General features: G+C 63.3%; 111 protein-coding genes, 1 tRNA gene and 1 riboswitch (2 of these 113 only partly in view). Of the genes, 70 read left to right on the top strand and 42 right to left on the bottom strand.

Annotation, left to right across the window (positions count from 1 at the left end; genetic code table 11):
* Nucleotides 1–298: the start of a phospholipase D-like domain-containing protein gene (locus tag AC56LY_RS18280; protein ID WP_499581815.1), read on the bottom strand. It extends 980 nt beyond the left edge of the window; 298 of the gene's 1278 nt are visible here — the first part of the coding sequence; the start codon lies at nt 296–298; its stop codon lies beyond the left edge, outside the window.
* Nucleotides 299–368: 70 nt separating this feature from the next.
* Nucleotides 369–638 carry a GlsB/YeaQ/YmgE family stress response membrane protein gene (locus AC56LY_RS18275; RefSeq protein WP_123067791.1) on the bottom strand — a complete coding sequence of 90 codons (270 nt, stop codon included), beginning with the start codon at nt 636–638 and terminating at the stop codon, nt 369–371.
* A 280-nt stretch (nt 639–918) separates the two neighbouring features.
* On the opposite strand from AC56LY_RS18275, the gene AC56LY_RS18270 reads away from it, so the two are divergent.
* Nucleotides 919–2241 (top strand): hypothetical protein, encoded by a 1323-nt coding sequence (locus AC56LY_RS18270; RefSeq protein WP_499581813.1) that lies wholly within the window; start codon nt 919–921, stop codon nt 2239–2241.
* Nucleotides 2242–2343: 102 nt separating this feature from the next.
* Here AC56LY_RS18270 and AC56LY_RS18265 read toward each other — a convergent pair whose 3' ends face one another.
* Genes AC56LY_RS18265 through AC56LY_RS18255 form a run of 3 tightly spaced genes read right to left on the bottom strand, consistent with a single transcriptional unit; the run spans nt 2344 to nt 4066 of the window.
* On the bottom strand, nt 2344–2913 hold the full coding sequence (locus AC56LY_RS18265; RefSeq protein WP_258835932.1) for a YceI family protein: 570 nt from the start codon (nt 2911–2913) through the stop codon (nt 2344–2346).
* Nucleotides 2914–2948: 35 nt separating this feature from the next.
* Entirely contained in the window at nt 2949–3521 is a 573-nt protein-coding gene (locus tag AC56LY_RS18260; protein ID WP_499581811.1) for a YceI family protein, read from the bottom strand.
* Nucleotides 3518–4066, bottom strand: coding sequence for a cytochrome b (locus tag AC56LY_RS18255; protein WP_499581809.1), 549 nt, complete (start codon nt 4064–4066; stop codon nt 3518–3520). Before AC56LY_RS18255 ends, AC56LY_RS18260 begins: the two co-directional genes overlap by 4 nt.
* Nucleotides 4067–4283: 217 nt before the next feature.
* Between AC56LY_RS18255 and AC56LY_RS18250 the strand changes: the two genes are divergently transcribed.
* Complete coding sequence (locus AC56LY_RS18250; protein WP_499581807.1) at nt 4284–6197, top strand: TOL_0244 family TonB-dependent receptor; 1914 nt, start codon at nt 4284–4286, stop codon at nt 6195–6197.
* Nucleotides 6198–6294: 97 nt separating this feature from the next.
* Here AC56LY_RS18250 and purB read toward each other — a convergent pair whose 3' ends face one another.
* Nucleotides 6295–7674 (bottom strand): adenylosuccinate lyase, encoded by a 1380-nt coding sequence (gene purB, locus AC56LY_RS18245; protein WP_499581805.1) that lies wholly within the window; start codon nt 7672–7674, stop codon nt 6295–6297.
* A 157-nt stretch (nt 7675–7831) separates the two neighbouring features.
* Between purB and AC56LY_RS18240 the strand changes: the two genes are divergently transcribed.
* Both AC56LY_RS18240 and AC56LY_RS18235 read left to right on the top strand, forming a co-directional pair.
* Nucleotides 7832–8449, top strand: a complete 618-nt coding sequence (locus AC56LY_RS18240) for a glutathione S-transferase N-terminal domain-containing protein (RefSeq protein WP_499581803.1) — start codon at nt 7832–7834, stop codon at nt 8447–8449.
* Nucleotides 8446–9381 (top strand): PfkB family carbohydrate kinase, encoded by a 936-nt coding sequence (locus AC56LY_RS18235; protein WP_499581802.1) that lies wholly within the window; start codon nt 8446–8448, stop codon nt 9379–9381. The genes AC56LY_RS18240 and AC56LY_RS18235 overlap by 4 nt, the downstream gene beginning before the upstream one ends.
* 56 nt (nt 9382–9437) lie before the next feature.
* Here the strand turns inward: AC56LY_RS18235 and bfr are convergent, their stop codons facing one another.
* A complete protein-coding gene (gene bfr, locus AC56LY_RS18230; RefSeq protein ID WP_183556014.1) occupies nt 9438–9908 on the bottom strand; it encodes a bacterioferritin in 471 nt (156 codons plus the stop codon).
* A gap of 250 nt (nt 9909–10158) precedes the next feature.
* The gene (locus AC56LY_RS18225; protein ID WP_343026369.1) at nt 10159–10368 is read right to left on the bottom strand and encodes a (2Fe-2S)-binding protein; all 210 of its coding nucleotides are present in this window, start codon (nt 10366–10368) and stop codon (nt 10159–10161) included.
* Nucleotides 10369–10616: 248 nt separating this feature from the next.
* Here AC56LY_RS18225 and AC56LY_RS18220 point away from each other — a divergent pair, with 248 nt between their 5' ends.
* From AC56LY_RS18220 to AC56LY_RS18195, 6 genes are all read left to right on the top strand, one after another.
* Nucleotides 10617–10871 (top strand): FeoA family protein, encoded by a 255-nt coding sequence (locus tag AC56LY_RS18220; RefSeq protein ID WP_183556016.1) that lies wholly within the window; start codon nt 10617–10619, stop codon nt 10869–10871.
* Between the two features lie 4 nt (nt 10872–10875).
* Nucleotides 10876–12756, top strand: coding sequence for a ferrous iron transporter B (feoB, locus tag AC56LY_RS18215; RefSeq protein ID WP_499581799.1), 1881 nt, complete (start codon nt 10876–10878; stop codon nt 12754–12756).
* Nucleotides 12757–12758: 2 nt separating this feature from the next.
* Nucleotides 12759–13019, top strand: a complete 261-nt coding sequence (locus AC56LY_RS18210; RefSeq protein WP_499581797.1) for a DUF6587 family protein — start codon at nt 12759–12761, stop codon at nt 13017–13019.
* A 76-nt stretch (nt 13020–13095) separates the two neighbouring features.
* Nucleotides 13096–13776, top strand: coding sequence for a glutathione S-transferase (locus AC56LY_RS18205; RefSeq protein WP_499581796.1), 681 nt, complete (start codon nt 13096–13098; stop codon nt 13774–13776).
* Between the two features lie 89 nt (nt 13777–13865).
* Nucleotides 13866–14648: a 5'-3' exonuclease gene (locus AC56LY_RS18200; protein WP_499581794.1), complete on the top strand. Its 783-nt coding sequence runs from the start codon at nt 13866–13868 to the stop codon at nt 14646–14648.
* A 33-nt stretch (nt 14649–14681) separates the two neighbouring features.
* The gene (locus tag AC56LY_RS18195) at nt 14682–15080 is read left to right on the top strand and encodes an ANTAR domain-containing response regulator (RefSeq protein ID WP_499581792.1); all 399 of its coding nucleotides are present in this window, start codon (nt 14682–14684) and stop codon (nt 15078–15080) included.
* Between the two features lie 6 nt (nt 15081–15086).
* On the opposite strand, the gene AC56LY_RS18190 is transcribed toward AC56LY_RS18195, so the two are convergent.
* Nucleotides 15087–15833 carry a GAF domain-containing protein gene (locus AC56LY_RS18190; RefSeq protein ID WP_499581790.1) on the bottom strand — a complete coding sequence of 249 codons (747 nt, stop codon included), beginning with the start codon at nt 15831–15833 and terminating at the stop codon, nt 15087–15089.
* A 167-nt stretch (nt 15834–16000) separates the two neighbouring features.
* Here AC56LY_RS18190 and AC56LY_RS18185 point away from each other — a divergent pair, with 167 nt between their 5' ends.
* On the top strand, nt 16001–17779 hold the full coding sequence (locus AC56LY_RS18185; protein WP_499581789.1) for a sensor domain-containing phosphodiesterase: 1779 nt from the start codon (nt 16001–16003) through the stop codon (nt 17777–17779).
* 7 nt (nt 17780–17786) lie between these two features.
* Here AC56LY_RS18185 and mnmA read toward each other — a convergent pair whose 3' ends face one another.
* Nucleotides 17787–18899 (bottom strand): tRNA 2-thiouridine(34) synthase MnmA, encoded by a 1113-nt coding sequence (gene mnmA, locus AC56LY_RS18180; RefSeq protein ID WP_258835920.1) that lies wholly within the window; start codon nt 18897–18899, stop codon nt 17787–17789.
* A 21-nt stretch (nt 18900–18920) separates the two neighbouring features.
* A complete protein-coding gene (locus AC56LY_RS18175) occupies nt 18921–19403 on the bottom strand; it encodes an NUDIX hydrolase (RefSeq protein ID WP_258835919.1) in 483 nt (160 codons plus the stop codon).
* A 248-nt stretch (nt 19404–19651) separates the two neighbouring features.
* Between AC56LY_RS18175 and AC56LY_RS18170 the strand changes: the two genes are divergently transcribed.
* The 5 genes from AC56LY_RS18170 to AC56LY_RS18150 all read left to right on the top strand — a co-directional run bounded on the left by AC56LY_RS18170 (nt 19652) and on the right by AC56LY_RS18150 (nt 24109).
* Nucleotides 19652–20764, top strand: coding sequence for a Re/Si-specific NAD(P)(+) transhydrogenase subunit alpha (locus AC56LY_RS18170; RefSeq protein WP_499581786.1), 1113 nt, complete (start codon nt 19652–19654; stop codon nt 20762–20764).
* Between the two features lie 53 nt (nt 20765–20817).
* A complete protein-coding gene (locus AC56LY_RS18165; protein WP_332533242.1) occupies nt 20818–21138 on the top strand; it encodes an NAD(P) transhydrogenase subunit alpha part 2 in 321 nt (106 codons plus the stop codon).
* A complete protein-coding gene (locus AC56LY_RS18160) occupies nt 21135–22592 on the top strand; it encodes an NAD(P)(+) transhydrogenase (Re/Si-specific) subunit beta (protein ID WP_499581784.1) in 1458 nt (485 codons plus the stop codon). Before AC56LY_RS18165 ends, AC56LY_RS18160 begins: the two co-directional genes overlap by 4 nt.
* A 132-nt stretch (nt 22593–22724) precedes the next feature.
* On the top strand, nt 22725–23330 hold the full coding sequence (locus AC56LY_RS18155) for a TetR/AcrR family transcriptional regulator (protein WP_499581782.1): 606 nt from the start codon (nt 22725–22727) through the stop codon (nt 23328–23330).
* A 92-nt stretch (nt 23331–23422) separates the two neighbouring features.
* Nucleotides 23423–24109 (top strand): type 1 glutamine amidotransferase domain-containing protein, encoded by a 687-nt coding sequence (locus tag AC56LY_RS18150; protein ID WP_499581780.1) that lies wholly within the window; start codon nt 23423–23425, stop codon nt 24107–24109.
* 112 nt (nt 24110–24221) lie between these two features.
* On the opposite strand, the gene AC56LY_RS18145 is transcribed toward AC56LY_RS18150, so the two are convergent.
* The 4 genes from AC56LY_RS18145 to AC56LY_RS18130 are packed head-to-tail and all read right to left on the bottom strand — an operon-like array spanning nt 24222 to nt 28507.
* On the bottom strand, nt 24222–25370 hold the full coding sequence (locus AC56LY_RS18145) for an FAD-dependent monooxygenase (protein ID WP_499581778.1): 1149 nt from the start codon (nt 25368–25370) through the stop codon (nt 24222–24224).
* A complete protein-coding gene (gene pepP, locus AC56LY_RS18140) occupies nt 25367–26713 on the bottom strand; it encodes a Xaa-Pro aminopeptidase (RefSeq protein WP_499581776.1) in 1347 nt (448 codons plus the stop codon). Before pepP ends, AC56LY_RS18145 begins: the two co-directional genes overlap by 4 nt.
* The gene (murU, locus tag AC56LY_RS18135) at nt 26710–27432 is read right to left on the bottom strand and encodes an N-acetylmuramate alpha-1-phosphate uridylyltransferase MurU (RefSeq protein ID WP_482896468.1); all 723 of its coding nucleotides are present in this window, start codon (nt 27430–27432) and stop codon (nt 26710–26712) included. Before murU ends, pepP begins: the two co-directional genes overlap by 4 nt.
* Nucleotides 27433–27442: 10 nt before the next feature.
* Nucleotides 27443–28507: an aminoglycoside phosphotransferase family protein gene (locus tag AC56LY_RS18130; RefSeq protein ID WP_499581773.1), complete on the bottom strand. Its 1065-nt coding sequence runs from the start codon at nt 28505–28507 to the stop codon at nt 27443–27445.
* A gap of 170 nt (nt 28508–28677) precedes the next feature.
* Here AC56LY_RS18130 and AC56LY_RS18125 point away from each other — a divergent pair, with 170 nt between their 5' ends.
* The 4 genes from AC56LY_RS18125 (at nt 28678) to rsmA (ending at nt 34283) form a co-directional block, all read left to right on the top strand.
* Nucleotides 28678–30897: an LPS-assembly protein LptD gene (locus AC56LY_RS18125; protein WP_499581771.1), complete on the top strand. Its 2220-nt coding sequence runs from the start codon at nt 28678–28680 to the stop codon at nt 30895–30897.
* Nucleotides 30898–30972: 75 nt separating this feature from the next.
* Nucleotides 30973–32400 (top strand): peptidylprolyl isomerase, encoded by a 1428-nt coding sequence (locus AC56LY_RS18120; protein ID WP_499581769.1) that lies wholly within the window; start codon nt 30973–30975, stop codon nt 32398–32400.
* 3 nt (nt 32401–32403) lie between these two features.
* Nucleotides 32404–33492, top strand: a complete 1089-nt coding sequence (gene pdxA, locus AC56LY_RS18115) for a 4-hydroxythreonine-4-phosphate dehydrogenase PdxA (protein WP_499581767.1) — start codon at nt 32404–32406, stop codon at nt 33490–33492.
* Between the two features lie 14 nt (nt 33493–33506).
* Nucleotides 33507–34283, top strand: a complete 777-nt coding sequence (rsmA, locus tag AC56LY_RS18110; protein WP_499581765.1) for a 16S rRNA (adenine(1518)-N(6)/adenine(1519)-N(6))-dimethyltransferase RsmA — start codon at nt 33507–33509, stop codon at nt 34281–34283.
* Nucleotides 34284–34545: 262 nt separating this feature from the next.
* Here the strand turns inward: rsmA and AC56LY_RS18105 are convergent, their stop codons facing one another.
* From AC56LY_RS18105 to AC56LY_RS18095, 3 genes are all read right to left on the bottom strand, one after another.
* The gene (locus tag AC56LY_RS18105; protein ID WP_499581763.1) at nt 34546–35190 is read right to left on the bottom strand and encodes a hypothetical protein; all 645 of its coding nucleotides are present in this window, start codon (nt 35188–35190) and stop codon (nt 34546–34548) included.
* Between the two features lie 20 nt (nt 35191–35210).
* On the bottom strand, nt 35211–35804 hold the full coding sequence (locus AC56LY_RS18100; protein ID WP_499581761.1) for a hypothetical protein: 594 nt from the start codon (nt 35802–35804) through the stop codon (nt 35211–35213).
* A gap of 73 nt (nt 35805–35877) precedes the next feature.
* Nucleotides 35878–36018 carry a hypothetical protein gene (locus AC56LY_RS18095; protein ID WP_499581759.1) on the bottom strand — a complete coding sequence of 47 codons (141 nt, stop codon included), beginning with the start codon at nt 36016–36018 and terminating at the stop codon, nt 35878–35880.
* 19 nt (nt 36019–36037) lie between these two features.
* Here AC56LY_RS18095 and AC56LY_RS18090 point away from each other — a divergent pair, with 19 nt between their 5' ends.
* A complete protein-coding gene (locus tag AC56LY_RS18090; protein ID WP_499581757.1) occupies nt 36038–36799 on the top strand; it encodes an HAD family hydrolase in 762 nt (253 codons plus the stop codon).
* A 91-nt stretch (nt 36800–36890) separates the two neighbouring features.
* Complete coding sequence (gene hrcA / locus AC56LY_RS18085; protein WP_499581755.1) at nt 36891–37907, top strand: heat-inducible transcriptional repressor HrcA; 1017 nt, start codon at nt 36891–36893, stop codon at nt 37905–37907.
* A 90-nt stretch (nt 37908–37997) separates the two neighbouring features.
* Here hrcA and fur read toward each other — a convergent pair whose 3' ends face one another.
* Nucleotides 37998–38429: a ferric iron uptake transcriptional regulator gene (gene fur, locus AC56LY_RS18080; RefSeq protein ID WP_183556044.1), complete on the bottom strand. Its 432-nt coding sequence runs from the start codon at nt 38427–38429 to the stop codon at nt 37998–38000.
* A gap of 75 nt (nt 38430–38504) precedes the next feature.
* Between fur and AC56LY_RS18075 the strand changes: the two genes are divergently transcribed.
* The 19 genes from AC56LY_RS18075 (at nt 38505) to AC56LY_RS17985 (ending at nt 61471) form a co-directional block, all read left to right on the top strand.
* Entirely contained in the window at nt 38505–39116 is a 612-nt protein-coding gene (locus AC56LY_RS18075) for an outer membrane protein assembly factor BamE (protein WP_229424818.1), read from the top strand.
* An 8-nt stretch (nt 39117–39124) separates the two neighbouring features.
* Nucleotides 39125–39934, top strand: a complete 810-nt coding sequence (dapB, locus tag AC56LY_RS18070) for a 4-hydroxy-tetrahydrodipicolinate reductase (protein ID WP_499581752.1) — start codon at nt 39125–39127, stop codon at nt 39932–39934.
* A 1-nt stretch (nt 39935) separates the two neighbouring features.
* Complete coding sequence (locus tag AC56LY_RS18065; RefSeq protein WP_499581750.1) at nt 39936–40262, top strand: barstar family protein; 327 nt, start codon at nt 39936–39938, stop codon at nt 40260–40262.
* Between the two features lie 129 nt (nt 40263–40391).
* Nucleotides 40392–43034: a leucine--tRNA ligase gene (gene leuS / locus AC56LY_RS18060; protein WP_499581748.1), complete on the top strand. Its 2643-nt coding sequence runs from the start codon at nt 40392–40394 to the stop codon at nt 43032–43034.
* Nucleotides 43034–43603, top strand: coding sequence for an LPS-assembly lipoprotein LptE (locus tag AC56LY_RS18055; RefSeq protein ID WP_499581746.1), 570 nt, complete (start codon nt 43034–43036; stop codon nt 43601–43603). The genes leuS and AC56LY_RS18055 overlap by 1 nt, the downstream gene beginning before the upstream one ends.
* A gap of 3 nt (nt 43604–43606) precedes the next feature.
* A complete protein-coding gene (gene holA / locus AC56LY_RS18050; protein ID WP_499581744.1) occupies nt 43607–44620 on the top strand; it encodes a DNA polymerase III subunit delta in 1014 nt (337 codons plus the stop codon).
* Between the two features lie 81 nt (nt 44621–44701).
* The gene (locus tag AC56LY_RS18045) at nt 44702–45967 is read left to right on the top strand and encodes a glutamate-5-semialdehyde dehydrogenase (protein WP_499581742.1); all 1266 of its coding nucleotides are present in this window, start codon (nt 44702–44704) and stop codon (nt 45965–45967) included.
* Between the two features lie 25 nt (nt 45968–45992).
* Entirely contained in the window at nt 45993–46406 is a 414-nt protein-coding gene (locus tag AC56LY_RS18040) for a CopD family protein (RefSeq protein ID WP_258835892.1), read from the top strand.
* Nucleotides 46407–46505: 99 nt separating this feature from the next.
* On the top strand, nt 46506–47708 hold the full coding sequence (locus AC56LY_RS18035) for a THUMP domain-containing class I SAM-dependent RNA methyltransferase (protein ID WP_499581740.1): 1203 nt from the start codon (nt 46506–46508) through the stop codon (nt 47706–47708).
* A gap of 13 nt (nt 47709–47721) precedes the next feature.
* Nucleotides 47722–49005, top strand: a complete 1284-nt coding sequence (locus AC56LY_RS18030) for a multidrug effflux MFS transporter (protein ID WP_499581738.1) — start codon at nt 47722–47724, stop codon at nt 49003–49005.
* A 286-nt stretch (nt 49006–49291) separates the two neighbouring features.
* Entirely contained in the window at nt 49292–51463 is a 2172-nt protein-coding gene (locus AC56LY_RS18025; protein ID WP_499581736.1) for an HDOD domain-containing protein, read from the top strand.
* Between the two features lie 8 nt (nt 51464–51471).
* Complete coding sequence (locus tag AC56LY_RS18020; protein WP_499581734.1) at nt 51472–53694, top strand: GGDEF/EAL domain-containing response regulator; 2223 nt, start codon at nt 51472–51474, stop codon at nt 53692–53694.
* Between the two features lie 6 nt (nt 53695–53700).
* Nucleotides 53701–55251: a tetratricopeptide repeat protein gene (locus AC56LY_RS18015; protein ID WP_499581732.1), complete on the top strand. Its 1551-nt coding sequence runs from the start codon at nt 53701–53703 to the stop codon at nt 55249–55251.
* Between the two features lie 108 nt (nt 55252–55359).
* The gene (locus AC56LY_RS18010; protein WP_499581731.1) at nt 55360–56589 is read left to right on the top strand and encodes a putative DNA modification/repair radical SAM protein; all 1230 of its coding nucleotides are present in this window, start codon (nt 55360–55362) and stop codon (nt 56587–56589) included.
* Nucleotides 56586–58121 carry a UdgX family uracil-DNA binding protein gene (locus AC56LY_RS18005; RefSeq protein ID WP_499581729.1) on the top strand — a complete coding sequence of 512 codons (1536 nt, stop codon included), beginning with the start codon at nt 56586–56588 and terminating at the stop codon, nt 58119–58121. Before AC56LY_RS18010 ends, AC56LY_RS18005 begins: the two co-directional genes overlap by 4 nt.
* Nucleotides 58122–58290: 169 nt before the next feature.
* Nucleotides 58291–59319, top strand: coding sequence for a TraB/GumN family protein (locus AC56LY_RS18000; RefSeq protein WP_499581727.1), 1029 nt, complete (start codon nt 58291–58293; stop codon nt 59317–59319).
* 93 nt (nt 59320–59412) lie between these two features.
* Nucleotides 59413–59486, top strand: a tRNA-Gly gene (locus tag AC56LY_RS17995).
* A gap of 375 nt (nt 59487–59861) precedes the next feature.
* Nucleotides 59862–60791 carry an aldo/keto reductase gene (locus AC56LY_RS17990; RefSeq protein ID WP_499581725.1) on the top strand — a complete coding sequence of 310 codons (930 nt, stop codon included), beginning with the start codon at nt 59862–59864 and terminating at the stop codon, nt 60789–60791.
* Nucleotides 60788–61471 (top strand): DUF6064 family protein, encoded by a 684-nt coding sequence (locus AC56LY_RS17985; protein WP_499581723.1) that lies wholly within the window; start codon nt 60788–60790, stop codon nt 61469–61471. Before AC56LY_RS17990 ends, AC56LY_RS17985 begins: the two co-directional genes overlap by 4 nt.
* Here the strand turns inward: AC56LY_RS17985 and AC56LY_RS17980 are convergent.
* Nucleotides 61443–62558, bottom strand: coding sequence for a succinylglutamate desuccinylase/aspartoacylase family protein (locus AC56LY_RS17980; RefSeq protein WP_499581721.1), 1116 nt, complete (start codon nt 62556–62558; stop codon nt 61443–61445). The genes AC56LY_RS17985 and AC56LY_RS17980 overlap by 29 nt on opposite strands.
* A gap of 154 nt (nt 62559–62712) precedes the next feature.
* Here AC56LY_RS17980 and trmB point away from each other — a divergent pair, with 154 nt between their 5' ends.
* On the top strand, nt 62713–63393 hold the full coding sequence (trmB, locus tag AC56LY_RS17975) for a tRNA (guanosine(46)-N7)-methyltransferase TrmB (protein ID WP_499581719.1): 681 nt from the start codon (nt 62713–62715) through the stop codon (nt 63391–63393).
* 46 nt (nt 63394–63439) lie between these two features.
* Here trmB and recQ read toward each other — a convergent pair whose 3' ends face one another.
* Complete coding sequence (gene recQ / locus AC56LY_RS17970) at nt 63440–65284, bottom strand: DNA helicase RecQ (RefSeq protein ID WP_499581717.1); 1845 nt, start codon at nt 65282–65284, stop codon at nt 63440–63442.
* A 58-nt stretch (nt 65285–65342) separates the two neighbouring features.
* Nucleotides 65343–66176, bottom strand: coding sequence for an undecaprenyl-diphosphate phosphatase (locus tag AC56LY_RS17965; RefSeq protein WP_499581715.1), 834 nt, complete (start codon nt 66174–66176; stop codon nt 65343–65345).
* A 206-nt stretch (nt 66177–66382) separates the two neighbouring features.
* Here AC56LY_RS17965 and AC56LY_RS17960 point away from each other — a divergent pair, with 206 nt between their 5' ends.
* Entirely contained in the window at nt 66383–66790 is a 408-nt protein-coding gene (locus AC56LY_RS17960; RefSeq protein ID WP_499581713.1) for a hypothetical protein, read from the top strand.
* On the opposite strand, the gene AC56LY_RS17955 is transcribed toward AC56LY_RS17960, so the two are convergent.
* Nucleotides 66787–67098: a YkgJ family cysteine cluster protein gene (locus AC56LY_RS17955; protein WP_499581711.1), complete on the bottom strand. Its 312-nt coding sequence runs from the start codon at nt 67096–67098 to the stop codon at nt 66787–66789. The genes AC56LY_RS17960 and AC56LY_RS17955 overlap by 4 nt on opposite strands.
* A 182-nt stretch (nt 67099–67280) precedes the next feature.
* Here AC56LY_RS17955 and AC56LY_RS17950 point away from each other — a divergent pair, with 182 nt between their 5' ends.
* The 4 genes from AC56LY_RS17950 (at nt 67281) to AC56LY_RS17935 (ending at nt 70499) form a co-directional block, all read left to right on the top strand.
* Complete coding sequence (locus tag AC56LY_RS17950) at nt 67281–67931, top strand: TetR/AcrR family transcriptional regulator (RefSeq protein WP_499581709.1); 651 nt, start codon at nt 67281–67283, stop codon at nt 67929–67931.
* Between the two features lie 183 nt (nt 67932–68114).
* Nucleotides 68115–68768 carry a protein-L-isoaspartate O-methyltransferase family protein gene (locus AC56LY_RS17945; protein ID WP_499581707.1) on the top strand — a complete coding sequence of 218 codons (654 nt, stop codon included), beginning with the start codon at nt 68115–68117 and terminating at the stop codon, nt 68766–68768.
* A gap of 10 nt (nt 68769–68778) precedes the next feature.
* Nucleotides 68779–69102, top strand: coding sequence for a rhodanese-like domain-containing protein (locus AC56LY_RS17940; RefSeq protein ID WP_499503944.1), 324 nt, complete (start codon nt 68779–68781; stop codon nt 69100–69102).
* 38 nt (nt 69103–69140) lie between these two features.
* Complete coding sequence (locus AC56LY_RS17935) at nt 69141–70499, top strand: TolC family outer membrane protein (RefSeq protein ID WP_499581706.1); 1359 nt, start codon at nt 69141–69143, stop codon at nt 70497–70499.
* Between the two features lie 61 nt (nt 70500–70560).
* On the opposite strand, the gene ribB is transcribed toward AC56LY_RS17935, so the two are convergent.
* The 4 genes from ribB to AC56LY_RS17915 all read right to left on the bottom strand — a co-directional run bounded on the left by ribB (nt 70561) and on the right by AC56LY_RS17915 (nt 72817).
* Nucleotides 70561–71208: a 3,4-dihydroxy-2-butanone-4-phosphate synthase gene (gene ribB, locus AC56LY_RS17930; RefSeq protein WP_499581704.1), complete on the bottom strand. Its 648-nt coding sequence runs from the start codon at nt 71206–71208 to the stop codon at nt 70561–70563.
* A 104-nt stretch (nt 71209–71312) separates the two neighbouring features.
* Nucleotides 71313–71465: riboswitch (FMN riboswitch) on the bottom strand.
* Nucleotides 71466–71536: 71 nt separating this feature from the next.
* The gene (gloA, locus tag AC56LY_RS17925) at nt 71537–71950 is read right to left on the bottom strand and encodes a lactoylglutathione lyase (RefSeq protein ID WP_258835858.1); all 414 of its coding nucleotides are present in this window, start codon (nt 71948–71950) and stop codon (nt 71537–71539) included.
* A gap of 93 nt (nt 71951–72043) precedes the next feature.
* Nucleotides 72044–72475, bottom strand: coding sequence for an OsmC family protein (locus tag AC56LY_RS17920; RefSeq protein ID WP_499581702.1), 432 nt, complete (start codon nt 72473–72475; stop codon nt 72044–72046).
* A gap of 3 nt (nt 72476–72478) precedes the next feature.
* On the bottom strand, nt 72479–72817 hold the full coding sequence (locus tag AC56LY_RS17915) for a hypothetical protein (RefSeq protein ID WP_499581700.1): 339 nt from the start codon (nt 72815–72817) through the stop codon (nt 72479–72481).
* Nucleotides 72818–72960: 143 nt separating this feature from the next.
* Between AC56LY_RS17915 and AC56LY_RS17910 the strand changes: the two genes are divergently transcribed.
* The 10 genes from AC56LY_RS17910 to AC56LY_RS17865 all read left to right on the top strand — a co-directional run bounded on the left by AC56LY_RS17910 (nt 72961) and on the right by AC56LY_RS17865 (nt 83652).
* A complete protein-coding gene (locus AC56LY_RS17910) occupies nt 72961–73845 on the top strand; it encodes a DUF3667 domain-containing protein (RefSeq protein WP_499581698.1) in 885 nt (294 codons plus the stop codon).
* Nucleotides 73846–73975: 130 nt separating this feature from the next.
* On the top strand, nt 73976–74878 hold the full coding sequence (locus tag AC56LY_RS17905) for an NAD kinase (RefSeq protein WP_499581696.1): 903 nt from the start codon (nt 73976–73978) through the stop codon (nt 74876–74878).
* Between the two features lie 76 nt (nt 74879–74954).
* Nucleotides 74955–76619 (top strand): DNA repair protein RecN, encoded by a 1665-nt coding sequence (recN, locus tag AC56LY_RS17900; protein ID WP_499581694.1) that lies wholly within the window; start codon nt 74955–74957, stop codon nt 76617–76619.
* A gap of 77 nt (nt 76620–76696) precedes the next feature.
* Nucleotides 76697–77125, top strand: coding sequence for an organic hydroperoxide resistance protein (locus tag AC56LY_RS17895; RefSeq protein WP_499581692.1), 429 nt, complete (start codon nt 76697–76699; stop codon nt 77123–77125).
* A 147-nt stretch (nt 77126–77272) separates the two neighbouring features.
* Nucleotides 77273–78382 (top strand): ferrochelatase, encoded by a 1110-nt coding sequence (hemH, locus tag AC56LY_RS17890; protein WP_499503936.1) that lies wholly within the window; start codon nt 77273–77275, stop codon nt 78380–78382.
* Nucleotides 78383–78578: 196 nt separating this feature from the next.
* A complete protein-coding gene (gene grpE / locus AC56LY_RS17885) occupies nt 78579–79142 on the top strand; it encodes a nucleotide exchange factor GrpE (protein ID WP_183556083.1) in 564 nt (187 codons plus the stop codon).
* Nucleotides 79143–79235: 93 nt separating this feature from the next.
* A complete protein-coding gene (dnaK, locus tag AC56LY_RS17880; protein WP_183556084.1) occupies nt 79236–81188 on the top strand; it encodes a molecular chaperone DnaK in 1953 nt (650 codons plus the stop codon).
* Between the two features lie 107 nt (nt 81189–81295).
* Nucleotides 81296–82423 carry a molecular chaperone DnaJ gene (gene dnaJ / locus AC56LY_RS17875; protein ID WP_183556085.1) on the top strand — a complete coding sequence of 376 codons (1128 nt, stop codon included), beginning with the start codon at nt 81296–81298 and terminating at the stop codon, nt 82421–82423.
* A gap of 172 nt (nt 82424–82595) precedes the next feature.
* The gene (gene can / locus AC56LY_RS17870) at nt 82596–83294 is read left to right on the top strand and encodes a carbonate dehydratase (protein WP_258836003.1); all 699 of its coding nucleotides are present in this window, start codon (nt 82596–82598) and stop codon (nt 83292–83294) included.
* 4 nt (nt 83295–83298) lie between these two features.
* On the top strand, nt 83299–83652 hold the full coding sequence (locus AC56LY_RS17865; protein WP_499561335.1) for a nucleotide pyrophosphohydrolase: 354 nt from the start codon (nt 83299–83301) through the stop codon (nt 83650–83652).
* Nucleotides 83653–83665: 13 nt separating this feature from the next.
* On the opposite strand, the gene gabD is transcribed toward AC56LY_RS17865, so the two are convergent.
* Nucleotides 83666–85120, bottom strand: coding sequence for an NADP-dependent succinate-semialdehyde dehydrogenase (gabD, locus tag AC56LY_RS17860; protein ID WP_499581689.1), 1455 nt, complete (start codon nt 85118–85120; stop codon nt 83666–83668).
* 251 nt (nt 85121–85371) lie between these two features.
* On the opposite strand from gabD, the gene AC56LY_RS17855 reads away from it, so the two are divergent.
* Together AC56LY_RS17855 and AC56LY_RS17850 are read left to right on the top strand one after the other, a co-directional pair.
* A complete protein-coding gene (locus tag AC56LY_RS17855; protein WP_499581688.1) occupies nt 85372–86142 on the top strand; it encodes a gamma-glutamyl-gamma-aminobutyrate hydrolase family protein in 771 nt (256 codons plus the stop codon).
* Between the two features lie 55 nt (nt 86143–86197).
* Nucleotides 86198–87568 carry a glutamine synthetase family protein gene (locus tag AC56LY_RS17850; RefSeq protein ID WP_183556091.1) on the top strand — a complete coding sequence of 457 codons (1371 nt, stop codon included), beginning with the start codon at nt 86198–86200 and terminating at the stop codon, nt 87566–87568.
* Between the two features lie 56 nt (nt 87569–87624).
* On the opposite strand, the gene AC56LY_RS17845 is transcribed toward AC56LY_RS17850, so the two are convergent.
* From AC56LY_RS17845 to AC56LY_RS17835, 3 genes are all read right to left on the bottom strand, one after another.
* A complete protein-coding gene (locus AC56LY_RS17845; protein WP_499581686.1) occupies nt 87625–89067 on the bottom strand; it encodes a high affinity choline transporter 1 in 1443 nt (480 codons plus the stop codon).
* Nucleotides 89068–89143: 76 nt separating this feature from the next.
* A complete protein-coding gene (locus AC56LY_RS17840) occupies nt 89144–89878 on the bottom strand; it encodes a LytR/AlgR family response regulator transcription factor (RefSeq protein ID WP_499581684.1) in 735 nt (244 codons plus the stop codon).
* 2 nt (nt 89879–89880) lie between these two features.
* Nucleotides 89881–90942, bottom strand: a complete 1062-nt coding sequence (locus AC56LY_RS17835; RefSeq protein ID WP_499581682.1) for a sensor histidine kinase — start codon at nt 90940–90942, stop codon at nt 89881–89883.
* Between the two features lie 179 nt (nt 90943–91121).
* Here AC56LY_RS17835 and AC56LY_RS17830 point away from each other — a divergent pair, with 179 nt between their 5' ends.
* Nucleotides 91122–92273: an MFS transporter gene (locus AC56LY_RS17830; RefSeq protein ID WP_499581680.1), complete on the top strand. Its 1152-nt coding sequence runs from the start codon at nt 91122–91124 to the stop codon at nt 92271–92273.
* A gap of 13 nt (nt 92274–92286) precedes the next feature.
* Here the strand turns inward: AC56LY_RS17830 and panB are convergent, their stop codons facing one another.
* Nucleotides 92287–93174, bottom strand: a complete 888-nt coding sequence (panB, locus tag AC56LY_RS17825; RefSeq protein WP_499581678.1) for a 3-methyl-2-oxobutanoate hydroxymethyltransferase — start codon at nt 93172–93174, stop codon at nt 92287–92289.
* A gap of 208 nt (nt 93175–93382) precedes the next feature.
* Here panB and AC56LY_RS17820 point away from each other — a divergent pair, with 208 nt between their 5' ends.
* The 8 genes from AC56LY_RS17820 to AC56LY_RS17785 all read left to right on the top strand — a co-directional run bounded on the left by AC56LY_RS17820 (nt 93383) and on the right by AC56LY_RS17785 (nt 98274).
* On the top strand, nt 93383–93709 hold the full coding sequence (locus AC56LY_RS17820) for an ArsR/SmtB family transcription factor (protein ID WP_499456810.1): 327 nt from the start codon (nt 93383–93385) through the stop codon (nt 93707–93709).
* Nucleotides 93710–93744: 35 nt separating this feature from the next.
* The gene (locus tag AC56LY_RS17815) at nt 93745–94224 is read left to right on the top strand and encodes an arsenate reductase ArsC (RefSeq protein WP_499581676.1); all 480 of its coding nucleotides are present in this window, start codon (nt 93745–93747) and stop codon (nt 94222–94224) included.
* Nucleotides 94225–94280: 56 nt separating this feature from the next.
* Complete coding sequence (locus tag AC56LY_RS17810) at nt 94281–95561, top strand: arsenic transporter (protein WP_499581674.1); 1281 nt, start codon at nt 94281–94283, stop codon at nt 95559–95561.
* A 15-nt stretch (nt 95562–95576) separates the two neighbouring features.
* The gene (gene arsH / locus AC56LY_RS17805; protein WP_499569381.1) at nt 95577–96296 is read left to right on the top strand and encodes an arsenical resistance protein ArsH; all 720 of its coding nucleotides are present in this window, start codon (nt 95577–95579) and stop codon (nt 96294–96296) included.
* 118 nt (nt 96297–96414) lie between these two features.
* Entirely contained in the window at nt 96415–96723 is a 309-nt protein-coding gene (locus AC56LY_RS17800) for a DUF8220 family protein (RefSeq protein ID WP_499581672.1), read from the top strand.
* 186 nt (nt 96724–96909) lie between these two features.
* A complete protein-coding gene (locus tag AC56LY_RS17795) occupies nt 96910–97416 on the top strand; it encodes a hypothetical protein (RefSeq protein ID WP_499581670.1) in 507 nt (168 codons plus the stop codon).
* Between the two features lie 198 nt (nt 97417–97614).
* Nucleotides 97615–97929, top strand: coding sequence for a hypothetical protein (locus tag AC56LY_RS17790; protein WP_499581668.1), 315 nt, complete (start codon nt 97615–97617; stop codon nt 97927–97929).
* Between the two features lie 99 nt (nt 97930–98028).
* Nucleotides 98029–98274, top strand: coding sequence for a hypothetical protein (locus tag AC56LY_RS17785; RefSeq protein ID WP_499581666.1), 246 nt, complete (start codon nt 98029–98031; stop codon nt 98272–98274).
* 224 nt (nt 98275–98498) lie between these two features.
* On the opposite strand, the gene AC56LY_RS17780 is transcribed toward AC56LY_RS17785, so the two are convergent.
* From AC56LY_RS17780 to hda, 5 genes are all read right to left on the bottom strand, one after another.
* Nucleotides 98499–99038 carry an NUDIX hydrolase gene (locus tag AC56LY_RS17780; protein ID WP_499581665.1) on the bottom strand — a complete coding sequence of 180 codons (540 nt, stop codon included), beginning with the start codon at nt 99036–99038 and terminating at the stop codon, nt 98499–98501.
* Between the two features lie 79 nt (nt 99039–99117).
* The gene (gene folK, locus AC56LY_RS17775) at nt 99118–99591 is read right to left on the bottom strand and encodes a 2-amino-4-hydroxy-6-hydroxymethyldihydropteridine diphosphokinase (protein ID WP_499581663.1); all 474 of its coding nucleotides are present in this window, start codon (nt 99589–99591) and stop codon (nt 99118–99120) included.
* Nucleotides 99588–101051, bottom strand: coding sequence for a polynucleotide adenylyltransferase PcnB (gene pcnB / locus AC56LY_RS17770; RefSeq protein WP_499581661.1), 1464 nt, complete (start codon nt 101049–101051; stop codon nt 99588–99590). The genes folK and pcnB overlap by 4 nt, the downstream gene beginning before the upstream one ends.
* Complete coding sequence (locus AC56LY_RS17765) at nt 101044–101718, bottom strand: HAD family hydrolase (protein WP_499581660.1); 675 nt, start codon at nt 101716–101718, stop codon at nt 101044–101046. The genes pcnB and AC56LY_RS17765 overlap by 8 nt, the downstream gene beginning before the upstream one ends.
* Nucleotides 101715–102398, bottom strand: coding sequence for a DnaA regulatory inactivator Hda (gene hda, locus AC56LY_RS17760; protein ID WP_332532771.1), 684 nt, complete (start codon nt 102396–102398; stop codon nt 101715–101717). Before hda ends, AC56LY_RS17765 begins: the two co-directional genes overlap by 4 nt.
* Before the next feature lie 190 nt (nt 102399–102588).
* Between hda and purM the strand changes: the two genes are divergently transcribed.
* A complete protein-coding gene (gene purM, locus AC56LY_RS17755; RefSeq protein ID WP_258835832.1) occupies nt 102589–103632 on the top strand; it encodes a phosphoribosylformylglycinamidine cyclo-ligase in 1044 nt (347 codons plus the stop codon).
* A gap of 6 nt (nt 103633–103638) precedes the next feature.
* Nucleotides 103639–104250 (top strand): adenylyl-sulfate kinase, encoded by a 612-nt coding sequence (gene cysC, locus AC56LY_RS17750; protein WP_499581658.1) that lies wholly within the window; start codon nt 103639–103641, stop codon nt 104248–104250.
* 168 nt (nt 104251–104418) lie between these two features.
* Here cysC and AC56LY_RS17745 read toward each other — a convergent pair whose 3' ends face one another.
* The 5 genes from AC56LY_RS17745 to AC56LY_RS17725 form a co-directional block, all read right to left on the bottom strand.
* Entirely contained in the window at nt 104419–104676 is a 258-nt protein-coding gene (locus AC56LY_RS17745; RefSeq protein WP_499455791.1) for a PAAR domain-containing protein, read from the bottom strand.
* A 257-nt stretch (nt 104677–104933) separates the two neighbouring features.
* Nucleotides 104934–106016 carry a tetratricopeptide repeat protein gene (locus AC56LY_RS17740; RefSeq protein ID WP_499581657.1) on the bottom strand — a complete coding sequence of 361 codons (1083 nt, stop codon included), beginning with the start codon at nt 106014–106016 and terminating at the stop codon, nt 104934–104936.
* A 42-nt stretch (nt 106017–106058) separates the two neighbouring features.
* Nucleotides 106059–107687, bottom strand: coding sequence for a tetratricopeptide repeat protein (locus tag AC56LY_RS17735; protein WP_499581655.1), 1629 nt, complete (start codon nt 107685–107687; stop codon nt 106059–106061).
* Between the two features lie 41 nt (nt 107688–107728).
* Entirely contained in the window at nt 107729–109357 is a 1629-nt protein-coding gene (locus tag AC56LY_RS17730) for a tetratricopeptide repeat protein (RefSeq protein ID WP_499581654.1), read from the bottom strand.
* A gap of 42 nt (nt 109358–109399) precedes the next feature.
* A protein-coding gene (locus AC56LY_RS17725) for a tetratricopeptide repeat protein (RefSeq protein WP_499581652.1) crosses the window boundary here: on the bottom strand, nt 109400–109954 show its 3' portion. It continues 993 nt past the right edge of the window; only the last 555 of its 1548 coding nucleotides appear in the window; its start codon lies beyond the right edge, outside the window — the gene reads right to left on this strand; it ends in the stop codon at nt 109400–109402.

Genomic DNA, 109954 nt, shown 5'->3' with positions numbered 1-109954 from the left:
CCGACCAATAGATATAGGTTTCCAGCGTAATCGTTTTTTTCGCCCCGCGAATGGCCTCGAGCATCGCCGGGAAAATCTGGTCGCCATTGAGCAGCGCGTCGACCTGGTTGCCTTCGATGATCGGCGGGCCCAGCAAGACGCCGAGCGAGCGGCGGAACTGTGGATCGGCCGTGTCGTATTGCCGCGTCAGCTGGCGTTCGATCTGTTTTTCGCCCGGCATGAAATTCAATGCGAGCACCCCCAGAACGAGGGTGGCGGCCACTGTCAGCAACAGTGTCCAGAACTTTTTTGAGCTCATCAGTAAAATCGCAGAGGAAAAAAAACCAACGCACAGGGCGTTGGTTTTTTATGGGTGGCGAACCACCATATTAGCGAACGCGACCGCGACGCAGCAGATTCACGATGGCCAGCAGGATGACTGCACCCAGGAACGAGACCAGGAGCGAAGCAACACTGAAGTCGTCGGAATTGATGGTGCCGGTACCGAACAGTGGCGAGAGCAACCAGCCGCCCAGGAAGGCGCCGATGATACCGACCACAACGTTCAGGATGATGCCTTGCTCGGCATCGGTTTTCATGACCATGCTGGCCAGCCAGCCCAGAATACCGCCAACGACGATCCAGATAATGAATAACATGGTGCTTCCTCCTCAAGTAAAAAGACAGATCCCCAGGGCCAACGAATGCCGTGACCATGTGAAAAAGTCTAAAGACGCGACAAACGCGGGTCGGTGCGGCAGCGTACCTTCGATGACGAATTTGCATCGTCATGAAAATTCTTTGCGGCAAGATGCTGGCAGTCATCCGAGCGTGCGTCATCGAACAGAGCCGTGCGAAGACGGGGCCTATGGTGAAGGTCCTTGGCAGCAACAGCTCATCAGTAGCCGGCTGCCGAAACCAACCAGCAAAGGATTCATCATGAGCAGCTTCGATACCAACCGCACCACGGATAACCAGCGCATGGTCACTGGCCTGTTCCATGACCGCGCCAGCGCCGAGCGTGCGTATGGCACCGTGTCCGAGCGCGGCTACAACCGCGATGACGTCAACCTGATGATGTCCGATTCCACCCGTCAGACCCACTTTGCCGACACGGACACCGAACTGGGCACCAAGGCAGCTGAAGGCGCGGGCATTGGCGCCGGCATCGGCGGCACCATCGGCGCCGTGCTGGCCGGTATCGCAGCAGTGGGCACCACGCTGGTGCTGCCAGGCCTGGGCCTGGTCGTTGCCGGTCCTCTGGCAGCGGCGCTGGCCGGCGCTGGCGCGGGTGGTATCACCGGTGGCCTGATTGGCGCGCTGATCGGCGCCGGCATCCCTGAAGAACGCGCACAGCACTATGAAGAAGGCATCAAGGGCGGCGGCATCCTGCTGGGCGTGAATGCACGTTCGGACGAAGATGCAGCGCACATCCACAAATCGTGGACCGAACAGGGCGGTTCGCACGTGCTGGGCGCTGGCCTGGGCGTGGCAGGCGGCGCGGCACTGGGCGCGACCGTCGGCACCGTTGCTGGTCCGATCGGCATGGCAGCAGGCGCGGTTGTCGGCGGCATCGCTGGCGGCATCGCTGGCCAGGGCGCAGCTGAAGTGGTCAATCCAAAAGCCAATGACGACCTGTCCGAGCACCATCTGGCCAAGGGCGTGGGCGCAGGTTCGGGCGCAGCAGCAGGCGCACTGGTCGGTGCAGTCGGCGGTCCGATCGGCATGGCAGCAGGCGCTGTCGTCGGCGGCCTGGCAGGCGGCGCAGCCGGCCGTGGCGCGGGCGAAGTCGTCAATCCAAAAGCGACCGACGAACTGAGCGACCATAACCTGGCGCAAGGCGTCGGTGCTGGCGGCGGCGCGACGGTTGGCGCAGTCATCGGCGCGGCAGCCGGCCCACTGGGCGTGGCGGCAGGCGCGGCGATCGGCGGCATGGTCGGCGGCGCAGCAGGCAAGGGCGTGGGCCATGTGGTCAATCCGAAGGCCGAGAATGACTACTGGCGCAACGAGTACCAGACCCAGCCTTACTACACGCCAGGCTACACCTACGACGACTACGAGCCGGCCTACGCACTGGGCTACAACAACTACGACAAGTACGAAGGCGGCTACGATGCCAACGAAGGTCGTCTGTCGACCGAGTGGGACCGCTCGAAAGGCAATTCGCGCCTGAGCTGGGACCAGGCCAAGTCGGCCACCCGCGCCGGCTGGCACCGTGTCGAGCGCGCGATCCCGGGCGACTTCGACCGTGATGGCCGTTAATTTGCACTGAGCAGCACTGAGCTGCACTGATTCGTCAGCGCGCTGATCAAAAAAAATCCCCGCCGGTGCGAACCGGCGGGGATTTTTCATGGTCGAACCAGATTACTTTTTGACTGCTTCAACCTGGATTGCCAGCTTCACTTCCGGCGAGAAGTTCGGCAGGCCGAAGCTGATGCCGAAGTCGTCGCGCTTGAAGGTGCCGGTCACGTCCGCGCCGCATGCTTCTTTCTTGAGCATCGGGTGCATGATGCACTTGAACTTGTTGATCTGCAGGGTCAGTGGCTTGGTCACGCCGTGCAGGGTCAGTTCGCCGTCGACCGAGGTCGGCACGTCGCCCGTGAACTTGATCGCCTTCGACTTGAAGGTCGCGGTCGGGTACTTGGCAGCGTCGAAGATGTCAGGCTTTTTCGCGTGCTCGTTCATCTTTTCGTGGCCGAAATCGATGCTGTTGATGTCGACGGTGATGTCCAGCGAGCCGGTCTTGGCTTCGCGGTCGATGGTGACGCTGCCGCTCGACTTGTTGAACTTGCCGCGCCATACCGACAGACCCATGTGGTCAGCTTCGAAGCTCGGGTAGGTGTGGTTCGGCTCGATGTCGTACGTGACTGGCGCGGCGAAGGCCGAGGTGGCGGCAAAGGCAGCGGCGGCTGCGATCAGGTGCTTGATGTTCATGGGTGCGATTCCTCTAGATGTGGTGGTAGGACAGTTTATTTTGCTGTACTGGCTGGTGCTGCGGTAACGCGAAACTTGATGACAACTTCATCGGCGACCATGCTCGTGTCTTTCCACTCGCCTTCGCCGATATTGAACGCCAGACGCTTGATTGGCAACTGGCCTTCGAACACGGTTTTTGCACCGGCAGCCTTGACCGTCAGCGGGAACGTGACGTTGGCGCTTTTACCCTTGAGGGTCAGCTTGCCCGACACGGTCAGCTTGCCGGCGCCGGCCGGTGCGATGCTGGTCGAGACAAAAGTGGCCTTCGGAAACTGCGCCGAATTGAACCATTCTTTCTTGGCCACTTCCTTGTTGTACATGGCGTCGCCGATATCGAAGCTGGCCGTCGTGATCTCGACGCTGGCGCTGGCCGCCGCCGGCTTGGCGGCGTCGTAATCGATCTGCGCCGCGAACGTGCGAAACGGTGCTTCCACCGGCACGTTCATCTGCTTGAAGACAGCCGAAACACCGCTGGCCGCCAGGTCGGTCTTGAGTGGCGCGGCCTGCACGGCAGCGACGCTGCCGGCAACCAGGCTCGCCAGCAGCAGGGCCTTGATGACATTCATGATTTTTCCTTCGGGGTAGGGATGGGGAGCATGCGCTGCATGATGCCGTCGCGGTCGATGAGCAGGTGCTTGAGCGCGGCGAGCACGTGCAATGCGACCAAGCCGGCCAGCAGCATATTGAGCCAGTAATGCAGGCCGCGCAGCGTCTCGCGCAGCACCGGGTCGGGGCCGATCAGCACCGGCAGCGGGAACTTGCTGAAATAGACGACCGGATAGCCGGCCGCCAGGCTGAAGAAATAGCCGGACAGCGGCACGGCGAATATCAGCACGTAGAGGGTCAGATGCAGACCGTGGGCGGCGCCATGCTGCCAGCGCGGCAGCCCCACAGGGTAGGCGGGCGGCTTGTTGAACAGGCGCCACAGCAGGCGCAGCGCGGCCAACGCCAGGATCGTCACGCCGGCCCATTTGTGCCAGCTCGTGTAGCGCAGCTTGGCCATGCTGATGCCCTGGATGTCGGTCATCACGAGGCCCAGCGTAAAGGTACCGATGATCGCAATGGCCATCAGCCAGTGCAGCACGATTGCAGGAATCGAATAGCGGCGCATTTTTCTTATAAGTAATTAGTACGGGGTAGAACTAACTCACTATAGCAAAAAAGGTCGTCATGGTGTTGACACGCTTTTCCATGACCAACAAGCCACACCGGATTGCAAAAGATACACCAGCGCGTTCTGCCGAATGTAATATCTGGTTATGAGCCCATTCATACCCCGCAGACCGTCTGCCGCCGGCCCCCGTGCAGCCGCTGTCTGGGTTGCTCTCGTGTGCGCCGCGCCGGTCGTGGCGGCCGCACATGGTCAGACAAATCCTGTCGACCTGGCCGATCTGGCCAACCTGTCGATCGAAGAACTGGCCAATATCCAGGTGACGTCGGTCTCGAAGCGCCCCGAGCGCCTGCAGGATGCGTCCGCGGCGGTCTTCGTGATCACTGCCGACGATATCCGCAGCTCCGGTGCCGATTCGCTGCCCGAGGTGCTGCGCCTTGCGCCCAATCTGCATGTGGCACGTATCAACGGCTACGCCTATTCGATCAGCGCGCGCGGCATGAATAGCGGGCCCAGTGTTCTGTCCAACAAGATCCTGGTGCTGATCGACGGCCGCTCGGTGTACACGCCGCTGTTTTCGGGCGTGTTCTGGGATGCGCAGGACGTGCTGCTCGAAGACATCGCGCGCATCGAAGTGGTCAGCGGGCCGGGCGGCGTGATGTGGGGCCTGAACGCCGTCAGTGGCGTCATCAACATCAGCACCCGCTCGGCCTTCGATACGCAGGGCGGCATGGTGGCGCTGCACAGCGCCAGCGACGGCGTGGCCGGCGCCGCGTTTCGCCAGGGCGGTACGAGCGATGGCGGCGTGGCCTGGCGCGCGTATGGCAAGGTCACGCGGCGCAGCGACAGCGAGCGCATTGGCGACGGGCGCATCGACGACGGCTACCGACGCGCGCTGGTGGGTGTGCGCGCCGACTGGGACCAAGGGGCCGATGCCTTCTCGGTCATCGGCAATGTCATCCGCGGACGCCTCGATCAGCCGGCGCCGGGCGAGCTGGCCACGCCGTTCGGCCCGGCCACATTCGGCCGCGTGCGCTCGGACGGCGCCAATCTGCTGGCGCGCTGGCAGCGCACGCTCGACGCGGGCGCCAGCGTGTCGCTGCAAGCCTATCTCGATCACACGGTGCGCGAATCGCCGCCGCTGTTTGCCGAGCGCCTCACGACCGCCGACGTGCAGTTCCAGCACACGCTGGCCACCAAAGGCCGCCACGACCTGGTGTGGGGCGCCAACTACCGCAGCACGCGTGACCGCGTCACCAACAGCCCCTGGGTCGCGTTCCTGCCGGCGCGCAAACTGCTGCGCTGGGGCAGCGTGTTCGTGCAGGACGACATCCTGCTGAACGACGACTGGCGCCTGACGCTGGGCAGCCGCGTCGAATACAACCATTACACCGGCATCGAATGGCTGCCGAGCGCGCGCCTGTCGTGGCGCCTCTCGCCCCAGCACGCGCTGTGGGCATCGGCCGCGCGCACGGTGCGCTCGCCCGCGCGGCTGGACGTCGATGCCTGGGTGCCCGGCCAGGCGCCGTTCATCCTGCGCGGCGGGCCGCAAGTGCGCAGCGAAGTGGCGCGCGTGCTCGAACTGGGCTACCGCGGCCAGCCGGCGGCGGGGCTGTCGTACACGGTCGTGCTGTACCACCACGACTACGACCACCTGCGCGGGCAGCAGATCGACCCGACCTTCAGTTACGTCGAGTTTGCCAGTTTGCTGGAAGGCAGCGCCAGCGGCATCGAAACGTGGGGCAACTGGCAGGCGATGCCGCGCTGGCGTTTGTCGGCCGGCTGGACGGCGCTGCATCAGCGCCTGCGCCTCAAACCGGGCGGCAACGACGTGATGGGTGTGGCTTCGGCGCGACGCGATCCGTCGCATACGCTGCAACTCCGGTCGCACTACAACATCGACGATGCGCGCGAAATCGACGTCACGCTGCGTCGCACCGGCGAGATGCCGGCATCGCGCATTGCTTCGTCGACGGCGCTCGATGCGCGCTTCGGCTGGCGTTTGCGGCCGGGCCTGGCCTTGTCGGTGTACGGCGAGAATCTGAATGGGGGGCACGCGGAATTCGGCTCGACCACCTATTGGGCAGAGTTCGAGCGGCGTGTGGGGGTGAAGCTCAGGTGGGATTACTGACGCGCCGGGGCCGGCGCGTCATGGATGCAGATGTCGATGTAGAAGCAGACGCGGATGTCGCGCACGATGCCGCCGTGTGGCGGCATCGTGCGCGACATCAGATCTCTGCCGCCAGCTTGGCGGCCAGTCCGATGTAGTTTGCCGGCGTCATCGCCAGCATCAGGTCTTTCGCTTCCTGTGGCACGGCCAGCGTGCCGATGAATTCACGCAGTGCGTCGCGGGTGATGCCCTTGCCGCGCGTGAGTTCCTTGAGCTGCTCGTACGGGTTCTCGATGCCGTAGCGGCGCATCACGGTCTGCACCGGCTCGGCCAGCACTTCCCAGTTTGCGTCCAGGTCCTGCTCCAGGCGCGCCGCGTTCACTTCCAGCTTGTTCAGGCCGCGCAGGCAGCTGTCGTAGGCCAGCAGCGTGTAGCCGAAGCCCACGCCGATATTGCGCAGCACCGTCGAATCGGTCAGGTCGCGCTGCATGCGCGAGACCGGCAGCTTGTCGGCCATGTGGCGCAGCAGCGCGTTGGCCAGACCCAGGTTGCCTTCCGAGTTTTCGAAGTCGATCGGGTTGACCTTGTGCGGCATGGTCGACGAACCGATTTCGCCAGCCTTCAGCTTCTGCTTGAAGTAGCCCAGCGAGACGTAGGTCCAGATGTCGCGGTTCAGGTCGAGCAGGATCGTGTTGGCGCGCGCGAACGCGTCGAACATCTCGGCCATGTAGTCGTGCGGCTCGATCTGGATCGTGTACGGGTTGAAGCTCAAACCCAGGCGCGTCTCGATGACGTCCTTCGAGAACGCCGGCCAGTCGAAGCCCGGATAGGCCGACAGGTGCGCGTTGTAATTGCCGACCGCGCCGTTCATCTTGCCCAGGATCTCGACATCGGCGATGCGCTTGATGGCGCGCTGCAGGCGGGCGACGACGTTGGCCATCTCCTTGCCCAGCGTGGTCGGGCTGGCCGTCTGGCCGTGGGTGCGCGAGAGCATCGGCAGCGCCGCATTGGTGTGCGCGATCTCGGTCAATTTGGCGATGATCGCCTGCAGTGCCGGCAGCATCACGCCATCGCGCGCCGCTTTGAGCATCATGCCGTGCGACGTGTTGTTGATGTCTTCCGAGGTGCAGGCGAAGTGGATGAATTCACTGGCCGCGACCAGCTCCGGCACGTCCTTGACCTGCTCCTTGAGCCAGTACTCGACTGCCTTGACGTCATGGTTGGTGACCGCTTCGATTTCCTTGATGCGGGCTGCATCTTTCTCGCCAAAGTTGGCCGCCATGCCGTCGAGGTGAGCGATCGCTTCGTTCGAGAATGGCTTGATCTCGGCGAAGCCGGCCTGTGACAGCGCCTGCAGCCACGCGATTTCCACCTTCACGCGGTGGTGCATGAAACCCGTTTCCGACAGGATGGGACGCAGCTTGTCGGTTTTGGTGGCATAACGGCCATCGAGCGGGGACAGGGCCGACAGGGTCGGCGACAGAGCAGTAGAGGTCATGGCGGGCGTGTCGGTCAAAAACGCGGATTTTACCACTGGCCGGCCGTCCACCTCTTGCCGATGCTGCGATGTTGCAGCGCACCGTAGCGGTGGCGCTGCAGGTTTTGCGGCTAGGCCCGATGCTATACTGAAGGTCGATTTCCACTTGCGTACATCCATGAAACTCATCGGTTCCATTGCCAGCCCCTACGTGCGCAAGGTGCGCGTCGTGCTGGCCGAAAAAAAGCTCGACTGCGCCTTCATTCTCGAAGACGTCTGGTCGGTCGATACCACCATCGCGCAGACCAACCCGCTGGGCAAGGTGCCTTGCCTGCTGATGGATGACGGCAGCGCCCTGTACGATTCGCGCGTGATCGCCGAATACCTCGATACGCTCACCCCGGTCTGCAAGCTGCTGCCGCCGAACGGGCGCGAACGGGCCGAGGTCAAGGTCTGGGAAGCGCTGGCCGATGGCGTGCTCGATGCGGCCGTGCTGGTGCGCCTTGAAAAAACGCTGCGGCCCCAAGCGCAGCAAAGTCCCGAATGGATCGCCCGCCAGATGGGCAAGGTGAATACCGGTCTGCGCGTGATGTCCGAGCGCCTGGGCGAGGGCGCCTTCTGCCGCAGCAACCAGTACACGCTGGCCGACGTCGCCGTGGGCTGCGCGCTGGGCTGGCTTGCCTTCCGCTTCCCCGAGATCGACTGGCGCGGCGATTACCCTAACCTGGCGCGCCTGTTCGACAAACTGTCCGAGCGCCAGTCGTTCAAGGACACCGTGCCGGTCGTCGCCGCATGATGGACAACAACCTGTCCACGACAGTCATCTTCGGCGAAGCGCTCGTCGACGACTTCAACAACGAGCAGATCGTCGGCGGTGCGCCGTTCAATGTGGCGCGCCACCTGTCCGCCTTCATGGCGCCGTGCCTGGCGATCACGCGTATCGGCGACGATCGCAGCGGCCAGCTGGTGCGCGCCGAATTCGAGCGCTTCGCGATGAGCGATGCCGGCCTGCAGGTCGATCCGATCGAAGAGACCGGCCGCGTGCTGGTCGAGCGCGGCCCGCGCGGCCACCGCTTCACGATCCTGCCGCACCAGGCCTATGACTTCATCGACGCCGCCACCGCCGGTGCTGCGCTGGCGAACGTGCAGCCGGCCATGGTCTATTTCGGCATGCTGGCCCAGCGCAATGCGCAGTCGCGCGCCGCCTTGACGGCGGTGCTGGCGGCAAGCAGTGCGCCACGCCTTCTCGACCTGAACCTGCGCGACGGCCAGTACGACGAGCGCGGCGTGACCCGTTCGCTGGAGGCAGCCAATATCGTCAAGGTCAACGAAGAAGAATTGCAGGCGCTGTTCGGCTGGCACTTCCAGATCAAGCCCGACGCCCCGGCACTGTCGGCCGATGAAGTGCGCGCGTCGTGCCAGGCCTTGCTGACCATGTTTGCGCTCGACGCGCTGATCGTTACGCTTGGCCACCGCGGTTCGGTGTACTTCGGCAGCGACGGCAGCGTGGTCACGCATCACGACACGCCGGCGCCGCCGTTCGTCATCGCCACGGTCGGGGCGGGCGACGCCTTTTCGGCCATCTTCCTGCTCGGTAAAGCGCGCGGCTGGGCGCTGGACCTCACGCTCGCGCGCGCGAACGAATTCGCCGGTGCCATCTGCGCGATGCCGGGGGCGGTGCCAAAGGATATGGGGTTTTACGACAAGTGGATGACGCGCTGGCGCTGAGGATGCGCTAGTGCCTGAAGCGCCGGACTCCCGGGCGGGAGTCCGGCCGGCAAAGCTTACTCGCCGATCTGGGTCTGCAGGTAGTTCTGGATACCGATCTTGACGATCAGGTCCAGCTGCGTTTCGAGCCACTCGATGTGCTCTTCGGTGTCTTCGAGGATCATCAACAGCAGGTCGCGCGACACGTAATCGGCCGCCGCTTCGCAGGCGCCGATGCCTTCCTTGACCGTCACGTGCGCGGCACGTTCGAGTTTCAGATCGCATTCGAGCGTTTCCTGCGTCGATTCACCAATCATCAGCTTGTGCAGCGCCTGCAGGTTCGGCAGCGCGTCGAGCATCAAGATGCGTTCGATCAGCTTGTCGGCGTGCTTCATTTCGCCGATCGACTCGTCGTATTCTTTCTTCGCCAGCTTGTCCAGGCCCCAGTGGCGATACATGCGCGCGTGCAGGAAGTACTGGTTAATCGCGGTCAGCTCATTGGTCAGCTGTGCGTTCAGCAGACGGATGACGTTTGGATCGCCTTTCATGGGGTGCCCTCGGTAGTGTTTTGAATGACCTCCATGATAGCAAACAGAGAGCCATTAAAACGCTAGAAATTGCGCGAAAATGGGTAAAAAAGCGCATTAAATAACGCGAAATGTGCCATTTTTGCGCGTAATAGCAACCGTTCTCAGTTCACTGTGCGAACGGTTCTCACTACCCGGTCACACCGTCACCAGCGACGAAAAAAAGCCCCGCACAGTTGCGAGGCCGGCACTACTGGAAAGCAGGGAAGGCTCAGGCAGCCTGCGGCAGGCGGCGCACTTCGGTGACGGTGGTCTTGCTATCGATGTGCTCGTGCAGCACCTGGCGTGCATAGCTGACGCACGTGCCGCACATGGTGCCGACGCCCAGTTCCTTGCGCAGTTCGGCCATCGACGAGATGCCCAGTTCAGCGGCCTGGCGGATTTCACGGTCGGAGATGTTGTTGCAGACACAGACGATCATTGGAGCAACCCTTTTGAAACAACCATTGCAGTTTAGTCTATAAAATGCGAATCATTCTCATTTGCGTTGCTATTTTCTGTAAACTCGACCGTGAACGCAAGCGAAATTTTCGGTTGATGCACACTTTTTTTGGACTTGACCGTCTGGCAATGACAAGCTGCAAATAGAAATAATTCCTATTTAGGTTTATGATACCGGGATCGTTCCAGTCGCTGTCTCATACGCGCAACAATTTTTCGGAAGCCGCCATGACCCACGCCGCATTGCCAACCCTCGACTCGCTCAAGACGGGCCAGAGCGCCACCGTTGTCCATCTTGCGTCCGGTGCGCAGGAGGGCGGCATCGACGTCCAGCGCCGCCTGATGGAGCTGGGCTTCGTGCCGGGCGAGCGCATTCGCGTGCTCAAGCGCGTGATGGGCGGTCCGCTGGCCGTCAAGGTCGGCGAATCCACATTCGCGCTGCGCCGCTTCGAAGCCGCTCTCGTCTCGATCCAGGCGGACTAGTCGCATGGGAGTCATGGAATCGCACGTCGCGTCACGCACGCCACTGGTCGCACTGCTGGGCAATCCCAACTGCGGCAAGACAGCGCTCTTCAACCGCCTGACCGGCGCGCGCCAGAAGGTCGCCAACTACGCCGGCGTCACGATCGAACGCAAGGAGGGCAGCTTCACGTCGCCCGCCGGGCGCGCGTTTCGCGTGCTCGACCTGCCGGGCGCCTACAGCCTGAATGCGCAGACGCCCGACGAAGGCATCACGCGCGACGTGGTGGCCGGCCTGCGCGCCGGTGAAGTCGCGCCGGACGCCATCCTGTGCGTCGTCAACGCCACCAACCTGCGCCTGAACCTGCGCCTGGTGCTCGAGCTGCGCCGTCTGGGCCTGCCGATGGTGCTGGCACTGAACATGGTCGACGTCGCCAAAAAGCGCGGCATCGAGATCGATACCGCCAAGCTGTCGCAAGAGCTGGGCATGCCCGTCGTCGAGACGGTGGCGATCCAGTCCGGCGGCGAAAAAGCCTTGCTGTCCCAGCTCGACGCGATGCCGTTTGGCGTACCGGTGACGCCCAAGCCGCTGTCGGCGATCGACGAAGTATCGGTGGAAGACACCCAGCGCGAAGTGCGCCGCATCCTGTCCGTCGCCGTGTCGTCGGTCAAGGACACCGGCAACCTGAGCGAAAAGATCGACAGCGTCGTGCTGCACCCGATCGCCGGTCCGGTCATCCTGGCACTGTTGATGTTCGTGATTTTCCAGGCCGTGTTCAGCTGGGGCGACGCACCGATCGAACTGATCGAAGCGGGCATGGGCGCCTTCGGCCAGATGGTCGGTTCATGGATCGGCGAGGGCATGCTGCACAGTCTCATCGTCGACGGCATCATTGCCGGCGTGGGCAGCGTGCTGGTGTTCCTGCCGCAGATTCTGATCCTGTTCTTCTTCATCCTGCTGCTGGAAGACGTCGGCTACCTGCCGCGCGCGGCCTTCCTGCTCGACCGCATCATGGGCAGCGTGGGCCTGTCGGGCCGCTCGTTCCTGCCGCTGTTGTCGTCGTTTGCCTGCGCCATCCCGGGTGTGATGGCCGCGCGCACGATCCAGAATCCACGCGACCGCCTGGTGACGATCATGATCGCGCCATTGATGACGTGTTCGGCGCGCCTGCCAGTGTATGCGCTCCTGATCGCCGCATTCATTCCCGACCGTGTCGTGGGCGGCTTCATGAACCTGCAGGGCATCGTGCTGTTCGTGCTGTACCTGGCCGGCATCCTCTCGGCGATGGCGGTGGCCTGGTTCATGAAGCGCCGCAACGGCTACAAGCAGCACGCGCTGATGCTCGAACTGCCGGCCTATCACTGGCCGCATCCGCGCGGCCTGGCCTCGGGCCTGCTTGAACGCGCCAAGATCTTCCTGATGCGCGTCGGTACCTTGATCCTGGCCATGATGGTCCTGCTCTGGCTGTTCTCGAGCTTCCCGGGCGCACCGGAAGGCGCGACCCATCCGCCGATCTACTACAGTGTGGCGGGCATGATCGGCCGCGCACTCGAAGTCGTGCTGGCACCAATCGGCTTCAACTGGCAGATCGCCATCGCGCTGGTGCCGGGCATGGCCGCGCGTGAAGTGGCGGTCGGCGCGCTGGGCACCGTGTACGCGCTGTCAGGTGGCGATGAAGTGGGCAATACGCTGGCGCCGCTGATCGCCCAATCGTGGTCGCTGGCCACCGGCCTGTCGCTGCTGGCCTGGTATGTCTACGCGCCGCACTGCCTGCCGACGCTGGCCACCGTGGCGCGCGAAACGGGCAGCCGCAAATATGCCTGGATCATGGCCGGCTACATGTTCGCGCTGGCCTACGTGGCGGCGTTCATCGTCTACCGCGTCACGCTGGCCTTCACCGGAGCCTAACCATGCAAGAACTGACCGTCATCGTCATCGTCACTGTCGCCGCGCTGTACCTGGGCGCGAAGTACCTGCCGGCACCGCTGCGCGCACGCGCGGTGCTGCTGCTGACAAGAGGCGGGCGCCAGTCCGCGCTGGCGCGCTGGCTCGACACCAGCAGCGGCGGCGCCTGCGGTGGCGGCAGCTGCGGCAGCTGCGCCCCGAAAGCCGCGGCGCCGGCGCCGCAGGGCGCGGGCAAGCACCGCGTCATCAAGCTGCACCAGCGCTAGCGCTAGCGCTAGCGGGCTGCAGGTGCGTGGCCAACGGTGCTAAGCTGGCCGCCATCTCCACTTTCCTGTCCACGCCATGATCGTCGTCCACCACCTGAACAATTCGCGCTCGCAGCGCATCCTCTGGCTGCTCGAAGAACTCGGACTTGAGTACGAGATCAAGCGCTACGAGCGCGATCCCAAGACGATGCTGGCTCCGCCCGAACTGAAGGCCGTGCACCCGCTGGGCAAGTCGCCCGTGATCACCGATGGCGAGCTCGTGGTGGCCGAATCGGGCGCCATCGTCGAATACCTGACCGCGCGCGCCTCCGACACGGATGCCCCGCGCCTGGTGCCTGCCGCCCGCACGCCGGCGCGCCTGCGCTACACGCACTTTCTGCACTTTGCCGAAGGCTCGATGATGTCGCCGCTGCTGCTCAAGCTCGTGTTCGACAAGATCGAAAGCACGCCGATGCCGTTCTTTGCCAAGCCGATCGCGCGCGGCATCGCGCACAAGGTCAAGGGCACCTTCGTGCTGCCGCAGATTGCGCTGCAGCTGGGTTACCTCGAAGCCGAACTGGGCAAGCACCCGTGGTTCGCCGGCGAAGAGTTCAGCGCCGCCGACATCCAGATGAGCTTCCCGCTCGAAGCAGCTGCCTCGCGTGGCGGGCTCGATGCCAAGTACCCGAACCTGACCGATTTCCTGGCCCGCATCCATGCGCGCCCGGCCTACCGGCGCGCGCTCGAGCGCGGTGGCGAGTACGCGTACGCGAAGTAGGGCCAGTCCCCACCACGGTCGCTACCTTCCCGCGACCGTGCAACCGGTTTATGATGGGCGCCATCCACGGCTCTTCATACCCATACCCCATGCCCAACCCGGCAAAGCTGCTCGCGATCGACGGCCTGAACATCGTACGCCGCGTCTACGAAGCCAGCCCCGAACCCGATTCCGACCTGAAAGCCAGCATCGCGCTGCGCCACGCCTTCTCGTCGTTTCGACACGTGCTCGAGGCGCATGCGCCGACCCACGTGCTGGCCGCGTTTGATCATAGCGGGCCGACCTGGCGCCATGCGCTGTATCCGCGCTACCGCGAGGGCCGGGCGGCGATGCCGTCCGAACTGCGCGCGGCGCTGCCCGAATTTCACGACCGCCTGCGCGCGGCCGGCGTGCATGTGTTGATGGTGCCCGACGTCGAAGCCGACGATGTGATCGCTACCGGCGTGATGCGCTGGCTGTCCGAAGGCCGCGGCGAAGCGGTCGTGGCCACCACTGACAAGGACCTGCATCCTTTGATCGCGCATGGCGCGCTGGTGTGGGATCATTTCAAGAACGAGTGGCATGACGACGCCTGGGTGCGTGCGCGCTTTGGCGTGGCGCCCGAGCAACTGCACGATCTGCTGGCGCTGATGGGCGACCCGACCGACGGCGTGCCGGGCGTGTCGAAGATCGGCATGAAAACGGCAGCGCGCCTGCTGGGTGCGTATGGCAATCTCGAGGCCGTGATGGCCGGCGCCGGCATCCTCAAGACGCCACTCGGTGAGAGACTGCGCGCCGAGCGTGAGATACTGGAGATGTCACGCTGCCTGGTCTCGCTGAAACTGGACGTGCGTCTTGGCGTGACATGGAAGACACTGGCGTACGAAGGCTGATTTGTTCAGCGAACTGACAAGGAATGTGAAGCTATGCTCAAGGCGGTCATCGTGGATGCAAATGCAGTCTCGCGCGCAACGCTCGGTACTGTGCTGGCCGACGGCAGTTACGACGTGGTCGGTGCCACGCACACCAGCGCGCTGGGGTTGGCACTGGCAGTCAAGCACCACCCGCACGTGATCTGCATCGCGCGCGAACAGGTCGAGGACGGCAGCGACGTGGTCGAGCAGCTGCGCGCGACGCTGCCCAAGACGCTCGTGTTCCTGGTCTCGGGCACGCTCGACGCCGCGGCGGTCCAGAGCGCGCTGGCGCGGGGCGTGCATGGTTTCATCGTCAAGCCGTTCAAGGCCGACACTGTGCTCAAGACCATTCGTAATACCGTCATTGCCTTCGTCAAGCAGCAGCAGCAGGCGCCGGGCAAGCCGGGCTGATACAGGCTATGCGCGGCGCTGCACTTCGTCCGACGCGAGCACGGCCAGTTCACGCAGCGCGCGCATCTCGCGCTCGCGCAGGCGGCGTGGCTCGGTATCGAGCACGCACAGCGAGCCCAGCGCCATCCCGTCGGCGGTGCGTACCGGGTAGCCGGCATAAAAACGGATGAACGGCGCGCCGATGACCATCGGGTTGTCGGCAAAGCGCGGATCGGCACTGGCATCCTCGACCACGAAAGGCTCGTCCTGCATCAGCGCGTGACTGCAGAAGGCCGAGGAGCGTGTGGTCTCGCGGTTTTCCATCCCGACGCGCGACTTGCACCACTGGCGCTCTGCTGACAACAAGGTGATCAGCGCCATCGGGCAGGCCGTGGCGTGGCCGGCGAGCCAGGTCAGGCGATCGAAGGCGGCGTCATCTTCCGAATTCATCAGGCCGCTTTGCGCGAGTGCCGCCAGCCGCTGTGCCTCATTGGCCGGGACCGGGTAGTCCGGCGCCGCCGCTGGCAAGAACTCGGTCGCCAGTTCCGCAGTACCCGACGGCCTGGCTGCCTTGACCTCATCCTTTGACGCTACACGCTCGCGCACCAGGCGCATCACGGCGCTATAGCGCACACGACGATGGCCGCCCGGTGTCTTCCAGGCCGGCAAATCGCCGCTCTCCATCCATACCTGGGCCGTACTGACAGCAACACCAAGCAACTGCGCTGCTTCGCGGGTCGTCAGTATCGGATCGTTAAATTCATGTGTTTTCATGACATCGTTCGTGTGATTCGCTGCTTTTATTTTACACGAAGCAACTAAAAATGACGAATACAACGATTCGTTTGAAAATAATGATTGACCTTAAGTTTTTTATTAGCAACAATAGATTCTGTCCGTCATATTCGTCATATTTACGCGCAACGGCGCGTCGTCTTTTCATGAATCCTCCGCTCTTTCAACCGCACTGTGCGTCGCCCCAGTACGAGACTGCCCGTCTCGATGCCCTGCGTCGTCTGGAGCTGCTCGACAGCCCGCCCAGCGAAGCGTTCGATCGCATCACGCGCATGGCTGCGCAGTTATTCGGATTGCCGATTGCGGCGGTCTCGCTGACCGACGCCAACCGTCAATGGTTCAAGTCGAAGGTCGGTATTACCCACGACACGATTCCGCGGATGAGAGCGCCGTGCGCGATGGTGTCGGACGAGCGCGAGGTACTGATCGTGCCGGATCTGCTGGAAGACCCGTATTTCCGCGACAGCCCGCTGGCTGAAGGCGGGATCCGCTTCTATGCCGGCGCGCCGCTCACGACCAGCGAAGGCTTTTGCCTGGGCGCGATGTGCGTGCTCGGTACCGAGCCGCGCCAGGTCAGCCTGGCCGAGCGCCAGGCGCTGACGGACCTGGCGACCATGGTGATGGCGCAGATCGAACTGCAGCATGCGTTCGGGCGCGTCGATCCGGTCAGCGGCCTGCCGAACCGCAACCAGTTCATCATCGACTTCAACGACCTGGAACTGCATGAGCCGAATGGCGAGGTGCGTATTGCGGCCCTGATCAGCCTGGCCAGCCCGCAGGAACTGAGCGATGCCCAGCGCGTCATGGGTTCGAGCTATCTCGACGACATGGTGCGTGAAACGGTGCCGCAGCTGCGTCTGGGCGGCGCCGGCAAGATCTACCATGTGGGCAGCACGCAGTTTGCGTTCTTCGCGCCGCGCGGCCTGTCGATCGAGCCGTTCTGCGAGCAGATGCAGTCGTGGCTCGACGCGCGCGCCAGTTATGGCCAGGCGCGCCTGATCACGACGACGACGGTGGGCATTGCGCCGTTCACGGTCGGCCAGACCGAGGGCCTGGACCTGCTACGCAATATGCACAGCGCCGCGCACGATGCGCTGGCGGCCGAACGCTGCGTGCGCGTGTTCTCGTCGCATCATGACGCGATCCTGCAGCGCCGCTTCTGGCTGGTGACCGAATTCGGCGCCGCGCTCGCGAGCGAGGACGAACTGCATCTGGTGTACCAGCCGAAGGTCAGCCTGCTCGACGGCGCCTGCGTCGGCGTCGAAGCACTGCTGCGCTGGAACCATCCGACGGCCGGCGCGATCTCGCCCGGCGAATTCATGCCGGTGATCGAGACGACGTCACTGGCGCGCGCCACCACCGAGTGGGTGCTGCGCGCTGCGCTGCGCCAGATGGTCGCCTGGCGCCGGGACGGCCTGGCGTTGCAGGTGGCAGTCAATGTCTCGGCCGTGAACCTGGAAGAGCCGGATTTCTGCGACCGCGTGCTGATGGAGTTGCAGCACCACGGCCTGGCGCCATCGTGCCTGGTGATCGAGCTGACCGAAAGTGCGCTGATGCGCAATCCAAAGGTAGCGCAGGCCACGCTCGAGCGCCTCGGTCGCGCCGGCGTGCAACTGGCAATCGACGACTTCGGCACTGGCTACAGCAGCCTGTCGTACCTGCAAAGCCTGCCGGCCAACGTGGTCAAGATCGACCAGAGCTTCATGCGCAACCTGGTCCAGGACGACCGCTGCCGCTCGCTGGTGGGCACGATGATCAAGCTGTCGCACGACCTCGGTCACAAGGTCGTGGCCGAAGGCGTCGAAACGGTGGAAGTGGAAGATTTCCTGCGCCTGGCCGGTTGCGACGAGGTCCAGGGTTACCTGCACGCGCGGCCGCTTGAGCCCGGCGTGCTGGTGGAATGGCTGGCGGCGCGCCAGCCTTGATGTGTCGTCAGGCGGCGCTTGAGCGCACGTCGATGATACCGCCGCCCAGGCACACGTCGCCGTCGTACAGCACGGCCGACTGGCCCGGCGTAACCGCCCATTGGGCTTCATCGAAATCGAGCGCGAAGCGCGCGTCGCCATCGGCCAGCACGCGGCAGGCCATGTCGGCCTGGCGGTAGCGTGTCTTGGCCGACAATGCGCCGGCCGCCGGTGCGTGGCCGGCGATCCAGCTGGCCTGACCCGCTTCGAGGCGGTCCGACAGCAGCCATGGATGGTCGTGGCCCTGCACGATGTAGAGCGTGTTGGCCTCGATGTCCTTGCGCGCCACGAACCATGGCTCGCTGATGCCGTCAGCGGTCTTGCGTGACTTCAGGCCCCCGATGCCGATGCCCTTGCGCTGGCCCAGCGTGTAGAACGACAGGCCGACGTGCTCGCCCACCTGCGTGCCGTCGTCGAGCCGGATCGGGCCCGGCTTGTAGGCCAGGTAGCGGTTCAAGAAGTCGCGGAACGGCCGCTCGCCGATGAAGCAGATGCCGGTCGAATCCTTCTTGGCCGCGTTGGGCAGCTGGAGTTTTTCGGCGATCTTGCGCACCTCGGTTTTCGGGATTTCACCCAGCGGGAACAGCGACTTGGACAACTGCGCCTGGCTCAGGCGATGCAGGAAATAACTCTGGTCCTTGGTGGCGTCGAAGGCCTTGAGCAGCTCGAAGCTGCCGCTGGCCGTGTTCTCGCGCACGCGCGCATAGTGGCCGGTGGCGATCAGGTCGGCGCCCAGCTTCATCGCATGATCGAGAAAGGCCTTGAACTTGATTTCGGCGTTGCACAGCACGTCCGGGTTCGGGGTGCGGCCGGCCTGGTATTCGCGCAGGAATTCGGCGAACACGCGGTCCTTGTATTCGGCGGCGAAGTTGACTGCCTCGATGTCCACGCCCACCACGTCGGCCACGCTGGCCGCGTCGATCCAGTCCTGGCGCGTCGAGCAGTATTCGGAATCGTCGTCGTCTTCCCAGTTTTTCATGAACAGGCCGACCACGTCGTAGCCTTGTTCCTTGAGCATCCAGGCCGCGACCGAGGAGTCGACTCCGCCCGACATCCCGATCACGACTTTTTTCTTGCGCATGTTACGTCCGTAGTGAATTCTTCAGATCCCGCCTTCGAAGACCGAAGGGTGGGTGTGCAGCAGCGAGAGCGGCGTGCTCTGGCCGGCCAGGTAGTCGTCCACGCAGCGCAGCACGATCGGACTGCGGTGGCGGTCGACGGTGGCGGCGATTTCGTCGCGCGTCATCCACATGGTGCGCAGGATGCCTTCGTCGAGCGGCTGGTCGAACTGGCGCCCGACACTGCCGGCAAAGGTAAAGCGCAGGTAGGTGACGTCGGCATTGCGCGACTTCGAGTGGTAGCGCGACATGTACATGCCCACCAGCGAGCGCGGGATGAACTCGTGCGCCGTTTCTTCGAGCGCTTCGCGCACCACCGCCTGTTCCAGCGATTCGTGCGGGTCGAGATGGCCGGCGGGCTGGTTCAGCTTGATACCTTCGCTCGTCTCTTCTTCGATCAGCAGGAACCGGCCCTCGTGCTCGATGATCGCTGCCACGGTAACCGATGGTTTGAAGATATCGCTCATGCCTGTCCTTGAAAATGAGCCGGTATTCTACCTTGACAAGGCCCGTGTTTGCTCAGCCGGTCGCTTCCTGCAACGTTGGCATGTGGTTAATCGGGCTTGATCTGTCGCAAAAACAACCATCATGGCCCGGTGCGCCCTGCACCGCGTCTACCAGGGATCAAATCGGCCACGCAAATTTAATATTTGAACAATCACTGTAAAGACGTGATAGATTTGCTGGCGCGGCAGTTCAACGAATGGAGGGATCCATGAGAATTGGTATTCCGGCCGAAACCCGGCCGGGCGAGACCCGTGTTGCAGCTACCCCCGAGACCGTGAAAAAGCTGGCCGCGCGCCACGAGGTCGTGGTGCAGGCCGGCGCCGGCCTGCATGCGGCGGCGCCAGACGCCGCGTTCGAAGCCGCCGGCGCCGTCATCATCGATGCTTCTGGCGCGTTCGGCGCCGACCTGGTGCTCAAGGTGCGCAGTCCCGCCGCCGGCGAGCTGGCCATGATGCGCCGCGACGCGGTGCTGGTCGGGATGCTCGATCCCTTCGATGGTGAGAATCTCGCCGCGCTGGCCACGGCCGGCATCACCGCCTTTGCCCTGGAAGCCGCGCCGCGCATCACGCGCGCACAATCGCTCGACGTACTGTCGTCGCAGGCGAACATCGCCGGCTACAAGGCCATCCTGCTGGCCGCGAATACCTACGGGCGCTTCATGCCGATGCTGATGACGGCCGCCGGCACCGTCAAGGCCGCGCGCGTGCTGATCATGGGCGTCGGCGTGGCCGGCCTGCAGGCGATTGCCACCGCCAAGCGGCTGGGCGCCGTGATCGAAGCGTCCGACGTGCGCCCGCCGGTAAAAGAGCAGGTGGAGTCACTTGGCGCGAAATTCATCGACGTGCCGTATGAAACCGACGAAGAGCGCGAGATCGCAGCCGGCAGCGGCGGCTATGCGCGCGCGATGCCGGCCGACTGGATGCGGCGCCAGGCGCAGCTTGTGCACGAACGCGCGAAGCTGGCCGACATCATCATTACCACGGCCCTGATTCCGGGCCGGCGCGCGCCCGTGCTGATAGGAGAAGACACGGTGCGCGCCATGAAGCCGGGGTCCGTGATCGTCGACATGGCCGTGGCACAGGGCGGCAACTGCGTCCTGAGCGAGATCGGCGCCACCGTCCTGAAACACGGCGTGCACATCATCGGCGAGCCTGACCTGGCCACGCTGGTGCCGGCCGATGCGTCGGCCCTGTACGCGCGCAATGTGCTCGATTTTCTCAAGCTGGTGATCGACGCCGACGACGGGTTCCATATCGACCGCGACGACGAGATCGTGCGCGCGACCCTGATGTGCAGCGCCGGAGAGCTGCTGCGCAAATAAGACGTTGGCAAACAAGACGTTGGCATCGTTGACAAGAACGGACTGGAGACACCATGGACATCAGCCACACCGTCATCAACCTGATCATCTTCGTGCTGGCGATCTACGTCGGCTACCACGTGGTCTGGACCGTTACCCCGGCGCTGCATACGCCCCTGATGGCGGTCACCAATGCCATCTCGGCGATCGTCATCGTCGGCGCCATGCTGGCCGCGGGCCTGACCGAAGGCTTGACGGGGCGCGTGGCCGGCACGCTGGCCGTGGCCCTGGCGGCCGTGAACGTGTTCGGTGGCTTCCTGGTCACGCAGCGCATGCTGGAGATGTTCCGCAAGAAGGCGCCCAAGGCCGCGCCGAAGCAGGAGGACGCGGCATGAACGCCATCAGCATGAATCTGGTCACGCTGTTCTATCTGGTGGCCTCGGTGTGCTTCATCCAGGCGCTCAAGGGCTTGTCGTCGCCATCGACGGCGCGCCTGGGCAATGCGTTCGGGATGGCCGGCATGGCGATTGCGGTGCTGACCACCATTGCGCTGATGCTCAAGCTGCAGGAGCGGCTGCAGCAGGGCGGGGGACTGGGATTCGGCCTGGTGCTGCTGGGCGTGGTTGTGGGCGGCGCCATCGGCGCGACCGCCGCGAAAAAAGTCGAGATGACCAAGATGCCGGAACTGGTCGCGGCGATGCACTCGCTGATCGGGCTGGCCGCCGTCTGCATCGCGATCGCGGCGGTGGCCGAGCCGTGGGCCTTCAACATCACGACCCGCGGCGAACCGCTGCCGTTCGGGAACCGGCTCGAACTGTTCATCGGCACGTTCGTCGGCGCGGTGACGTTTTCGGGCTCGGTCATCGCCTTCGGCAAGCTGTCGGGCAAGTACAAGTTCCGCCTGTTCCAGGGCGCGCCGGTGCGTTTTGCGGGCCAGCACATCCTGAATCTGTTCGTCGCCATCGCGATTGTCGCGCTGGGGCTGGTCTTCTGCTTCGCCGACGGCCTTGAACCCGCATGGGGCGCGTTCATCGTGATGGCGGCGCTGGCGTTCGTGCTGGGCGTGTTGATCATCATCCCGATCGGTGGGGCCGACATGCCGGTGGTGGTCTCGATGCTCAACTCGTACTCGGGCTGGGCGGCGGCGGGCATCGGCTTTTCGCTGAACAACGCGATGCTGATCATCGCCGGCTCGCTGGTGGGCTCCAGCGGCGCGATCCTGTCGTACATCATGTGCAAGGCGATGAACCGCTCGTTCTTCAATGTGCTCTTGGGCGGCTTTGGCGGCGAGGCGGTGACCGATGCCGGTGGGGAGAAGGAGCAGCGGCCCGTCAAATCCGGCTCGGCCGAAGACGCCGCGTTCATCCTGCAGAATGCCGAGTCGGTGATCATCGTCCCCGGCTACGGCCTGGCCGTGGCGCGCGCGCAGCACACGGTCAAGGAACTGGTCGACAAGCTGACCGCGCACGGCGTGACGGTGCGCTACGCGATCCACCCGGTGGCCGGGCGTATGCCGGGCCACATGAACGTGCTGCTGGCGGAAGCCGAAGTACCGTACGACCAGGTGGCCGAGATGGAAGACATCAACGGCGAATTCGGCCAGACCGATGTGGTGCTGGTCCTGGGCGCCAACGACGTGGTGAACCCGGCTGCGAAAGACCCGAAGTCGGCCATTGCCGGCATGCCGATCCTGGAGGCCTACCGGGCCAAAAGCATCATCGTCAACAAACGCTCGATGGCCTCCGGCTACGCGGGCCTGGACAACGACCTGTTTTACCAGCCCAACACGATGATGGTCTTCGGCGACGCCAAAAAAGTCATCGAAGCGATGGTCAAAGCCGTCGACTAAGCAATAGCCCAACAATTAGGGTCAGAGTCGAATTATTGGCTAATAGCCTTTTGGAATCTTGGTCAGCCAGTCTCGCTGTCCGCTTGAGCACTGTTCTAGACGACTGGTCTAATTTTGCTGTATAGTAGGTCCATGGCAAAAGCATTGACCTCTGAATCGTCCGGCGTTCGCGACACTATCCTCGATGTTGGGCAGCGCATCATGGCTGGCAAAGGGTTCTCGGCGGTAGGTCTGAACGAGATCCTGGTCTCGGCCGGCGTGCCGAAGGGATCGTTCTACCATTACTTCGGCTCGAAAGATGCGTTCGGCGAAGCGCTGCTGGCCAGGTATTTCGAGGCCTATCTGGCAGAGATGGACGTCACGCTGCGCAATCCGGATGCGACGATGGCCAGCAAACTGCTGACCTACTTTGGGCAATGGCGCACGAACCAGTCGTTTGATGATTGCCAGGGCAAGTGCCTGGCCGTCAAGCTGGGCGCGGAAGTGGTCGATTTGTCTGAGCCGATGCGCCTGACGCTCAAGCAAGGTACTGCTGGCATTGTCGCCCGTCTGGCCGAGGCCATCGAAGGCGGTATCGCCGACGGTTCGCTGAAGGTGGAGGGCGAGGCCGGGCAGGTGGCGCAGAGCCTGTACCAGCTCTGGCTCGGCGCCAGCCTCATGGCCAAGATCGCGCGCGACGCGGTGGCATTCGATGCGGCGCTGATGACCACGCAGGATATGTTGCAACTGGCTCGATAAAAAAGGCGATAACAAACGCTTCTCGTGAAGCGTTTTTTTGACACACAATCTAGACGACTGGTCTATTAACATCAACAACAAGGAGCCACACCATGAACATCCTGATCGTACTTACCTCCCATGACACCCTGGGCAACACCGGCCGCAAGACCGGCTTCTGGCTCGAAGAGCTGGCCGCGCCGTACTACGCGCTGAAGGAAGCCGGCGCCAACATCGTGCTGGCCTCGCCTGCCGGTGGCCAGCCGCCGCTCGACCCGAAGAGTGATGATGCATCGGCCCAGACCGATGACACCCGCCGCTTCAAGGCCGATGCCGCTGCGAACGCGCAACTGGCCGCGACCGTGCGTCTCGATACCGTCTCGCAGGGTGACTTCGATGCCGTGTTCTACCCGGGCGGTCATGGCCCGCTGTGGGACCTGGCCGAAGACCGCAACTCGATCGCGCTGATCGAGTCGTTCATCGCTGCGAACAAGCCGGTGGCGCTGGTGTGCCACGCACCGGGCGTGCTGCGCCACGTGAAGAATGCCGACGGCACGCCACTCGTGCAGGGCAAGCGCGTCACGGGCTTCACCAATACCGAAGAAGCGGCAGTCGAATTGACGGATATTGTGCCATTCCTGGTGGAAGACGAGCTAAAGGCAAAAGGCGGCAACTATTCGCGCACCGATGACTGGGGTTCGTATGTGGTCACCGATGGCTTGCTGATCACCGGTCAGAATCCGGGTTCGTCGGCGGCCACGGCTACCAAGCTGCTGGAAGCGCTGTCCCGCGCTGCCTGACAGGGCGCGGCGGCCGCCAATACATCGCCGTTGGCAATGTATTGGCGGCCATTTAACAAAACGTTGTCAAACAATTCGACTCTGACCCCAATTGTTGGGTAATTGCTCCGGGTTAGCGGCGGCCGAACATCATCAGGTCGGCCAGCAGCGTGCGGGCGGGGCGGGTCAGGTCGAGGGCGGCCAGGCCCAGGCCGAGCAGCGGTTGCAGCGGGCCGGGGATCGTGAAGGCGCGCGCCATCGTGTCGGTCAGGCCGATGGTCGTGCGGCGGTCGCCTGCGCGGTCTTCTGTGAAGCGGGCGATGGCTTCGGCGTCCGTTCCGCGCGCCAGCTGGCGTGCCAGCACGGCGGCGTCGCGCAGGCCCAGGTTCAGGCCCTGGCCGGCCACCGGGTGCAGCGTTTGCGCGGCATTGCCGATGGCGACCGTGCGCGCCGTGGCACGTGCTTCGGCGTTCAGGCCGAGCGGGAACGCGCTGCGCGGCGATACCTTTGTAAAAGCGCCCAGGCGGGCGCCGAAGGCCTCGCCCAGCTGCGTCAGGAAGCGTGCGTCATCCAGCGCCAGGATTGCTTGCGCTCGCTCCGGGCGCATGCACCAGACCAGCGCGTACTGGTGGCCATCGGCGCCGTCTTCGGGCAGCAGTGCCAGCGGGCCTTCGTCGGTGAAGCGTTCGAACGCGCGGTGCGCGATTGGCAGCGCGGTCGTCACGCGCGCGATGACGGCGCTCTGTTCGTAATCGCGGCTGCGGGCGCGCTGGTCCTGCGCGCCAAACAGGCCGCCTTCGGCCTGCACCGCCACCCGTGCACGCACCGTGCTGCCATCGTCCAGGTGCAACAGCGCCGCATCCGGCTGTTCATCGAGCGACGTTACGCGCGCCGGGCGCAGCGTCAATACGCCGGCCTGCTCGCCCACCTTTGCCAGCGCATCGACGACGGCGCCATAGCGCGTCACATAGCCCAGCGCCGGCACGTCGTGGTCTTCGCGCTGCATCAGGCTGCGGCCCAGCTGGCCGCGGCGCGAGACGTGGATCTCGTGGATCGGCGTGGCGGCCAGCGGCCACGCGCCCACCTCTTGCAGCAGTTGCGCGCTGCCCCACGACAGCGCGATCGAGCGCGGATCCGAAATCGCCTGGCCCAGCGACTTGCCGTCGATGAGCGCGATGCGCGCCCCGGCAATGCCGCGCCGGACCAGGAAAGCCGCCAGCGCCAGGCCCACCGGCCCCGCGCCGCAGATCGCCACATCGACGTCGTAAGTTTGGTTCGTCATCGTGCTGCCTTCATCCATGCTTCAATCTCCGCCACGTCTTTCGGTACGCCGTCCGTCAGGATGCGCGCGCCCGTCCCGGTGACGACGACATCGTCCTCGATCCGGATGCCGATATTCCAGTATTGTTCGGGCACGCCGTCGGCCGGCCGCACATAGATGCCCGGCTCCACCGTCAGCGCCATGCCCGGCTGCAGCGCGCGCGATGGTTTCTCGGGCAGCGCCAGATCGCGGTACACGCCCACATCGTGCACGTCCATCCCCAGCCAGTGGCCGGTGCCGTGCATGTAGAACTGGGCGAATGCGCGTGTGTCGATCGCGTCATCGACCGAGCCGACCTTGCGTTGATCGAGCAGGCCCAGGTCCAGCATGCCTTCGGTCAGCACCCGCACTGCCGCCTCGTGGATGCCGCTGTACGGTTGCCCGGGCCGGACGGCCGCCAGCGCCGCCGCCTGGGCGCGCAGCACCAGTTCGTACAGCGTGCGCTGCGGCGCCGTGAAGCGGCCGTTGGCCGGATAGGTGCGCGTGATGTCGCCCGCGTAGCCATCGACTTCGCAGCCGGCGTCGATCAGTACCAGCTCGCCATCCAGAATACGGCGGCCGTTGGCAATATAGTGCAGCACGCAGGCATTCGGGCCCGATGCGACAATCGACGAATACGCCGGCGCCTGCGCCCCGTTGCGGCGGAACTCGTGCAGCAGTTCGGCCTCGATCTCGTACTCGATCATGTCGGGTCGCGTAGCGCGCATCGCGCGCGCATGCGCCCCAGCCGAGATGGCGCCGGCGCGCGCCATCAGGTCCACTTCGTGCGCGTCCTTCAACAGCCGCATCTCGTCCAGCAGCACCAGCAAGTTGTGCGTCGTCGCCGGCGCTGTTACGCCCGTGCGGCCCAGCGCGCGCACGCCCTTCAGCCAACCGGTGATCTGCGCATCGAGCGCTGCGCTGTGGCCCGGCGCGTAGTACAGCGCCGGTGCATTCGACAGCATGCCCACCATGCGGTGATCGAGTTCGTCGACCGGATACGCCTCGTCGAACCCGAACGCCGTGCGCGCCGCATCGGGCCCGTAGCGAAAGCCATCCCAGATTTCATGGTCAGGGTCTTTCGCGCGGCAGAACAGGATCGCGCGGGCAGCGCGCGCATCGAGCGCTGCCACCAGCACGATGAAGCTGTCAGGCTCGGCGAAGCCGCTCAGGTAATAAAAGTAGCTGTCGTGCCGGTATGGATACGGGCTGTCGCCATTGCGCATCACCTCGGGCGCCGTGCCCAGCACCGCAACCGCGCCCGGCGGCATCTGCGCCAGCACGCGTGCGCGCCGATCCGCATGCACGGCGCCGGCCGAGATCATGGCGCCGACTTGGCCGGCCGCAGCGGCGCGTTCAATTCTTCGAGCTGGCCGACGGTGCCGACATTGACCCACTGGCCGTGATACACCTCGCCACCGATGCGACCCTGCTCGATGTACTGGCGCATCAGGGGGCCGAACTTGACGAATTCGCCCGCGCGGATGCCGTCGAACATCTCGGGCCGGTAGACGCCGATGCCGGCGAAATTGAACTTGATGTCACCCTCGTTACGCAGCGTGTACATGTCGACTGCAAAGTCGCCCTCGGGGTTGTGCCAGGGGTTTGGCGTGAGCCACAGCCAGGCGATGTCGCGCTGGTCGACCGGGTAGACCTGGCCGACCGCATCCTTGTCCTTGAGCGCATCGAGCGCCTCGGTAAAGTCGAAGTAGGGCGCATAGATGTCGCCCGACACGGCCAGGAAGGGTTCATCCCCCAGCAGGTGCAGCGCATTGGCCACGCCGCCGGCCGTCTCGAGCGGGCTCGGTTCGTGCGAGTAGACGATGCGCGCGCCGTAGCGGCTGCCGTCGCCCAGCTCGGCCTCGATCATGTGACCAAGGTGCGAGTGGTTGATGACGATGTCGACGATCCCGGCGCGCACCAGGTTCAGTACATGCCAGGTGATCAGGGGCCGGCCGCGCACCTTGAGCAGGGGCTTCGGGCAGGTGTCGGTCAGTGGCCGCATGCGCTCGCCGCGGCCGGCGGCAAAAATCATCGCTTTCATGATGGTTGCCTTAGAAGGTGTAGCCGAACTGTTGCGGCTTGTCGTCGACTGCGTCGAGCAGGCGCAGCAGCGGCTTGAGTTCGTTGTAGCGGTTGGCGGTCTTGCGCACGTAGTCGAGCACCGTCGGCAGGTCGCCCATGTAGTGGGCCTTGTTGTCGCGGTAGTTCAGGCGGCAGAAGATGCCGAGGATTTTCAGGTGGCGCTGCAGGGCCATGAATTCGAAGTCGCGGTAGAACGCGTCGATGTCGGGATTGACCGGCAGGCCGACGCTTTTGGCGCTTTGCCAGTAGCGCACCACCCAGTCGAGCACCATGTCTTCGTCCCACTGGATGTAGGCGTCGCGCAGGAGCGATGCCAGATCGTACGTGACCGGGCCATACACGGCATCCTGGAAGTCGATCACGCCCGGGTTGTGCTGGTCGAGGAACATCAGGTTGCGCGAGTGGAAATCGCGGTGCATGAACACCTGCTGCTGCGCCAGCACGTTGGCGGTAATCGCTTCGAATACCTTGTCGAGCTGCGCCTGCTGTTTGTCGTCGAGCGTCACGCCCAGGTGTTTGCCCAGGTACCACTCGGGGAAGATGCCCAGTTCGCGCATTACAAAGGCGCGGTCGAACTCGGGCAGCACGTCCGGCTGGCTGGCCATCTGGAACTTGAGCAGCGCGTCGACGGCGTCCGAATACATGAAGGCAGCGTTGTCAATCGACAGGCGCGACAGGTAAGTGGTGTTGCCCAGGTCGGACAGCAGCAGGAAACCCTGTTCGATGTTGCGCGCGGCGATGGCCGGCACGCTCACGCCAGCTTCCAGCAGCAAGCCCTGTACATGGACGAAGGCCGGCACGTTCTCGCGCTCGGGTGGAGCGTCCATCGCGACCAGCGTCGCGCCCAGCCTGGCCTGCATGTCGGCGACGACGTCGTAGCGGAAGTAGCGCCGGAAACTGGCGTCAACGGAGGCGCGGCGGCCCGATGCGACGTCGACCAGGCCGGTCGTGGCCAGCCATGCGTTCAGTTGCGACAGCCGGGTATCGGGCACTGCGTCGGCGGAGGCGGGAAGGTTTTGAGACAAAGATGACATGAAGCAGCCTGATGAATCCGGTTGGTTGAACTAATTCCCCTATAATAAGGGATTCATCCCAAAAAAACCGCCCTTTATGGCGCACGTCGATTCTCCATGAGCTGCGATTTTCCATGAGCTGGTCCTCGGCCCAACCATTCCCACCACGACACGTGCTCGCACTGTATGCAATGGCTTCGGTCACTGCGATGCCTGCGTTCGCCCAGACGCCCGCCACCGTCAACGTCACCGCCCCCGCACCAACGGTCCAGGCCGAAGACGAACTTCCCGTCACCGTCAAGGCCGAGGATATCGCCGGCCGGCCCGACCGCCGGCTCGATCTCTCCCGTAACGTCGAGATCACGCGTGGCCAGACCGGCATGACCGCCGATACGGCCTGCTACCTGATCGTCGAAGACCAGGTCACGGCCTCCGGCAACGTCGACATGTGGCGCTTCGGCGATCGCTATAAAGGCGACGAGCTGCAGCTGAACCTTGAAACCGGCAAGGGCTACCTGCTCAACCCGACCTATTTCATGGCGGCGAACAATGGCCAGGGCCAGGCGAGCCGGATCGACTTTCTGGGTGAGCAGCAGGCCGTCGTACGCGACGGTACCTACAGCACCTGCGAAGGGCCAGACCCCGACTGGTATCTGAAGTCGAGCACGCTGCGCCTGGACAAGGGCCGCGACGTCGGCACCGCCGGCAAGACGGTCATCTACTTCAAGGATGTGCCGATCCTCGGCACGCCGGCAATGTCGTTCTCGCTGTCGGGCCAGCGCCGTTCGGGCTGGCTGCCGCCAACTGTCGGTTTCGGTTCGCAGGGCAAGGCCGAAGTCATGGTGCCGTACTACGTCAACATTGCGCCGAACCGCGACCTGACGCTGTACCCGCGCATGATGTTCGACCGCGGCTTCCAGCTCGGTGCGACCGGGCGCTATCTGGGCAGCACCTACAGTGGCGAGACCCACGTCGAAGTGCTGCCGGACGACCGCCAGACGGGCACCACGCGCTGGCGCGCCGACTCGCTGCACAACGGCGCGATCAAACCGAACTGGTCGTACGGCTGGAACCTGCATGGCGCATCGGACGATGAATACCCGTCCGACTTTTCGCGCACCGTCGCCGCCAGCGCCGAGCGCCAGCTCCTGCGCGAACTGCGCACCGATTACTCGGGCCAGTACTGGAGCCTGTCCGCGCGCGCCCAGAATTACCAGGTGCTGCAAGACCCGGCGGCCGCCACCAATCCCAGCCTGACGGTGCCGCGGCCATACGACCGCCTGCCGCAGATTAACTTCCGCTCCGCGCGCTACGATGTGGCAGGCTTCGACTGGGCGGTGGACGCCGAGGCGACCCGTTTTGCGCACCCCACCGCCGTGGGCGGTTCGCGCGCCGTGGTCCAGGGCCAGGTCAGCTACCCGATCGTGCGCCCGGGCTGGTTCGTCACGCCCAAGCTGATGTATAACGCGGCCCAGTACGATCTCGACGACCACGAGATGCGCCCGGGCAAGCCGACCAAGCTAACGCGCACGATTCCGACGGTGTCGTTCGACAGCGGCATGGTGTTCGAGCGCGATGCTTCGCTGTTCGGCAAGTCCACCACACAGACGCTCGAGCCGCGCCTGTTCTATGTGTACACGCCGTACGAGAACCAGGACGATGTCCCGCTGTTCGACACGGGCCGCTCGGGCTTCAATTACGCCCAGCTGTTTTCCGAGAACCGCTACGTCGGCCTGGACCGCGTGTCCGATGCCAACCAGCTGACTGCGGCGCTGGTCTCGCGCTTCATTCAGGAAGACGGCGCCGAACGCTTGCGCCTGGCCATCGGCCAGCGCCTGTACTTCGAAGAGCCGCGCGTGCGCATCGCGGGCGAAGCGGCGCAGCAAAGCCGGTACGATCTGCTGCTGGCCGCCGGCGGCACCATTTCCGAGTCCTGGACCTTCGATAGCGGCGTACAATACGATGCGGCCGGAAGTAGTCTGTACAGCTCGAACGTGAGCGTGCAGTGGCGTCCTGGGAAGATGAAGGCGGTCAATGCAGAGTATCGTTATCAGCGTGACAGCTTCCGCAATATCGACCTGTCGGCGCAGTATCCGATCTCGCGACGCTGGTATGGCGTGGGCCGGGTCAGCTATGCGCTGCGTTCGTATGGTGTGGGGCAGGCAGTCAATCCGTCCGCCGGCAGCAAGCTGATCGAGAGCCTGATCGGTCTCGAATACCAGGCCGATTGCTGGGTGTTCCGGATGGGTGCGCAGCGTTTCGTGACTGCCGCACAGACCACGTCGACGCCGATCTTCTTCCAGCTCGAGCTCAATGGCTTGTCGCGCCTGGGCCTGGGCAATCCGCTCGAGTCGTTCAACAAGAGCGTCCCGGGCTATACGCGACTGAATGCCGGCATTGGCCGCCCCTAAGTCAGAATTCAGACTCGGTGTCCATACTTCGTCGTCCAACCTGACGTGAACAATCCTCAAATGAGTGCTTTCCAGATGATGCGTACTACCCGTTTGCAGTCTCTCCAGTTGGCAGCCGCGCTGCTGTGCGCGATCAGCGCCGGTCAGGCGCTGGCCCAGGCCGCAGCACCTGCTGCCGGTACGCCGGCCGCCAAGACGCCGGCAGCGACCGCGCCAGCCGCCGCTACGCCGGCCGCCAGCTCGGGCTTCCTGCCACCTGCCTCGGCCAATGCCAAGGTGGTCGACTCGATCCAGGTTGTCGTCAACGATGAAGTCATCACGCGCAACGAAGTGGCCGGCCGCATGGTCCAGGTGACGGCAAACATGAAGGCGCGTAATGCCCAGATGCCTGACACCGCCACGATGGAACGCCAGGTGCTCGAGGCGATGATCGTCGAGCGCGCCCAGCTGCAGCTGGCCAAGGAGATGGGCGTCAAGGTCGACGACCGTACGCTGGACGCAACGATCGGCCGCATCGCCGAGAACCAGAAGCTGTCGGTGCAGGACATGCGCAACCAGATGGAAAAAGAAGGCATGCCCTTCTCGCGCTTCCGCGAAGACATCCGTAACGAAATCATGATGCAGCGCCTGCGCGAGCACGAAGTCGACAGCAAGGTGCAAGTCTCGGAAGCCGAGATCGACACCTATATGGCTGCCGCCAAGGCCGCCGCTGCCGACCGCATCGAAGTCAACATCGCCCAGATCCTGGTGCGTGTGCCCGAGAACGCATCGCCCGAGCAGATCGCTGCCCGCGCCGCGCGCGCCGAAGAAGTGATGCGCCAGCTGCGCACCGGCGCCGATTTCGCGCGCATGGCCTCGACCTATTCCGACGCCCCGGACGCGCTCAAGGGCGGCGACATCGGCTGGCGCGATGCCGATCGCCTGCCGCCGAATTTCTCGACCGAGCTGCGCAAGCTGGAAGCCGGCCAGGTCACGCCGATCCTGAAGACCAACGTCGGCTTTCACATCCTGAAACTGGCCGGCAAGCGTTCGCTGGCCAGCGAGGCCGACAAGGCTGTCGTCGAGCAGACCCGCGCGCGCCACATCCTGCTCAAGGTCACGCCGACCATGACCGAGGGTGAAGTCAAGCGCAAGCTGCTGGAAATCAAGGAGAAGATGGCCAACAATGCCGGCACCTTCGAAGAGCTGGCGCGCCAGTACTCGCAGGACGGTTCGGCCACCAAGGGCGGCGATCTGGGCTGGCTGTATCCGGGCGACACCGTGCCGGAATTCGAGACCGCGATGAATGCCCTCAAGCCGGGTGATACGTCCGACATCGTGCAGTCGCCGTTCGGCTTCCACCTGATCCAGGTCGTCGAGCGCAAGAGCGAAGACGTGACGCAGCAGAAAGAGCGCAACGTGGCACGCCAGGTCCTGCGCGACCGCAAAATGCAGGAAGCGATGGAAGACTGGATGCGCCAGGTGCGTGACCGCGCCTACGTCGAATTCCGCGAGGAGCAGTAAGCAATGGTCGCGCCGCAGGCGCCTGCGCGCCCGCTGGCGCACCAACGGCCCGCAGTTCGCCCAATTCTGGCGATCACGGTTGGCGAGCCAGCAGGCATCGGCCCCGAGATCGCGATCCGCGCCGCCTGGGCCCTGCGCGATGAGGCCAACTGCGTGCTGGTGGGCGACGCCGCCTTCCTGGCGCTCACGGCCAGCCTGATCGACCCTGACATCCGCCTGGCCGCCTTGTCGACCCAGGCGCTGCGCAACGGCGGCCTGCCGCACTTCGGCGCCGCGCGGCTGGCAGTCATCGACGTGCCGCTCGACGCCCACGTGGTGCCGGGCCGGCTCGATCCCGAGAACGGCCGCGCCGTGCTGGCCACGCTCGACCTGGCGATCGAAGGCTGCGAGCGGGGCTGGTTCGACGGCATCGTCACCGCGCCGCTGCAGAAAAGCACGATCAACGATGCCGGCGTTGCATTTTCCGGCCACACCGAATACCTGGCCGAGAAGACCGGCACGCCGAAAGTGGTGATGATGCTGGCGGGTGCACCAGGCGGCGATCAGCCGTACCTGCGCGTCGCGCTGGCCACCACCCATCTGCCGCTGAAGGATGTCCCGGGCGCGCTCACGCGCGAGAACCTGACCCAGGTACTCGATATCCTGCACGCCGATCTGACCACCAAGTTCGGCATCGCCGCGCCCGTCATCCTGGTTACCGGCCTGAACCCGCACGCGGGCGAGAACGGTTACCTGGGCCGCGAAGAAATCGACGTCATCACGCCGGTGCTCGAGGCTGCGCGTGCGCGCGGCATCGACGCGCGCGGCCCGTATCCGGCCGACACGCTGTTCCAGCCTAAGTACCTGAAAGACGCCGACTGTGTGCTGGCGATGTACCACGACCAGGGTCTGCCGGTGCTCAAGCATGCAACCTTCGGGCGCGGCATCAATGTCACGCTTGGCCTGCCGTTGATCCGCACCTCGGTCGACCATGGCACCGCACTCGACCTGGCCGCGCAGGGCCTCGGTCTGGCCGATTGCGGCAGCATGATCGAAGCGATCCGCGCCGCCATGCACATGGTGCTGGCGCAGCGCGCGGCCGGCATCAAATAATCAAGAAAGCATCCATGAAACACGTAGCACGCAAGCGCTTCGGCCAGAATTTCCTGACCGACAAGCAAGTCCTCTCTGACATCATCGACGCCATCGCACCACGCAAGGGCGAGACCATGGTGGAAATCGGACCGGGCCTGGCCGCGATGACGGCGCTGCTGCTCAAGCAGCTGGACCACATGCACGTCGTCGAGCTCGACCGTGATCTGGTCACGCGCCTGGAAAAAGCCTATCCGCGCGAGCGCCTGACCGTGCATTCGGGTGACGCGCTGAAGTTCGACTTTGGCGCGATCCCGGTGGCTGAAGGCCAGAAGCTGCGCGTGGTGGGCAATTTGCCGTACAACATTTCGAGCCCGCTGCTGTTCCACCTGGCGGACTTCGCGCACCTGATCGAAGACCAGCATTTCATGCTGCAAAAAGAAGTGGTCGAGCGCATGGTGGCCGAGCCGGGCAGCAAGACCTACGGCCGCCTGTCGGTGATGCTGCAATGGCGTTATGACATGTCGCTGATGTTCATCGTGCCGCCCACCGCGTTCGATCCGCCGCCGCAGGTCGAATCGGCGATCGTGCGCATGGTGCCGGTCAAGCAGCAGCTGCCGTGCGACGGCAAGCGCCTCGAAGCCGTGGTGGCCAAGGCGTTCTCGCAGCGGCGCAAGGTCATTCGCAACTGCGTGGCGGGGATGTTCACCGAGGCGCAGCTGGTGGAAGCGGGCATCGATCCGAGCGTGCGGCCAGAAGCCGTGAGCCTGGCGCAGTATGTGGCGCTGGCCAATCTGCCGAGCCAGACCTAGTTGCTGTGGCCGTCCGGCCAGCATGTCCCAGATCAAAGCGCCTGCAAAGGCGCTTTTTTTATGGTTGCGTGCTCACCCTATCGTTTTAATAGGGCGAAGAGAGACAGTCAAAAAAAAGGCCCGCTACAAGAGCGGGCCGAAATCCAATTCTTTTCTGAGGAGAGTTGGAGGAGACAGAATCAGTATGCTGCGTTACAGCATATAAGTCCAATTTTCCTTTCGCATACTCGACATAAGAATTACGTATAACTCTTCAAAAGGGCTATGCAGCGACGCACGTGACGTTGACGTTTTTTACCTCAGCGTCACCCATGATGCCGGTCGGGTTGGCGACGGTACATACCTGACCGGCTGGCTGCTTAGTGACAGTGACACCATACGTCGTACCGAATGCCACTACAGGCAGGGCATAGGTGATCGGGGTCGTGGATGGCGGCGTTGTTGGCGCCGCGGCAGAGTAAGTGCCACCCGTACTGCCGTTGGCCAGTACCAAGCCGGCGCCGGTCAAGCCGGTGATCGTGCCGCCGACGGTGTACGTGTCGATGTTGCAGTTAATCGAGATGTCGATCGTTCTCAGGCGGCCCGCCGTATCGGCGTTGTTGGCATACAGGCCGTCGGCCGGAGCGACTGCCCCGCAGTTCTGGTGGTCAGGGTCCGTACCGACCTGAACATTATAGGTGTCGCCGTATTCCAGCTTGTCAGGGAAAGCGAAGCGTACTGGTCCGCCAGCAGTCGTTGGCGGTGCGACTTTCAAGGGCACGCCAGCATTGGTCAGGACCAGGCCATCATAGACAAGGCCGGTCACTGAGCCGGCAACAGTGAACTCGGCTTTGTCGCTGCCGCCACAGGCGGCCAGGCTTGCAGCCAGCGCCAGTGCAAGCGCCGGGCGGATCAGGGAAGACTTCATGCGTTTGACTCCAGAAAAAATTAAGGTGCGCACGTGACGGTAACGTTGTTCACGTCAGCCGAGCCCATGGTGCCGACGCCATTGGCGACCGTGCAGCTCTGGTTGGCAGGATTGGTCAGGACCGAGACGCCATAGGGTGCATCTTGTGCAACGCGGGCCATGGCAAAGGTTGTTGCACCGGCTGGAACGGTAACACGGTCGGAGCCGTTGACCAAAATCAGCTGGCCCTTGAGATTGCTGACCGTGCCGCCAAGGGCCTGCGTCTTGAATTCGCAAGCGATTTGAATGGTAGTGACATCGAAGCCGGCGCGGCCGGTGTTATAAAGGTATTTACAAGTACTGATTTCGACGTTCGACGGCACGCTCTTGACGCGCACATCGTACTTGTCGTCGGACGAAATCCGGGTTGGGAAAAAGAACTGGGTCGAGCTCGTGCCGTTCGTCGGCACCGGAATTTCATAGTCGGAGCCGCCGTTGTTGGTGACGACCATACCCGGCTTGGTCACGCCGGAAATCGTGCCGCCCAGCAGCAACTGGCCATCGTCACCACCGCAAGCAGTCAGCAGGACCGCGCATGCCAGCGCTGCACTTGCGCGCAGGTAGGAACTCTTCATATATTCTCCAAATAATCTAGCGGGAAAGCGCAGGCTGCGCGGTTGGAATTAAAAAATCGCTCAACATTTTAGTTCATTTATTAGGCAACCGGTCCATTTGCGTCCCATTTGCATGTGTATCAGGTTGTAAGCACAATGTCATATAGGCAACGTGCAGACCGTGCGGTTTGCTTTTGGCCGTATGCATCGCTATGCTGGCGTAGCGTTTTTTCATGCCCGTTCCCTGGAAGCCGATGACCCGCCATCCCTGGCCCAAAGCCATACTGTTCGACCTCGACGATACCCTGTGGCCGATCGTGCCCGTGATCCGGGCTGCCGAAACCATTCTATATACGTGGCTGCAGCAGCATGCGCCGCGCGTGGCCGACCGGTTCACGATCGACAGTCTGCGCCAGGCACGCCTGGAATTGCTGGCACGCCAGCCCGAGTACGGGATCGACCTGAGCGCGCTGCGCCACGCCGGCCTGGTCGCCGCGTTCGAGGAGGTCGGGGAGGATGTGGCCCGGGTGGAGGAGGCCATGGTCCTTTTCATCGCCGCCCGCAATGCCGTAACGCTGTATGACGACGTGGCGCCAGGTCTCGCGCGGCTCCGGCAGCGCGCGCTGCTGGGCTCAGTCACCAATGGCGTGGCCGATCTGGCCATGATCGGCCTGGCGGACCAGTTCCAGGCATCGGTGGCGGCGCGCGACTTTGGCGCCGCCAAGCCGGATCCGGGAATTTTCCTGGCCGGCTGCGCAGCGCTGGGTGTGCTGCCGGCCGACACCCTGTATGTGGGCGACGACCTGCTGCTCGATGTCCAGGGCGCCCAGCAGGCAGGCTTGCGCGCTGCCTGGATGAACCGCAGCGGCAAGATCAACGAGCTGGCTGATCAGGTACGGCCGGATGTCGAGGTAGACAGCATCGATGCGCTGCTCGACTGGCTGGATGCCGGGCATGAGCCGGCACAGGAGCCACCGCACGAGTTGCCACACGGATCCGCGCCGATGGGCGTATAACACTGGGACGGACCGCAACCCTTGCGCTGCCGTGCCGCGCCCCAATTTAATTCTCATCCCAGCACCACAGAAAAAGACCTCTCCCGGAACCATGCAACTCGATCACCGTGCCCAAACCCTGCTCAAAGCGCTTGTCGAACGCTATATCGCCGACGGCCAGCCGGTCGGCTCGCGCGCGTTGTCCAAGCTGTCGGGCCTGGAATTGTCGCCCGCGACGATCCGCAACATCATGGCCGACCTCGAGGACATGGGCTTCGTCGCCAGTCCCCACACCTCGGCCGGCCGGATTCCGACGCCGCGCGGCTACCGCGTGTTTGTCGATACCCTGCTGACCGTCAAGCAGCTCGATGAAACGACGGTTGGCGCCGAACGCATGCGCCTGCCGCTGCAGCATCCGCAAAAACTGATCGCCAACGCGGCCCAGATGCTGTCATCGCTGTCGCATTTTGCCGGTGTGGTGCAAAGCCCGCGCCGCGAATCGGTGTTCCAGCAGATCGAATTCTTGCGCCTGTCCGAAAAGCGCATCCTGCTCGTGATCGTCGATCCCCGTGGTGATGTGCAGAACCGCCTGCTGCTGACCGATGTCGACTACACGCCGGCGCAATTGTCGCAGTCGGCCAATTACCTGAACCAGAACTTTGCCGGCCAATCGTTCGACGGCGTGCGCCAACGCCTCAGTGGCGAGCTGCGCCAGCTGAGCGACGACATGGGACGCCTGATGCATGCCGCCGTCGAGGCTGGCAGCGAGGCCATGGCCGAGAGCGACGACGTGGTCATTTCCGGCGAGCGCAACCTGCTGTCGGTGACCGACCTGTCATCCAATATGAGTTCGCTGCGCCAGATGTTCGAGATGTTCGAGCAAAAGACCGGCCTGATGCAATTGCTCGACATGTCGAGCAAGGCCGGTGGCGTGCAGATCTTCATTGGCGGCGAATCGAATCTGGTGCCGATGGACGAGATGAGTGTGGTCACCGCGCCATACGCCGTCGATGGCCGCATCGTCGGCACCCTCGGTGTCATCGGCCCCACGCGGATGGCCTACGAGCGGGTGATTCCCATCGTCGACATCACTGCCAAGCTGCTGTCGAACGCGCTTAGTCAGCCTTAACGGTTTTTTACTTTTGCCAGACGCAAAAAGGGCGCACGGGTAAATCCGGTGCGCCCTTTTTATTGACCAGCCTTGTCGGCTGCAAATGACTCAGCTTGCCTTGCGCGCCGCCTGGCACTGCGGACAACTGCCGTAGATCGCCAGCGCATGGTCGACGATCGTGTAGCCGTGGGTTTCGGCGATCATCTTCTGGCGCTGCTCGATTTCGTCGTCGTAGAATTCTTCGACCCGGCCGCAGGTGACGCAGACGAGGTGATCGTGGTGCGAGCCGGCATTGAGTTCGTAGATGGCCTTGCCGGTTTCGAAGTGGTTACGGTTGAGCAGGCCAGCCTGCTCGAATTGCGTCAGGACGCGGTAGACGGTAGCCAGGCCGACGTCCATGTTTTCAGCCAACAGAATCTTGTAGACATCTTCGGCAGTCAGGTGACGCACGGCGCTGTTCTGGAAGATTTCCAGGATTTTCAGGCGCGGGAGCGTGGCCTTCAGGCCGCTTGCCTTCAGGTCGGTCGGGTTGTTACTCATGTTTGTTACTCGCATATTGGCGGAGTGCTTTATGATATAGCGTTTTGAAAGCTCCCGCTCGATTTGAGGTTACCTATGCGCGTCAAACAAGCCGTATCCCATCGATTTTCCGCCAAGGCGGTGCTGGCGGCAGGTCTCGTCTGCACGCTGACGCTGTCCGGCTGCGCATCCTGGCGCAACCAGACCCGTCCGGCGCCACCGGTGGCAACGGACTCGGCAGCCACCGCGGCCGACGCCGACAAATCGGCCGCCATCGCCAATGCCGGCGCGCAGACCGTGCAGGCCTCGCGCCTGCAAAAGTTCCTGTGGATCTTCTCGCCTTACCGTCCGGACATCCAGCAAGGCAACTTCGTTTCGCAAGAGATGCTGAACCAGCTGAAAGCCGGCCAGACGCGCGATCAGGTGCGTTTCCTGCTCGGTTCGCCTCTGCTGCTCGATGCCTTCCACGCCGACCGCTGGGACTACCCGTTCTACCTGGCCCGTGGCAATGGCGAACTGACCACCAGCCGCGTGACCGTGTTCTTCAAGGATGACGTGGTCGAGCGCTTCGAAGGCGGCAACCTGCCAAGCGAGCGCGACTACATCGACCGTATCGCCGGCCCCGCCAAGGTGCCGAGCAAGAAAGAAAAGCCGGAAAGCCGTCCGGTCGCACCGATCACGGTGACCGCCCCGGCAACCCAGCAGTAAGGATTGTCATGACGATGTTGAATATCGCCGTAGCCGGCGCCAGCGGCCGCATGGGCCGCATGCTGATCGAAGCCATCCAGTACGCACCCGACGCCCGCCTGGCCGGCGCCCTCGACATGCCCGGTTCGCCGTTCATCGGCCAGGATGCCGGCGCCTTCGGGGGCTTTCTCACTGGCGTAATGATCGAAGACAGCATCAGGCACGGCCTGCACAATGCCGACGTGCTGATCGACTTCACCCGCCCCGAAGGCACGCTGGCGCACCTCGCGTACTGCGCCGCCAACGGCAAGCAGATGGTGATCGGCACCACCGGTTTCGATGACGCCGGCAAGGCGCAGATTGCCGCCGCTGCCGAGAAAGTCGGCCTGGTGGTCGCTCCAAACATGAGTGTGGGCGTGAACGTCACGCTCAAGTTGCTCGAAATGGCGGCAAAAAGTTTTGCCGAAGGCTACGACATCGAAATCGTCGAAGCGCATCACCGGCACAAGGTCGATGCACCATCGGGCACCGCGCTCAAGATGGGCGAAGTGATTGCCGACGCCATCGGCCGCGACCTCAAGGAATGCGCCGTGTACGGGCGCGAAGGTGTCACGGGCGAGCGCGATCCGTCGACGATCGGCTTTGCCACCGTGCGCGGCGGCGATGTCGTGGGCGACCACACCGTGATGTTCCTGGGCACGGGCGAGCGCATCGAGATCAGCCACAAATCCAGCAGCCGCGTGACCTATGCACACGGCGCGCTGCGCGCCGCGCACTTCCTGGCAGACAAATCCCATGGCCTGTATGACATGCAGGACGTGCTGGGCCTGAAAGCCTGATATGGCCGTTGCACAACTGAACGGCGCTGCGATCATCGACGAGGCGTCGTTTCATGCACAAAGCCGGGCCGCATTTGGTTTCCCGGCATCGTATGCGAACAGCATCGACGCCTGGGTGGATTGCCTGAGCTACCTGCGCGACGACGAAAACATGACCCGCTTCCAGCTGGCGCCGGACGAAGTGCTCGAGGTCGTGATCGTCGACGCTGCTGCCATGAAGGCCGCCGCGCCCGATCTGTTTGAAGAGCTGGCCTTCTGTATTGGCGGCATCAATGAGCGGTATGAAGATTATGGCGAAACGCCGGCATTGAAACTTGTGCTGCGCTGAATTACCCGGGGCAGCGTTCAGCGGACGCTGTCTCATCGCACCATCCTTCCTGCACCACGCCACGCCGTAGTGCAAAATCAACAGGTTATAATGACCGGTTCCATCTCCCACATTACGTCTGCAGAAATCATGCAAGAAAAATATAGTCCAGCCGAAGTCGAACAGGCCGCCCAAGCCTACTGGAAATCGATCGACGCCTACAAAGCCGTCGAACACGATCCGCGTTTCCCTAAGGGCAAGTATTACGCCTGCTCGATGCTGCCTTACCCATCGGGCAAGCTGCACATGGGCCACGTGCGCAACTATACGATCAATGACGTGATGTACCGCTACCTGCGGATGAACGGCTATAACGTGTTGATGCCGATGGGCTGGGATGCATTCGGCATGCCGGCGGAAAACGCGGCGATGGCCAACAACGTGCCGCCTGCAGAATGGACCTATTCGAACATTGCCCACATGCGTGGCCAGATGGAATCGATGGGCCTGGCGATCGACTGGTCGCGCGAGATGACCGCCTGCAAGCCGGACTACTACAAGTGGAACCAGTGGATGTTCCTCAAGATGCTCGAGAAGGGCATCATCTACCAGAAGACCGGTACCGTGAACTGGGATCCGGTCGACCAGACCGTGCTGGCCAACGAGCAGGTTGTCGACGGCCGCGGCTGGCGTTCGGGCGCGCTCATTGAAAAGCGTGAAATCCCGATGTACTACGTGCGCATCACCGAGTACGCCGACGAACTGCTCGACCATGTCGACAACAAGCTGCCGGGCTGGCCCGAGCGCGTGCGCACGATGCAGGCCAACTGGATCGGCAAGTCGACCGGCGTGCGCTTCGCGTTCCCGCACACGATCGTGGGCGATGCAGGTGAGCCGATCGATGATGGCAAGCTCTACGTGTTCACCACGCGCGCCGACACGATCATGGGCGTGACCTTCTGCGCCGTGGCGCCGGAGCACGCGCTGGCTCAGCACGCCGCAAAGAACAACCCGGCGCTGCAGCAATTCATCGCCGAATGCAAGCTCGGTTCCGTCATCGAAGCCGACATGGCGACGATGGAGAAGAAGGGCATGCCGACCGGCCTGTTCGTCACCCATCCGGTCACGCAAGAGCAGATCCCGGTCTGGGTCGGCAACTACGTCCTGATCACCTACGGCGATGGCGCCGTGATGGGCGTGCCGGCGCATGACGAACGCGATTTCGGCTTCGCTAAAAAATACAATCTGCCGATCAAGCAGGTCGTGGCCGTCGAAGGCCAGGAATTCTCGCTCGACGCCTGGCAGGAGTGGTACGGCGACAAGGACAACGGCCGCACGATCAACTCGGGCAAGTACGACGGTCTCGATTACACTTCGGCCGTCAACGCGGTCTCGGGTGAACTGGCAAGCCAGAACCTGGGCGCCAAGAAGGTCACGTTCCGCCTGCGCGACTGGGGCATCTCGCGCCAGCGCTACTGGGGCACGCCGATCCCGATGATCCACTGCGCCGAGTGCGGCATCGTGCCGGTGCCTGAAGCCGACCTGCCGGTCGTGCTGCCCGAGCACCTGGTCCCGGACGGCACCGGCAATCCACTGAACAAGGACGAAGCGTTCCTCAAGTGCGACTGCCCGACCTGCGGCAAGCCTGCGCGCCGCGAGACCGACACGATGGACACGTTCATCGATTCGTCGTGGTACTACATGCGCTATACGTCGCCGGGTTCCAACAACGCGATGGTCGACGAGCGCAACGATTACTGGATGCCGATGGACCAGTACATCGGCGGCATCGAGCACGCCGTCATGCACCTGCTGTACGCGCGCTTCTGGACCAAGGTGATGCGCGACTTTGGCCTGGTCAAATTCGACGAGCCGTTCGTGAACCTGCTCACGCAGGGCATGGTGCTCAACGAGACCTACTACCGCGAAGAAGCGTCCGGCAAAAAGACCTGGTTCAATCCGGCCGATGTCGAGCTGACCTTCGACGACAAGGGCCGCCCGCAAAGCGCCGTGTTGAAGGCCGACGGCCAGCCGGTGGAAATCGGCGGCACCGAAAAGATGTCGAAGTCCAAAAACAACGGCATCGATCCGCAAGCGCAGATCGAGCAGTATGGCGCCGACACAGCACGCCTGTTTACGATGTTCGCGTCGCCACCGGAGCAGACGCTCGAGTGGTCGAACAGCGGCGTCGAAGGCGCCAGCCGCTTCCTGCGCCGCGTGTGGGCCTTCGGCTACGCGCAGCGCGAACGCATCGCTGCGGCACTGGCCGGTGAAGTGCAGGGCACGCACACCGATGCGCAGAAAACGCTGCGCCGCGAAGTGCACAAGATCCTGCAACAGGCCGATTACGACCTGAAACGCATCCAGTACAACACGGTCGTCTCGGCCTGCATGAAGATGCTCAACACGCTCGAATCGGGCAAGCTCGATGACAGCGCAGCGTCCAACGCCATCATCGCCGAAGGCTTCTCGATCTTCCTGCGTTTGCTGAACCCGGTCGCGCCACACATCACGCACGCCCTGTGGCAAGAACTTGGCTTTGCGGGCTTGCACGGCGACCTGCTCAATGCCCCATGGCCGGAAGTCGACCCGCAGGCGCTCGAACAGTCCGAGATCGACATGATGATCCAGGTGAACGGCAAGCTGCGTGGTTCGGTGAAGGTTGCGAAGGATGCCGACAAGGCGACCATCGAAGCGGCTGCGCTGGCCAGCGAAGCGGTGCAGAAGTTCATCGAAGGTACGCCGAAGAAGGTCATCGTCGTGCCGGGCAAACTTGTCAATATCGTGGTCTGATGATGAACACTTCGAACAACAATTACCTCGTCCGCGCCCTCGGTGCAGTTCTGCTGGTGGCGATGCTGGCAGGCTGCGGCTTCAAGCTGCGCGGCAGCGACGGCCAGTACAACGTGCCGTTCCAGAGCATCTGGCTGTCGTTCAACGAAGCCTCGCCGCTGGGTACGGAGCTCAAGCGCAACCTGCGCGCGGGTGACGCCGTGCGCATCGAGCCCGATGCGTCCAAGGCCGAGGCGTTGTTCGATGTGATCAGCGAGTCGCGTGGCAAGTCGATCCTGTCGCTCAACAGCCTGGGTCGCGTGCGCGAATACTCGCTGAGCTACACGCTGGTGTTCCAGGTGCGCGACGCCAACAATCGCCAGCTCTTGGCCCCAACCGAAATCACCCTGCGCCGCAATATCGCGTTCGATGAATCGCAGGTGCTGGCCAAGGAATCCGAAGAAGCGCTGTTGTACCGCGACATGCAGTCCGACCTGGTGCAGCAGATCCTGCGCCGCCTGGTGGCGATCAAGCCGCTGGCGCCCGTGGTGGCGCCAGCGACGCCGGCAGCCGCCTTGCCGACGCCGTAAGCGATGCAACTGCGGCTCGAAGCGCTCGACGGCCATCTGGCCAAGAACCTGGCGCAGTTGTACGTGATCGCCAGCGACGAGCATTTGCTGGCGCTGGAAGCGGCCGACCGCATCCGCAAGGCGGCGCGCGCACAAGGCTATACCGAGCGCGACGTGCTCAGCGTGGAGCGCACCTTCAAATGGGGCGAGCTGCTGGCGGCGAACCAGGCGCTGTCGCTGTTCGGCGACAAGAAGCTGATCGAGCTGCGCATCCCGACCGGCAAACCGGGCAAGGATGGCAGCGCCGCGTTGCAGGCGTATGCGAAAGATCTCAGCCCCGACAACCTGACGCTGATCACGCTGCCCAAGCTCGACTGGCAGACGGCCAAGGCGTCGTGGGTCACGGCGCTGCAGCAGGCGGCGGTCTACATCGATATCCCGAACATCGAGCGCGCGCAGTTGCCGGCCTGGATCGGCAACCGGCTGGCAAGCCAGGGCCAGAGCGCCGAGCGCCAGAGCCTGGATTTCATCGCCGACCGCGTCGAAGGCAATCTGCTGGCGGCGCACCAGGAGATTCAAAAGCTTGGTCTGCTCCACGAGCCGGGCAAGCTGACGTTCGAGCAGGTGCACGACGCGGTGCTGAATGTGGCGCGCTACGACGTGTTCAAGCTGTCCGAGGCAATGCTCACGGGCGACACCGCGCGCCTGGTGCGCATGCTCGAAGGCCTGAAGGGCGAAGGCGAGGCGCTGCCGCTGGTCTTGTGGGCGGTGGCCGAAGAAATCCGCACGCTGCTAAAATTGAAGAGCGGGATGGGGCAGGGCCGGCCGTTGAATGCGCTGCTCAAGGAATACCGGATCTGGGGGCCGCGTGAGCGGATGATGGAGCCGGCGCTGCGCCGCGTGTCGCTCGCGACGCTCGAAGCGGCGCTGCAAGAGGCAGCGCAGGTCGACCGCATGGTCAAGGGCTTGCGCGCCAAAAAATTCGCGGGCGACGCGTGGGATGCGATGTTGCAGCTGGCGTTGCGGGTGGCGCGGTAAGGCTCTCGCAGTAGAGCCTTAGCTCGACGCCGATGGACAGCACCGCCTTGCGCGCGCCAGGTTAATGCAATGGGAAACTCGATGGACATCACCGCACACATGCACCAGCTGGGCCGGCAGGCCCGCGCCGCCGCGCGCGCCATGGCGCGCGCCGACACCGCCACCCGCAACCGCGCCCTGCACCTGATTGCCGACGCCATCGAACGCGACGCCGATGCGCTGCGCGCGGCCAACGCGCAAGACCTGGCCGCGGCCGGGGCAGCTGGCCTGGCCCCGGCGCTGATGGATCGCCTGGCGTTATCGGATGCGGCGATTGCGACGATGGTCGCGGGCCTGCGCCAGATCGCCACCTTGCCCGATCCGGTTGGCGAAATCTCGAACATGAAGGTGCGCCCGAGCGGCATCCAGGTCGGCCAGATGCGCGTGCCGCTTGGCGTGATCGGCATCATCTACGAGGCGCGCCCGAACGTGACGGTGGACGCAGCAGGCCTGTGCATCAAGAGCGGCAATGCGGCGATCCTGCGCGGCGGTTCGGAAGCCATCCACTGCAACCGCGCGCTGGCCAGACTCGTCGCCGAAGGCCTGGCGGGCGCCGGCTTGCCGCAGGCGGCGGTGCAGGTGGTCGACACGGTCGACCGCGCCGCCGTCGGCGCGCTGATCACGATGCCGCAGTACGTGGACGTGATCGTTCCGCGCGGCGGCAAAGGGTTGATCGCGCGCCTGATGGCCGAAGCCACGGTCCCGATGATCAAGCACCTCGATGGCATCTGCCACGTCTACATCGACGGCAAGGCCGATATCGATAAAGCGCTGGCCATCGCGTTCAACGCCAAGTGCCACCGCTACGGCACCTGCAACACGATGGAAACGCTGCTGGTCGCGCGCGGCATCGCGCCGACCGTGCTGCCGCGCCTGGCCGAGCTGTATGCGACCAAAGACGTTGAACTGCGCGCCGATCCGGAAGCGTTCGGGATTCTGGCCGGTTATCCGCATCTGGTCGCGGCAACGGAAGAAGACTGGTCGACCGAATACCTGGCCCCGATCCTGGCAGTGAAGGTGGTGGCCGGCATCGACGAGGCGATGGACCACATCGATGCGTATTCGTCGAAGCACACCGAGTCGATCGTGACAGAAGACCACAGCGGCGCCATGCGCTTCCTGCGCGAAGTCGACTCGGCGTCGGTCATGATCAATGCGTCGACGCGCTTTGCCGACGGTTTCGAATACGGCCTGGGCGCCGAGATCGGTATCTCGAACGACAAGCTGCACGCACGCGGGCCGGTGGGGCTGGAAGGCCTCACGTCGCTCAAGTACGTCGTGTTCGGGCACGGCGAAGTCCGCAACTGAATTCAACATTCACCACAAGGAAAGCATGTACCTCTGGATCAAAGCACTGCACATCGTCTTCATTGCGTCCTGGTTCGCCGGCCTGTTCTACCTGCCGCGCCTGTTCGTCAACCTGGCCGAGGAAACCAACCCTGCGGCGCGTGACCGCCTGCTGGGCATGGCGCGCCGGCTGTACCGCTTCTCGATGATCCTGTCGGTGCCGGCGGTGCTGCTGGGCGGATGGTTGTGGCTGGGCTACGGCATCCAGGGCGGCTGGCTGCATGCCAAGCTGCTGCTCGTGTTCCTGACGATCGGCTACCATCACATGTGCGGCGGCATCCTCAAGAAATTCGAGCGCGGTGTCAATACGCGCAGCCACAAGTGGTATCGCTGGTTCAATGAAGTGCCGGTCGTGCTGATGCTGGCGATTGTCATCCTGGTGACGGTCAAGCCGTTCTAAGCCTGCATTTTTTGTACTGCTGCGTCATCGGCCCGGGCCGGTGGCGCGTTTAATTTTTCATCGTTTCATCGTTTCATCAACGGACAAAGGGTACCCCTCATGGCTTCCTATTTTTGCCCATGCCCACGCGGCATGGAAGCGGCACTGGCCGAAGAAATCGGCGAAATCGCCGCCCAAAGCACCACGCTGAAAGTGCACAACCAGGTGCCCGGCGGCGTGCACTGCTCGGGCACGATGCAGGACGCCTGGCTGCTCAACCTGCACTCGCGCATCGCCTCGCGCGTGCTGATGCGCATGGCACAGCGCAGCTACACCACCGAAAACGACATCTACGACCTGGTGCTCGAGCAGACCTGGGAAGACTGGTTCGGCCCCGATCACACGATCCGCGTCGATGTCACGGCCGTCAAGTCGCCGCTGCGCAGCCTGGAATTCACGACGCTCAAGATCAAGGACGCGATCTGCGACCGCTTCCGCGACCAGTATGACAAGCGCCCGTCGGTCAACACGCGCGAACCCGACATGCGCATCGTCGGTTTTCTGGATGCGCGCAATTTCATCGTCTACCTCGACACCTCGGGCGAAGCGCTGTTCAAGCGCGGCTGGCGTGAAGAAACCGGCGACGCGCCGCTGCGCGAGAACCTCGCTGCCGGCCTGCTGCGCGTGTCGGGCTGGAAGCCGGGCGTGCCGCTGTTCGACCCGATGTGCGGCTCGGGCACGATCCTGGTCGAAGCGGCCCAGATGCTGCAAGGGATTCCATCCGGCGCGCGCCGCAGCTTCGCCTTCGAAAAATTCGCCGACCACGACCGCCAGGCCTGGGCCGCGATGAAAGCGGCGATCAAGCCGAACGTGCTGCCGCAGGAGCCGACCATTTTCGGCTCGGACATCTCGGGCGACATGGTCGAAATGACGCGCCATAACCTGAAGATCGCCGGTATCCTGTTCGACGTGCCGCTCAAGCAGATCGAAGCGCAGCACGTGTCGGCGCCCACGACCGAGCCGGGCATCCTCTTGACCAACCCGCCGTACGGCGAGCGGATCGGCGTGCGTGGCGACAGCACCGTGCCGCAGGACGACATGGCGGCCGGCTTCTACGCCGCGTTTTCGACGACGCTCAAGCAGCGCTTCGCCGGCTGGACGGCCTATCTGTTCACGGCCGACCTGGGCCTGCCAAAAATGCTGCGCCTGAAAGAGTCGCGCAAGACCCCGTTCTTCAACGGCGCGCTCGAATGCCGCCTGTTCCGTTTCGACATGGTGGCGGGCTTCAACCGCCGCGAGGAAGCCAAACCAAAGCAGGACTGACCCGGACCGCCCGATGCTGCCAGAACCATCCGATCTGCCCAAGGACCCCGTCACACCCGTGCCGGCGCCGCCGCCCCACAAGATCGCGATGCTCTCGGCAGGCGGGCTGGCAACGCTGCTGGCAGCGCTGTCGATGCTGGGACCATTCTCGATCGACGCCTACCTGCCGGCCTTCCCGCAGATTCAGGCCCAGCTTGCCTCCACGCCGCTGCAGGTCCAGCAGACCCTGACCGCCTACATGCTGGCCTTTGCCGGCATGGTGCTGTGGCATGGCGCGCTATCCGATGCGTTCGGGCGGCGCAACGTGATCCTGGTGGCGCTTGTGGTATTCGCGATCGGCAGCTTCGGCTGCGCCTCGGCGTCCTCGGTCGAATACCTGTGGGTGTTTCGCGTGCTGCAGGGCGTGTCGGCGGGGGCCGGCGTGGTGGTGGGGCGCGCGATCATCCGCGATCTGTATTCCGATACGGCGGCGGCGCGTCTGCTGTCGATGGTCACGATGATCTTCTCGATCGCCCCGGCCATCGCGCCGGTGGTGGGTGGCTGGATCGTCACGCTGCTCGACTGGCGCGCGATCTTCCTGGCGCTGTCGGTCTACACCGTGCTGCTGTTCTGGTTCTGCTGGAAGCACCTGCCCGAGACGGTGCCACCGGCCGCGCGCCAGCCGTTCAACCCGCGCTTCCTGGCCCAGAGCTACGGCGCCATTTTCAGCTCGTTCCTGTTCCTGACGATGGCTGGCGTGACGGCGCTGAACTTCGCCGGCCTGTTTTTGTACATCGCCGCGGCGCCCGTCATGCTGCCCGAAAGCCTGGGCCTGGGCCCGTCCGAATTCGCGTGGCTGTTCGTGCCGACCGTGAGCGGCATTTTCCTCGGTTCGCTCGTTGCCAACCGGCTGGCCGGCAAGATGGACTTCGCGCGCCAGATCCGCATGGGCTTTTTCTTCATGCTGGGCGCCGTGACCTTCAACGTGATCTACCATGCGTTCTTTCCGCCGGCCCTGCCATGGTCCGTGGCGCCGATGTTCTTCTTTACCTTTGGCAGCTCGCTGATCGCGCCCGGTGCGACGCTGCTGGCGCTCGACCTGTTCCCGCGCATTCGCGGCACGGTGGCATCATGCCAGTCATTCTTGCTGACGCTGCTCGGCGCGATCGTGGCCGGCGCCGTGGCGCCCGCGCTGTCGCATTCGGTGCTGGCGCTGGCGCTCGGTCAGGCGTTCTTCGTGCTGCTGTCGCTGGCGTGCTGGGATACCGCGCGGCGTCATCGTCGCAAACTGCGCGCCCGGGGCGAACCCACATCCTGACGACGCATCGGTGAGCATGAATCGGGGAAATAGTCGTATCGTTACAACAAGTTTTCGAGGGCAGCTGTGTTTACTCCCCCAGGACGCCCATTGCAACGAGTATTCCCGTAACTATTGTTCCTGATCAGAAATGTATATATGTTACGATACGTTTTTATCATCTGGAGCAGTGGGCAAACCTCTCGCCTGTTCCATGCACTGAAGTGCAGGGCGACGTGGCATGCCTGTTCGGGCGCGATCGCCACCTACCAGAACCCTTCGACAAGTGGCGGCCGTGCTTGATAACATGCTCCTATCCGATCAGGATATTCGCAATCGCTTGCTGATCGCCCGGCTGCCGGCCATGCCGCAGATCCTGGTCAAGCTGATCGAGCACCTGCAGGCCGACGATCTCGGCATGCCGGAACTCGCCGCACTGATTGCGAAGGATGCCGGCATGACGGCCAAACTGCTGGCCGTCGCCAACAGCTCGGCGTACCACCGCAGCACGCGCAGCGCCAATCTCGAACAGTCGCTGGTGGCCCTTGGCACCGACATGATCAAGACGCTCGTGATCAGCGATTCGGTATTCCAGACCTTCAACAGCTTCCCGCATGCTGGCAGCATCGACCTGCGCGCGTTCTGGAAAAACTCTCTGACGGCGGCCGTGATTGCGCGCGATGTGGCGCGCATGCTCGACTACGTTCATCCCGAAGAAGCTTACCTGGCCGGCCTGCTGCACAATGTCGGCCGCCTGGCGCTGCTGGCCGCCGCGCCCAAGGAATACGCGTTCAACTTCACCGCGCTCGATGACGAAGACCTGTGCGCGGTCGAGCAGCGTACGCTTCAGATCACCCACGCCGAAGCCGGCGCGTGGCTGATCGAACGCTGGCAGCTCGATTCGTTCCTGGCCGACGCGGTGCTGTACCACCACGAGCCGGGCGACCGCCTCGAAGGCAGCCATCTCCTGATCCGCATCGTGCGCCTGGCGCATGTGCTGACCTGCCATGCAGATGACGAGACGATGGTGCCGGATGCGTGCGCGCTGTGCGGTATCGACATCGCGCGCGCGGCGCAGCTGATCGAGGGCGCCGCGCGCCAGGTCGAGCAGGCCGCCGCGCACCTGGGCATCGATCTGGCCGGCGCCGACGACCTGCCGCAGCCGTCCGCCTACGCGCCGCCGCCGGCAGTCGACCCGGTGCAAAAACGCCTGAACGAAGAAGTGCGCAATATGGTGCTGGTGTCCGAGGTCGGCCAGACCCTGGCGCGCCAGCAGGGCGAGTCGGGCCTGCTCGACGCGATGACGCGCACGGCACGCATCCTGTTCGATTTCGAAAGCGCCGTCGTGCTGCTGGAGAACCCCACCGGCCACCTGCTGTCGGGCGCGCCGGCGCCGGGCGTGGCGCGCATCGCCGATTTTTCGGTCTCGCTGGCCAAGGGTGGCCCCGTGGCGCGCAGCGCACTGGAGCGCCGTCCCGCGTTCGTGGGTGGCAACCGCCAGCAGCTTGGTCTGGCCGAAGAACAGCTGCTGCGCATCCTAGGCACCGACAGCCTGGTGGTGGTGCCGCTGGTGGCCGGCGCGCGCTGCCTGGGCGTGCTGGTTGGCGGCGTGCCGGCCTGGCAGCTGCCGCATTGCCAGCGCCGCGAGCGGTTCATGCAGGCCTTCGGCGCGCAGGCCGCCAGCGCCCTCGAGAACCTGCTGCTCGAACGCGGTCACGCACGCCGCCAGCTGGCCAACGTGGCCGAAGAATTCCGCGACGCCTCGCGCCGCGTGGTGCACGAAGTGAACAACCCGCTCGCGATCATCAAGAATTACCTGAGCATCCTGGACGGCAAGCTGGCGCGCCAGGAACCGGTGGGCGGTGAGCTTTCGATCCTGAACGAAGAGATCGACCGCGTGGGCCAGTTGATCGGCTCCCTGGCCGAACCGCAGGTGCCGGATGCCGGCCCGCGGCCGGTCGATGCCGCCCGCGTCGTCGACGATGTGCTGCGCCTGTTCCGCACCAGCGGCTTCGTGCCAGGCGGCGTGCAGATCGTGGCGCACATGGACGGCGACAGCGCGATCGAGGGTGACCCCGATGTGCTCAAGCAGATCCTGGTGAACCTGGTCAAGAATGCGGTCGAAGCATTCGGGCCGCAGCACAAGAACGATGGCCGGATCGAGGTCGTCAACCGCGGCCACGTCAACCGCGAGCGCCACCTGTACCTCGAGCTGGGCGTAAACGACAATGGTCCCGGCCTGTCGCGCGAGGTGCTGGCCAACCTGTTCATGCCCGTCAAGAGCAGCAAGGAAGGCGCGCTCGATGGCGGCAAGCGTGGTCTGGGCCTGTCGATCGTCCATGGCCTGGTCAAGAAGATGGGCGGCCATATCGCCTGCCGCAGTGCCAGTTCCGGTACGTCGTTTGAAATACTCCTGCCGGCGTACACCGGCGTCGGCAATGCGCTTGCGCTGCCGGCGCGCGCGCTCGGTTCCGCCTGAACCTCACCATGCACGCGCACCCAGCCACCATGCTCCCTGGTGAACCCTCACCGTTTTCTCCGACGCTCGACGCCGACAGCCAGCCACGCCTGCTGCTGGTCGACGATGAACCCCGCCTGCTGTCGTCGCTGTACGAATTGCTGCAAGGGCGCGGCTACCGGCTCACGACCGCGTCATGCGGCACCGATGCGCTGGCAGAGCTGTCGCGCCAGCGCTTCGACCTGGTCCTGCTCGACCTGCGCCTGCCCGACATCGGCGGCCACGAGATCATGGACTTCATCAACAACAAGGGCATCGACGCCGACGTGATCGTGATGAGCGGCGAAGTGGGCATCGACGCCGCGATCGGCGCGCTCAAGCGCGGCGCCTACAGCTACCTGCGCAAGCCGTACAGCCGTGAAGAGCTGCTCTCGACCGTCAGCAATGCGCTGGGGCGCCGGCGCCTGGCGCTGGAAAACGCGCGCATCGCGAACCAGCTCGAGAACTCCGAGAAGATGTACCGCTACCTGGTCGACTCGTCGCCGGACATCATCTATACGCTCAACCACGAAGGCCGCTTCACGTTCGTCAACGACCGCGCCTACCAGCTGCTCGGCTACACGCGCGAAGAGCTGATCGGCAAGCATTACTCGATTGTCGTGCACGAAGAAGACCTGGAACGCGCGCGCTACGTGTTCAACGAGCGCCGCATCGACGAACGCGCGTCGCGCAACGTCGAACTGCGCCTGAAGTGCCGGGGCGGGAATGGCAACAGCAGTAGCGACCGCACTTTCAACACGACGTTGATGACGATCTCGCTCAACGCGATCGGCATGCACGTGCCGGACCAGGAAGTGAAAAAGCTCGAGTTCTTCGGCACCTACGGCGTGGCGCGCGACATCACCGACCGCAAGCGCGCCGAAGAAGTCATCGCCTACCAGGCCTACCACGACATCCTGACCGACCTGCCGAACCGCATCCTGTTCAAGGACCGCCTGGGGCTGGCCGTGATCCAGGCCAAGCGCAAGCAGACCGAACTCGCGGTGATGTTCATCGACCTCGATCGCTTCAAGCTCGTGAACGATACGCTCGGCCACGTCAAGGGCGACGAACTGCTGCAGCAGGCGGCCAGCCGCCTGAAGGAATGCCTGCGCAAGGGTGACACGCTGGCGCGCCAGGGCGGCGACGAATTCACCATCGTGCTGCCCGAGCTGGTCAGCCACGACGACGCGCGCATGGTCGCCGACAAATTCCTGGCCTGCCTGCAGCTGCCGTTCGACCTCGATGGCCACGAAGTGCACATCTCGGCCTCGATCGGCATCGCGATCTATCCGAAGGACGGCGAATCGATCGACGAACTGCTGCGCCACGCCGACATCGCGATGTACCAGGTGAAAGCACTGGGCAAGAATGGCCACAGCTTCTACCACGACTCGATGCTCGAAGTGTCGCACCAGAAGATCGCGCTGGAACAGGCGCTGCGCCGCGCGCTCGAGCACGACGAGCTGGAGATGTTCTACCAGCCGCAGATCGACGCCATGACCGGCAACATCACGGGCGCCGAGGCGCTGATGCGCTGGAACCACCCAACGCGCGGGCGTTTGTCGGCCGGCGAATTTTTGCCGTTCGCCGAAGAAAACGGCCTGATGCTGCCGATCTCGGACTGGATGATCGGCGCGCTGTGCCGCGACATGCTGCGCTGGAACGCCGTCGGCGGCAGCGACGTCCGGCTCTCGCTGAACCTGTCGCCGCAATACCTCGACCGCGGCGACTTCTTTGAAAAGATGCGCGGGGCGCTGGCGCGCTACGCGATCTCGCCGCAGCAGATCGAAGTCGAGATCACCGAGAACATCTGCATCCGCAATCCGCAGTATGCGATCGAGCAGCTCAACAAGCTGTGCGAGCTGGGCGTGTCGATCGCGATCGACGATTTCGGCACCGGCTACTCGTCGCTGTCGTACCTGCACCGCTTCCCGATCCACACGATCAAGATCGACCAGTCGTTCGTGAAAGAGATCCACGAGGAAGACGGTCACTATCCGGTCATCCTCGCGATCATCTCGATCGCGCGCGGCCTGGGCCTGAACCTGATCGCCGAAGGCGTCGAGACCGAGGAACAGGCGCGCTACCTGCGTGCCAACGGCTGCATGACGATGCAGGGCTACCTGTTCTACCGTCCGATTTCGCTGGGCGACTTCATGGTGGCGCTGCGTACCCGGCCCGGATCGAACCTGCGCGCCGTGCTGGCCTGAGTGGGCATGCCCGACACGTCGTTGTACAGCGCCGAATTCCTGCGTGTGAAAGGCCTGGCCGAGCGTGGCGTGGCCGAGGCCCAGCACAGCCTGGGCTTCATGTACGTGAACGGCCAGGGTGTGGCGCAAAGCGATGAACTGGCGGTGAGCTGGTACCGGCTTGCGGCCACGGCCAACCTGGCGCAGGCCCAGTACAACCTCGGCGTGATGGTGCAGAAGGGCCAGGGCGTGAAGCAGGATTTCACGCTGGCTGCCCACTGGTACGAACGCGCGGCCAGCCAGGGTTACGCGCTGGCCCAGTACAACCTGGGCTGGCTGTACGCCAAAGGGCAGGGCGTGGCGCAGGACGTGGGCCGCGCGCTGTACTGGTTCCGCCAGGCCGCCGAGCAGGGCGAGGCGGGCGCCCAGCACAATCTCGGGATGATGTACGACACCGGCAAGGGCGTGGCGCAGGACCATGAAGCGGCCCTTGAATGGTACCGGCGCGCGGCCAGCCAGGGCTACGCCCGATCGCAGTACAGTCTGGGCCTGCGCTACGAGAGCGGCCAGGGCGTAGCGCGCGACCCGGCGCAGGCCCTGGACTGGCTGCGCAAGGCCGCGCTGCAGGGCTATGCGCCGGCCCAGTTCAATCTGGGCCTGCGCTTCGACAAGGGCCAGGACGTGGAAGCGGACGGCGAACAGGCGATGCTGTGGTACGGCCGCGCGGGCATCCAGGGCCATGCCAGCTCGCAGTTCAACCTGGCGCTGATGTACGACACCGGCCACGGCGTGCCGCAGGACGATGCACTGGCCGCGACCTGGTACCGGCGCGCCGCGCAGCAGGGCCACGCCGGCGCGCAGGACAGCCTGGGCATGCGCCATGAGCACGGCCAGGGCGTGGTGCAGGATGCAGTGCAGGCAGCCATCTGGTACCGCCGCGCGGCCGAGCAGGGCTTGCCGGTAGCGCAGTACCACCTCGGGCAGCTCTTCGATACGGGCAACGGCGTCGAGCGCGATGCGGTGGAAGCCACGGCGTGGTACCGCAAGGCTGCCGAGCAGGGGCACCTGCGCGCGCAGTTCGACCTGGGCCTGCGCCACGAAAACGGCGTCGGCGCAGCGCAGGACAGCGTGCAGGCCCTAGCCTGGTACCGGCGCGCCGCGGCGCAGGGTTACGCGGCGGCGCAGTACATGGTGGCCACGCTGCTCGACCGACACGACCTGGGCGACCCGGCCGAAGCCACCGACTGGCTGCACAAGGCGGCCGACCAGAAGCACGCACTGGCGCAGTTCGAGCTGGGGCTGCGCTACGACTGCGCCAAGGGCGCCGAACGCGATTACGAAGCCGCCCATTTCTGGTACCTGTGCGCGGCGCGCCAGGGCCATGCGCGCGCGCAGTTCAACCTGGGCGTGATGTATGCGGCGGGGCAGGGCGCGCAGCGCGATCTAGTCGAAGCGTATGCGTGGCTGCATCGGGCAGGCGGCGCCGGAATCCGGCCCGCGCGCGACTACCTGGCCCGCACCGCGCGCCGGATGGACGCGCAGCAGTTGTCGCTGGCCGAGCGCCTGTTGCACGCTTAGCCAACGTCCCGTCTTTGAACCGGCGCCGCCCGCGCACGGGTGCGCTGCCGCACTCTCTATCATGACACGCCACGCTATACTGTATGCCCATACAGCCACGGGCGTCCGATGGAACTCAACGACAAGCTCGAAATCCTGGCCGACGCGGCCAAGTACGACGCATCCTGCGCCAGCAGCGGTGCGCCCAAGCGCGGCTCCGAGGGCAAGGACGGCCTGGGCGCCACCACCGGCATGGGCATCTGCCACAGCTACACGCCCGATGGCCGCTGCGTCTCGCTGCTCAAGATCCTGCTCACCAACTTCTGCATCTACGACTGCCAGTACTGCATCAACCGCCGTACCTCGAACGTGCCGCGCGCGCGTTTTGCGGTCGACGAAGTGGTCAAGTTGACGCAGGATTTTTACCTGCGCAACTACATCGACGGCCTGTTTCTCAGTTCCGGCATCATCCAGTCGGCCGACTACACGATGGAGCAACTGGTGGCCGTGGCGCGCACCCTGCGCGAGGTGCACAACTTCCGCGGCTACATCCACCTCAAGACGATTCCCGATGCCGACCCGCTCCTGATTACCGAAGCGGGGCGCTGGGCCGATCGCCTGTCGGTCAATATCGAGCTGCCCACGCACGATAGCGTGACCAGGCTCGCGCCCGAAAAGAGCGTCCACACGATCAAGCTGGCGATGGGTTCCATCCGGCGCAAGCTCGATGAAAAAGCCGAAGAGCCAAGGTCGCCCGCGTTCGCGCCGGCCGGCCAGAGCACGCAGATGATCGTCGGGGCCGACGCCAGCGACGACCACACGATCCTCAACACGGCCGAGACGCTGTACGGCAGCTATAAACTCAAGCGCGTGTACTACTCCGCGTTCAGCCCGATCCCGCAAAGCCCCAAGAGCGTGCCGCTCGCTCCACCGCCGCTGCTGCGCGAGCACCGCCTGTACCAGGCCGATTTCCTGCTGCGCAGTTACGGCTTTACGGCTGGCGAAATCATGCCGCAAACGGGCAACCTGGCGCTGGACATCGATCCCAAGCTGGCCTGGGCGCTCTCGAACCGCGACCAGTTTCCGATGGACCTGAACCGCGTCGATGCGACGCTGATCGCGCGCATCCCCGGCATTGGCCTGCGCAACGCCAAGCGCATCGCCGACCTGCGCCGCATCCGCCGCATCCGCTGGGAAGATTTATCGCGGCTGCGCTGCAGCCTGAAAAAGCTGGCGCCGTTCGTCGTCACCGCCGACTACAAGCCGGCGCAGGGCGCGACCAGCTCCGACCTGCTGCGCAAGCACATGGCCGACGCGCCGCAGCAGATGAACCTGTGGCCGGAGCTGCAGGCAGCATGACCCCCGCGGCCACTGCAGCCGTCGTCGCCAGCGAAGCCGTCGCCGCGGTCCGCGCGGGGCAGCCGCTGCTGGTGGCCTCGTTCGTCGAGTGGCGCGCCACGGCCCGCGCCCTGCTGCGCGCTGGCGTGCCGCCCGAGGCGGTGACGTGGGGCGAGCCAGGCGCCGATTTGTTCTCGAGCGCGCCGGCAGCGCCCGCATCGGCCCTGGAGACGGTGCAGCCGACTGGTGATCTTCTCGCTGCCCCGCCTGTCGAACGGGCGGCACAAGCCACGCCCAGGCCGCAAGTCCCGCGCTTCCTGATGGAGATGCTGCAAACCGCCGCCTGTTACCGCGACCACGACCGCTGGGCCTTCCTGTACCGCGTGGTCTGGCGCTGGCAGCAGGGCGAGCACGATGTGCAGTCGCCCGCCGATCCCGATGGCGCGCGGCTGACGTCGATGGTCAAGGCCGTGCGGCGTGAGGTGCACGACATGTTTGCGTATATCCGCTTTCGCGAACGGCCGATCGAGGCCGGGCCGCCGCAGTTCGTGGCCTGGTTCGAACCCGCGCATGACGTGCTGCCGCAGGTGGCCGAACATTTCGTTGCCCGCATGGGCAAGATGACCTGGATGATCGCCACGCCCGAGGCCAGCGTGCTGTGGGACGGCGCCACGCTGCACGACGCCGGGCCGTTGATGTCCGGCCCGGCCGACCTGGAAGACGACGGTGAGGCGCTGTGGCTGACCTATTACCGCAGCATCTTCAACCCCGCGCGCCTGAACACGAAGGTCATGCAAAGCCATGTGCCGTCGCGCTTCTGGAAGAACCTGCCCGAGGGCGCGCTGGTGCCGTCGATGGTCAGCCAGGCCGGCCTGGGCGCGCGCCGCATCGGCCAGGTCGCCGAGGTGGGCCAGCGCCGGGGTACGACGATTCCGATCGCGGCCGAGAAAGCCCAGCCCGACCGCGAACAGCCATCAAAGCTCGACGAATGCCGGCGCTGCGAATTGTGGCAGCACGCGACGCAGGCGGTCGGCGGGATCGGGCCGGACCACGCGCAGATCATGCTCGTCGGCGAGCAGCCGGGCGACCAGGAGGACCTGTCCGGCCAGCCGTTCATCGGGCCGGCCGGCCAGCTGCTCGATCGCGTGTTCGCCCAGGCGGAGGTGGATCGCAAGGGTGTTTATATCACCAACGCCGTCAAGCATTTCAAGTGGGAGCCGCGCGGTAAACGGCGCCTGCACAAGACGCCTGCGCAGAAAGAGATCGAGGCCTGCCACTACTGGCTCGAAAAAGAAATCGCCACCCGCAAGCCGAAAGTGATCGTGGCGATGGGCGCCACTGCGCTGAAATCGGTGCTGCAGAAGGGGAACGTGACGCTCAGGGACAGTCTTGGCCAACCGGTGCGCCATGGCGACGCATGGGTGGTGACGATCTACCACCCGTCGTACGTGCTGCGCGTGCCGGATGAAGCGACCAAGCATGAAGCATTTGCCGTGATGGTCGAGGGCCTGCGGGTGGCGCAGTCGCTGCTTGAGCAGTCTGGCGAGAACTGATCCACGTCGCGATATCGTGACGCGTGCGGAGGCGGGCTGGCACCCCTCCCAGGCCTTCCTTATCCGCCCACTGCGCCTTGCGTATGCATTCGAAAGTCCTTGTGATCGCCGCGATGGTCGCCTCATAATCGGCGCACGCTTCTGGCCACTTTCACAACAGGATACCTTCATGCGCCCACTCGTCGTTCCCGCACTGTGCTTGTCGTTGCTGGCTGCCCCCGGATGGGCGCAGTCGCTTGACGGGGCCGATGCCCCGCCTGCCGCGGTTGTCACCACGGACGCGGTCGAACCTGCGCCGGAACAGATTCACGTCGTCGCCCAGCGCCCTGGCCCGGGCATGTGGAAGGTGAAGAAGGGTGATCATGTGCTGTGGGTGTTCGGCACCTATGCGCCGCTGCCGAAGAACATGACATGGCGTTCGCAGCAGGTGGAAAACGTCATCAAGCATTCGCAGGAGTACCTGTCGCCACCAGGGGCCACAGCCAAGCCGGGCTTCTTCAAAACGATCACGCTGCTGCCGAGCCTGATCGGCGTGCGCAAGAATCCCGATGGCGCGCAGCTGCGCGATGTGCTGCCGCAGGAAGACTACGCGCAGTGGAGCACGCTCAAGGCGACCTACCTGCGTGATAACAGCGACGTCGAACGCGAGCGGCCGATCTTTGCCGCGCAGGCGTTGACAGAAGCGGCGCGCAAGGAGGCGGGCCTGGTGAACGGCTACGCCGTGCGCAAGCAGCTGCTCGCCCTGATCAAGAAGAGCGAGCTGAAACAGACGTCGACGGAGGTTGAACTACCGACGGACAATGCGCGCGCGTTGATCAAGAACTTCAAGAAGTCGAACCTGGCTGACGCCGCCTGTCTGAGGACGACGATGGCCACACTGAAGCAGGATCTCGACGGCGCAACAGCGCGCGCCAATGCCTGGGCCAAGGGCGACGTGGATGAGATGCGCAAGCTGAACTACGCCGAACGCGAGGAGGCGTGTTTCGGCGCGCTGATGAACAGCGCCGCGCTCGATACGGAGCCTGAGTGGAAGAACGTGAAGGCGCGCTCGCATGCGAAGTGGATCGCATCGGCCGAGAAAGCCCTCGCTGCGAATACATCGACCTTTGCACTGTTGTCGATGGACGATATTTTCGATCCGAAAGGCGTGATCGCGGCGCTGGCGGCGAAGGGGTACGAGGTCGTCGCGCCTGAATGATGTGATGCCGCGCGCATGGCTGGCAAGCAGCATGCGCGCACTTCGCTTGGGAATTTGTCAAACCTTCGCAAACGCGCGTAGAATGCTGGCAACGCGGGTGTAGCTCAATGGTAGAGCAGAAGCTTCCCAAGCTTACGACGAGGGTTCGATTCCCTTCACCCGCTCCAATCATGACCTAACGCAAACGCCTGGGTTCAAGACTTCCCCGAATCGACAGGCACATCGCCGCTGCGTATCGGCTTCACCTGCTCCCACTCATTATCGGACAATGGACGCGCGTCAGGGTCATGCATCGTTGCGGCTGTAATTTCTGCATCTTCTTCCGGTGTTGGAACGATCGTTCCAGGTCTTAAATTTGGCATGGCATTAATTTTCCTGGACATTTGCTGCGTTCAAACTGGATGCGGCATGTGCTTGTCGGATTACGGCGATGATGTAGTGTAGACGCTGCCTGACCCAGCATCCCACCGTGTAGCGCTGCGCCACGTTCAGTCGCGCCGATGTAGCCTTGCGTTTCACCGTCCAAGCAAGGAGCGCTCTGCATGCCACCGACCTCCGCATCACGCCGTCATCTGCTGGCATCCATGATTGCCGCCTCGGGCGGACTGGCCTTGTCACCGCTGCTCGCTGCTGCACCACCCGCCCCGTTGCTTACCCGACCGATCCCTTCAAGCGGTGAACAACTCCCCGTCATCGGCCTTGGCAGCTGGATTACCTTCAACGTCGGGCGCGACCCGCAGGGCCGCCGTGAATCGGTCGATGTAATGCGCCAGTTCTTCGCAGGTGGCGGCAGGCTGGTCGATTCGTCGCCCATGTACGGCTCGGCCCAGGACGTGATCGGCGAAGCCGTGCAAACTCTGAAACCTGCGCGGCTGTTCTCTGCCGACAAGGTTTGGGTCAGCGGCGGCGCGCGTGGCGTGGCGCAGGTCGAGGCGTCGCGCAAGTTGTGGCACGTGCCGCGTTTCGATCTGTTGCAGGTGCATAACCTGCTGTCTTGGGAAGAGCACCTGCCGCTGCTGCTGGCGATGAAGCGGGAAGGGCGGCTGCGCTATGTCGGCATCACCACGTCGGAAGGCCGGCGGCATGCCGAGATTGAGAAAATCATGGCGTCGCAGCCGATCGACTTCGTGCAGATCTCGTACAACGCGCTCGATCGCGAGGTGGAACAGCGCATCCTGCCGCTGGCGCGCGAGCGCAAGATCGGCGTGATCGTCAACCGGCCGTTTCGCCAGGGCGACCTGACGCAGGCGCTGGCCGGCAAGCCGTTGCCGGGGTGGGCGGTCGATATCGGCTGCACGACGTGGGCGCAGGCGCTGCTCAAGTTCATCGTGTCGCATCCGGCTGTCACGTGCGCGATTCCGGCCACGTCCAGCGTCGCGCACGTACGCGAAAATCTGCTGGCCGGCACCGGTCGTATGCCGGACGAGGCGCTGCGTAAGCGCATCGCCCAGGATGTCGAGAGGCTGGCATGAGCGAGTGGTGGACGTATTCGCTGTCCGATTTTTTGATGTTTTCAAGCCGCAGCTACTACCGGCTTATCGAGAGCTATAACGCAGCGATCTGGCCAGCGCATTTGCTGGCGCTCGTGGCGGGCGTGATCGTGATCGGCGCCATCGCGCGACCACGCCAGCATCTGCAACGATCAGCGGCGCTGGTGCTCGCTGCAGCCTGGGGCTGGGTCGGATGGGCGTACCACCTGGAGCGCTATGCCGAGATCAACACGGCAGCGCCGTATTTTGCTGCGGCGTTTGCTGTGCAGGCGCTGTTACTGTGCTGGCTCGCATTCAGGCCAAGTAACGCAGCGCCAGCGCCGCAACGGGTGGCGCTTGGCATGACTGGCCTGGCTATCTTCGCCTATCCCTTGCTGTCGCTGGCGCGGGATGGCGGTGATTTTCGCCAGGCAGAAGTCTTCGGCATCGCCCCCGATCCCACAGTCGTCACCACGCTGGGCGTGCTGCTCGCATGGCGCGCGCCTGCGATCTTCTGGCTGATCCCGATGCTCTGGTGCTTCGTCAGCGGCGCGACGCTGATGGAACTGAAGATCGACCATGCATGGCTGCTGCCAGCGCTCGCATTGACAGCTGTAGTTGCCCGAATCGTGAGCAGCAAAATACCGCGCGACCTCAACTCGACAGCAAATCCCCGATCCTGAACGAGTCCGTCCCCGCCACTTTGCACACGTGCATCCCGCGCAGCAGATGCCGGTGCGCGGTGCATGCAAACAGGAACCCGGGCCGGCTCGCCGCCACCGGCGTGACTTGCCCGCTGACCGGATTGACGATGTCCGCAATCGGCTCGCCCGCTTCGACCCGGTCCCCCAGCTCCTTGCGCAGCACCAGCACGCCCGCATGCGGCGCGGTCAGTGGTTCGACGGCGTCGAGCGGTGTCGGCGCGCAGGCGTAGGCGGGCATGTCGCCAACCGGGATATCCAGCACGCCCTGATGCGCCAGGTACCGCAGCAGCGCATCGGCATCCTTGCGCGCGTAATCGTAATTGACGTCGTTCTCGCCCCGCAGTTCGACGGTAACGGCCACGCAGGCCGGCGGAATCGCGGCATCGGGATAGTGGCGCGCCAGATCCCACCACAGGCGGCCACACGCTTCGTCGAACGGTTCGCCGCCCGATTCCGTCGCTACCAGCAGCACGCGCGCTTCCATCAGCGCGGCCAGCGGCAGCACTGCCTCGACCAGCGGCGTGCCGGCGTACATGTGCAGCACCGCCTCGGTGTCGCAGTGCAGGTCGAGCATGATGTCGGCGTCGATCGCCATCGTGAGCAGCGTTTTCTTGAGCACCGAGGTCGCGTTGCCAGGCTCCCAGCTGGCCACGGAGCGCCGTGCATGCTCGCGGATCAGTGCGACGTTCGCGGCGGCGTCCTGCCCGAGCTGGCCATCGACGGCCGCCATCACATCCTGCGCCACGTGGCGGTAGGCGCGATTGAAGTTGGTGCCGGTTGCCAGGTCGTAGCGGCCGAACGGCGCGCCGTGGATCACCTGCGCCAGCCCGATCGGATTGGCCACCGGGACCAGGATCACTTCGCCCTTGATGTGGCCTTCGGCGTCGAGGCGCTCGAGTTCCTGGCGCAGCACGTGCGCGACCAGCATGGCCGGCACCTCGTCTGCGTGCAGCGAGGCCTGGATATAGACCTTCTTGCCGCTACCCGGCGCGCCGTAATGGAACGAGGTCAGGTTGACGGCAGCGATATGCTCGTCGATGGCGATCGGGTGTTTCGTGGAATGCATGGACAAACTCCGGCAAGCTGGGTGAAGACGCGATTATGGCCGATCCGGGCGGCGCCGCGCGTCGGCTATAATGACAGCCGCATTTTCCTCTTCACTTTCTTCGTCCCCGAATCCCATGTCTCTTGATAAGCCCAACAATGGCCCGGCGCGGTCCATGCTGTACGATCCCACCGAACACCGCATCCGCAGTTTTGTCACGCGTGCGGGCCGGCTGTCGACCGCGCAGGCGCGGGCCTTCGATGAACTGGGTCCGAAGTTCCTGATCGGGTACAAGAAAGAACCGCTCGACGTGGCGCAGGCCTTCGGCCGCACCGCGCCGGTGATTCTGGAAATCGGCTTCGGCATGGGCGACACCACTGCCCATATCGCCAAGCTGATGCCCGAGAAAGACTTTATCGGCGTCGAAGTGCACACGCCGGGCGTCGGCAGCCTGCTCAAGCAGATCGGCGAGCAGGACATCGCCAACCTGCGCCTGATCCAGCACGACGTGTTCGAGGTGCTGAATCACATGATTGTGGACGGCTCGCTCGACGGCGTGCACGTGTTCTTCCCCGACCCATGGCACAAGGCGCGCCACAACAAGCGCCGCCTGATCCAGCCGGCATTCGTCAAGCTGCTGTGCCAGAAGTTGGCGCCAGGCGGCTACCTGCACCTGGCCACCGACTGGGAAGACTACGCGGTGCAGATGCTCGAAGTCTTGAGCGCCGAGCCCGAACTGGCCAACACCGCCGACGACTACGCGCCGCAGCCGGCCTACCGCCCGCTGACCAAGTTCGAGAACCGCGGCATCAAGCTCGGTCACGGTGTGTGGGATCTGGTCTTCACGCGCAAATAACGCACAAATAAGGCGTCAATAAGGCACGCCTGTTTCGCGAACAGCGTTACAGCATCTCGTTGATGATGGCGACGATCGCGTCGCCATACGACACGAGCTTTTTCTCGCCCACGCCGGTCACGCCACGCAGCTGGTCGATCGAGGTCGGCTTGACCTTGGCGATCTCGCGCAGCGTCGCATCCTGGAACACGACATACGCCGGCACGCCGTGCTCGCGCGCGGTGCCCATGCGCCACGAGCGCAGGCGCTCGAAGATGCCTTGCTCGGAGCGCGACAGCTCCACTTCCTCGAATGTCGAGCGTGACGTGGAAGGGCGCTTGGCCTTGACCGGTTTCTGGTACTGGCGCAGCTGCACCGTCTGCTCGCCCTTGAGCACCGGACGCGCGGCATCGGTGAGCTTGAGCGAACTGAAGGCGTCGTGGTCGACTGTGACCAGGCCCAGCGCAATGGCCTGGCGCAGGATGGCGCGCCACTCCTGCTCGCTGCGGTCGGCGCCGACGCCATACACGGTGAGCTTGTCGTGGTGCCACTGCGTGATGCGTTCGGTGGTCGCGCCGCGCAGCACGTCGATCACGTGGCCGCCGGCAAAGCGCTGGTCGACCCGGTAAATAGTGGACAGAAGTTTTTGCACCGGCACCGAGCCGTCGAAGCTCACCGGCGGGATCAGGCAGGTGTCGCAGTTGCCGCACGGACCGGAGCGTTCGCCGAAGTAGTCTAGCAGGCGCATGCGGCGGCACGACAGGGTTTCGCACAGGCCGAGCATGGCGTCGAGCTTCATCGACAGCACGCGCTTGAACGTTTCGTCGGCCTCGGATTCGTCGATCATCCGGCGCTGCAGCACCACGTCTTGCAGGCCATAGGCCATCCAGGCGCTGGCGGGGCCGCCGTCACGGCCGGCGCGGCCGGTCTCCTGGTAATAGCCCTCGATGCTCTTGGGCAGATCGAGGTGGCACACGAAGCGCACATCGGGTTTGTCGATGCCCATGCCGAAGGCGATGGTGGCGACCATGACGATGTTTTCTTCGCGCAGGAAGCGCGCCTGGTTCTTGGCGCGTACCGCGTATTCCATGCCGGCGTGGTAGGCCATGGCGCGGATGCCGTTTTCGTTGAGGAAGTCGGCGGTTTCTTCGACCTTTTTGCGCGACAGGCAGTAGACGATGCCCGAGTCGCCCGAGTGCTCGCCGGCGATGAAGTCGAGCAGCTGCTTGCGGCCGTTGGCTTTCTCGACGATCGAGTAGCGGATGTTCGGGCGGTCGAACGACGAGACGAACTGGCGCGCTTCGCCCAGTTGCAGGCGCAGCGCGATCTCGGCGCGCGTTTGCTGGTCGGCCGTCGCCGTGAGCGCGATGCGCGGCACGTTCGGGAAGCGCTCGTGCAGGATCGACAGGCGGATGTACTCGGGGCGGAAGTCGTGGCCCCATTGCGAGACGCAGTGCGCTTCGTCGATCGCGAACAGCGAGATCCTGGATGCATCGAACAGCTCGAGGCAGCGCTGCGTCATCAGGCGCTCGGGCGCCACGTAGACCAGATCGATTTCGCCCGTGCGCACGAGGCGTTCGATGCGCATCGCTTCTTCGAACGTCTGGGTCGAATTGAGGAACGCGGCGCGCACGCCGACTTCTTCGAGCGCATCGACCTGGTCTTGCATCAGCGCGATCAGCGGCGAGATGACCACCCCGACGCCGTCGCGCAGCAGCGCGGGAATCTGGTAGCACAGCGACTTGCCGCCGCCGGTGGGCATCAACACCAGCGCGTCGCCGCCACTGGCCACGTGCTCGACGATCTCGCCCTGCTGGCCGCGAAAGGCGGGGTAGCCGAAGACGGTCTCGAGCACGTGAAGCGCACGCGCGCTGAGGTCGGCGCCGGGTTCGGCGCCGGTGTCTGAATTCATACGTTCAATGTCGGACAGAGTGTTCAAGCTGTGTGTTGGACCGGCTGATGCTGCAGGTTTAGTCCGCCCAGGTAAGCAGATCGAATTGGGCAGTCACGAGGATCAGGATACCGAATACGATACGGTACCAGGCGAAGATCGTGAAGTCGTGTGTGCTGATGTAACGCAGAAGCCAGCGCACGCACAGGAATGCGGAAATAAACGCCGAGAAAAAGCCCAGGCTAAACAGCGGCACATCGGCCATCGACAGCAGGTCGCGCTCCTTGGCGATCGAGTAGACCGTGGCGCCCAGCATCGTCGGCATGGCCAGGAAGAACGAGAATTCGGTGGCGGCCTTGCGCGACAGGCCGAACAGCATGCCGCCGATGATCGTCGAACCCGAACGGCTGGTGCCGGGGATCAGTGCGAAGGCTTGCGCGAAGCCGACCTTGAGCGCATCGAGCATGCTCATGTCGTCGACTGTCTCGACCCGCGCCGGCTTCGGGTTCTGGCGGTTGCGATGCTCGACCCACAGGATGACGATACCGCCAAGCACCAGGGCAACGGCCACCGGAATCGGGTGGAACAGCACTTCGGTAATCGCCGCGCTGAACAGCACGCCGGCGATGGCGGCAGGGAAGAAGGCGATCACGACATTGCGTGCAAAGCGCTGCTGGACGGGATCGCCGCCCAGTCCCGCGAATACCTTTGCGATGCGATCGCGGTATTCCCAGACCACGGCCAGCATGGCGCCGGCCTGGATGACAATCTTGAAAACGGTCGCCTTGGTGCCGGTGAAATCGAGCAGGCTGCCCATCAGGATCAGGTGGCCGGTCGACGAAATCGGAAGGAATTCAGTGAAACCCTCGACCAGGCCCATGATGATTGCCTTAATGGCGAGAACGATATCCATGGTGTTTTTATGCTGTGGAAGTGAACTGTGGGAGGTACATGCGAGGGGGCAAAGCTTACCATGAGCGGGGCGGCTGCCGTAGGGCTAACTGAACCGTACTGCGCGTGGGGGCATCCTCCGGCATGCCGCTCTGGATGGCATCGGGGGTCGTTTTAATCTCGCTGTAAAGATGTGTCATGGGTAAAAACGCGTGCTACACTCGACCCATGAGTCTTTTTCTTGTCCTCATTCTTGCTGCGCTGGCCTGGGTAGCATTTCATGATTGGCAGTTGCCCAATGCCTTGCGCTACCGTCCTTTCCAGGGCCGGGCGTGGCGCAGTTCTTTCCCTTCCGCATCGCGCAAGGACATCTGCGATTTCCTCGCCGTATTCGGCTCGGCCTGCGCCTTTGGCGATTGCGACCGCCTGCATCTGCGTCCCGATGACCCCGTCCTCAATGTCGTGCGCGCCGCCAAGCCGTCGCGCTGGATGCCCGACGCCACCGACATCGAACCCCTGGCACGCGCACTGCGCGAACGCTACGGCGTCCTGCTCGGCGACATCTGGCACGACGGCCTGACCCTTGGCGGGCTGTTCCAGCGCGTGCAACAGGCGCGCGGCAAGCCGGCGGTTTAAGCCACCGCGTCGGCTACTGCGTCGGCTACCGCGTCGGGCGCCGTCAATCGTTCCAGCTCACTCAACCAGAACATCGCCTGCGCGCGGGTATCGCCACACATCTCGTGCGACGGTTGCAGCCCGCCGCAAAAGGCCGGCCGCTCGGGTTGCCCGAAGATGCGGCAGCGTTGGTCATCTCCCAGTTGCACGCAACGCACGCCTGCCGGCTTGCCATTGGGCATGCCGGGAATCGGGCTGGTGATCGACGGGGCAGTGCAGCAGGCGCCGCATTGCGGCCGGCATGTGAAGGGGGCGGAAGTGGACAGCATGGCGTTCAACAAGTGGCAGAGCGCGAGTATACATCGGACCCTGCTGCAGGGATGACATGATGCATTGTCTCCTTCTCGTGCACTTCCAACAGAAATAGTTTCGGTTGCACAACGGTCGCTTGACGACAGCAACATGACGGGTCTATATTGGTTGTTCCTTAGATAATTTTCTGGGTGGGTAAATGGACTGCCAAACAGACGGTAAGCCACGCTGGGAACGTCGCAAGGAAGCACGTCCGCAGGAGTTGCTCTCCGCTGCGGTCGAGCTGTTCGTCGAACGGGGTTTTGCCTCGACCCGCCTCGAGGATGTGGCCAAGCGCGCAGGCGTTTCCAAAGGCACCTTGTATCTGTATTACACCAACAAGGAAGACCTGTTCAAGGCCGTGGTGCGCCAGAGTATCGTTCCGATGCTGGGTCAGGCCGAAATCTCGGTCGCCGAATTCGACGGCCACAGCGCCGATCTGCTGCGCAGCGTCATTCTGTCGTGGTGGCATAGCGTGGGCGCGACCAAGGCATCCGGTATCAGCAAGCTGATCTTCGCAGAAGCCGACAATTTCCCCGAGCTGGCGCGCTTTTACCAGACCGAAGTGATGAGCCGCGGCATGCGCATGATCTCCAGCATGCTCGAACGCGGCGTGCAGCGCGGTGAATTTCGCGCAATCGATATCCCCCAGACCACTCAGGTGCTGATCGCGCCAATGCTGATGCTCTCGACCTGGAAGCACACCATCGCCCCGTGCGAGCGCTGCGACCTGCATCCCGAAGCCTTCCTCGACGCCTTCCTCGACATCACCCTCAATGGCCTCGTGCCGGCTGGCCACGCAGCCCACTGAACGGCCCTTCACGCCAGAACCGGTTTTCTGGCGTTCATCCCCTCCAAACTGCAGACTGTCGCAATTTTCCTCTGGGGAAGGCGTGCGTCGATAAGATGTGCCTCGAGATGCCTATTCAGGTAGGTTCCAGCACCGTTCACGGATTAGAATATCGGATTGTTTATTTTTCCACCGAGAACTGAAATGAATATCGAACAAGCCCGCTTCAATATGATCGAACAGCAGATCCGTCCTTGGAATGTGCTGGACCAGGACATCCTCGACCTGCTGCACGTGGTCAAGCGTGAACAATTCGTGCCACAGGCCTACCAGAACCTGGCATTTGCCGACACCGAAATCCCGCTGCCGGGTGGCGAAGCCATGCTCAACCCGAAGGTCGAAGCGCGCATGGCGCAAGAGGCGGCCGTCAAGCCGGGCGACAACGTACTGCAGATCGGCACCGGTTCGGGCTACCTGGCAGCGCTGCTGGCGAGCAAGGCGCGTCACGTGACGAGCGTTGAAATCCTTCCGGAAACTGCCGCCCAGGCCAAGCAGAATCTGGACGCTGCCGGCATCACCAATGTCGCGGTCGAAGTGGGTAATGGCGCGCAGGGCTGGGCCACCGGCACCGACTACGACGTGATCGTGGTCTCGGGCGCGCTGCCGCTGCTGCCGGAGTCGCTGATCAAGCAACTGAAAATCGGTGGCCGCATGATCGCGATCGTCGGCGCCGCGCCAGCGATGACGTGCCAGCTGATCACCCGCACCTCGGCCACCGCGCATGATGCGGTCACCGTGTTCGAAACCGTCGCCAAGCCGCTGACGGGCGCATCGAAGCCGTCCGGCTTCACGTTCTGAGGGAATCGTAATGCAACAGATTACTGCTCCCGAACTGGCTGCCTTGCTGGCCGATCCGGCGCGCGAGCAGCCTCTGCTGCTCGATGTGCGTGAAAACTGGGAATTCGAGACGTGCCGGATTGCCGGCTCGACGCAGATTCCGATGAACCTGATTCCGGTGCGCGTGACCGAGATCGACGACGACCGCGAGGTCGTCTGCATCTGCCACCACGGGGCGCGCAGCATGCAGGTTGCTGCCTTCCTCGAGCGCAATGGTTTTGACAATGTAACCAACTTGACGGGCGGGATACACGCCTGGGCTTTGCAAGTCGATCCGTCGATGCCGACGTATTGACCTGATTCCAAAACTTGATGACCCCTGTGGAGATAGCAATGCAGAAACCCCTTATCGCCGTGCTGCTTGCGAGCGCGTGCTTCTCGCTCAACGCCGGTGCCGCCGACCTGATCCAGGTGTATCAGCAGGCACTGGCCAATGACGCGACGTATGCGAGTGCGCGTGCTTCGCTGACGGCGAGCCGCGAGCGCATCATCCAGGGGCGTGCAGGCTTGCTCCCGACCGTGGGCATCAGCGGTGGGATCAGCAAGAACGACAATGACTTCGATCCATGGAACGTTGGTCAGCTCGGCACCTTGCCGAATGGCCAGCCGGGCACCATCAACAGCAGCGGCTCGAACCTGCGCACCAACGAATACACGCTGGCGCTGCAGCAGCCGCTGTATCGCTGGGATCGCTGGGAAACCTACCAGCAAAGCAAGCTGCAGCAAGCCATCGGCGAAGCCCAGTTTGCCCAGGCCCAGCAAGACCTGATCACGCGCGTGGCGCAAGCCTACTTCGACGTGCTGGCAGCGCAGGACAAGCTCGAATCGACCCGCTCCCAGAAGGACGCGACCACCGAGCAACTGGCCTCGGCCAAGCGCAATTTTGAAGTCGGCACCCAGACCATCACCGACACGCACGAAGCGCAAGCCGCGTACGACCTGGTGCTGGCGCAGGAATTCGCCGCCGTCAACGACCTGGACAACAAGCGCAATGCGCTGCAGGCCATCATCGGCACCGCACCGGGCAACCTGGCGGCGCTGAAGCCCGGTACCACGCTGGCCGTGCCGCAGCCGGCCACGGTCGACCCGTGGGTGTCGTCGGCCGAGAACCAGAACTATGGCGTGACGGTCAGTCAGCTCCAGGTGGAAATCGCCACGCGCGACATCTCGCGCAACCGCGCCGGCCACATGCCGACGCTCGACCTCGTGGCCAGCTCGACGCGCCGTGACGTCAATGGCCGCACCGGCAGCTCTGGCGACACCAAGAACAATGCGATCGGCCTGCAATGGAGCGTGCCGATCTTCAGCGGCTACGCCGTCACCAGCCGCGTGCGTGAATCGATCGCGCTGGAAGACCGTGCCCGTAACGAGCTGGAAGCGACGCGCCGCAATGCAGCGCTGCAGGCGCGCCAGTCGTTCCTCGGCGTGAGCAGCGGCCTGGCGCAGGTCAAGGCACTGGAAGCGGCAGAAGTGTCGAGCCAGTCGGCGCTCGAATCGAACAAGCTCGGTTACCAGGTGGGCGTGCGCATCAATATCGACGTGCTCAATGCGCAGCGCCAGCTGTACCAGACCCGCACCGACCTGTCGCGTGCGCGCTATGACGTGATCGTCAATGGCTTGCGCCTGAAAGCGGCGGCGGGTTCGCTGCGCGAGACCGACCTGACGCCGGTGAACAGTTTGCTGGCAGAGTAATTTTTCTACTGCATCATGCAAACCCGGTCGACCAATGTCATTGGCGACCGGGTTTTTTGTTTTACAGCGTCCGCGCCTTGCGCCACTGAATCAGTTCAGCAATTGTCAGGATCGGAAAATCGCGCTCCTGCGCGAACTGCTCGATCTGCTCCCCGCGCATCATCGTGCCATCGGCGTTCATCAATTCGCACAGCACGGCGGCGGGCTGCAGCCCGGCCAGCCGGGCCAGGTCGACCGAACCTTCAGTGTGCCCGGCGCGGGCCAGCACCCCGCCGGGCGTGGCGCGCAGCGGGAACACGTGGCCCGGCCGTACGACATCGTCCGGCCGGGCATCATGCGCGATGGCGGCCCGGATCGTGGTCACGCGGTCGGCGGCCGAGACGCCGGTGGTCACGCCATGGCGCGCCTCGATCGACACCGTGAACGGCGTGCCGAAGCGGCTGCCGTTATCCGGCGCCATCGGCGGCAGTTCAAGTGCGCGAACCTTGTCGTCCGGCAGGCACAGGCAGACGATGCCGCTGCATTCGCGGATCATCAGGGCCATGGTGTCGCTGGTGATGTGTTCGGCGGCGACGATCAGGTCGGCCTCGTTCTCGCGATCGAAATCGTCGAGCAGGATGACCGGAATGCCGGCGCGCATGGCGTCCAGCGCCGCGGCGATGCGGCCTTCCAGGTCGTGACTGAACAGGGTATGGGTAGAAACCAGCATGTGAAACGCTCCTCGCAAAGTGGGCGAAAAACGCATCAGGGCAAAGCGCAGCCGCACGCCCGTCTGCCCCCACGCAAGGCAGGGCAGGCTGGGCGCGTGAACGCGCACATCTTCTTTCATCCGGACTATACCGTCGGCTCTGGCATCGCACCAGATCTGCTGACCCTGCTTGGCATGATGCCGGGCAGGCGCTCGCGGGCTCGACCGTTGCCGGTCATACCGCCGGTGGGGAATCGCACCCCGCCCCGAAGACGTAATGTTGTGATTGCCTGCAGGATGCAGGCGCGGCGATTGTAGCAGCGCCGCGCGATCCCTGCAGGCGGCAGGCTTACTTGCTCAGGCCGCCACCGCTGGCGTTGTCGGCGCGTTCGATCAGCTCGACCTTGTAGCCGTCCGGATCGGTAATGAAGGCGATCACGGTGGTGCCGCCCTTGACCGGGCCTGGCTCGCGCGAGATGTTGCCGCCGGCCGCGCGCACCTGGTCGCAAGTGGCGTAGATGTCGGCGGTGGAGATGGCGATGTGGCCATAGGCCGTGCCCATGTCGTAGCTGTCGGTGCCCCAGTTATAGGTCAGCTCGAGTTCGGCGTGATCGGGATTGCTGCCGTAGCCGAGGAAGGCCAGGCTGTATTTGTACTCGGCGTTCTCGCTCGTGCGCAGCAGTTTCATGCCTAGCACGGTGGTGTAGAAGTCGATGGAGCGTTGCAGGTCGCCGACCCTCAACATGGTATGCAGGATGCGCATCGTGTGTGCCTTATGTGGTTCGGAAAGACCGTCATTTTATGCCTTTGACGGTTTCCTTGCCGGACAGGGCCCCATGCGCATCCAATCCCGCTATCAGCTTTCGAGCTTGGCGTCGAGCGTGATGGTGGCGTTCAGCAGTTTGGACACCGGGCAGTTTTCCTTGGCCGTGGTCGCTGCCTTGTCGAAGGCTTCCTGGCTCGCGCCCGGGATCTTCGCGCGCAGTTCCAGGTGGATCGCCGTGATCGAGAAGCCGCCTTCGACTTTTTCCATCGACACGGTGGCCTTGGTGCGCAGTTCGTCGGCAGTCAGGCCAGCCTGACCGAGCTGGCCCGACAGCGCCATCGTGAAGCAGCCGGCGTGCGCCGCACCGATCAGTTCTTCAGGGTTGGTGCCTGGTGCATCTTCAAAGCGGGTGTTGAAGCCATATGGCTGGTCCTTCAGTGCGCCGCTGCCGGTCGACACCTGGCCCTTGCCATCCTTGATGTCACCACTCCATACGGCGCTGCCGTCGCGTTTGATTGTCATGTCTTAATTCCTTTCGTTGGTGTTGTCAGTGTCGTCGTCTTTTGCCTCGGGCGCCGGTTCGGCCTCGTGGTCGCGCATGTCGCGATGGCGGTCCGGCAGCGGGGTGGCCTGGCCACTCGCGCCCGGCGCCGCATCGACGGCTACCGAGATGCCCGGGGTGCCGCGTGCTTCGGTGTCGATCAGGCCTTGTTCGAGGTCGGCAGCTGCCTGCTTCATGATGCCGCGCGGCTCGGTGTCCTGGCCGTCCGGCGTTTCATCGCGTTCGTGCGGCTGGCGTTTGACGCCATCGTTGCCCATCGGTTCGTCCGTATTCACGGCGCGGTCTTTTGCATTGGTCGCCATGGCGATCTCCTTTGTATTTTCGTCATCCTCATCCTAACTGCCCACGCCCAAAACAGTCGCTCAATTGAACTTTGTAAATGTGATGCTTTTTTGCAATTACATGGCTAAGATAGGATCACGAACGTGTTGACGAAAGATGCACCGTGACGCCTGATACCCTGCCGCAGCACGCCACCTCGGTCTGCAAGAACTGCCGCGCCGCCACCGATGGCAACTATTGCCATCAGTGCGGCCAGGCCACGCATCTGCACGTGCCGAGCGCGCGCGAGTTTCTGCACGAATTCATCGCGCATTACGTGGCGCTGGAAGGCGCGCTGTGGAAGTCGCTTGGCGGGCTGATCTTCAAGCCGGGCTTTCTCACCTGCGAATACATTGAAGGCCGGCGCGCGCGCTACCTGCAGCCGCTGCGCCTGTATCTGACCTTCAGCATCATCTTTTTTGCGCTGTTCAAGTTCAGCGGGATGGAAGTAATCAATCTCGGCGAAGAGATCCCACCGTCGGCCGTCGTCGTGTCCGGTGACAGGAAAGCCCCTGAGCCTGCCACTGAATTTAATCGCGCCGTCGCGCCCCTCGTGACTGGCGCCGGATCGTTCAATGCCACCCTGGGCCAGAAAGTCCAGCACTTCCTTGACCTGCCGCGGCGCGATCAGGAAGTGGCGCTCAAGGGGGCATTCTTCAGCTATACGCCGTATGCGGTATTCGCGCTGATGCCAGTGTTCGCCTTTTATCTGCGCATCCTGTACGTGCGCACGGGGCGGCGCTATGGCGAGCATTTCCTGTTTGCGCTGCACACCAATGCGTTTGCCTTCCTGATGTTCAGTGTGCTGCTGACGCTGCCACCGATGCTGGATTTCCTGGAAGTGCCGCTGTTGCTGTGGTTGCTGTTGTATCTGCCGCTGGCGATGCACAGGGTGTATGGCGGCGCCCGTCTGGCCACGGGTCTGCGCTGGATCGTGCTGAGCCTGCTTCATGTGCTGAGCCTGATCCTGGCGGTGATGGTTGCCATGGGCGCGGCACTGGTGGGCTGAACTTGCGGGACCGGGGCGGCGACCGGTATACTGTGCATCTGTACAGTGTTTGCCGAGCGCTGCTATGGCAGCCGCAGGAATTATCGGTTAATCTCCAGCGTGTTGTTAACCTACTACTGCCGAGATCGCTATGCCCGCTTCGCCCCAACCGCAACAGATCATCGCGCTCGTGGTGCGGCATAACACGCCAGGCGTCGAAGAGCCGGTCAGCCGCATCCGCGATTTTCTGGCCGGGGCCGGCTACCGTGTCGTGTTCGAGGCCGATACCGCCGCCAATCTCGCGCTCGAGAACCTCGAATCGATGACCGTGGCCGAGATCGGCGTCCAGGCGCAGATCGGCATCGTCCTGGGCGGCGACGGCACCATGCTCGGCATTGCGCGCCAGCTGGCCGAATACGATATCGCCCTCATCGGCATCAATCTGGGGCGCCTGGGCTTCATCACCGACATCGCGCTGGACGACATGCTGCCCCAACTGAGCAACATCCTGCAGGGCCGCGCGCGGCGCGAAGAGCGCACGCTGCTCGAGGCGCGCGTCATGCGCGATGGCGTGCTGATCTTTTCCAGCGTGGCCGTCAACGACGTGGTCGTGGCGCGCGGCACCGGCGCCGGCATGGTTGAACTCAAACTGAGCGTCGACGGTCAATTCATGTACAACCAGCGCTCGGACGGCCTGATCGTCTCCACGCCCACCGGCTCGACGGCGTATGCGCTGTCGGCCGGCGGGCCATTGCTGCATCCAAGCCTGGGCGGCACGGTGCTGGTGCCGATCGCGCCGCATGCACTGTCGAACCGGCCGATCGTGGTGCCCGACACGAGCGAGATCGTGGTTGAACTGGTCAGCGGGCGCGACATCAGCGTGAACTTCGACATGCAGACCTTCACGAGCCTGCAACTGGGCGATCAGATCGTGATCTCGCGCTCGCCGCACACGATCACGTTCCTGCATCCACTCGACTGGAGCTATTACCACACGCTGCGCCAGAAACTGCACTGGAACGAGTACCCCACCAACGACGGCAGGCTCAAGTAAGTTATCCATCGCAGCCGCCCGCATTTGCTACAGAGTCGTCAAAGAATCGCCCTAACCGCCGGAGACCCGATTTTTCATGCTGCGCACACTTACCATCCGCGACTTCGTCATCGTCGACGCCATCGAACTGGAATTCTCGAACGGCTTCTCGGTGTTCACCGGCGAAACCGGCGCCGGCAAGTCGATCCTGATCGATGCGCTGCAGCTGGCGCTGGGCGGCCGCGGCGACGCCAGCATGGTGCGCGAAGGCGCTGCCAAAGCCGACATCACCGCTGATTTCGCACCGACCGAGGTGGCGCGTGTCTGGCTGGCCGAACACGAGTTCAGCGCCGACGAGGGCGGGGCGCTGCTGCGCCGCGTGATCGACAACGCCGGCCGCTCCAAGGGCTATATCAACGGCGTTGCGGCCACGGCGGCGCAACTGCGCGAGCTGGGCGACCTGCTGGTCGACATCCATGGTCAGCACGCGCACCAGAGCCTGCTCAAGCCCGACGCCCAGCGCGCGCTGCTCGACAACCAGATCGGCGTGCGCGATCCGGCCGCGCGCATCGAAGCGCAGGAAGTGTCGCAAGCCTGGCGTACGTGGCGCGCGCTGGTGCGCCAGCGCGAAGAATACGAGGCCGATGCCAAGAACGTGCTGATCGAGCGCGAGCGCCTCGAGTGGCAAGTGGCCGAGCTCGACAAGCTGGCGCCGAAGGCCGGCGAGTGGCTCGAGATCGGCAACGAGCACAGCCGCCTGTCACATGCCGCCACGCTGCTCGAAGGCGCGCAGGAAGCGCTGGCAGCGATCTCCGAATCCGACCATCCGATCCTGTCGCAACTGTCGGCGCTCAACGCCAAGCTGGGCAAGCTGGTCGACGTCGATACGCAGCTGCAGTCGGTGCTCGACTGCATGGAGCCGGCGCGCATCCAGCTGCAAGAAGCGGTGTCCGAACTGAACACGTATATCGACAAGGTCGAGCTCGACCCGGCGCGCCTGCGCGAAGTCGATGCGCGCATGGAAGCGCTGCACACGGCGGCGCGCAAGTACCGCGTCACGCCTGAAGAACTGCCGGACGAACACGCGCTGCTGGCCACCAAGCTGCGCCAGCTGGCCGACGCCACCGACATCGATGGCCTGCGCAAGCAGGAAGAAAAGGCCGAGGCGGCGTACATGGACGTGGCCGGACGCCTGTCGCTGCGGCGCGCGGCCGCGGCGCACGAGCTAGGCACGCAGGTCACGGCGGCGATGCAGGAGTTGAGCATGAGCGGCGGCAGCTTCGCCATCGGCCTGAACCGCGGCGAGCCGGGCGCGCATGGCCTGGAGCACATTGAATTTCTGGTGGCCGGCCACGCGGGCGTCGTGCCGCGCGCACTGGCCAAGGTTGCGTCGGGCGGCGAGCTGGCGCGCATCTCGCTGGCGATCTCGGTCATCACATCGAATGCGACGACGGTGCCGACGCTGATTTTTGACGAAGTCGACACCGGCATCGGCGGCGGCGTGGCCGAGGTGGTGGGGCGCCTGCTCAAGCGCCTGGGCCAGCAACGCCAGGTGCTGTGCGTGACGCACTTGCCGCAGGTGGCCAGCCAGGCGAACCAGCACTTCCAGGTGGCCAAGGGCACGACCGATGCCGGCCGCACGGTCTCGCGCATCGACGTGCTCGACAAGCGCGCGCGGGTCGAGGAAGTGGCGCGCATGCTGGGCGGCATCGAGATCACCGAGACCACGCGCAAGCATGCGAGGGAATTGCTGGCGTCGTGATGGTTTGCATGGCGCGGGCCCCGGGTGGTTTTGTGGCACAGTAAACATCCCCATCAACCACTCCGGAAGGAACTCGCATGAGCATCGAAAAAGTCCTGTATCGCGCACAAGCCACGTCGCAAGGCGGCCGTGAAGGCACGTCGAAAAGTTCGGACGGCGCCCTGGAGGTGACGCTGTCCACGCCGAAGGAACTGGGCGGAGGTGGCGGCGCCGGAACCAATCCCGAGCAGCTGTTTGCCGCTGGTTATTCGGCCTGCTTCCTGGGCGCGCTGAAATTTGTCGCGGGCCAGGCCAAGGTCACGCTGCCGGCCGACCTGACCATCACGGGCGACGTCGGCATCGGTCAGATCCCGACCGGCTTCGGCATTGAAGTCGACCTGAGCATCAAGGGCCCGGGCATGGACCAGGCCCAGCTGCAGGAGCTGGTCGACAAGGCCCACATCGTGTGCCCGTACTCGAACGCCACCCGCAACAACATCGACGTGCGCCTGCACGTGAGCACCTGATTCTGATTCTGACCTCGTGCTAGCCTTGCCGGTCCGTGGTTCGAACACCACGGACCGGCAACCCAAAGCGCGCTGACCCGCTGTTGGGTCCTGCGGGCAGGACATGTCAGACTTATAATGGCCAGATCCTGTCCTCAAAGCACCCTCATGTCATTTCGCCCTGAACCGCCTTACACCCACGGTACCATCCCGCGCAGCGCGGTGTTGCTGGTCAACCTCGGCACGCCTGATGAGCCCACGCGCGGCAAGGTGCGCAGCTACCTGAAGCAGTTCCTGTCCGACCCGCGCGTAGTCGAGGTGCCGCGCCTGGTCTGGTGGTGCATCCTGCACCTGATCATTTTGCCGTTCCGCTCGGGCCAGTCGGCCGCGAAATACCGCACGATCTGGACCCGCGACGGTTCGCCTCTGCGCGTGAACACGGCCCTGCAAGCCACGCGCCTGCAGGCGATGCTGACCGAACGCGGCCACGAAGACGTGAGCGTGGCGATGGCGATGCGCTACGGCTCGCCATCGATGCCCGAGGTGCTCGATCGCCTGAAAGAGGAGGGTGTCGATCGCATCGTCGTGCTGCCCGCCTACCCGCAATATTCCGGCACCACCACCGCTTCGATCTGGGATGCCGTGTTCCAGCACTACGCGAAGGTGCGCAACATTCCCGAGCTGCGCCTGGTGAAGCACTACCACGACCACGAAGGCTATATCCACGCGCTGCGCGACAACGTGCTGGCGCATTGGGACAACCATGGCCGCGGCCAGAAACTGGTGATGAGCTTTCACGGCGTGCCCAAGCGCACCCTGCTGCTGGGCGACCAGTACCATTGCGAGTGCTATAAAACCGCGCGCCTCCTGGCCACCGCGCTCGACCTGTCGCAGGACGAATACATGGTCACGTTCCAGTCGCGCTTCGGCAAGGCCGAGTGGCTGCAGCCGTACACCGCGCCCACCGTCGCGCAACTGGCGCGCGATGGCCTCGAGCGCATCGACATGATCTGTCCGGGCTTTACCAGCGACTGCCTGGAAACGCTGGAAGAAATCTCGATGGAAGTGCGCCACGATTTCGAAGCGGCCGGTGGCAAGGAGTTTCATTACATCCCGTGCCTGAACGCGTCGCCGGCCTGGATTCAAGGCCTGGCCGAAATCGCCGAGCAGCACCTGATCGGCTGGCCGACGATCCTGACGCCGGCCCAGCGCGAAGCGCGCCGCATCGATGCCGAACGAGGCGCCGCGCGCGCCAAGAGTCTCGGCGCTCCCAACTAGTCCATACCGACTTGCCTGTTGACAACCTGCTAAAATAGCGGGTTGTTGGCGCTGCAGGGCCGCATTTGCCTGAATTTCAGATGGCTTTCCTGCAATTCCCCTTGAAATTGTAGGAGATCGCCCCATCTGGTGCGCTGTGTATCAATCAGGATACGTTTTTAAATCAGCCAAGTCCTTGATTCCAGGAGTTTTTCCGATGCAAGACCAAGAAAACAAAGAAATGAGCAACGAGCAGGATGTACAGGCGCCTGGCGCTGACATCAACGATGGTGCTACCGCTGGCGCTGCGCAGGCGGGTACGCCGGGCCTCGAAGAACAACTGAGCGCCACCGAAGCCAAACTGGCCGAGATGCACGACGCCTTCATGCGCGCCAAGGCCGACGCGGAAAACATCCGCCGCCGCGCCCAGGAAGACGTCAGCAAGGCCCACAAATTTGCGATCGAAAGCTTCGCCGAGGCCATGGTGCCGGTGCGCGACAGCCTGGAGATGGCACTGAAGGTCGAAGCGCCGACGGTCGAGTCGATCAAGGAAGGCGTCGAAATGACGCTCAAGCAGCTCACCAGCGCGTTCGAAAAGAACCGCCTGGTCGAGGTGCTGCCGCAAGTGGGCGACAAGCTGGATCCGAACAAGCACCAGGCCGTTGCCGTGGTGCCGGCGGAGCAGGAAGCCAATACCGTGGTCACCGTGCTGCAAAAGGGTTACATGATCGCCGACCGCCTGCTGCGGCCAGCCATCGTGACGGCAGCAGCACCAAAATAAGAATGGCCGCGTGCCGCGTAATGCTCTTGAAAGCACGCCGTTTTTCCCAATATTGAATCCATCAGAAACTCAGCATATAAAAAGGAATACATCATGGGCAGAATTATCGGTATCGACCTTGGCACCACGAACTCGTGCGTGGCCATCATGGAAAACGGTCAGCCAAAAGTCATCGAGAACGCTGAAGGTGCGCGTACCACGCCATCGATCATCGCTTACCAGGAAGACGGCGAGATCCTCGTCGGCGCGCCGGCCAAGCGCCAGGCTGTAACCAACCCGAAGAACACGCTGTTCGCAGTCAAGCGTCTCATCGGCCGCAAGTTCGATGAAAAAGAAGTACAAAAAGACATCTCGCTGATGCCATATGCCATCGTCAAGGCCGACAACGGCGACGCATGGGTTGGTGTGCGCGACAAGAAACTGGCTGCCCAGCAGATCTCGGCTGAAGTGCTGCGCAAGATGAAGAAGACCGCCGAGGACTACCTGGGCGAAGAAGTCACCGAAGCGGTCATTACCGTGCCGGCGTACTTCAACGACTCGCAGCGCCAGGCAACCAAGGATGCCGGCCGTATCGCGGGCCTGGACGTCAAGCGCATCATCAACGAGCCAACCGCTGCCGCACTGGCATTCGGCCTGGACAAGACCGACAAGGGCGACCGCAAGATCGCCGTGTATGACCTGGGCGGCGGCACGTTCGACGTCTCGATCATCGAAATCGCTGACGTCGATGGCGAAAAGCAGTTCGAAGTGCTGTCGACCAATGGCGACACGTTCCTGGGCGGCGAAGACTTCGACCAGCGCATCATCGATTACATCATCGACGAGTTCAAGAAGATCAACGGCCTCGACCTGTCGAAAGACGCGATCGCCCTGCAGCGCATCAAGGCCTCGGCCGAGCGCGCAAAGATCGAACTGTCGTCGTCGCAGCAGACCGAAATCAACGAGCCGTACATCGCCATGGCGAACGGCGCGCCGGTCCACCTGAACCTGAAGATGACCCGCGCCAAGCTCGAGTCGCTGGTGGAAGAGCTGATCATCAAGACGATCGAGCCATGCCGCATGGCCATCAAGGATGCCGGCGTCAAGGTTTCGGACATCGACGACATCATCCTGGTCGGTGGTATGACCCGTATGCCGAAGGTGCAGGAGAAGGTCAAGGAGTTCTTCGGCAAGGAAGCACGCAAGGACGTCAACCCGGACGAAGCCGTCGCTGTCGGCGCTGCGATCCAGGGCTCGGTCCTGTCGGGCGAGCGCAAGGATCTGCTGCTGCTGGACGTGACGCCACTGTCGCTGGGTATCGAAACCCTGGGCGGCGTGATGACCAAGATGATCCACAAGAACACCACGATCCCGACCAAGTTCTCGCAGGTGTTCTCCACTGCCGACGACAACCAGCCGGCCGTGACCATCAAGGTGTTCCAGGGCGAGCGTGAAATCGCGGCCGGTAACAAGGGCCTGGGCGAGTTCAACCTCGAAGGCATCCCGCCAGCATCGCGTGGCACGCCACAGATCGAAGTGACCTTCGACATCGACGCCAACGGCATTCTGCACGTCGGCGCGAAAGACAAGGCCACTGGCAAAGAGAACAAGATCACCGTCAAGGCGAACTCGGGTCTGACGGAAGAAGAAATCCAGAAGATGGTCAAGGACGCCGAGCTGAACGCCGAAGAAGACAAGAAGGTCAAGGAAATGGCGGAAGCGCGCAACCAGGGCGACGCCCTGGTGCACTCGACCCGCAAATCGCTGACCGAATACGGCGACAAGCTGGAAGCCGGTGAGAAAGAGCAGATCGAAGCGGCAATCACCGACCTCGAAGGCGCGATCAAGAGCGGCGACAAGGCGGACATCGATGCCAAGACGGCAGCTCTGTCGAGCGCGTCGCAGAAGCTGGGCGAAAAGATGTACGCCGACATGCAGGCGCAGCAGGCTGGTGGTGCTGGCGCGGCCGGTGGCCCAGGCGCCGGTGCAGCCGGTGGCGAGCAGTCGGGCAAGCAGGACGACGACGTTGTCGACGCCGACTTCAAGGAAGTCAAAGACGCGAAGTAAGCGTCTCCGGCGCGAAGGCCTTGTGCCTTCGCGTACAGGCCGAGCCGACACCTTTCAGGTACTCGGCTCGGTTTTTTTGGTTTAAAGAATTCATTTAGGTGCCGACCATGGCGAAGCGTGATTTTTACGAGATCCTTGGGGTCGCAAAGGGTGCGTCGGAAGACGAGATCAAGAAGTCTTATCGCAAGCTTGCGATGAAGTTCCACCCTGACCGCAATCCGGACAACAAGGAAGCGGAAGAGAAGTTCAAGGAGGTCAAAGAGGCCTACGAGATGCTGACCAACCCGGAGAAGCGCGAAGCGTATGACCGTTATGGTCATGCGGGCGTCGATCCGAACAGCGGCATGGGCGGCATGGGTGGCGGCGCCGGTGGCTTCGGCGATGCGTTCGGCGACATCTTCGGCGACATCTTTGGCGGTGGCCGTGGTGGGCGCAGCGCCGGCCCGCAGGTGTACCGCGGCGCCGACCTGCGCTACAACCTCGAGATCACGCTGGAACAGGCCGCTCACGGCTTCGACACGACGATCCGCGTGCCGAGCTGGGACAAGTGCGACACCTGCCACGGCAGTGGCGCCAAGCCGGGCACGCAGCCGGTCACCTGTACTACTTGCGCAGGTCACGGCCAGGTGCGCATGCAGCAGGGCTTCTTCAGCGTCCAGCAGACCTGCCCGAAATGCCATGGCAGCGGCAAGATCATCCCTGAGCCGTGCGCGGCCTGCGGCGGCGCCGGTCGCATCAAGCGCAACAAGACGCTGGAAGTGAAGATCCCGGCCGGTATCGACAACGGCATGCGCATCCGCTCGTCGGGCAATGGCGAACCGGGCACCAATGGCGGGCCGGCGGGCGACCTGTATGTGGAGATCCACATCAAGCCGCACACCGTGTTCCAGCGCGAAGGCGACGACCTGCACTGCGAAATGCCGATCTCGTTCTCGAAAGCGGCTTTGGGCGGCGAAATCGAAGTGCCGACCCTGACCGGCAAGGTGTCGTTCACAGTGCCTGAAGGCACCCAGACCGGCAAGACCTTCCGCCTCAAGGGCAAGGGCATCAAGAACGTGCGTTCGGGCTACACGGGCGATCTGTTCTGCCACGTGATCGTCGAGACGCCGGTCAAGCTGACCGACAAGCAGAAGGACATGCTGCGCGAGTTCGAACGCCTGACGATCGAGGGCGGTGCCAAGCACAGCCCGCAGAGCAAAGGCTGGATGGACAAGGTCAAGGACTTCTTCGAGTAAGTCCACTTACCGCTGAACGGCATATGCCTTCAGCGGTTTTTTTTGCCTGTTTGGTTGGCTCGCCAACGCGGTTATACTCCCCCTGTTTCGAGACCTACCCGCCTTTGAAGCCTGCTCCAGAACAGGCCTGGCAACGCCCCTTTTGGGACGGTAATAAACATAAGGAACCAATATGGACAAATACAAGACCAAGGGATTGACCGCGGCAGAGCTGTTCGAACGCAACCGCACGTGGGCCGCCACGATGGTGGCCGAGGACCCGAACTTCTTCAAGGCGCTGTCGGAACAGCAGGCGCCGGAATACCTGTGGATCGGCTGCTCGGACAGCCGCGTTCCTGCCAATGAATTGCTGGGCATGGCGCCGGGCGAACTGTTCGTTCACCGCAATATCGCCAACGTCGTCGTGCACTCCGACCTGAATTGCCTCTCCGTGCTGCAGTTCGCCATCGACGTGCTGAAGGTCAAGCACATCATCATTTGCGGCCACTACGGCTGCTCGGGCGTGCACGCGGCGCTGACCGATGCGCGCGTCGGCCTGGCCGACAACTGGCTCGGGCACGTGCGCGACGTGCGCGACAAGCACGGCAAGTACCTGGGCCACGTGAGCGGCCGCGCCGCCACCAACCGCCTGGTCGAACTGAACGTGGCCGAGCAGGTCATGAACACCGCCCACACGACCATCGTGCGCGATGCATGGGAACGTGGCCAGCCGCTGACCATCCACAGCTGGGTGTACGGCGTGCACGACGGCCTGCTGCGCGACCTGGGCATCACCGTCAGCAGCTTCGAAGAGATCGAACCGAAGCTGCGCCGGGTGCTCGATGGCTACGTCGATGACGGCGTCGTGCGTGAAGAGCGGCGTGGACAGTGATTTGATGCGACTGCGCGCGCTGGTGCGCGCGTTCGTCGACGAGCGGGACTGGGATCAGTTCCACACGCCGAAGAACCTCGCGGCGGCCTTGACGGTCGAGGCGGCCGAGCTGCTGGAGCATTTCCAGTGGCTGCAGTCGGGCCGCGCCGAAGAACTCGGCGCGGATAAGCTGGTCGAAGTGCGGCACGAGATGGCCGATGTGCTGGTGTATCTCGTGCGGCTGGCCGACAAGCTCGACGTCGACCTGGTCGCGGCGGTCGAAGAAAAGATGGTGCTCAACCGGGCGAAGTACCCGGCCGAGCTGGTGCGCGGCGATGCACGCAAGTACTACGAGTACAAAGAGTACAAAAAAACGTGATCGCCGGCGCCGCTTACATGCCGCCCATGCAGATGTATTTCACGACCAGATAATCATCCATCCCGTAGGTCGAGCCTTCACGCCCCAGGCCTGATTGCTTGACCCCGCCGAACGGCGCGACCTCGGTCGAGATGATGCCGGTATTGACCCCCACCATCCCGCTCTCGATCGCCTCGGCCACACGCCAGACGCGGCCGATGTCGCGCGCGTAGAAGTACGACGCCAGCCCGAACTCGGTGTCGTTGGCCATGGCAATCACGTCGTCTTCCGTCTTGAAGCGGAACAGCGGCGCCAGCGGGCCGAAGGTTTCTTCGCGCGCCACCAGCATGTCGGACGTCACATCGGTCAGCACCGTCGGTTCGAAGAAGCTGTGCCCCAGTGCGTGGCGTTTGCCGCCCAGGAGCAGCTTGGCGCCCTTGGCCTGCGCATCCTCGATGTGCTGTTCGATCTTGCGCACGGCTTTTTCTTCAATCAGCGGGCCTTGCGTGACACCTTCTTCGCGGCCGTCACCCACCTTCAGTTTGCCCACCGCCACGGCGAGCTTGCGCGCGAATTCGTCATACACGCCATCCTGCACGTACAGGCGGTTGGCGCAGACGCAGGTCTGCCCCGCATTGCGGAATTTCGAGGCGATCGCACCCTCGACCGCCGCATCCAGATCGGCATCGTCGAACACGATGAACGGCGCATTGCCGCCCAGTTCAAGAGAAATCTTCTTGACCGTCGGCGCGCATTGCTCCATCAGCAGGCGCCCCACGGCGGTCGAGCCGGTAAAGCTCAGCTTGCGCACGAGCGGGTTGCCCGTCATCTCGCCACCGATGGCTTTCGAGTCGCCAATGACGACGCTGAACACGCCTGATGGCACACCGGCGCGCTCAGCCAGCACGGCCAGCGCCAGCGCTGACAGCGGCGTGAGTTCGGCCGGCTTCAAGACGATCGGGCAACCGGCGGCCAGCGCCGGCGCGACCTTGCGGGTGATCATCGCAGCCGGGAAGTTCCACGGCGTGATCGCGGCGCACACGCCAATCGGCTCCTTGGTCACGACGATGCGTTTATCCGGCCATGGCGAAGCCAGCGTCTCGCCGGCCACGCGCTTGGCTTCTTCGCCAAACCACTCGAAGTAAGAGGCGGCGTAGGCGACTTCGCCCTTGGCCTCAGCCAGCGGTTTGCCTTGTTCCAGCGTCATCAGCAGCGCCAGATCGTCGGCATTTTCCAGCATCAAATCGGACCAACGGCGCAGGATCGCGGCGCGTTCTTTCGCGGGCAGTTTGCGCCACGCCGGCCAGGCCGCGTTGGCGGCATCGATGGCGCGCTTCGTTTCGGCAGCGCCCATGTGCGGCACGCTGGCCACGGTCTCGCCATTGGCGGGATTGGTCACGGCAATGGTCTGGCCGTCGTCGGCGTCACACCAGGCGCCGCCAACAAAGGCTTGCTGGCGCAGCAGGGAAGGGTCTTTCAAATTCGGCATAGTGTCCTCGTCAATTCATGTCGAGCATCGGCTGCAGAGCGCGGATGCAAGCCGTCATGGTAGACCCATTTGCAAACGAACGTGCCGCCGCGCCCGATTACTGCATACTGAAATTCTCGAAATTGTGATGACTTTTGGAAACGTGTGGGCTGCCTCAGCCGAATGAAGTTAAGCTTTTGACATGAAATTTCCCCCGCGCCCGACCCGTTGACTGCCTTGTGGTCGCGCGCCTCAAAGAGAAGGACAACACCATGCGCCCTATCGTAATCGTCCCCGCATGCACGCGTGATTTCGGCGAACATCCGTATCACGCCGCCCAGCACAAGTATGTCGACGCCGTCACCCTGGGCGCCGATTGCGCCTCGCTGATCCTGCCATCGTCCGGCGAATCGCTGGACCTGGAAACCATCTTCGGCACGATCGACGGCATCATGCTGACCGGCTCGGCCTCCAATGTGCATCCCAGCTACTACTCGGAAGAAGTGCTGGATCGAACGCTGCCGCAAGACCCGGCGCGCGACCAGACCACCTTGCCCCTGATCCGCGAAGCGGTGCGCCGCGGCGTGCCAATCATCGCCATCTGCCGCGGCTTCCAGGAGATGAACGTGGCCCTCGGCGGCAGCCTGCACCAGGCGGTGCAGACGGTCGTGGGTAAGTTCGATCACCGCGAAAAAGCCGAGCTCGGCATGGATGAGCAATACGGCGACGCGCACAACGTCACGGTCACGCCCGGCGGCATGCTCGAAGGAATCCTCGGCGCGGCCGAGATTCCCGTGAACTCGCTGCACGGGCAGGGCGTCAATGAACTGGCGCCGGGCCTGTCGGTCGAAGCCGTGGCCGAAGATGGCCTGGTGGAAGCGTTCACCGTGTCGACCTCGCCCGGCTTCACGCTGGCCGTGCAATGGCATCCCGAGTGGCGCATCCAGCACAACCCGTACTCGATGAAGATGTTCCGCGCTTTTGGCGACGCCTGCCGCGCTTACCGCGAGCAACGCCTGACTGGCGACTCGCTGTTGAAATGACCCGGCGCGCCCGGCATGAAGCGGGCGCGCAATCGATTACCGATATGAGGCAATGATGGCAATACGTGAAAATTTCAGTTATACCGATATGGACGAGTGGCTCGATGCAAAGCGGGTCACCGAAATCGAATGCCTGGTGCCCGATCTGACCGGCGTTGCACGTGGCAAGATCCTGCCGCGCGTGAAGTTCACGGACGACCGTGGCATGCGCCTGCCCGAAGTCGTGCTGGGCATGACCGTGACCGGCAATACGCCGGAACGCGACGACGCCTACGAGCGCGCCATCTCGAGCATCGACCGCGACATGATCCTCAAGGCCGACCCCACCACCATCACGATGGTGCCGTGGGCTGTCGACCCGACCGCGCAAGTGATCCACGACTGCTATTACGCCGACGGCCGCCTGGTCGACTTCGCGCCGCGCAGCGTGCTGCGCCGCGTGCTCAAGCTGTACGAGCAGCGCGGCTGGAAGCCACTGGTGGCGCCGGAACTCGAGTTTTACCTCACGGCCAAGAACATCGATCCCGACCTGCCGCTGGTGCCGCCGATCGGCCGCAGCGGCCGCGCCGAAACGAGCCGCCAGGTCTACAGCATCGACGCGGTCAATGAGTTCGATCCGCTGTTCGAGGACATCTACGATTACTGTGAGCTGATGAACCTCGACGTCGACACGCTGATCCACGAGATCGGCGCCGGCCAGATGGAAATCAACTTCCAGCATGGCGAGCCGCTGGGCCTGGCCGACAAGGTGTTCTACTTCAAGCGCACGCTGCGCGAAGCAGCGCTCAAGCACGACATGTACGCGACCTTCATGGCCAAGCCGATGGCCAACGAGCCGGGTTCGGCAATGCACGTGCACCAGAGCGTGATCGATGGCGAAACGGGCAAGAACATCTTCAGCACCGAAGACGGCGCGCCGTCCGAGCTGTTCCACCACTATATCGGCGGCCTGCAGCGCTACATGCCGTCGGCGATGGCGATCGTCGCGCCGTACGTGAACTCGTACCGCCGCATCGTGCGCCACACGGCTGCGCCGATCAATCTGCAGTGGGGAATCGATAACCGCACCGTGGGTATCCGGGTGCCGGTGTCGGGTTCGCAGGACCGCCGCGTGGAGAACCGCGTGATCGGCGCCGACGCCAACCCGTACCTGGCGCTGGCGATCACGCTGGCCTGCGGCTACCTGGGGATGGTCGAAGCGATCGAGCCATCAGCGATGGTGGAAGGCAGTGCTTACGACATGCCGGTGGACCTGCCGCAAGGGCTGTCCGAGGCGATCACGGTGCTGCGCCGCGAAGACCGCCTGCGCGACGTGCTGGGCGAGCGTTTCATTGACGTCTACACGGCCGTCAAGGACCTGGAACATCAGGAGTTCATGCGGGTGATCAGTCCTTGGGAACGCGAGCATTTGTTGCTGCACGTTTGATCGGATGACTGGTTGAACGCGTGGACGGCGGAGCCGTCCACGCGTTCAACCACGGCTTACGCCGCCACTTCGCGTCGATTGACCAGCACCTGCGGCGCCAGCGACCCGACGACCATGCCGACGAACGCCATGATCAACCCGGCCAGCTGCCCCGGGAATTGCACGCCCCACCCCGTGACCTGCTCGAAGAACAGCACCCACGTCATCAAGCCGCCCGCGATCGACAGGATCGCACCTTGGGTCGTCGCGCGCTTCCAGTACAGCCCCATCACCAGCGGCACAAACGCGCCCACCAGCGGCACCTGATACGCGCTCGAGACCAGCTCGTAAATCGACGTACCTTCCATCGCGATTGCATACAACAGCACAAGCGTGGCGAAGATCACGATCGTGACGCGCATCGCCAGCAGCTGCTGGCGGTCGGTCATGCCGGGCCGGATGTTCTTGAGGATGTTCTCGACAAAACTCGTCGACGGCGCCAGCAGCGTAGCCGACGACGTGCTCTTGATTGCCGAGAGCAGGGCGCCGAAGAACAGGATCTGCATCACCAGCGGCATCTTGGTCATCACGAACGTGGGCAGCAGGCGCTGGTAGTCGTTCTGCGCGATCTCGAGCGCCTGGCTGCCCATCACCACCACGGCAGCGGCCACGATGAACATCGGGACAAACGCGAACAGGATGTAGCTCACGCCGCCGATCACGGCGCCGGTGCGCGCGGTCGGGGCGTCCTTGGCTGACATCACGCGCTGGAACACGTCCTGCTGCGGGATCGAGCCGAACATCATCGTCACGGCCGCGGCAATGAAGAACATGATGTCGGTAAAGCTCGGTTCGGGCCACACGCGCCACAGGTCGGCGTTCTGCGCCATCGCCATCACGTTACCGGCACCGCCGGCCAGGTCGGCCGCGAACCAGGCAATCACGCTCATGCCCACGACCAGCACGATCATCTGGATGAAGTCCGTGATCGCCACGGCCAGGAAACCACCCACGACCACATAGATCAGCACCGTCAGCGTGCCCACGATCATGCCGGCAGCCGGCGACATCGCGCCGGCCGTCAGGACCGAAAACACCAGGCCCAGTGCGGTGATCTGCGCGGCCACCCAGCCGAGATAACTCATGATGATCGCGACCGAGCAGAAGATCTCGATGCCCTTGCCGTAGCGCTGGCGGTAGTAATCACCGATCGTGAGCAGGTTGAGTTTATACAGCTTGGTGGCGAAGAACAGGCCCACCAGCACCAGGCACATGCCAGCCCCGAACGGATCTTCGATCACGGCGTTCAGGCCGCCCTGAACGAACTTGGCCGGGATGCCCATCACGGTTTCGGCGCCGAACCAGGTCGCAAACGTGGTGGTGATCACCATGACCAGCGGCAGGCTGCGCCCGGCGACGGCAAAGTCGCTGGTGTTCTTGATCCGCGTGCCCGCCCACATGCCGAGAGCCAGCGTGCCGAGCAGATAAAGCACGACGAAGGTGATCAAAGTGAGGTTCATGCAGTAGGTGCTCCGAGGCCAGGAAATTTATGAGCGGAAAATTCCGCGATTATAAATCCGAAACCTGGCCGGCGGCCTAAATTGCCATCTCGCGCAACAGTCGGGAAGCCTCACGGTTGGCGCCGATGCAGGTCCCGTCGCGCATGAAGATCTGCAGCTGCGACTGGTCGTCCGCGCGCATCGATTCGACGAAGTCCAGGTTCACCAGCGCCGAGCGGTGCACGCGGATGAAACGGCGTGGATCGAGCTGCGCTTCGAGTTCCGACATCCCGATGCGCACCAGGAAATGCTGGCCGCGCGCGGCGATCACGGTGTACTTCGAATCGGCCTTCATGTATTCGATCTCGTGCGCAGCGAGCGGAAAGATGCGGCCGCGATCGCGCACGAGGATGCGATCGAGCGGCGCCGGCCCCGCACTGGCGCGCACCAGCGCATCTTCGACGGCGGCGCGTTCGGACCGCGCGCCATCGAGCAGGCGCGCCACGCTGTCGGCAAAGCGCGCCCGCGTGAATGGCTTGAGCAGGTAGTCGACGGCGTGCAGTTCGAACGCTGCCACCGCATAGTGATCATAAGCGGTGGTGAAGACGATCTGCGGCAGGTAGTCGAGCTGGCGCAGCACCTCGAGGCCCGTCATCTCGGGCATCTGGATATCCATGAACACGACGTCGGGCCGCAGCGCCCCGATGCGCGCCAGCGCGCTCGCGCCATCGGCGGCTTCGCCCACCAGCCGCAGGCCCGGGTGGGCGTAGATGGCGTCGCGCAGCACGTCGCGTGCGAGCGGTTCGTCTTCGGCGAAAAATACGGTCTTCATGGTCATGGCGTTGTGGGCACGGTGACGCAGGCGGCAAAGCCGGCGCCGGGTTGGGAGTCGATGCGCAGCGCGGCGCGGCCGGCGTAGTCGAGGTCCAGGCGCCGGCCGATGGTGCGGATGCCCAGGCCGGGCGAGGCCTCGATCGTGGCCGCTGCGGCGCCAGGGCCATCGTCACGGACCGTCACGCGCAGCAGGCCGGTCGCGGGTTCGCGCCGGCTCTCGATGCGCAGGACGCCATGGCGGGTGAACGGATTGAACGCGTGCTTGATGCTGTTCTCGACCAGCGGCTGCAGGCTCAGGGCCGGCACGAGGCAATCGCCCAGGTCGGGGTCGAGATCCCACTCGACCCGCAGGCGCTCGCCCAGGCGCAGGCTTTCCAGCTCCAGGTAGTCGCGCACGAAATCGAGTTCGGCGTCCAGCGTGACGCGGTCGATGCCGGCGCGCTCGGTGTCGAGCACGTAGCGCAGCATGTTCGAAAACTGGAACAGCGCCGTCTCGGCCGCCTCCGGATTGCGCCCGGTGAGGGCGATGATCGAGTGCAGCGTATTGAACAGGAAGTGCGGATTGAGCTTGCTGCGCAGCGCGCCCAGTTCGCTCGCCACCAGCAGCGTCTGCGCCTGTTGCGTGGCGAGGGCCTGGCGCTGGGTCGCGGCGTTGGCGCGCACCAGGTGAAACACGCCGGCCACCACCGCGTAGCTCATCATGTTGTACAGGAAGGGCCACAGGTGCCAGGACAGCGGATGGGGTGGCGGGTTCTGCGTCACCACCAGCACCGTGTGCGCATAGGTGGCAAATGCCACTGCCGCCAAGACATGGATGACGAAGCGCTGCACACCGGGCACGGCGCGCCGTTCGAACCGGCCACTGAGCGGCCAGAGCAGGGCCAGCATCGCAGCCGATGGCGCAATGCTCACAAAGGCTCGCCAGAAGAGGGATGGGTCGAGGCGGCCCGCCAGCAGGGTGTCGGCCTGCATTACCAGCGCAATCACCAGCATGTAGCTCAGCCAGGCAGCGATGTACAGGCGCCACATCGGTGACAGTGAGGAAGACTTGGTCGTGGTCATCTGTCGAGTATCGCGCAGAACGGCTGGGTTGCGGCGGGTCTTGCGCCGAAATGCGGGAATCCTGCGCGAACTGCAAGAACGTGGCTACGAGGTGATGATGCCGGCACCCTTGCCAGGGATTGCACGCCTCACTACAGTAGCTGTACTGAAGTAGCCGTACTGAACCAGAAAGGTATCGCATGACCCACGCATCTACCCTCGACCGACGCAGCATCGACGCGGCGCGCTGGGCCATCTCCACCGTGTTTCTTCTTAATGGCGCAGGCATCGGCCTGTGGGCCGCGCACGTGCCGACCGTGCAGGCGCGCATGGGGATCGACACCGGCATGCTGAGCATGGTGCTGCTGACCGTCGCCGGCGGCGCGTTGCTGGCGATGCCGCTGATGGGCGGCCTGACCGGGCGCTGGGGCACGCGCCGCATGGTGCTGCTGTCGGGCTTTGCGTTTGCGGCGATGACGCCCCTGATCATGGGCGCGCCGAGTCTGCCGCTGCTGTTCATCGCCGCGTTCCTGTTCGGCGTCAGCAACGGTGCGCTGGACGTCGCGATGAACGCCAACGCGAGCGAAGTCGAAACCGCGCGCGGCTTGCCGACGATGTCGTCGTTCCATGGCTTCTTCAGCCTCGGTGGCCTGTTTGGCGCCGGCATTGGCGGGCTGCTGGTCGGGCAGGGCCTGGGACATGGGCAGGGCGCGCTGATGGTCGGCGTGGTCACGGCGGTCGTGCTGGCGCTGTCCGCGCCGCGCGTGATGGGCTTTGCAGCCACGCATGGCGCGGGCAGTCACTTCTCGCTGCCGCGCGGCGCGGCATTGAGCCTGGGCCTGTTGGCGCTGCTGTGCTTTGCGGTGGAAGGAGCGCTGGTCGACTGGAGTGCCTTGCTGATGGAAGAACGCACTGGCGCCACGCCGGCATCGGCGGCGCTGGGCTTCTCGGCGTTTTCGATTGCGATGGCGGCGTGCCGCTTCGCCGGCGACCGGCTGATCGTGCGCTTCGGCGCGCTGCGCATCATGGTCGTTGGCGGCCTGGCGATGTTCGCCGGGCTGGCGCTGGCAGTGGCCAGCACGCACTTCGTGCTGTCGGCGGTCGGTTTTGCGCTGGTGGGACTGGGCGCGGCGAACGTGGTGCCGCTGCTGTTCGGGGCCGCCGCGCGCATCCCCGGTATGAGCGCCGGGAATGGCGTGGCAGCGGTGGCCACGCTGGGCTACGGTGGATTGCTGCTGGCGCCGCCAGTGCTGGGCTGGGTCGCCATGCACTCGAGCATCATGGTGGCACTGGGCGCGCTGTCGTTGTCGGGCCTCGTGATCGCCCTGAGCGCCCGTGTGATCCGGCGCTAGGGCGTTATCACGATCAGAAGCAGTGCTCGGCAGCCGGGAAGCTGCCATCCTTCACAGCTGCGACGTAGCTCGTGACGGCCGCGTCGATGCTGGTCTGGCCATCCATGAAGTTCTTCACGAAGCGCGCTTTGCGGCCTGGGAACACGCCCAGCAGATCGTGCATCACCAGCACCTGGCCCGAGCAATCGGGACCGGCGCCGATGCCGATCGTCGGCACCGACAGCAGCTCGGTAACTTCCTTGCCCAGCGCTGCGGGCACCGCTTCGATCAGGATCAGCGCCGCGCCGGCCGCCTGCAGCGCCAGCGCATCGTTCTTGAGGCTGTCGGCGCCCGCGTCGGTCTTGCCCTGCACGCGGAAACCACCCAGCTGGTGCACGAACTGCGGCGTCAAGCCAATGTGCGCGCACACCGGAATGCCTCGTTCGACCAGCAGGCGCACGGTATCGGCCAGCCAGGCGCCGCCTTCGATCTTGATCATCTGCGCGCCGGCGCGCATCAGTTGCACGGCGCTGTCATAGGCTTGCTGCGGGTTGCCGTAGGCGCCGAATGGCATGTCGGCCAGCACCAGTGCGTGCTCGTTGCCGCGTGCGACCGAGGCCGTGTGATAGACCATGTCGGCCACCGTCACCGGCAGCGTCGAATCGTGACCGGCGCAGACCATGCCGAGCGAATCGCCGATCAGCAGGATCTCGACGCCGCAGCGGTCCATCAGCGACGCGAAGCTGGCGTCGTAGCAGGTCAGCATCGCGATCTTGTTGCCGGCTGCGCGCATGGCCAGCAGCGATGGCACGGTGACGGCTTTCGGCGTTGCCGGTACGGGGGCCGCGGGCGCGGGCACAGCGGCTGGCGTAGGTGCACCTGCGCCAGCCGTCATCTCGTTACCCTGCAAATAACCACTCATGAAGAAATCCTTTAAAACGATACGTCCTGGCGCCTAGTGTAATGCGGCGCCTGCGAAGCTGCAGTCAGCGCGCATTCTACTGCAGCCTGCCTTTCCTGACACGGCCACCCCCATGTCATCAAGCCGTCAAAATACTTCAATATTCTTTGAATTGTTGTACCGTTCGTCTATCATTCTCATATCTTGTAATGCATCAATCGGGAACGCCATGGATACCAAAGCCACACTTGCCGCCCTGTCAGCCTTGTCGCAGGGGAGCCGCCTTGCGATTTTCCGGCTGCTGGTCCAGGTGGGTCCGGCCGGGCTGGCTGCCAGCCGGATTGCCGAGCACCTCGATGTGCAGCCTTCGGCGCTGTCGTTTCATCTGAAAGAACTGTCGCACGCAGACTTGCTGTCGTCACGACAGGACGGGCGCTTCGTGATCTATTCAGCCAACATCGCGACGATGAATGGCTTGGTCGGCTTTCTGACCGAGAACTGCTGCGGCGGCGTTCCGTGCGACGCGGCCACGGGCGATGCCTGCAAGCCGCACTGACGCTGCACATGACCTTTAACCAGACCAACCATCTTATGAACATTCTCTTTCTCTGCACCGGCAATTCGTGCCGCTCCGTCCTCAGCGAGGGCACGTTCAACCATCTGGCGCCCGAGGGGTGGCAGGCAATCAGTGCAGGCAGCCAGCCGACGGGCACGCTGCATCCGCGCGCCGTCGCGCTCCTGCACCGCAAGGGCATCTCGACCGAGGGCTACTACAGCAAGTCGTGGGACGACTTGCCGGTCACGCCCGATATCGTCGTGACCGTCTGTGGCAGCGCCGCTGGGGAGACCTGTCCTGCCTACCTCGGCCCGGTGCTGCGGACGCACTGGGGCCTGGACGATCCAGGTCACGTCGTCGGTACCGACGAACAAATCGAAGCGGCGTTCGAGCGTACTTATGCCATCATCCTGGCCCGCACGCATGCCTTCCTGGCGCTGCCGCTGGAGGAATTGCAAGCTGACCGCAACCGGTTCAAGGCCGAGCTCGACCGCATCGGCACCCTGTTGCCCTGAGCGGCATCCGGGACTGCCGACGCTGTATTTGATTGACCTGTTCACTAGGACCCTTTGTGCTGATCGCATCACTGATTTTTCTCGCAACACTCGTTTTGGTCATCTGGCAGCCCCGGGGACTGGGCATCGGCTGGAGCGCCACGGCCGGCGCTGCGGTCGCGCTGCTGACCGGTGTCATTCACGTTGCCGACATCCCGGTGGTGTGGGCCATCGTCTGGAATGCGACGGGTGCATTCGTCGCCATCATCATCATCAGCCTGCTGCTGGACAAGGCGGGCTTCTTCGAATGGGCGGCCCTGCACGTTGCGCGCTGGGGCAAGGGCAATGGCCTGCGGCTGTTCATCCTGCTCGTGCTGCTGGGCGCCGCGGTGTCGGCCCTGTTTGCCAACGATGGCGCAGCGCTGATCCTGACGCCGATCGTGATCGCAATGCTGCTGGCGCTGCGCTTCACGCCCAAGGCCACGCTGGCCTTCGTCATGGCGGCCGGCTTCATCGCCGATACGGCCAGCCTGCCGCTGGTCGTGTCGAACCTCGTCAACATCGTCTCGGCCGACTATTTCGGCATCAGCTTCGCCCGCTACGCGTCGGTGATGGTGCCGGTCAATCTGGTCGCGGTGGCGGCAACACTTGGCGCGCTCATCTGGTTCTTCCGCAAGGACATCCCGGCGGACTACGACATGGCGCAATTGAAGCATCCAGGCGACGCCATCCATGACCGGGCAACGTTCATCACCGGCTGGTGGGTGCTGGGGATCCTGCTGGTCGGTTTCTTCTGGCTTGACGACATGGGCGTACCGATCAGCGCCGTGGCCGCGGCCGGCGCAGCACTCCTGCTGGCGGTGGCCGCGCGCGGGCACCGCATCTCGACCCGCGCCGTGCTGCGCGATGCGCCGTGGCAGATCGTGATCTTTTCGCTCGGCATGTATCTGGTCGTGTATGGCCTGAGGAATGCAGGGCTGACGGTGTATCTGACTGAGCTGTTGAACTGGTGCGCGCAATACGGTGTCTGGGGCGCCGCGCTTGGCACCGGCTTCATCACGGCGATCCTGTCCTCGATCATGAACAATCTGCCGTCGGTGCTGGTGGGCCTTTTGGCCATCGACGCCACCACGACCAGCGGCGTGGTGCGTGAGGCCATGGTGTACGCGAACGTCATCGGCGCGGACCTCGGCCCGAAAATCACGCCGATCGGCAGCCTGGCCACCCTGCTGTGGCTGCATGTGCTGGCGGCGAAGGATATCCGGATCTCGTGGGGCTACTACTTCCGGGTGGGTATCGTGCTGACGCTGCCGGTCCTGTTCGTTACCCTGTGCGCGCTTGCGCTGCGCCTGAGCTAAGAAAGGCTACCCGCCATGAACGACACCATCCCGAACCTGCCAAATATCCGGCCCGAGCTGCTGGACATGCCGACCGTCGACAAGCTCGAGCCGGTGGGCGACATGAATCATCCGCCGCGCATCCTGCTGCTGTACGGTTCACTGCGCGAACGCTCGTTCAGCCGCTTTCTCACCTTCGAGGCTGCGCGCATCCTCGAGCACTTCGGCGCCGAGGTAAAAATATTCGATCCGATGACCTTGCCGATGGTGGGCAGCGTGCCGGAGACGCACCCGAAAGTGGTCGAGCTGCGCGCGTTGTGCCTGTGGTCGGAAGGCCAGGTCTGGTGCAGCCCCGAACGCCATGGCACGGTGACGGGCGTGATGAAGAACCAGATCGACTGGATCCCGCTGGAGCAGGGCGCTGTGCGCCCGAGCCAGGGCCGGACGCTGGCCGTGATGCAGGTCTGCGGCGGGTCGCAATCGTTCAACGTCGTCAACACGCTGCGCCTGCTAGGGCGCTGGATGCGCATGATCACGATTCCGAACCAGTCGTCGGTACCGATGGCGTACAAGGAATTCGATGACGAAGGCCGGATGCGGCCCTCGGCGTATTACGACCGCGTGGTGGATGTGATGGAGGAGCTGGTCAAGTTCACGCTGCTGACCCGGGGCCGCAGCGACTATCTGACCGACCGTTATAGCGAGCGTAACGAGCGTGCGCTCAAGGCGATTGACCGGCAGATCGGGAAAATTTGAACGACATCGATTTTAGTCTGGCGCAGCTGCGGGCGAACGATAAAGTTCGACACAAGAGGCGAGGGCGGACATGCTTTGGCGAACTTCCGCCTTCGGCCAAAAGCGGAAAGGATGGAACGTGAAGAATATTCAGATTTTTGATGGCGCCGATAACGCAGTCTATGACATCTTTGCTGCAGCTGATGAAGAATTCGCCCTTATCTTCCCAGACGGCACAGACGTAGCCTTTATCGATGAGGTCTATCAAAACCAGCCATCGGAAGCCTTAAATGCAGCCTTCACAGCGATCTGGAAACGCCGTGTCCCCAAGCGCGAAGCAATGGGCATTCACGGCATCCTCTTTTACGAGCGTGAGCACAAGAAGATCTACTATCCTACGCGTCGCGATGAGCAGGCAATCAATCCAGACGGTTCAAAACTAAGATAGCGAAGGTCCACAATCGGTCGGAACCGGTCCTTTATGCCAGTCTGCAATTTTGCGGCCTTGATGGGCTGCTATGCTGGTCTGAAGGGCCGAGATCGGCCAGAAGCAGTCGTTCAAGAAAACGTGAATACGTCAGGCACCTGGCGTTGGCAGCATCGTTGAATCGGTCATCATCCGATGGAATCACAGATGAGTTTCGAAACCGTACGTCAAATTCTTTGTATCCGTGACGGCGACCTTCCTGACATCGATTTCGATTTCGGGCAGAAGCCGGTTGTCGGTGATGCATACGCCATTATTCAAGGCCGTGCTACTCATTTGGTGTCAAGGTCCGCTTATTACTGGTCACGCAGTAGAAGCGAAGAATGTGTGATTAGTTTTGGTGAAAATCCTGCACTTGCCGTTCTTACGGGCGAGGCCGAGCCGTTCCACGTCGTGTTTGGCGGGCTACGGTCCGCGAGTGGCGCACCAATTCCCGACTTAGGTGTCTTCGTTTGGGAAACTTCTATCACCTTGGACTATAGAGGGGGACCGGATTGGGATGACCCTGCAATACTTGGGCTATTTGAGATCATGCGGGATCTAAAAGCACTTGCGAAGCGTGCAACGATTTCTCACACCGGTAACATATATGAAACTGAAAAGGAGATCCTGCTCTCCGCGTTCCACGCCTGGTCAGACGCTCTTGGGAATTAGGCCAGCTCCGATTACGGATGGGTCAAGGTCTGCCTCGGGTCGGGTCCGGCTTTTCGTTACAGTCCGCGAACGTCCGCAGTGGGTCGGTACCGGCCTGTCGCGGCCACCGCCGAATTTTCAACGGGCAACCTGCTATGCTGGCTCGACCGACCGAATTCGGCCAGAAGCGGACATGCATAACGACTCTAAAGGGACGTAATGGACGTACTTCCAGTGACGATTGAGCGATTCGTTGACGACCACTTTCCCGGTTTCGTGGAGTGCATCTTGCTTGACTCTGACGACTGCTCACATCGTTTCGTTGAGAAAGTTCCTGTCGTAACTACTGCAAACCTGTCGCTCGACAGCGCCTATCCTCAGCCAGGTTGTATCGCTTGCGTGGTTGAAGACGAATGGATTGATGAGCGAGGGCGGCCACTGGCCCGCGTCAGCACTACCAATCCATGGGGTATCGAATCGACAACTGGCGATACAACCTTTACGGTCCTGCGCAACCAGATTGAGCGTGTGTGATGCCGTCTGCTTTGAGTCGGGAGCTGCCGTACACCTGGAGGGCAGAAACCGGCCAAACGCAATCGTTCGTGTCGAGACAAAGATTTGCCGGGAGAATGGATGCTAGATCCGACAATCAAGCTCTATGACGCTGTCAGGATCACGGAGTTACGGCAGCCCGTCCGTTCTGACTTGGGCGCCGGTGACATTCGCAAGCCGCAGGTTGGTGACGTCGCATGGGTCATCGAGATTTACGAAAATCCACCGGGGTACGAGTTGGAATGCAGCGACAAGGACGGTACGACCGAATGGTTGCAGGGATTCGGGGCGGAAGAAATCAAGCTTGAGAAGCTCGTCAAAGCATAGTGCTCATAGAGCTTGGCATGTCCGCTTCGGGGCGCATCCGGTCCTCCATGACAGTCTGCGACTTTCCGCTCCTGGCGACCTGCTATGCTTGAAATGAACGGCTGCCATCGGCCTTGGATTCAACCGGTCGAATAGGGCGAAGTAACCAGCAGGTTGCGTCAAACTTTATCTGCATGCCCAGCATGTCGACATCGTTCGACTTATAGCAGATCTTGTGTCGAACTTTATTGTTCGCCCACAGCAGCGTCTGCCGCCAGCATGGCCAGCGCGTACCTGAGCATCCACGTTTCACGCGCGATCGACAGCCCCATGTGCGCCGGCTTGGTGCCGAGTATCCGCTCGTTGTGTTCGATGGCGGTATCGATATCGATCCAGCGCGGCACCATGCCGTTGGCCACCTCGTACGCTTCGGGCGAGGTCTCGCCCAATTCGCCGTCAACGTGGCAGCGATAGAAGTGCGAGCGCATGAACAGCACGTCGTAGCCACTTTTCAGCGGCGGGCGATGCTCGTCGAGATAGCCGACATAACCCTCGACGGTAACGTTGGCGGCGCCCGTTTCTTCCAGCAGTTCGCGGCGCAGGCCGTCGATCGGGTCTTCTCCCGCATCCAGCCCGCCACCCGGGAAGCTGTAGTCATCGTAACGGCGGGTATACAGCAGCAGAATGTCGCGGCCACGCAGGATGATGGCGCGCACGGCCTGCCGTTCGAAGATGGTGCCTTCGAGCGAGACGCCGGGATGGGTCAGTGTATGCAGCAGCGTCACAAAAGCTCCTGGTATTTCATGAAAGTGGGCGCCGTGGCCTCAAGGCCATGACCGGCACGCCGCGTCTGGCGTACAGGTATCAGTCGAGTCTGGCGATCGTCTGGCCGGCCACCAGTTGCGCGAAGTCGCGTGCAGCGCCGTGGCCCGGGATCACGATGTCCGGCGCGATTTCCAGCAGCGGCGCGATCACGAACGCGCGTTCGTGCATGCGTGGATGCGGCACGCTCAGGGTATCGGTGGCGATCGTCTCATCACCGTACAGCAGCAGGTCGAGGTCGAGCGTGCGCGGGGCGTTGTGGTACGGGCGCTCGCGGCCATGGGCCTGTTCGATCGCTTGCAGCGCCGCCAGCAGTTCGTGCGCGCCAAGCGACGTATCCAGGCAGGCCACGGCATTGATGTAATCGTCGCCGCTCGAGTCGATCGGGGCGGTGCGGTACATGCTGGACGTGTGCACCAGCATGCCGCCGTCCATGCGCGCCAGGCGCGCGAGCGCGTCGAGCACATTGCCACGCGCGTCGCCCAGGTTCGCACCGATGCCGATATAGGCGATCATTTGCCGCGCATGGCCCGGTACTTGGCTTCTTCGTGCGCCGCATAGGCGGCGTCGCGGGCCCGGTCTTCGGCGGTCAGGCCATCGTCAGGGTCCGGCGCGCGCATGGTGTCGCCCGCATCGCCTTCGCCGCCGCTCTTGCGCGGCGCGCGGCGTGGCCGGCGCTTCTTGGCCGGGCCACCTTCGCGCTCGCGCGAGACAGCCACTTCGACCAGGCGCTCGCGGTCACCGCCTTCGGCGGCATAGAAATCGGTCCACCAGTCGCCGATCTCCATGTCGAGTTCACCCGATTCGCAGCGCAGCAGCAGAAAGTCGTAGCCGGCGCGGAAGCGCGGGTGTTCGAGCAGCTTGTACGGCGCGCGGCCGGCGCGGCGCTCGAAGCGCGGCTGCATGGCCCAGATGTCGCGCATGTCGGTGGCGATGCGGCGTTGCAGCGCCAGGTTCTCGGTCTGTGTTTCGAGCACGTCGTCCGCCGCCAGGTGCAGGGCAGGGATCGGCGACTCGCCGCCGGCGACATACGCCGTCCACTTTTCGAGTACCTGGTGCCACAGCAGCGACGCAAACAGGAAGCCCGGCGAGACACCCTTGCCGGCCTTGATGCGGTTGTCGGTGGATTCGAGTGCCAACGTGACGAACTTCATGCCGATCGGCTGCTCGAGCACGACGTCCAGCAGCGGCAGCAGGCCGTGGTGCAGGCCGGCTGAGCGCAGTTGCTGCAGGCACGCCAGCGCGTGGCCCGACATGAGCAGCTTGAGCATCTCGTCGAACACGCGCGCAGCCGGCACGTTGTCGATCAGCGGCGCCATGACAGGGATCGGCGCCAGCGTGGCCTGCTCGATCGAGAAGCCCAGCTTGGCCGCGAAGCGCACGACGCGCAGCATGCGCACCGGGTCTTCGCGATAGCGTTCTTCGGGCACGCCGATGATGCGCAGCAGCTTGTTGCGGATGTCTTCCATGCCGCCGTGGTAATCGAGCACCTGCTGGCTGGCCGGGTCGTAGTACAGCGCGTTGATGGTGAAGTCGCGGCGCGCCGCGTCTTCGTGCTGCGGGCCGAAGCTGTTGTCGCGCAGGACACGGCCATGTTCGTCCTTCGGCGCGTTGTCGCTGCCATTGCCGCGGAAGGTGGTCACCTCGAGCAGGTCCTGGCCGAACATCACGTGCACGATCTGGAAGCGCCGGCCGATGATGAAGGCGCGCCGGAACAGTTTTTTCACCTGTTCGGGCGTGGCGTCGGTGGCGATGTCGAAGTCCTTGGGTTTGACGCCCAGCAGCATGTCGCGCACGGCGCCGCCGACGACGAAGGCCTGATAGCCGGCTTCCTGCAGCGCCTGCGTCACGCGGATCGCGTTGGACGACACGCTGCGCGGGTCGATCAAATGTTCGTCGGGGCCGAGGATGACCGGCTCGGTCGGGTCGCGCTGGTCTTTCACACCCAGGATTTTACGGATGAAGGTTTTAATCATTGAATAGTTGGATGGTTGGCCAGCCCTGTTCGCGCGCGTGGCTTGCGAGCGCCTTGCCGGGATTGGTGGCGACCGGATGGGACACGATCGACAGCAGCGGGATGTCGTTGTGCGAATCGCTGTAGAAGTAGCTGCGCCCGAAGCTGTCGAACGGCTGCCCCAGGCGTTCGAGCCAGGCGTGCATGTGAACGACCTTGCCGGGGCCCGATGTCGGCGTGCCGGCCAGGCGCCCGGTGAGCATGCCGGCCGCGTCGAATTCGGGCATCGCGGCGATGTGGTGCTCGACGCCGAAGGCCGCCGCGATCGGCGCCGTGATGAAGTGGTTGGTGGCGGTGATGATCGCCACCAGGTCGCCGGCTTCCTGGTGATCGCGCACGAGCTGGATGGCCTGCGGCGTGATGGCCGGCTCGATCACTTCGCGCATATAGCGCGCATACAGTGCGTCGAGTTCCGCGCGCGGAAACGCCGCCAGGGTGCCAAGTGCAAATTCGAGGTACTCGACCGGATCCAGCACGCCGGCATTGTACTGGGCGAAGAAGGCATCGTTGCGGGCGCGGTAGGCGTCGCCATCGACCGCGCCGACCCGCGCCAGAAATTCGCCCCATTCGTGATCGGAATCGATCGGCAGCAGCGTGTGGTCGAGGTCAAACAGGGCGAGGTTTTTCATTCTTTGGATTCGAGCGGCAGGTTTTCTTGCAACAGCAGGTCGCGCAGCAGCGGCAGCGTGACCGGGCGCTGGGTTTCAAGCGAATACTGGTCAAGCGCATCGAGCATCGTCGACAGGGAACGCATGTCGCGTTTGAAATGAGACAACAAATAGGGTAACACGCTGGCCGACAGCGTCAAACCGCGCGCCTCGGCGGCGTGCGTCAGCGCTTCGATCTTCTGGTCGTCGGACAGGCCGTGGATCTGGTACACCAGGCCCCAACCCATGCGCGTGCGCAGGTCTTCGCGCACCTGCAGCACCGCTGGCGGCACCGGGCCGGTGCAGACCATGTAGGCGCCGTGTTCGCGGATCTGGTTGAACAGCGCAAACGCATCGATCTGGCGCCGGGCACTGAGGCGATGGCAGTCGTCAAGCAGGTACAGCGTGGTGCCGGCGGCATGCACGAACTGGCTGGCCGGCGCATCGAACGGGATGTAGCGCGCGCCCGGACTGGCGGCAAGGCCGTGCAGCAGGTGGGTCTTGCCGGCGCCGGTGTCGCCCCACAGATAGGCGAAATGCTCGCGCGAGCTGCGCTCGGCGAACAGGTGCATCAGGTGCGTCAGCTCGGCATTGGCCCCGACCTGGAAGGTGTCGAGGCTCTGGGCCGGTTCGGCGCCTAAATCGAGCACCAGCTGTTTCATCGCGAGGGCCGATTCATGCCGGAAGATGGAGGAATGGGCATGCCAGTAAGGATAAGTTTTCGTTGTTATGTACGTTAAACGGCAGTGATCGGCCTATAAAAGGAATACAGGGGAAGCCGTTTTGCTAAAATAGTGGATTGACCAGTTTCGCCGGTCGCCTCCTATTTTACCGCCTCCGCTGCCAAATACCATGAACCAACCATCTAATGTTTCTCTCTCCTACCGCGATGCGGGTGTTGATATCGATGCCGGCGACGCGCTGGTCGAAGCGATCAAGCCACTTGCCAAGCGCACCATGCGTGAGGGCGTACTGGGCGGGATCGGCGGCTTCGGCGGTCTGTTCGAAATCAGCAAGAAGTTCAAGGAGCCGGTCCTGGTCTCGGGAACCGACGGCGTGGGCACCAAGCTGCGCCTGGCGTTCGAGCTGAATCGCCACGACACGGTCGGCATCGACCTGGTGGCCATGAGCGTCAACGACATTCTGGTCCAGGGCGCCGAGCCGCTGTTCTTCCTCGACTACTTCGCCTGCGGCAAGCTGGACGTGGCCACCGCCACCGCCGTGGTCAAGGGCATCGCCCTGGGCTGCGAACAGTCGGGCTGCGCGCTGCTGGGCGGCGAAACCGCCGAAATGCCGGGCATGTACCCGGACGGCGAATACGACCTGGCCGGCTTCGCCGTCGGCGCCGTCGAAAAGTCGCAGATCATCGACGGCAGCAAGATCGTGCCGGGCGACGTGGTGCTGGGCCTGGCCTCGTCGGGCATCCACTCCAACGGTTACTCGCTGGTGCGCAAGATCATCGAAGTGGCCAAGCCTGACCTCGACGGCGACTTCCACGGCCGCAAGCTGGCCGACGTGCTGATGGCGCCAACCCGCCTGTACGTCAAGCCACTGCTGGCGCTGATGGCATCGATGGAAGTCAAGGGCCTGGTCCACATCACCGGCGGCGGCCTGGTCGAGAATATCCCGCGCGTGCTGCAGGATCACCTGACGGCCGTGCTGGATGGTTCGTCGTGGACGATGCCGCCGCTGTTCCAGTGGCTGCAGCAGCACGGCGGCGTGGCTGACGCCGAAATGCACCGCGTGTTCAACTGCGGCATCGGCATGACCGTCATCGTCTCGAAAGAGAACGCCGACGCCGCCTTCGCCCAGCTCGAAGCGGCTGGCGAGACCGTGTATCGCATCGGCGAAATCCGCGCCCGCGCCGACGGCGAAGCGCAAACCATCGTCGTCTAAACCGCGATGACACCCCTGGCGCCGTCCCTGTCCATTCGCGACGAGGAACGGCGCCAGCGGGCCGGCCACGGCGGCGCCGTGGTCTGGATCACCGGCCTGTCCGGCGCTGGCAAGACCACGCTGGCCGACGCACTTCAACGCATGCTGTTCGACCTGGGCTGCCAGGTATTCGCGCTCGATGGCGACAAGGTTCGGAGCGGCCTGTGCGCCGATCTCGGTTTTTCTCTCCCTGAACGTTCTGAAAACATTCGCCGCATCGGTGAAGTGGCGCACCTGTTCTGTCAGGCCGGCCAGATCGTGATCGTCTCGGCCATTTCGCCCATGCGCGCAGACCGCGCCCGCGTGCGCGCGCTGGTGCCGGCGCCGCAGTTCATCGAAGTGTATTGCCGCTGCCCGCTGGCGGTGTGCGAGGCGCGCGATCCGAAAGGGTTGTACCGGCGGGCACGGGCAGGGCAGTTGGCGGAGTTTACGGGGATTTCATCGCCGTATGAGGCGCCTCAGGCGCCTGAGGTGGTTGTTGATAGTGCTGCTGCATCGGTTGATGATGGGGTGGGTAAGGTGCTGGCCAGGCTGCGGCAGATGAAGATTATCAAGGCCGCCCAATACCAAGGCGGGTAGATTCCTGCCCAGCTTCTTGTTGGCGTATTTGTCGATGTTGCTGTCTTAATTTGAATCTTGTTCAGGGCAGCGCAAGATCGACAGCCTGACATCCAGTCCTTGCGCGCGTCGATGCACTTTCAGTGCTGGCAAATAAACGTCTTCAGCTTTTGTTGACCGCCAACGTGCCTATTTTATGGACGCTATCAAATGAGCACCGCACGCTGTTGAGTCACCATCGTATGCATATGGTTTGCCTTTGTGCCGCGCGCCGCTGCCGTCAGGTTTGATCGCGAAATTACCTTTGCATTTTGGGCAAAAAGTCATGTCGGCGGACAGCGCCGCCTCGACTCCCATGACAATGGTTCCAGAAGACACGGCGATGACCTTTCCGCCATGATCGGTCATATCATTGAGGCGAATGACGCCGCGGCCCATGTGTTTCATAACTGCTCCTTATGGTGTGCAAAGTGAGAATCTGAAATCGGGTTCTTGCCCGGTGCCGCCACGATTGGGCAAGGTCTTGCAACATGGCGGTCACTTCCTCGAAAGAGCGAGTGGATGGCTCTGCTCCTCATTCGTTGCGGACATCGCGGCAGGTCGAAGGCTTTTCCGGGTTGGTTTCCTGCGAATGACCCTTTGGTTTACCTTGCTTTGTCTTCGCTCGTGATCAAGTCATATGCGACATCAAGGTAGTGCTGGCCTTACCGTTGAGGGGTAGCGCTTGATTTTGGCTCTGATGGTCGACTTGTCACGCCTTTTGCAGTATCAATGAGCGTCTGTTTGTCGCCATTCCACGGCGAGAGCGGTGCGGGTGGTAAGGGAAGTACCTTGTCGAGGTTGGGAAAGCGCAGCAAGGGATTAAGCTCGAGAGCGTTGTGGAGTACAGCATAGCGCTCGGATCGGGCTTCATCGAGATGTGGAACGAGCATATCGGCCAAGTCGTGTGGGTTTCGGAACTCGACGGACAGACTTCGCGCGCAATCCGAGCAGCCGAGGCTTACTCCGCCGTGCAAAGTTGTTAATGCTAGCGCTTTAGTCTCCGCTGTTCGTGGCCCTGAGATTTTACCATTTGGTGCACGTGGTTTTCCTCGAAGGTTTGCTAATTTATATGCAGCAGGGCCATAGCCTTGAAGCAACGCACACTCCAGCATCTTGGTCGCAACCGGGATGTTGGCCCAGAATCCATCGATCGGGCTATCCCATGTTGCGGAGGTCATATTGCCGAGATAGGCCATTGCCTGTGGATTACCCATCTCGGCCGCCTTTTGCCAGAATGAATATGCCTTGGTAACGTCACCAGCCACGCCAACACTATTCAAGTAAAAGGTGCCCATTCGATCATAGGCTGCAGGAATGCCGAGCTGCATCGCCTGCTCGACCAGAGCGAGCGCTTCCGCTTCGCCACGAGGTGGATCACGATTTTCGAGATAATGGCTGGCCAAGTTGAGCATCGCTTTCCAGTGATGACGTTCCGCAGCTTGACGCGTCAACTGAACAATTTTCTTGTAGTCGCGGTCTTCTCCCCATGCATCTGGATCGTCCAGCGACTTGGCTTCCTGGGACCATAATTCGGCTTGTGCATCGATGGGCGGCACCTTGGTTGCTTCGATCTGGCAAGTGAAACTAGAGCGATGCGGATTGAATAGGGGCAGTTTTTCGTTGCGGGGCAGTGCTTGGGTTGCCTTGTATTGGTTTCGTACAATGCTTAACGCGTTGAAAGAGCAGACCAGGAAAACCACCGTCAGCAGGCCGTATGCGATCTTGCGAAGCAGAGGTAATGTCATTGGCAGCTCGATGTCTCGTTGAGAGGTGAGAGCTTTTCCCGGTCAACCCAGGTTCGGTGCAGCGCTGTCCATCAGATGCCATGTCAGCTCATCCGGATCGAAGGGGAGATAGCCGCTATTTACAAGCTGCGGAAACGGTTGCTCGGCGACCACCCAGACCTGGCGCCACGGTTGGTTGACGACTTGATGCAGTGGGTGTTCTGTTGAAAGCCAAGGTTGCCAGGTGCCAGTGACCGGACACGTCTTGAGCGCATTGCAGGACCGTTGCGATTGTATGCGTATGACTTCGCGCGTCATGCCGGTAGCGGCGACTGGGTTGACTACGCCATGGTCGTGGCGGACTGTTAGGAAACGCTGCCACGTTAACTCTGGGATGGCTCTGCTTCCGATTCCTTTCGGATATCGCGGCAGGTCGAACGCCTCTCCCGGCTGATACAGGCCTGGCGGAATGTCTTTGAGCCAAGTCTGCACCTGCACCGACTCGGATGGCGCGGTGGCTTGCCAGTATCCTGCAAATGGCGCTTCGGTTCCCCTTGCCTTGTCTTCGCTCGGGATCAAATCATATGTGGCATCAAGGTAGTACCGGCCTTGCCGTTGAGAGGCAGCGCTTGATTTTATTTCCGATGGTCGATTTGTCGCGCCTTTCGCGGCATCGATGAGCGTCTGTTTGTCGCCATTCCACGGCAAGAGCGGTACGGGCGGTAATGGAAGCACCTTGTCAAGGTTAGGAAAGCGCAGCAGGGGATTGAGATCAAGGGCGTCGTGAAGTACGGCATAGCGCTCGGATCGGGCTTGATCGAGATGCGGAACTAGCATATCGGCTAAGTCATGTGGGTTCCCGAACTGAACTGACAGCCTTCTCGCGCAATCATTGCAGCCAAATTTCACACCCTTTTGCAAAATCAGCAGGGCTAACGCTTTGTCTTCGAATGTTTGCTCGCCCGAAATTTTACCGTCTGTTGCACGAGGCGATCCTCGAAGCCGGGCAAGAGTAAGAGCAGCCGGGCCATAACCTTGAAGCAGCGCGCAATCCAGCATTTTGGTTGCAATAGGAATATTGGCCCAGAATCCATCGTTTGGGCTATCCCATGTGGCAGATATCATGTCTCCCAGATAGGCCATCGCTTGCGGATTCCCCAATTCAGCTGCCTTTTGCCAGAAGGCATGGGCTTTGGTCACGTCTCTGGAAACCCCGATGCCATTCATGTAAAAGGTCCCCATGCGATCATAGGCGGCGGGAACGCCAAGCTGCATTGCTTGCTCGACCAGAAGCAGTGCTTCGGATTCGCCGTGAGGTGGATCTCTATTTTCCAAATAAAGGCTGGCTAAGTTAAGCATCGCTTTCCAATGGAGCCGTTCTGCTGCCTGGCGTGTCAAATGGACGACTTTCTTAAAGTCCCGGTCTTCTTCCCATGCATCTGGATCGTCAAGCGACTTGGCTTCCTGGAACCATAATTCGGCCTGTGCATCGATGGACGGCACCTTGGTTGCTTCGATCTGGCAAGTGAAGCTAGAGCGGTGCGGATTAAAGAGGGGCAGTTTTTCGTTGCGGGGCAGGGCTTGGGTCGCCTTGTATTGGTCTCGTACAATGCTTAATGCGTTGAAAGAGCAGACCAGGAAAACCACCGTCAGCAGGCCGTATGCGATCTTGCGAAGCAGAGGTAATGTCATTGCCAGCTCGATGTCTCGTTGAGAGGTGGAAGCTTTCCCGGTCAACCCAGGTTTGGTGCAACGCTATCCATCAGATGCCATGTCAGCTCATCCGGATCGAAGGGAAGGTAGCTGCCATCTACAAACTGCGGAAACAATTGCTCGCCGACCACCCAGGCCTGGCGCCACGGTTGGTTGACGACTTGATGCAGTGGGTGTTCTGTTGAAAGCCAAGGTTGCCACGTGCCAGTGACCGGACACGTCTTGAGCGCATTGCAGGACCGTTGCGGTTGTGTGCGTATGACTTCGCGCGTCATGCCGGTAGCGGTGACTGGGTTGACTACGCCGTGGTCGTGGCGGACTGTGAGGAAACGCTGCCACGTTAGCTCCGGGATGGCTCTGCTCCCCATTCCTTGCGGATATCGCGGCAGGTCGAACGCCTCTCCCGGCTGGTACAGGCCTGGCGAAATATCTTCAAGCCAGGTCTGCACCTGCGCCGACTCGGATGGCGCGATGGCTTGCCAGTATCCTGCGAATCGAGCTTCGGTTCCCCTTGCCTTGTCTTCGCTCGGGATCAAATCATATGTGGCATCAAGGTAGTACCGGCCTTGCCGTTGAGAGGCAGCGCTTGATTTTAGCTCCGAGGGTCGATTTGTCACGCCTTTCGCGGCATCGATGAGAGTCTGTTTGTCGCCATTCCACGGCAAGAGCGGTGCGGGCGGTAATGGAAGCACCTTGTCAAGGTTAGGAAAGCGCAGCAGTGGATTAAGATCAAGGGCGTCGTGAAGTACGGCATAGCGCTCGGATCGGGCTTGATCGAGATGCGGAACGAGCATGTCGCCCAAGTCATCCGGCTTTCGAAATTCTATGGACAGATCTCGCGCGCAATCGGAGCAACCAAACTTCACCCCGGTATGTAGGGTCTTGAGTGCTAAAGCCTTGGTATTAAATGTTCGCGGTCCTAGAATCTTTCCATCACTTGCACGTGGCCATGCTTGAATATAGAACAAACTATAAGCAGCAGAACCATGTCCCTGAGAAAGAGAGCATTCCAACATCTTCGTCGCAACCGGAATGTTTGCCCAGAACCCCTCGCTGGGACTATCCCATGTTGCTGCCATCATGTCGCCGAGATAAGCCATCGCATGCGGATTACCCATTTCAGCCGCCTTTTGCCAAAATGCATATGCCTTGGTAGCGTCACCAGCCACGCCAACACTATTCAAGTAAAAGGTTCCCATTCGATCATAGGCTGCAGGAATGCCGAGCTGCATCGCCTGCTCGACCAGAGCGAGCGCTTCCGCTTCGCCACGAGGTGGATCACGATTTTCGAGATAAAGGCTGGCCAAGTTGAGCATCGCTTTCCAGTGATGACGTTCGGCAGCTTGACGCGTCAACTGAACAATTTTTTTGTAGTCGCGGTCTTCTCCCCATGCATCTGGATCATCCAGCGACTTGGCTTCCTGGAACCATAATTCGGCTTGTGCATCGATGGGCGGCACCTTGGTTGCTTCGATCTGGCAAGTGAAACTAGAGCGATGCGGATTGAAGAGGGGCAGTTTTTCGTTGCGGGGCAGTGCTTGGGTTGCCTTGTATTGGTCTCGTACGATGCTTAATGCGTTGAAAGAGCAGACCAGGAAAGCCATCGTCAGCAGGCCGTATGCGATCTTGCGAAGCAGAGGTAATGTCATCGGCAGCTCGATGTCTCATTGAGAGGTGGGAGCTTTTCCCGGTCAACCCAGGTTTGGTGCAGCGCTATCCATCAGATGCCATGTCAGTTGATCCGGATCGAAGGGAAGGTAGCTGCCATCTACAAACTGCGGAAACGGTTGTTCGGCGACCACCCAGGCCTGGCGCCACGGTTGGTTGACGATTTGATGAAGTGGGTGTTCTATTGAAAGCCAAGGTTGCCAGGTGCCAGTGACTGGACACGTCTTGAGCGCATTGCAGGACCGTTGCGGTTGTGTGCGTATGACTTCGCGCGTCATGCCGGTAGCGGCGACTGGGTTGACGACGCCATTGTCGTGGCGGACTGTGAGGAAACGCTGCCACGTTAGCTCCGGGATGGCTCTGCTCCCCATTCCTTGCGGATATCGCGGCAGGTCGAACGCCTCTCCCGGCTGATACAGGCCTGGCGGAATGTCTTTGAGCCAAGTCTGCACCTGCACCGACTCGGATGGCGCGGTGGCTTGCCAGTATCCTGCGAATGGCGCTTCGGTTCCCCTTGCCTTGTCTTCGCTCAGGATCAAATCATATGTGGCATCAAGGTAGTACCGGCCTTGCCGTTG

The sequence above is a fragment of the Telluria sp. ZT3P25 genome, from assembly GCF_059685895.1.
Note: the sequence above shows the minus strand (reverse complement) of the source record. Positions and strands in the feature narration are given on the sequence as shown.

What these genes read in the sequence shown, in the direction of transcription:
- AC56LY_RS18195 (WP_499581792.1), top strand. Translation starts at nt 14,682, where the DNA reads ATGCTCAAGGCGGTCATCGTGGATGCAAATGCAGTCTCGCGCGCAACG.
- AC56LY_RS17980 (WP_499581721.1), bottom strand. Translation starts at nt 62,558, where the DNA reads ATGCATTCCACGAAACACCCGATCGCCATCGACGAGCATATCGCTGCC.
- AC56LY_RS18210 (WP_499581797.1), top strand. Translation starts at nt 12,759, where the DNA reads ATGCAAGAACTGACCGTCATCGTCATCGTCACTGTCGCCGCGCTGTAC.
- AC56LY_RS18175 (WP_258835919.1), bottom strand. Translation starts at nt 19,403, where the DNA reads ATGAGCGATATCTTCAAACCATCGGTTACCGTGGCAGCGATCATCGAG.
- AC56LY_RS18130 (WP_499581773.1), bottom strand. Translation starts at nt 28,507, where the DNA reads ATGTCATCTTTGTCTCAAAACCTTCCCGCCTCCGCCGACGCAGTGCCC.
- trmB (WP_499581719.1), top strand. Translation starts at nt 62,713, where the DNA reads ATGCTGTACGATCCCACCGAACACCGCATCCGCAGTTTTGTCACGCGT.
- AC56LY_RS18225 (WP_343026369.1), bottom strand. Translation starts at nt 10,368, where the DNA reads ATGATCGTCTGTGTCTGCAACAACATCTCCGACCGTGAAATCCGCCAG.
- AC56LY_RS17735 (WP_499581655.1), bottom strand. Translation starts at nt 107,687, where the DNA reads ATGACATTACCTCTGCTTCGCAAGATCGCATACGGCCTGCTGACGGTG.
- purM (WP_258835832.1), top strand. Translation starts at nt 102,589, where the DNA reads ATGAACCAACCATCTAATGTTTCTCTCTCCTACCGCGATGCGGGTGTT.
- pcnB (WP_499581661.1), bottom strand. Translation starts at nt 101,051, where the DNA reads ATGATTAAAACCTTCATCCGTAAAATCCTGGGTGTGAAAGACCAGCGC.
- AC56LY_RS18025 (WP_499581736.1), top strand. Translation starts at nt 49,292, where the DNA reads ATGCTCCTATCCGATCAGGATATTCGCAATCGCTTGCTGATCGCCCGG.
- AC56LY_RS17865 (WP_499561335.1), top strand. Translation starts at nt 83,299, where the DNA reads ATGCGACTGCGCGCGCTGGTGCGCGCGTTCGTCGACGAGCGGGACTGG.
- recQ (WP_499581717.1), bottom strand. Translation starts at nt 65,284, where the DNA reads ATGAATTCAGACACCGGCGCCGAACCCGGCGCCGACCTCAGCGCGCGT.
- AC56LY_RS17955 (WP_499581711.1), bottom strand. Translation starts at nt 67,098, where the DNA reads ATGCTGTCCACTTCCGCCCCCTTCACATGCCGGCCGCAATGCGGCGCC.
- hrcA (WP_499581755.1), top strand. Translation starts at nt 36,891, where the DNA reads ATGCAACTCGATCACCGTGCCCAAACCCTGCTCAAAGCGCTTGTCGAA.
- ribB (WP_499581704.1), bottom strand. Translation starts at nt 71,208, where the DNA reads ATGCTGGTTTCTACCCATACCCTGTTCAGTCACGACCTGGAAGGCCGC.
- AC56LY_RS18035 (WP_499581740.1), top strand. Translation starts at nt 46,506, where the DNA reads ATGGCTTCCTATTTTTGCCCATGCCCACGCGGCATGGAAGCGGCACTG.
- AC56LY_RS17795 (WP_499581670.1), top strand. Translation starts at nt 96,910, where the DNA reads ATGAGTTTCGAAACCGTACGTCAAATTCTTTGTATCCGTGACGGCGAC.
- AC56LY_RS17835 (WP_499581682.1), bottom strand. Translation starts at nt 90,942, where the DNA reads ATGACCACGACCAAGTCTTCCTCACTGTCACCGATGTGGCGCCTGTAC.
- AC56LY_RS17895 (WP_499581692.1), top strand. Translation starts at nt 76,697, where the DNA reads ATGAGCATCGAAAAAGTCCTGTATCGCGCACAAGCCACGTCGCAAGGC.
- dnaJ (WP_183556085.1), top strand. Translation starts at nt 81,296, where the DNA reads ATGGCGAAGCGTGATTTTTACGAGATCCTTGGGGTCGCAAAGGGTGCG.
- AC56LY_RS18145 (WP_499581778.1), bottom strand. Translation starts at nt 25,370, where the DNA reads ATGACGAACCAAACTTACGACGTCGATGTGGCGATCTGCGGCGCGGGG.
- AC56LY_RS18155 (WP_499581782.1), top strand. Translation starts at nt 22,725, where the DNA reads ATGGCAAAAGCATTGACCTCTGAATCGTCCGGCGTTCGCGACACTATC.
- AC56LY_RS17830 (WP_499581680.1), top strand. Translation starts at nt 91,122, where the DNA reads ATGACCCACGCATCTACCCTCGACCGACGCAGCATCGACGCGGCGCGC.
- AC56LY_RS18240 (WP_499581803.1), top strand. Translation starts at nt 7,832, where the DNA reads ATGAAACTCATCGGTTCCATTGCCAGCCCCTACGTGCGCAAGGTGCGC.
- AC56LY_RS18205 (WP_499581796.1), top strand. Translation starts at nt 13,096, where the DNA reads ATGATCGTCGTCCACCACCTGAACAATTCGCGCTCGCAGCGCATCCTC.
- gabD (WP_499581689.1), bottom strand. Translation starts at nt 85,120, where the DNA reads ATGCCGAATTTGAAAGACCCTTCCCTGCTGCGCCAGCAAGCCTTTGTT.
- AC56LY_RS18200 (WP_499581794.1), top strand. Translation starts at nt 13,866, where the DNA reads ATGCCCAACCCGGCAAAGCTGCTCGCGATCGACGGCCTGAACATCGTA.
- AC56LY_RS18045 (WP_499581742.1), top strand. Translation starts at nt 44,702, where the DNA reads ATGGACATCACCGCACACATGCACCAGCTGGGCCGGCAGGCCCGCGCC.
- AC56LY_RS18090 (WP_499581757.1), top strand. Translation starts at nt 36,038, where the DNA reads ATGACCCGCCATCCCTGGCCCAAAGCCATACTGTTCGACCTCGACGAT.
- AC56LY_RS17730 (WP_499581654.1), bottom strand. Translation starts at nt 109,357, where the DNA reads ATGACATTACCTCTGCTTCGCAAGATCGCATACGGCCTGCTGACGATG.
- AC56LY_RS18255 (WP_499581809.1), bottom strand. Translation starts at nt 4,066, where the DNA reads ATGCGCCGCTATTCGATTCCTGCAATCGTGCTGCACTGGCTGATGGCC.
- AC56LY_RS17945 (WP_499581707.1), top strand. Translation starts at nt 68,115, where the DNA reads ATGAATATCGAACAAGCCCGCTTCAATATGATCGAACAGCAGATCCGT.
- AC56LY_RS17855 (WP_499581688.1), top strand. Translation starts at nt 85,372, where the DNA reads ATGCGCCCTATCGTAATCGTCCCCGCATGCACGCGTGATTTCGGCGAA.
- rsmA (WP_499581765.1), top strand. Translation starts at nt 33,507, where the DNA reads ATGAAACACGTAGCACGCAAGCGCTTCGGCCAGAATTTCCTGACCGAC.
- panB (WP_499581678.1), bottom strand. Translation starts at nt 93,174, where the DNA reads ATGAGTGGTTATTTGCAGGGTAACGAGATGACGGCTGGCGCAGGTGCA.
- AC56LY_RS18185 (WP_499581789.1), top strand. Translation starts at nt 16,001, where the DNA reads ATGAATCCTCCGCTCTTTCAACCGCACTGTGCGTCGCCCCAGTACGAG.
- AC56LY_RS17990 (WP_499581725.1), top strand. Translation starts at nt 59,862, where the DNA reads ATGCCACCGACCTCCGCATCACGCCGTCATCTGCTGGCATCCATGATT.
- AC56LY_RS18265 (WP_258835932.1), bottom strand. Translation starts at nt 2,913, where the DNA reads ATGAACATCAAGCACCTGATCGCAGCCGCCGCTGCCTTTGCCGCCACC.
- AC56LY_RS18105 (WP_499581763.1), bottom strand. Translation starts at nt 35,190, where the DNA reads ATGAAGTCTTCCCTGATCCGCCCGGCGCTTGCACTGGCGCTGGCTGCA.
- AC56LY_RS18125 (WP_499581771.1), top strand. Translation starts at nt 28,678, where the DNA reads ATGGCTTCGGTCACTGCGATGCCTGCGTTCGCCCAGACGCCCGCCACC.
- hemH (WP_499503936.1), top strand. Translation starts at nt 77,273, where the DNA reads ATGTCATTTCGCCCTGAACCGCCTTACACCCACGGTACCATCCCGCGC.
- AC56LY_RS18005 (WP_499581729.1), top strand. Translation starts at nt 56,586, where the DNA reads ATGACCCCCGCGGCCACTGCAGCCGTCGTCGCCAGCGAAGCCGTCGCC.
- AC56LY_RS17785 (WP_499581666.1), top strand. Translation starts at nt 98,029, where the DNA reads ATGCTAGATCCGACAATCAAGCTCTATGACGCTGTCAGGATCACGGAG.
- AC56LY_RS18020 (WP_499581734.1), top strand. Translation starts at nt 51,472, where the DNA reads ATGCACGCGCACCCAGCCACCATGCTCCCTGGTGAACCCTCACCGTTT.
- AC56LY_RS18015 (WP_499581732.1), top strand. Translation starts at nt 53,701, where the DNA reads ATGCCCGACACGTCGTTGTACAGCGCCGAATTCCTGCGTGTGAAAGGC.
- AC56LY_RS18055 (WP_499581746.1), top strand. Translation starts at nt 43,034, where the DNA reads ATGATGAACACTTCGAACAACAATTACCTCGTCCGCGCCCTCGGTGCA.
- AC56LY_RS17960 (WP_499581713.1), top strand. Translation starts at nt 66,383, where the DNA reads ATGAGTCTTTTTCTTGTCCTCATTCTTGCTGCGCTGGCCTGGGTAGCA.
- AC56LY_RS18095 (WP_499581759.1), bottom strand. Translation starts at nt 36,018, where the DNA reads ATGAAAAAACGCTACGCCAGCATAGCGATGCATACGGCCAAAAGCAAA.
- AC56LY_RS17985 (WP_499581723.1), top strand. Translation starts at nt 60,788, where the DNA reads ATGAGCGAGTGGTGGACGTATTCGCTGTCCGATTTTTTGATGTTTTCA.
- folK (WP_499581663.1), bottom strand. Translation starts at nt 99,591, where the DNA reads ATGATCGCCTATATCGGCATCGGTGCGAACCTGGGCGACGCGCGTGGC.
- gloA (WP_258835858.1), bottom strand. Translation starts at nt 71,950, where the DNA reads ATGCGCATCCTGCATACCATGTTGAGGGTCGGCGACCTGCAACGCTCC.
- AC56LY_RS18260 (WP_499581811.1), bottom strand. Translation starts at nt 3,521, where the DNA reads ATGAATGTCATCAAGGCCCTGCTGCTGGCGAGCCTGGTTGCCGGCAGC.
- AC56LY_RS18010 (WP_499581731.1), top strand. Translation starts at nt 55,360, where the DNA reads ATGGAACTCAACGACAAGCTCGAAATCCTGGCCGACGCGGCCAAGTAC.
- dapB (WP_499581752.1), top strand. Translation starts at nt 39,125, where the DNA reads ATGACGATGTTGAATATCGCCGTAGCCGGCGCCAGCGGCCGCATGGGC.
- AC56LY_RS18030 (WP_499581738.1), top strand. Translation starts at nt 47,722, where the DNA reads ATGCTGCCAGAACCATCCGATCTGCCCAAGGACCCCGTCACACCCGTG.
- AC56LY_RS18220 (WP_183556016.1), top strand. Translation starts at nt 10,617, where the DNA reads ATGACCCACGCCGCATTGCCAACCCTCGACTCGCTCAAGACGGGCCAG.
- AC56LY_RS17950 (WP_499581709.1), top strand. Translation starts at nt 67,281, where the DNA reads ATGGACTGCCAAACAGACGGTAAGCCACGCTGGGAACGTCGCAAGGAA.
- AC56LY_RS17920 (WP_499581702.1), bottom strand. Translation starts at nt 72,475, where the DNA reads ATGACAATCAAACGCGACGGCAGCGCCGTATGGAGTGGTGACATCAAG.
- AC56LY_RS17820 (WP_499456810.1), top strand. Translation starts at nt 93,383, where the DNA reads ATGGATACCAAAGCCACACTTGCCGCCCTGTCAGCCTTGTCGCAGGGG.
- mnmA (WP_258835920.1), bottom strand. Translation starts at nt 18,899, where the DNA reads ATGCGCAAGAAAAAAGTCGTGATCGGGATGTCGGGCGGAGTCGACTCC.
- cysC (WP_499581658.1), top strand. Translation starts at nt 103,639, where the DNA reads ATGACACCCCTGGCGCCGTCCCTGTCCATTCGCGACGAGGAACGGCGC.
- pepP (WP_499581776.1), bottom strand. Translation starts at nt 26,713, where the DNA reads ATGATCTCGGCCGGCGCCGTGCATGCGGATCGGCGCGCACGCGTGCTG.
- AC56LY_RS17840 (WP_499581684.1), bottom strand. Translation starts at nt 89,878, where the DNA reads ATGAAGACCGTATTTTTCGCCGAAGACGAACCGCTCGCACGCGACGTG.
- AC56LY_RS17965 (WP_499581715.1), bottom strand. Translation starts at nt 66,176, where the DNA reads ATGGATATCGTTCTCGCCATTAAGGCAATCATCATGGGCCTGGTCGAG.
- holA (WP_499581744.1), top strand. Translation starts at nt 43,607, where the DNA reads ATGCAACTGCGGCTCGAAGCGCTCGACGGCCATCTGGCCAAGAACCTG.
- arsH (WP_499569381.1), top strand. Translation starts at nt 95,577, where the DNA reads ATGAACGACACCATCCCGAACCTGCCAAATATCCGGCCCGAGCTGCTG.
- AC56LY_RS17935 (WP_499581706.1), top strand. Translation starts at nt 69,141, where the DNA reads ATGCAGAAACCCCTTATCGCCGTGCTGCTTGCGAGCGCGTGCTTCTCG.
- AC56LY_RS18150 (WP_499581780.1), top strand. Translation starts at nt 23,423, where the DNA reads ATGAACATCCTGATCGTACTTACCTCCCATGACACCCTGGGCAACACC.
- AC56LY_RS18235 (WP_499581802.1), top strand. Translation starts at nt 8,446, where the DNA reads ATGATGGACAACAACCTGTCCACGACAGTCATCTTCGGCGAAGCGCTC.
- AC56LY_RS18100 (WP_499581761.1), bottom strand. Translation starts at nt 35,804, where the DNA reads ATGAAGAGTTCCTACCTGCGCGCAAGTGCAGCGCTGGCATGCGCGGTC.
- AC56LY_RS17740 (WP_499581657.1), bottom strand. Translation starts at nt 106,016, where the DNA reads ATGACATTACCTCTGCTTCGCAAGATCGCATACGGCCTGCTGACGGTG.
- recN (WP_499581694.1), top strand. Translation starts at nt 74,955, where the DNA reads ATGCTGCGCACACTTACCATCCGCGACTTCGTCATCGTCGACGCCATC.
- AC56LY_RS18000 (WP_499581727.1), top strand. Translation starts at nt 58,291, where the DNA reads ATGCGCCCACTCGTCGTTCCCGCACTGTGCTTGTCGTTGCTGGCTGCC.
- AC56LY_RS17765 (WP_499581660.1), bottom strand. Translation starts at nt 101,718, where the DNA reads ATGAAAAACCTCGCCCTGTTTGACCTCGACCACACGCTGCTGCCGATC.
- AC56LY_RS18275 (WP_123067791.1), bottom strand. Translation starts at nt 638, where the DNA reads ATGTTATTCATTATCTGGATCGTCGTTGGCGGTATTCTGGGCTGGCTG.
- AC56LY_RS17815 (WP_499581676.1), top strand. Translation starts at nt 93,745, where the DNA reads ATGAACATTCTCTTTCTCTGCACCGGCAATTCGTGCCGCTCCGTCCTC.
- AC56LY_RS18170 (WP_499581786.1), top strand. Translation starts at nt 19,652, where the DNA reads ATGAGAATTGGTATTCCGGCCGAAACCCGGCCGGGCGAGACCCGTGTT.
- grpE (WP_183556083.1), top strand. Translation starts at nt 78,579, where the DNA reads ATGCAAGACCAAGAAAACAAAGAAATGAGCAACGAGCAGGATGTACAG.
- can (WP_258836003.1), top strand. Translation starts at nt 82,596, where the DNA reads ATGGACAAATACAAGACCAAGGGATTGACCGCGGCAGAGCTGTTCGAA.
- AC56LY_RS17905 (WP_499581696.1), top strand. Translation starts at nt 73,976, where the DNA reads ATGCCCGCTTCGCCCCAACCGCAACAGATCATCGCGCTCGTGGTGCGG.
- dnaK (WP_183556084.1), top strand. Translation starts at nt 79,236, where the DNA reads ATGGGCAGAATTATCGGTATCGACCTTGGCACCACGAACTCGTGCGTG.
- AC56LY_RS18065 (WP_499581750.1), top strand. Translation starts at nt 39,936, where the DNA reads ATGGCCGTTGCACAACTGAACGGCGCTGCGATCATCGACGAGGCGTCG.
- AC56LY_RS18160 (WP_499581784.1), top strand. Translation starts at nt 21,135, where the DNA reads ATGAACGCCATCAGCATGAATCTGGTCACGCTGTTCTATCTGGTGGCC.
- feoB (WP_499581799.1), top strand. Translation starts at nt 10,876, where the DNA reads ATGGGAGTCATGGAATCGCACGTCGCGTCACGCACGCCACTGGTCGCA.
- purB (WP_499581805.1), bottom strand. Translation starts at nt 7,674, where the DNA reads ATGACCTCTACTGCTCTGTCGCCGACCCTGTCGGCCCTGTCCCCGCTC.
- AC56LY_RS18075 (WP_229424818.1), top strand. Translation starts at nt 38,505, where the DNA reads ATGCGCGTCAAACAAGCCGTATCCCATCGATTTTCCGCCAAGGCGGTG.
- leuS (WP_499581748.1), top strand. Translation starts at nt 40,392, where the DNA reads ATGCAAGAAAAATATAGTCCAGCCGAAGTCGAACAGGCCGCCCAAGCC.
- AC56LY_RS18040 (WP_258835892.1), top strand. Translation starts at nt 45,993, where the DNA reads ATGTACCTCTGGATCAAAGCACTGCACATCGTCTTCATTGCGTCCTGG.
- fur (WP_183556044.1), bottom strand. Translation starts at nt 38,429, where the DNA reads ATGAGTAACAACCCGACCGACCTGAAGGCAAGCGGCCTGAAGGCCACG.
- bfr (WP_183556014.1), bottom strand. Translation starts at nt 9,908, where the DNA reads ATGAAAGGCGATCCAAACGTCATCCGTCTGCTGAACGCACAGCTGACC.
- pdxA (WP_499581767.1), top strand. Translation starts at nt 32,404, where the DNA reads ATGGTCGCGCCGCAGGCGCCTGCGCGCCCGCTGGCGCACCAACGGCCC.
- AC56LY_RS18120 (WP_499581769.1), top strand. Translation starts at nt 30,973, where the DNA reads ATGATGCGTACTACCCGTTTGCAGTCTCTCCAGTTGGCAGCCGCGCTG.
- AC56LY_RS17915 (WP_499581700.1), bottom strand. Translation starts at nt 72,817, where the DNA reads ATGGCGACCAATGCAAAAGACCGCGCCGTGAATACGGACGAACCGATG.
- AC56LY_RS17940 (WP_499503944.1), top strand. Translation starts at nt 68,779, where the DNA reads ATGCAACAGATTACTGCTCCCGAACTGGCTGCCTTGCTGGCCGATCCG.
- AC56LY_RS17850 (WP_183556091.1), top strand. Translation starts at nt 86,198, where the DNA reads ATGGCAATACGTGAAAATTTCAGTTATACCGATATGGACGAGTGGCTC.
- AC56LY_RS18270 (WP_499581813.1), top strand. Translation starts at nt 919, where the DNA reads ATGAGCAGCTTCGATACCAACCGCACCACGGATAACCAGCGCATGGTC.
- AC56LY_RS17790 (WP_499581668.1), top strand. Translation starts at nt 97,615, where the DNA reads ATGGACGTACTTCCAGTGACGATTGAGCGATTCGTTGACGACCACTTT.
- AC56LY_RS18165 (WP_332533242.1), top strand. Translation starts at nt 20,818, where the DNA reads ATGGACATCAGCCACACCGTCATCAACCTGATCATCTTCGTGCTGGCG.
- AC56LY_RS18190 (WP_499581790.1), bottom strand. Translation starts at nt 15,833, where the DNA reads ATGAAAACACATGAATTTAACGATCCGATACTGACGACCCGCGAAGCA.
- AC56LY_RS17745 (WP_499455791.1), bottom strand. Translation starts at nt 104,676, where the DNA reads ATGAAACACATGGGCCGCGGCGTCATTCGCCTCAATGATATGACCGAT.
- murU (WP_482896468.1), bottom strand. Translation starts at nt 27,432, where the DNA reads ATGAAAGCGATGATTTTTGCCGCCGGCCGCGGCGAGCGCATGCGGCCA.
- AC56LY_RS17845 (WP_499581686.1), bottom strand. Translation starts at nt 89,067, where the DNA reads ATGAACCTCACTTTGATCACCTTCGTCGTGCTTTATCTGCTCGGCACG.
- hda (WP_332532771.1), bottom strand. Translation starts at nt 102,398, where the DNA reads ATGAAACAGCTGGTGCTCGATTTAGGCGCCGAACCGGCCCAGAGCCTC.